The organism is Pseudomonas putida (genome assembly GCF_005080685.1).
Taxonomy (GTDB): domain Bacteria; phylum Pseudomonadota; class Gammaproteobacteria; order Pseudomonadales; family Pseudomonadaceae; genus Aquipseudomonas; species Aquipseudomonas putida_V.
Genome location: NZ_CP039371.1, coordinates 3325163 through 3440505, shown reverse-complemented (window position 1 = coordinate 3440505; position 115343 = coordinate 3325163). Strand labels below are relative to the sequence as shown.

At 64.0% G+C, this 115343-nt stretch carries 101 protein-coding genes and 2 pseudogenes (2 of these 103 running past the window's edge); 66 read left to right on the top strand and 37 right to left on the bottom strand.

From position 1 onward, the window contains the following. Positions 1–54, top strand: partial view of a hypothetical protein gene (locus E6B08_RS15680; RefSeq protein WP_003248064.1) — the 3' end only. 135 nt of this gene lie to the left of the window's left edge; 54 of the gene's 189 nt are visible here — the last part of the coding sequence; its start codon lies off the left edge, out of view; the stop codon is at positions 52–54. Between the two features lie 37 nt (positions 55–91). Here E6B08_RS15680 and E6B08_RS15675 read toward each other — a convergent pair whose 3' ends face one another. Further along, complete coding sequence (locus E6B08_RS15675; protein WP_136914879.1) at positions 92–466, bottom strand: fe2+ zn2+ uptake regulation protein; 375 nt, start codon at positions 464–466, stop codon at positions 92–94. A 197-nt stretch (positions 467–663) separates the two neighbouring features. Between E6B08_RS15675 and E6B08_RS15670 the strand changes: the two genes are divergently transcribed. Then, on the top strand, positions 664–2976 hold the full coding sequence (locus tag E6B08_RS15670; RefSeq protein ID WP_136914878.1) for an acylase: 2313 nt from the start codon (positions 664–666) through the stop codon (positions 2974–2976). Positions 2977–3027: 51 nt separating this feature from the next. On the opposite strand, the gene lpxH is transcribed toward E6B08_RS15670, so the two are convergent. After that, on the bottom strand, positions 3028–3750 hold the full coding sequence (gene lpxH, locus E6B08_RS15665) for a UDP-2,3-diacylglucosamine diphosphatase (protein ID WP_136914877.1): 723 nt from the start codon (positions 3748–3750) through the stop codon (positions 3028–3030). Beyond that, positions 3747–4247, bottom strand: coding sequence for a peptidylprolyl isomerase (locus tag E6B08_RS15660; protein ID WP_136914876.1), 501 nt, complete (start codon positions 4245–4247; stop codon positions 3747–3749). The genes lpxH and E6B08_RS15660 overlap by 4 nt, the downstream gene beginning before the upstream one ends. A 247-nt stretch (positions 4248–4494) precedes the next feature. On the opposite strand from E6B08_RS15660, the gene E6B08_RS15655 reads away from it, so the two are divergent. Then, the gene (locus E6B08_RS15655; protein WP_136914875.1) at positions 4495–6198 is read left to right on the top strand and encodes a glutamine--tRNA ligase/YqeY domain fusion protein; all 1704 of its coding nucleotides are present in this window, start codon (positions 4495–4497) and stop codon (positions 6196–6198) included. 9 nt (positions 6199–6207) lie between these two features. After that, positions 6208–7590, top strand: coding sequence for a cysteine--tRNA ligase (gene cysS, locus E6B08_RS15650; protein WP_136914874.1), 1383 nt, complete (start codon positions 6208–6210; stop codon positions 7588–7590). 109 nt (positions 7591–7699) lie between these two features. Here the strand turns inward: cysS and E6B08_RS15645 are convergent, their stop codons facing one another. The 3 genes from E6B08_RS15645 to E6B08_RS15635 form a co-directional block, all read right to left on the bottom strand. Further along, positions 7700–9091 (bottom strand): sensor histidine kinase, encoded by a 1392-nt coding sequence (locus tag E6B08_RS15645; protein WP_136914873.1) that lies wholly within the window; start codon positions 9089–9091, stop codon positions 7700–7702. Further along, complete coding sequence (locus E6B08_RS15640) at positions 9069–9749, bottom strand: response regulator transcription factor (RefSeq protein WP_136914872.1); 681 nt, start codon at positions 9747–9749, stop codon at positions 9069–9071. Before E6B08_RS15640 ends, E6B08_RS15645 begins: the two co-directional genes overlap by 23 nt. Positions 9750–9896: 147 nt before the next feature. Then, positions 9897–10916 (bottom strand): branched-chain amino acid aminotransferase, encoded by a 1020-nt coding sequence (locus tag E6B08_RS15635; RefSeq protein WP_136914871.1) that lies wholly within the window; start codon positions 10914–10916, stop codon positions 9897–9899. A gap of 738 nt (positions 10917–11654) precedes the next feature. Between E6B08_RS15635 and E6B08_RS15630 the strand changes: the two genes are divergently transcribed. From E6B08_RS15630 to ureG, 8 genes are read left to right on the top strand one after another with little or no spacing between them, the layout of a single operon-like run. Next, positions 11655–12488, top strand: a complete 834-nt coding sequence (locus E6B08_RS15630) for an urease accessory protein UreD (protein ID WP_136914870.1) — start codon at positions 11655–11657, stop codon at positions 12486–12488. A gap of 9 nt (positions 12489–12497) precedes the next feature. Beyond that, positions 12498–12800 (top strand): urease subunit gamma, encoded by a 303-nt coding sequence (locus E6B08_RS15625; protein ID WP_136914869.1) that lies wholly within the window; start codon positions 12498–12500, stop codon positions 12798–12800. 19 nt (positions 12801–12819) lie between these two features. Further along, positions 12820–13137 (top strand): urease subunit beta, encoded by a 318-nt coding sequence (locus E6B08_RS15620; RefSeq protein WP_136917413.1) that lies wholly within the window; start codon positions 12820–12822, stop codon positions 13135–13137. After that, complete coding sequence (ureC, locus tag E6B08_RS15615) at positions 13134–14837, top strand: urease subunit alpha (RefSeq protein ID WP_136914868.1); 1704 nt, start codon at positions 13134–13136, stop codon at positions 14835–14837. Before E6B08_RS15620 ends, ureC begins: the two co-directional genes overlap by 4 nt. A gap of 10 nt (positions 14838–14847) precedes the next feature. Further along, positions 14848–15339, top strand: a complete 492-nt coding sequence (gene ureE / locus E6B08_RS15610; RefSeq protein ID WP_136914867.1) for an urease accessory protein UreE — start codon at positions 14848–14850, stop codon at positions 15337–15339. Between the two features lie 22 nt (positions 15340–15361). Next, positions 15362–15907 carry a HupE/UreJ family protein gene (locus E6B08_RS15605; RefSeq protein WP_136914866.1) on the top strand — a complete coding sequence of 182 codons (546 nt, stop codon included), beginning with the start codon at positions 15362–15364 and terminating at the stop codon, positions 15905–15907. After that, entirely contained in the window at positions 15907–16581 is a 675-nt protein-coding gene (locus E6B08_RS15600) for an urease accessory protein UreF (RefSeq protein WP_136914865.1), read from the top strand. The genes E6B08_RS15605 and E6B08_RS15600 overlap by 1 nt, the downstream gene beginning before the upstream one ends. 11 nt (positions 16582–16592) lie before the next feature. Next, on the top strand, positions 16593–17216 hold the full coding sequence (gene ureG, locus E6B08_RS15595) for an urease accessory protein UreG (RefSeq protein WP_136914864.1): 624 nt from the start codon (positions 16593–16595) through the stop codon (positions 17214–17216). Here ureG and E6B08_RS15590 read toward each other — a convergent pair. The 3 genes from E6B08_RS15590 to E6B08_RS15580 all read right to left on the bottom strand — a co-directional run bounded on the left by E6B08_RS15590 (position 17206) and on the right by E6B08_RS15580 (position 20639). Then, the gene (locus E6B08_RS15590) at positions 17206–18771 is read right to left on the bottom strand and encodes a sensor domain-containing diguanylate cyclase (RefSeq protein ID WP_136914863.1); all 1566 of its coding nucleotides are present in this window, start codon (positions 18769–18771) and stop codon (positions 17206–17208) included. The genes ureG and E6B08_RS15590 overlap by 11 nt on opposite strands. 72 nt (positions 18772–18843) lie before the next feature. Continuing rightward, entirely contained in the window at positions 18844–19563 is a 720-nt protein-coding gene (locus E6B08_RS15585) for a DUF899 domain-containing protein (RefSeq protein ID WP_136914862.1), read from the bottom strand. Between the two features lie 416 nt (positions 19564–19979). Continuing rightward, the gene (locus E6B08_RS15580) at positions 19980–20639 is read right to left on the bottom strand and encodes an HAD family hydrolase (protein ID WP_136914861.1); all 660 of its coding nucleotides are present in this window, start codon (positions 20637–20639) and stop codon (positions 19980–19982) included. A gap of 93 nt (positions 20640–20732) precedes the next feature. Between E6B08_RS15580 and lexA the strand changes: the two genes are divergently transcribed. From lexA to E6B08_RS15560, 4 genes and pseudogenes are all read left to right on the top strand, one after another. Beyond that, complete coding sequence (gene lexA / locus E6B08_RS15575) at positions 20733–21350, top strand: transcriptional repressor LexA (RefSeq protein ID WP_192938539.1); 618 nt, start codon at positions 20733–20735, stop codon at positions 21348–21350. Continuing rightward, a complete protein-coding gene (imuA, locus tag E6B08_RS15570) occupies positions 21350–21970 on the top strand; it encodes a translesion DNA synthesis-associated protein ImuA (RefSeq protein WP_192938538.1) in 621 nt (206 codons plus the stop codon). Before lexA ends, imuA begins: the two co-directional genes overlap by 1 nt. 6 nt (positions 21971–21976) lie before the next feature. After that, positions 21977–23394 (top strand): annotated as a pseudogene (locus E6B08_RS15565) (Y-family DNA polymerase). Continuing rightward, the gene (locus E6B08_RS15560; RefSeq protein ID WP_202877470.1) at positions 23370–26471 is read left to right on the top strand and encodes an error-prone DNA polymerase; all 3102 of its coding nucleotides are present in this window, start codon (positions 23370–23372) and stop codon (positions 26469–26471) included. The pseudogene E6B08_RS15565 and the gene E6B08_RS15560 overlap by 25 nt, the downstream one beginning before the upstream one ends. 57 nt (positions 26472–26528) lie before the next feature. Here the strand turns inward: E6B08_RS15560 and E6B08_RS15555 are convergent, their stop codons facing one another. Both E6B08_RS15555 and E6B08_RS15550 read right to left on the bottom strand, forming a co-directional pair. Beyond that, positions 26529–27350: an aldo/keto reductase gene (locus E6B08_RS15555; protein ID WP_136914857.1), complete on the bottom strand. Its 822-nt coding sequence runs from the start codon at positions 27348–27350 to the stop codon at positions 26529–26531. Then, a complete protein-coding gene (locus E6B08_RS15550) occupies positions 27338–28243 on the bottom strand; it encodes a LysR family transcriptional regulator (protein ID WP_136914856.1) in 906 nt (301 codons plus the stop codon). The genes E6B08_RS15555 and E6B08_RS15550 overlap by 13 nt, the downstream gene beginning before the upstream one ends. 140 nt (positions 28244–28383) lie before the next feature. On the opposite strand from E6B08_RS15550, the gene E6B08_RS15545 reads away from it, so the two are divergent. From E6B08_RS15545 to E6B08_RS15530, 4 genes are all read left to right on the top strand, one after another. After that, complete coding sequence (locus E6B08_RS15545; RefSeq protein WP_136914855.1) at positions 28384–29082, top strand: CoA transferase subunit A; 699 nt, start codon at positions 28384–28386, stop codon at positions 29080–29082. A gap of 35 nt (positions 29083–29117) precedes the next feature. Beyond that, on the top strand, positions 29118–29774 hold the full coding sequence (locus E6B08_RS15540; protein WP_025339254.1) for a CoA transferase subunit B: 657 nt from the start codon (positions 29118–29120) through the stop codon (positions 29772–29774). A gap of 157 nt (positions 29775–29931) precedes the next feature. After that, a complete protein-coding gene (locus tag E6B08_RS15535; protein WP_136914854.1) occupies positions 29932–31350 on the top strand; it encodes a short-chain fatty acid transporter in 1419 nt (472 codons plus the stop codon). Between the two features lie 273 nt (positions 31351–31623). Then, the gene (locus E6B08_RS15530; protein ID WP_136914853.1) at positions 31624–33195 is read left to right on the top strand and encodes a TerC family protein; all 1572 of its coding nucleotides are present in this window, start codon (positions 31624–31626) and stop codon (positions 33193–33195) included. Here E6B08_RS15530 and rarD read toward each other — a convergent pair. Further along, a complete protein-coding gene (gene rarD / locus E6B08_RS15525) occupies positions 33158–34045 on the bottom strand; it encodes an EamA family transporter RarD (protein WP_136914852.1) in 888 nt (295 codons plus the stop codon). The two genes, E6B08_RS15530 and rarD, sit on opposite strands and share 38 nt — an antisense overlap. A gap of 34 nt (positions 34046–34079) precedes the next feature. Beyond that, the gene (locus E6B08_RS15520; RefSeq protein WP_136914851.1) at positions 34080–35666 is read right to left on the bottom strand and encodes an EAL domain-containing protein; all 1587 of its coding nucleotides are present in this window, start codon (positions 35664–35666) and stop codon (positions 34080–34082) included. Between the two features lie 302 nt (positions 35667–35968). On the opposite strand from E6B08_RS15520, the gene hppD reads away from it, so the two are divergent. Further along, positions 35969–37045: a 4-hydroxyphenylpyruvate dioxygenase gene (hppD, locus tag E6B08_RS15515; protein ID WP_136914850.1), complete on the top strand. Its 1077-nt coding sequence runs from the start codon at positions 35969–35971 to the stop codon at positions 37043–37045. Positions 37046–37051: 6 nt separating this feature from the next. Here the strand turns inward: hppD and E6B08_RS15510 are convergent, their stop codons facing one another. Next, positions 37052–37648, bottom strand: a complete 597-nt coding sequence (locus tag E6B08_RS15510; RefSeq protein ID WP_136914849.1) for a hypothetical protein — start codon at positions 37646–37648, stop codon at positions 37052–37054. Positions 37649–37781: 133 nt separating this feature from the next. Beyond that, a complete protein-coding gene (locus E6B08_RS15505; RefSeq protein WP_136914848.1) occupies positions 37782–38468 on the bottom strand; it encodes a type 1 glutamine amidotransferase domain-containing protein in 687 nt (228 codons plus the stop codon). A 187-nt stretch (positions 38469–38655) separates the two neighbouring features. Here E6B08_RS15505 and E6B08_RS15500 point away from each other — a divergent pair, with 187 nt between their 5' ends. Then, positions 38656–40722 carry an ATP-binding protein gene (locus tag E6B08_RS15500; protein WP_416194351.1) on the top strand — a complete coding sequence of 689 codons (2067 nt, stop codon included), beginning with the start codon at positions 38656–38658 and terminating at the stop codon, positions 40720–40722. Between the two features lie 3 nt (positions 40723–40725). Here E6B08_RS15500 and E6B08_RS15495 read toward each other — a convergent pair whose 3' ends face one another. The 7 genes from E6B08_RS15495 to E6B08_RS15465 form a co-directional block, all read right to left on the bottom strand. Next, a complete protein-coding gene (locus tag E6B08_RS15495; protein ID WP_136914847.1) occupies positions 40726–42324 on the bottom strand; it encodes a response regulator in 1599 nt (532 codons plus the stop codon). Between the two features lie 80 nt (positions 42325–42404). Beyond that, a complete protein-coding gene (locus E6B08_RS15490) occupies positions 42405–43460 on the bottom strand; it encodes a tetratricopeptide repeat protein (RefSeq protein WP_136914846.1) in 1056 nt (351 codons plus the stop codon). Positions 43461–43700: 240 nt separating this feature from the next. Beyond that, complete coding sequence (locus tag E6B08_RS15485) at positions 43701–45116, bottom strand: efflux transporter outer membrane subunit (RefSeq protein ID WP_136914845.1); 1416 nt, start codon at positions 45114–45116, stop codon at positions 43701–43703. Beyond that, entirely contained in the window at positions 45113–48292 is a 3180-nt protein-coding gene (locus E6B08_RS15480; RefSeq protein WP_136914844.1) for an efflux RND transporter permease subunit, read from the bottom strand. The genes E6B08_RS15485 and E6B08_RS15480 overlap by 4 nt, the downstream gene beginning before the upstream one ends. A 12-nt stretch (positions 48293–48304) precedes the next feature. Beyond that, complete coding sequence (mexE, locus tag E6B08_RS15475) at positions 48305–49546, bottom strand: multidrug efflux RND transporter periplasmic adaptor subunit MexE (protein ID WP_136914843.1); 1242 nt, start codon at positions 49544–49546, stop codon at positions 48305–48307. Positions 49547–49746: 200 nt separating this feature from the next. Further along, positions 49747–51339: a rhodanese-related sulfurtransferase gene (locus tag E6B08_RS15470; RefSeq protein WP_136914842.1), complete on the bottom strand. Its 1593-nt coding sequence runs from the start codon at positions 51337–51339 to the stop codon at positions 49747–49749. Further along, positions 51336–51944 carry a cysteine dioxygenase gene (locus E6B08_RS15465; protein ID WP_136914841.1) on the bottom strand — a complete coding sequence of 203 codons (609 nt, stop codon included), beginning with the start codon at positions 51942–51944 and terminating at the stop codon, positions 51336–51338. Before E6B08_RS15465 ends, E6B08_RS15470 begins: the two co-directional genes overlap by 4 nt. A gap of 257 nt (positions 51945–52201) precedes the next feature. Here E6B08_RS15465 and E6B08_RS15460 point away from each other — a divergent pair, with 257 nt between their 5' ends. The 3 genes from E6B08_RS15460 (at position 52202) to E6B08_RS15450 (ending at position 55690) form a co-directional block, all read left to right on the top strand. Further along, positions 52202–53272 (top strand): LLM class flavin-dependent oxidoreductase, encoded by a 1071-nt coding sequence (locus E6B08_RS15460; RefSeq protein WP_136914840.1) that lies wholly within the window; start codon positions 52202–52204, stop codon positions 53270–53272. Positions 53273–53367: 95 nt separating this feature from the next. After that, positions 53368–54330: an ABC transporter substrate-binding protein gene (locus E6B08_RS15455; protein WP_136914839.1), complete on the top strand. Its 963-nt coding sequence runs from the start codon at positions 53368–53370 to the stop codon at positions 54328–54330. Between the two features lie 16 nt (positions 54331–54346). Further along, complete coding sequence (locus E6B08_RS15450) at positions 54347–55690, top strand: LLM class flavin-dependent oxidoreductase (protein ID WP_136914838.1); 1344 nt, start codon at positions 54347–54349, stop codon at positions 55688–55690. A 49-nt stretch (positions 55691–55739) separates the two neighbouring features. Here E6B08_RS15450 and E6B08_RS15445 read toward each other — a convergent pair whose 3' ends face one another. The 3 genes and pseudogenes from E6B08_RS15445 to E6B08_RS15435 all read right to left on the bottom strand — a co-directional run bounded on the left by E6B08_RS15445 (position 55740) and on the right by E6B08_RS15435 (position 59044). Beyond that, positions 55740–56879, bottom strand: a complete 1140-nt coding sequence (locus tag E6B08_RS15445) for an acyl-CoA dehydrogenase family protein (RefSeq protein ID WP_136914837.1) — start codon at positions 56877–56879, stop codon at positions 55740–55742. A gap of 130 nt (positions 56880–57009) precedes the next feature. Continuing rightward, positions 57010–57915, bottom strand: a complete 906-nt coding sequence (locus tag E6B08_RS15440) for a LysR family transcriptional regulator (protein WP_136914836.1) — start codon at positions 57913–57915, stop codon at positions 57010–57012. 83 nt (positions 57916–57998) lie between these two features. Then, positions 57999–59044: pseudogene (locus E6B08_RS15435) on the bottom strand (LacI family DNA-binding transcriptional regulator). Positions 59045–59300: 256 nt separating this feature from the next. Here E6B08_RS15435 and E6B08_RS15430 point away from each other — a divergent pair. The 4 genes from E6B08_RS15430 to E6B08_RS15415 are packed head-to-tail and all read left to right on the top strand — an operon-like array spanning position 59301 to position 64850. After that, a complete protein-coding gene (locus E6B08_RS15430; protein WP_136914835.1) occupies positions 59301–61514 on the top strand; it encodes a TonB-dependent receptor in 2214 nt (737 codons plus the stop codon). Positions 61515–61542: 28 nt separating this feature from the next. Then, complete coding sequence (locus E6B08_RS15425) at positions 61543–62877, top strand: LLM class flavin-dependent oxidoreductase (RefSeq protein ID WP_136914834.1); 1335 nt, start codon at positions 61543–61545, stop codon at positions 62875–62877. Further along, positions 62874–63917: an L-glyceraldehyde 3-phosphate reductase gene (gene mgrA / locus E6B08_RS15420; protein WP_136914833.1), complete on the top strand. Its 1044-nt coding sequence runs from the start codon at positions 62874–62876 to the stop codon at positions 63915–63917. The genes E6B08_RS15425 and mgrA overlap by 4 nt, the downstream gene beginning before the upstream one ends. Positions 63918–63920: 3 nt before the next feature. Next, positions 63921–64850, top strand: coding sequence for an aliphatic sulfonate ABC transporter substrate-binding protein (locus E6B08_RS15415; RefSeq protein WP_136914832.1), 930 nt, complete (start codon positions 63921–63923; stop codon positions 64848–64850). A gap of 214 nt (positions 64851–65064) precedes the next feature. Here the strand turns inward: E6B08_RS15415 and E6B08_RS15410 are convergent, their stop codons facing one another. Next, the gene (locus E6B08_RS15410; protein ID WP_136914831.1) at positions 65065–65544 is read right to left on the bottom strand and encodes a GNAT family N-acetyltransferase; all 480 of its coding nucleotides are present in this window, start codon (positions 65542–65544) and stop codon (positions 65065–65067) included. Between the two features lie 187 nt (positions 65545–65731). Here E6B08_RS15410 and E6B08_RS15405 point away from each other — a divergent pair, with 187 nt between their 5' ends. The 3 genes from E6B08_RS15405 to E6B08_RS15395 all read left to right on the top strand — a co-directional run bounded on the left by E6B08_RS15405 (position 65732) and on the right by E6B08_RS15395 (position 68047). Continuing rightward, positions 65732–66646, top strand: a complete 915-nt coding sequence (locus tag E6B08_RS15405) for an alpha/beta fold hydrolase (RefSeq protein WP_136914830.1) — start codon at positions 65732–65734, stop codon at positions 66644–66646. 63 nt (positions 66647–66709) lie between these two features. Beyond that, entirely contained in the window at positions 66710–67585 is an 876-nt protein-coding gene (locus tag E6B08_RS15400; RefSeq protein WP_136914829.1) for a pirin family protein, read from the top strand. Between the two features lie 201 nt (positions 67586–67786). Continuing rightward, on the top strand, positions 67787–68047 hold the full coding sequence (locus tag E6B08_RS15395) for a DUF1652 domain-containing protein (protein WP_136914828.1): 261 nt from the start codon (positions 67787–67789) through the stop codon (positions 68045–68047). A 16-nt stretch (positions 68048–68063) separates the two neighbouring features. Here E6B08_RS15395 and E6B08_RS15390 read toward each other — a convergent pair whose 3' ends face one another. From E6B08_RS15390 to E6B08_RS15370, 5 genes are all read right to left on the bottom strand, one after another. Further along, entirely contained in the window at positions 68064–68678 is a 615-nt protein-coding gene (locus tag E6B08_RS15390; RefSeq protein WP_136914827.1) for a Yip1 family protein, read from the bottom strand. An 89-nt stretch (positions 68679–68767) separates the two neighbouring features. Continuing rightward, positions 68768–69055 (bottom strand): hypothetical protein, encoded by a 288-nt coding sequence (locus tag E6B08_RS15385; RefSeq protein ID WP_136914826.1) that lies wholly within the window; start codon positions 69053–69055, stop codon positions 68768–68770. Positions 69056–69193: 138 nt separating this feature from the next. After that, positions 69194–70387, bottom strand: a complete 1194-nt coding sequence (locus E6B08_RS15380) for an MFS transporter (RefSeq protein WP_136914825.1) — start codon at positions 70385–70387, stop codon at positions 69194–69196. Continuing rightward, positions 70384–71394 (bottom strand): hypothetical protein, encoded by a 1011-nt coding sequence (locus E6B08_RS15375; protein ID WP_136914824.1) that lies wholly within the window; start codon positions 71392–71394, stop codon positions 70384–70386. Before E6B08_RS15375 ends, E6B08_RS15380 begins: the two co-directional genes overlap by 4 nt. Then, positions 71381–72121, bottom strand: a complete 741-nt coding sequence (locus tag E6B08_RS15370) for a DUF6065 family protein (protein ID WP_136914823.1) — start codon at positions 72119–72121, stop codon at positions 71381–71383. The genes E6B08_RS15375 and E6B08_RS15370 overlap by 14 nt, the downstream gene beginning before the upstream one ends. Positions 72122–72506: 385 nt before the next feature. Here E6B08_RS15370 and aepX point away from each other — a divergent pair, with 385 nt between their 5' ends. The 28 genes from aepX (at position 72507) to E6B08_RS15230 (ending at position 100798) form a co-directional block, all read left to right on the top strand. Beyond that, complete coding sequence (gene aepX, locus E6B08_RS15365) at positions 72507–73385, top strand: phosphoenolpyruvate mutase (RefSeq protein WP_136914822.1); 879 nt, start codon at positions 72507–72509, stop codon at positions 73383–73385. After that, positions 73345–73932 carry an HD domain-containing protein gene (locus E6B08_RS15360; RefSeq protein ID WP_136914821.1) on the top strand — a complete coding sequence of 196 codons (588 nt, stop codon included), beginning with the start codon at positions 73345–73347 and terminating at the stop codon, positions 73930–73932. The genes aepX and E6B08_RS15360 overlap by 41 nt, the downstream gene beginning before the upstream one ends. A gap of 3 nt (positions 73933–73935) precedes the next feature. Next, a complete protein-coding gene (locus E6B08_RS15355; RefSeq protein WP_136914820.1) occupies positions 73936–74676 on the top strand; it encodes a PHP domain-containing protein in 741 nt (246 codons plus the stop codon). Between the two features lie 15 nt (positions 74677–74691). Beyond that, a complete protein-coding gene (locus E6B08_RS15350; RefSeq protein ID WP_136914819.1) occupies positions 74692–75264 on the top strand; it encodes a cupin domain-containing protein in 573 nt (190 codons plus the stop codon). 22 nt (positions 75265–75286) lie between these two features. Further along, on the top strand, positions 75287–76078 hold the full coding sequence (locus E6B08_RS15345) for a hypothetical protein (RefSeq protein ID WP_192938537.1): 792 nt from the start codon (positions 75287–75289) through the stop codon (positions 76076–76078). An 82-nt stretch (positions 76079–76160) separates the two neighbouring features. Further along, positions 76161–76712 (top strand): thymidylate kinase, encoded by a 552-nt coding sequence (locus E6B08_RS15340; RefSeq protein ID WP_136914817.1) that lies wholly within the window; start codon positions 76161–76163, stop codon positions 76710–76712. Further along, positions 76709–77596, top strand: coding sequence for an NAD(P)-dependent oxidoreductase (locus tag E6B08_RS15335; RefSeq protein WP_192938536.1), 888 nt, complete (start codon positions 76709–76711; stop codon positions 77594–77596). The genes E6B08_RS15340 and E6B08_RS15335 overlap by 4 nt, the downstream gene beginning before the upstream one ends. Continuing rightward, a complete protein-coding gene (locus tag E6B08_RS15330) occupies positions 77593–78738 on the top strand; it encodes a LeuA family protein (protein ID WP_136914815.1) in 1146 nt (381 codons plus the stop codon). Before E6B08_RS15335 ends, E6B08_RS15330 begins: the two co-directional genes overlap by 4 nt. Further along, positions 78735–79304 carry a hypothetical protein gene (locus E6B08_RS15325; RefSeq protein ID WP_136914814.1) on the top strand — a complete coding sequence of 190 codons (570 nt, stop codon included), beginning with the start codon at positions 78735–78737 and terminating at the stop codon, positions 79302–79304. Before E6B08_RS15330 ends, E6B08_RS15325 begins: the two co-directional genes overlap by 4 nt. Positions 79305–79478: 174 nt before the next feature. Further along, on the top strand, positions 79479–85322 hold the full coding sequence (gene mnxG / locus E6B08_RS15320; RefSeq protein ID WP_136914813.1) for a manganese-oxidizing multicopper oxidase MnxG: 5844 nt from the start codon (positions 79479–79481) through the stop codon (positions 85320–85322). 18 nt (positions 85323–85340) lie between these two features. Beyond that, positions 85341–87329: a cytochrome D1 domain-containing protein gene (locus E6B08_RS15315; protein ID WP_136914812.1), complete on the top strand. Its 1989-nt coding sequence runs from the start codon at positions 85341–85343 to the stop codon at positions 87327–87329. Beyond that, a complete protein-coding gene (locus tag E6B08_RS15310) occupies positions 87326–87994 on the top strand; it encodes an SCO family protein (protein WP_136914811.1) in 669 nt (222 codons plus the stop codon). Before E6B08_RS15315 ends, E6B08_RS15310 begins: the two co-directional genes overlap by 4 nt. After that, positions 87991–88656 (top strand): SCO family protein, encoded by a 666-nt coding sequence (locus E6B08_RS15305; RefSeq protein WP_136914810.1) that lies wholly within the window; start codon positions 87991–87993, stop codon positions 88654–88656. The genes E6B08_RS15310 and E6B08_RS15305 overlap by 4 nt, the downstream gene beginning before the upstream one ends. 197 nt (positions 88657–88853) lie before the next feature. Beyond that, positions 88854–90350 (top strand): ABC transporter substrate-binding protein, encoded by a 1497-nt coding sequence (locus E6B08_RS15300; protein ID WP_238349214.1) that lies wholly within the window; start codon positions 88854–88856, stop codon positions 90348–90350. 12 nt (positions 90351–90362) lie between these two features. Next, positions 90363–91007, top strand: a complete 645-nt coding sequence (locus tag E6B08_RS15295; protein ID WP_136914808.1) for a SurA N-terminal domain-containing protein — start codon at positions 90363–90365, stop codon at positions 91005–91007. A 238-nt stretch (positions 91008–91245) separates the two neighbouring features. Continuing rightward, positions 91246–91779 carry a response regulator gene (locus E6B08_RS15290; RefSeq protein WP_192938535.1) on the top strand — a complete coding sequence of 178 codons (534 nt, stop codon included), beginning with the start codon at positions 91246–91248 and terminating at the stop codon, positions 91777–91779. A gap of 60 nt (positions 91780–91839) precedes the next feature. Further along, on the top strand, positions 91840–93531 hold the full coding sequence (locus tag E6B08_RS15285) for a GspE/PulE family protein (RefSeq protein ID WP_136914806.1): 1692 nt from the start codon (positions 91840–91842) through the stop codon (positions 93529–93531). Next, entirely contained in the window at positions 93512–94306 is a 795-nt protein-coding gene (locus E6B08_RS15280; protein WP_136914805.1) for a hypothetical protein, read from the top strand. The genes E6B08_RS15285 and E6B08_RS15280 overlap by 20 nt, the downstream gene beginning before the upstream one ends. 1 nt (position 94307) lies before the next feature. Next, on the top strand, positions 94308–94850 hold the full coding sequence (locus tag E6B08_RS15275) for a PilN domain-containing protein (RefSeq protein ID WP_136914804.1): 543 nt from the start codon (positions 94308–94310) through the stop codon (positions 94848–94850). Further along, on the top strand, positions 94837–95400 hold the full coding sequence (gene pilO, locus E6B08_RS15270) for a type 4a pilus biogenesis protein PilO (RefSeq protein WP_136914803.1): 564 nt from the start codon (positions 94837–94839) through the stop codon (positions 95398–95400). The genes E6B08_RS15275 and pilO overlap by 14 nt, the downstream gene beginning before the upstream one ends. After that, entirely contained in the window at positions 95400–95900 is a 501-nt protein-coding gene (locus E6B08_RS15265; RefSeq protein ID WP_136914802.1) for a hypothetical protein, read from the top strand. The genes pilO and E6B08_RS15265 overlap by 1 nt, the downstream gene beginning before the upstream one ends. After that, the gene (locus E6B08_RS15260; protein WP_136914801.1) at positions 95897–97759 is read left to right on the top strand and encodes a secretin N-terminal domain-containing protein; all 1863 of its coding nucleotides are present in this window, start codon (positions 95897–95899) and stop codon (positions 97757–97759) included. Before E6B08_RS15265 ends, E6B08_RS15260 begins: the two co-directional genes overlap by 4 nt. Further along, positions 97756–98229 carry a type II secretion system protein gene (locus E6B08_RS15255; RefSeq protein ID WP_136914800.1) on the top strand — a complete coding sequence of 158 codons (474 nt, stop codon included), beginning with the start codon at positions 97756–97758 and terminating at the stop codon, positions 98227–98229. Before E6B08_RS15260 ends, E6B08_RS15255 begins: the two co-directional genes overlap by 4 nt. A 5-nt stretch (positions 98230–98234) precedes the next feature. After that, positions 98235–98609 carry a type II secretion system protein gene (locus tag E6B08_RS15250; protein WP_136914799.1) on the top strand — a complete coding sequence of 125 codons (375 nt, stop codon included), beginning with the start codon at positions 98235–98237 and terminating at the stop codon, positions 98607–98609. After that, entirely contained in the window at positions 98584–99111 is a 528-nt protein-coding gene (locus E6B08_RS15245) for a type II secretion system protein (RefSeq protein ID WP_136914798.1), read from the top strand. Before E6B08_RS15250 ends, E6B08_RS15245 begins: the two co-directional genes overlap by 26 nt. After that, a complete protein-coding gene (gene csgE, locus E6B08_RS15240) occupies positions 99108–99509 on the top strand; it encodes a curli production assembly/transport protein CsgE (RefSeq protein ID WP_136914797.1) in 402 nt (133 codons plus the stop codon). Before E6B08_RS15245 ends, csgE begins: the two co-directional genes overlap by 4 nt. Beyond that, positions 99506–99919 carry a curli assembly protein CsgF gene (locus tag E6B08_RS15235; protein ID WP_136914796.1) on the top strand — a complete coding sequence of 138 codons (414 nt, stop codon included), beginning with the start codon at positions 99506–99508 and terminating at the stop codon, positions 99917–99919. The genes csgE and E6B08_RS15235 overlap by 4 nt, the downstream gene beginning before the upstream one ends. A gap of 36 nt (positions 99920–99955) precedes the next feature. Then, positions 99956–100798: a CsgG/HfaB family protein gene (locus E6B08_RS15230; RefSeq protein ID WP_136914795.1), complete on the top strand. Its 843-nt coding sequence runs from the start codon at positions 99956–99958 to the stop codon at positions 100796–100798. 52 nt (positions 100799–100850) lie between these two features. On the opposite strand, the gene E6B08_RS15225 is transcribed toward E6B08_RS15230, so the two are convergent. After that, on the bottom strand, positions 100851–101561 hold the full coding sequence (locus E6B08_RS15225; protein ID WP_136914794.1) for a T2 family ribonuclease: 711 nt from the start codon (positions 101559–101561) through the stop codon (positions 100851–100853). Between the two features lie 527 nt (positions 101562–102088). Here E6B08_RS15225 and E6B08_RS15220 point away from each other — a divergent pair. Continuing rightward, positions 102089–102307, top strand: coding sequence for a hypothetical protein (locus E6B08_RS15220; RefSeq protein ID WP_136917411.1), 219 nt, complete (start codon positions 102089–102091; stop codon positions 102305–102307). A gap of 129 nt (positions 102308–102436) precedes the next feature. Here the strand turns inward: E6B08_RS15220 and alkB are convergent, their stop codons facing one another. The 5 genes from alkB to E6B08_RS15195 all read right to left on the bottom strand — a co-directional run bounded on the left by alkB (position 102437) and on the right by E6B08_RS15195 (position 108763). After that, positions 102437–103081 carry a DNA oxidative demethylase AlkB gene (gene alkB, locus E6B08_RS15215; protein WP_136914793.1) on the bottom strand — a complete coding sequence of 215 codons (645 nt, stop codon included), beginning with the start codon at positions 103079–103081 and terminating at the stop codon, positions 102437–102439. Between the two features lie 135 nt (positions 103082–103216). After that, on the bottom strand, positions 103217–104662 hold the full coding sequence (locus E6B08_RS15210) for a curlin (RefSeq protein ID WP_136914792.1): 1446 nt from the start codon (positions 104660–104662) through the stop codon (positions 103217–103219). 16 nt (positions 104663–104678) lie between these two features. Further along, positions 104679–105149: a curlin gene (locus E6B08_RS15205; RefSeq protein WP_136914791.1), complete on the bottom strand. Its 471-nt coding sequence runs from the start codon at positions 105147–105149 to the stop codon at positions 104679–104681. Between the two features lie 15 nt (positions 105150–105164). Beyond that, a complete protein-coding gene (locus tag E6B08_RS15200) occupies positions 105165–107402 on the bottom strand; it encodes an Ig-like domain-containing protein (RefSeq protein ID WP_136914790.1) in 2238 nt (745 codons plus the stop codon). 32 nt (positions 107403–107434) lie between these two features. Then, the gene (locus E6B08_RS15195) at positions 107435–108763 is read right to left on the bottom strand and encodes a hypothetical protein (protein WP_136914789.1); all 1329 of its coding nucleotides are present in this window, start codon (positions 108761–108763) and stop codon (positions 107435–107437) included. Positions 108764–109108: 345 nt separating this feature from the next. Between E6B08_RS15195 and E6B08_RS15190 the strand changes: the two genes are divergently transcribed. The 5 genes from E6B08_RS15190 to E6B08_RS15170 form a co-directional block, all read left to right on the top strand. After that, positions 109109–111019, top strand: a complete 1911-nt coding sequence (locus E6B08_RS15190; RefSeq protein WP_136914788.1) for a sigma-54-dependent Fis family transcriptional regulator — start codon at positions 109109–109111, stop codon at positions 111017–111019. A gap of 1 nt (position 111020) precedes the next feature. Then, the gene (locus tag E6B08_RS15185) at positions 111021–112754 is read left to right on the top strand and encodes an ABC transporter ATP-binding protein (protein ID WP_136914787.1); all 1734 of its coding nucleotides are present in this window, start codon (positions 111021–111023) and stop codon (positions 112752–112754) included. After that, positions 112744–113421, top strand: a complete 678-nt coding sequence (locus E6B08_RS15180; RefSeq protein ID WP_136914786.1) for a peptidase S8 and S53 subtilisin kexin sedolisin — start codon at positions 112744–112746, stop codon at positions 113419–113421. Before E6B08_RS15185 ends, E6B08_RS15180 begins: the two co-directional genes overlap by 11 nt. Continuing rightward, positions 113414–114706 carry an NAD(P)/FAD-dependent oxidoreductase gene (locus E6B08_RS15175; protein ID WP_136914785.1) on the top strand — a complete coding sequence of 431 codons (1293 nt, stop codon included), beginning with the start codon at positions 113414–113416 and terminating at the stop codon, positions 114704–114706. The genes E6B08_RS15180 and E6B08_RS15175 overlap by 8 nt, the downstream gene beginning before the upstream one ends. 228 nt (positions 114707–114934) lie before the next feature. Next, positions 114935–115343, top strand: partial view of an RHS repeat-associated core domain-containing protein gene (locus tag E6B08_RS15170; protein ID WP_136914784.1) — the 5' portion only. 320 nt of this gene lie beyond the right edge of the window; 409 of the gene's 729 nt are visible here — the first part of the coding sequence; the start codon lies at positions 114935–114937; its stop codon lies beyond the right edge, outside the window.

The following is a 115343-nucleotide window of genomic DNA, read 5'->3' as shown; positions in this document are numbered from 1 at the left end:
GCCGTGGTCGTGGTGGTGATCAACGGGATCCTGCGGCGCAAGGTCAAGCCTTGACCCATACCGGCCGGCCAGCCCTGGCCGGCCGCAGCGTTCAGCGCGGGAGCGATTGCTCGAGGACCGCACGGGCCTCGGGGTTGAGGCTGTAGCACTTGTCGCTGCCCAAGCTGATGACGCCTTCGGCGCAAAGCCGTTTCAGTACCTCGCGCACGCTCAGGAACGACAGCGGGATATCCAGCTTTTCCAACTGCGCATGCACGCCGCGCACGCCAATGCTGCGCCCGTTGCGGTCGGCGTGATGCAAGGCGTCGATCACCTTGAGCCGGATCAGGCTGGTGCGCAGGCCGAAGCTGCGCAGCAGCTCGCGGATCTGCTCGTTGCCCAGGCGTTCGTCCCCGCTGGCGACCGGTCCGGTGGGCGCCTTGCCCGGGACGGGCCCGGCCTGCAATGAGGGTTGCGGGTTGTACATGTGAATGCTCCTTTTCGTGGACTATCCCGAAATGTGGGTGCCTCACTTACTAGGACGAATGAGAACGGCAAATCTGCAGCCTTGCGCCAAAAAAAATGCCTCTGTCCTTTTCAAGACGTTGCAGGTAGAGGTAATGCGTAAAATTTTCATCCAGCCATTCGTCTGATCGGGGTGATCCCAGAATCCGAGGAGTGCCTGTGTTGCCTATTTCGCGTCCCATGACCTGTGCGGCGCTTGCCGCCGCACTGGTCGCTTCCAGCCTTGCCGTGCAGGCACGGGAAAATGAGCCTGCCGCCAGCGCGCAGATCCGTCGTACTAGCTTTGGCGTCCCGCATATCGTGGCCAAGGATGAGCGTGGGCTGGGCTATGGCATTGGCTATGCCTACGCGCAGGACAACCTGTGCCTGCTGGCCAACGAAGTGCTCACCGTCAATGGCGAGCGCGCCCGCTATTTCGGTGCCAAGGGCAAGACCCTCGAACAGCGCGAAAACCTGGCCAGCGATTTCTTCTATACCTGGCTCAATACCCCCGTGGCGGTCAACGGCTTCCTCCAGGCGCAGCCCCCGGCGGTGCGCGACCTGCTCGAAGGCTATGCCAGTGGCTACAACCGGGCGCTGGGCGAGCGGCGCACGGCGGGGTTGCCGGCTGAATGCGGGCAGGGTGAGTGGGTGCGGCCGATCACCAGCCTGGATCTGGTCAAACTCACCCGGCGCTTACTGGTAGAGGGCGGCGTGGGCCAGTTCGTCGAGGCCCTGGTGGCGGCGCAGCCACCGCGTCAGACGACCCAGCGCCCGCCAGCCGACTATGCTGCAGCGCTGGCCCGGCAGGAGCGCTTTGCCTTCGAACGCGGCAGCAATGCCGTGGCGGTAGGTGCGCAACGTTCGGCCAACGGGCGCGGTTTGTTGCTGGCCAATCCGCATTTTCCGTGGATGGGGGCGATGCGCTTCTACCAGATGCAGTTGACCATCCCTGGGAAGCTCGACGTGATGGGCGCTGCGCTGCCGGGGCTGCCAGTGGTCAACATCGGCTTCAACCGGCATCTGGCCTGGACCCACACGGTCGATACGTCCAAGCACTTTACCCTCTACCGTCTGCAGCTCGACCCCAGGGACCCGACCCACTATCTGCTCGATGGCAAATCGCTGCCCCTTGACCGGCAGACCCTGAGCGTCACGGTCAAAGCCGAGGACGGCACCTTGAACCAGGTGCAGCGGGAGGTCTACGCCTCGAAGTTCGGGCCGGTGGTGCAGTGGCCCAGGCGCCTGGACTGGGACACGAAGGCGGCCTACAGCCTGCGTGATGCCAACCTGGACAACACCCGCGTGCTGCAGCAGTGGTACCAGATCAACCGCGCCAGCAGTCTGGATGAACTCAAGGGTTCGATCGCGCAGTTGCAGGGAATTCCATGGGTCAACACCTTGGCTGTAGACGAGGGTGGTCACGCGCTGTACCTGAACCAATCGGTGGTGCCCTATGTCGACAAGGAGTTGCTCGGCCAGTGCAGCAACCCAGCACTGCAGGGCCCGCTGGTCGTGCTGGATGGCTCGCGCAGTGCCTGCCAGTGGAAGGTCGATGCACACGCGGCGCAGCCCGGCATCTTCCCGGCGCACATGTTGCCTAGCCTGGAGCGTGAGGACTTCGTGCAGAGTTCCAACGACCCGGCCTGGATGGCCAACCCGGCCCAGCCCCTGACCGGTTTCTCGCCATTGGTGAGCCGCGACGACCAGCCATTGGGCATGCGCGGCCGCTTCGCCCTCGAACGCCTGCAAGGCAGCGCCAAGCTGGGCGTGCCGCAACTGCAGAGCATGGTGATGGACGACGAAGTCTACCTGGCCAGCTTGCTGCTGCCCGACCTGCTGCACTGGTGCCAGGGCGCCGAGGCCGATCTGCGCCCCGTGTGTTCCAGCCTGGCCGAATGGAACGGCAAGGCCGACCTGGACAGCGGAATCGGCCTGGTGCATTTCAGCAACATCCTGGAGGCGATGGCGCGCCATCCGCAAAGCTGGCGCGTGGCCTTCGATCCGACCGACCCCCTGCACACCCCGCGTGGGCTGGCGGTAGAGCAGGCGGCAGTGCGCAAGCTGCTGCGCGAAGCGGCGCTGGGCTCGATGCAGCAAGTGGCCCAGAGTGGGGTTGGCGATAGCAGCCAGTGGGGGCAGATCCAGCAGGCGCTCAATGGCACTCCGGTAGCCGGTGGGCCGCAGGCACTGGGCATCTATAACGCGATCAGCAGTGTCCCGCATGGGCCAGGCAAGCGCCTGGTGGTCAGCGGTACCAGTTATCTGCAGCTGGTCAGTTTCACCGAGCAAGGGCCACAGGCCACTGGCCTGCTGGCATTTTCCCAGTCCAGCGAGGCAGGTTCTGCGCATTTCAGTGATCAGACCAAGGCGTTTTCGGCCAAGCGGTTGGCGCCGATTCCGTTCACCGAAGCTCAGATCAAGGCCGATCCTGAGTATCAGCAGTACGTGATCAGCGAGCAGGACAAGGGGGTAGTGGCCAGCCGGCCATGATCGTACCGCAGCGCATCGCTGGTTTGCCGGCGATGCGCTGCGGGATCGCTCTCAGGAAAACTCGAACGGTTCCAGCTGGAAACCGTGCTCATCCACCTGCAAGGTCCAGCCACGACGGTCCCAGTCGCCCAGCACGATGCGCCGGGCAGGCTGGCCGTCGACCACAAGCTTGTGGATCGCCGGCCGGTGCGTGTGGCCGTGGACCAGGGTGCGCACGCCATGGGTGGCCATCACCTTGGGCACTTCCTCGGGCGTGACGTCGACGATCTCGGTGGCTTTCATGCGCACCTGTGCACGGCTTTCATTGCGTAGCTTGCGCGCCAACGTTTGCCGGGTGGACAGCGGCAGATGCCGCAGAATCCACAGGGTCAGCGGATTGCGCAGGTAGCGGCGCATTTTCATGTAGCCAATGTCGCGGGTGCACAGGGTATCGCCATGCATCAGCAGGACCGGCTCGCCGCCCAGATCGATCACGCTGGGGTCGGGCAGCAGCGTGGCGCCTGCGGCCTTGCAGAAGCCTTGGCCAAGCAGGAAGTCGCGGTTGCCGTGCATCAGGTAGATCGCCGTGCCGCTGTCGCTGAGCTGGCGCAAGGCCTGGCAGATCGACTGCTGGAAGGGCGTCATGGCGTCGTCGCCGATCCAGGCTTCGAAGAAGTCGCCAAGGATGTACAACGCCTTGGCGTGGCGGGCACGGCCGTCGAGCAGATCAAGAAACGCCCGGGTTATGTCCGGGCGTTCTTCTTGCAGGTGCAGATCGGAGATCAGCAGTATCACTCAATGATCTCGGCTTTCTCGATGATCACGTCGTCTTTCGGCACGTCCTGGTGGCCAGCCTTGGAACCGGTGGCGACCTTCTCGATGGCGTCGACGATTTCACGGCCTTCGATCACTTCGCCGAATACCGCGTAGCCCCAGCCCTGGACGTTCTTGCCGCTGTGGTTGAGGAAATCGTTGTCGGAGGCGTTGATGAAGAACTGCGCCGAGGCGGAGTGCGGCTCCATGGTGCGGGCCATGGCGATGCTGTACTTCTTGTTCTTCAGGCCGTTGTCGGCTTCGTTCTGGATGCTGGCGCGGGTTTTCTTCTGGTTCATGCCAGCTTCGAAACCGCCACCCTGGATCATGAAGCCCTTGATCACGCGGTGGAATACGGTGCCATTGTAGTGGCCGTCCTTGACGTACTGAACGAAGTTTTCGGTGGTGAGCGGCGCTTTTTCGGCGTCCAGTTGCAGGACGATGTCGCCGTGGTTGGTGCTCAGTTTGACTTTGGACATGCTGAAATTCGCTCTTTCAAGGCATAGGGGAATAAGGGGCGCAGCGTGCGCATGGACAGCTGACGCAGGATCAGGCCACCGCGACACATGGCGCGCACCGGCCATTTTGCCAGGCTGAGGCAAAAAGCTGGGAGAAATCGCGCCAGTTTGTCCGAGCCCGGCTGTCAGCAGCTCGACTGCTTCGGCTATGATAGGCCCTTTGATTCAATCGGCCTACCCAGGCCGGACACGTGCATTCAAGGATCCTATGAGCAAGCCCACTGCCGACAACGCGCCCAACGCCGCTGCCAAAGGCGCCCCCGCCGTCCCTGCGAACTTCCTCCGGCCGATCATCCAGGCCGACCTGGACTCGGGCAAGCACAGCAGTATCGTCACCCGTTTCCCGCCGGAGCCCAACGGCTACCTGCACATCGGCCATGCCAAGTCGATCTGCGTCAACTTCGGCCTGGCCAAGGAATTCGGCGGCGTCTGCCACCTGCGCTTCGATGACACCAACCCGGCCAAGGAAGACCAGGAATACATCGACGCCATCCAGAGCGACGTCAAGTGGCTGGGCTTCGACTGGGCAGGCGAAGTACGCTATGCCTCGGACTACTTCGACCAATTGCACGACTGGGCCGTCGAGCTGATCAAGCGCGGCAAGGCCTACGTCTGCGACCTGACGCCCGACCAGGCCAAGCAATACCGTGGCAGCCTCACCGAGCCTGGCAAGAACAGCCCATTCCGCGAGCGCAGTGTCGAGGACAACCTGGACCTGTTCGCGCGCATGAAGGCCGGTGAGTTCAAGGACGGTGAGCGCGTGCTGCGAGCCAAGATCGACATGGCGTCGCCGAACATGAACCTGCGCGACCCGATCCTCTACCGCATCCGGCATGCCCACCACCACCAGACCGGTGACAAGTGGTGCATCTACCCGAACTACGACTTCACCCACGGTCAGTCGGATGCCATCGAGGGTATCACCCACTCGATCTGCACCCTCGAGTTCGAAGGCCACCGCCCGCTGTACGACTGGTTCCTCGATAACCTGCCGGTACCAGCGCACCCGCGCCAGTACGAATTCAGCCGCCTGAACCTGAACTACACCATCACCTCCAAGCGCAAGCTCAAGCAGCTGGTCGATGAAAAGCACGTCAGCGCCTGGGACGACCCGCGCATGTCGACCCTGTCGGGCTTCCGTCGTCGGGGCTATACCCCGGCTTCGATCCGCAACTTCTGCGAAATGATCGGTACCAACCGTTCCGATGGCGTGGTCGACATGTCGATGCTCGAGTTCAGCATCCGTGACGACCTCGACCGCACCGCGCCTCGCGCCATGTGCGTGCTGCGCCCGCTGAAAGTGGTCATCACCAATTACCCGGAAGGCCAGGTCGAGCAGCTCGAACTGCCGCGCCACCCGAAGGAAGACATGGGCGTGCGCGTGCTGCCGTTCGCCCGCGAGCTGTACATCGATCGCGACGACTTCATGGAAGAGCCGCCCAAAGGCTACAAGCGCCTGGAGCCGGCCGGTGAAGTGCGCCTGCGTGGCAGCTACGTGATCCGCGCCGACGAGGCGATCAAGGATGCCGAGGGCAACATCGTCGAGCTGCGCTGCTCCTACGACCCTGACACCCTGGGCAAGAACCCCGAGGGCCGCAAGGTCAAGGGCGTGATCCACTGGGTGCCGGCAGAAGGCAGCGTGGAATGCGAAGTGCGCCTGTACGACCGCCTGTTCCGCTCGGCCAACCCGGAGAAGACCGAGGAGGGCGGCAGCTTCCTCGACAACATCAACCCCGATTCGCTGCAAGTGCTCAGCGGTTGCCGCGCCGAGCCTTCGCTGGGCCAGGCACAACCGGAGGACCGCTTCCAGTTCGAGCGCGAGGGTTACTTCTGCGCCGACCTCAAGGACAGCCAGCCGGGCCGCCCGGTGTTCAACCGCACCGTCACCCTGCGTGACTCCTGGGGCAGCTAAGGAACCGCCGTGCTTACCATCTACAACACGCTGAGCAAGACCAAGGAAACCTTCAAGCCGCTCGATGGCAACAAGGTGCGCATGTACGTGTGCGGCATGACCGTGTACGACTATTGCCACCTGGGTCATGGCCGCAGCATGGTGGCCTTCGACCTGGTCACCCGCTGGCTGCGCAAGAGTGGCTACGATCTGACCTACGTGCGCAACATCACCGACATCGACGACAAGATCATCAACCGGGCCAATGAGAACGGCGAGTCGTTCGACGCGCTGACCGCCCGCATGATCGATGCGATGCACGAAGACGAGCGCCGCCTCAATATCCTGCCGCCGGATCAGGAGCCTCGTGCTACCGAGCATATCGCCGGCATGCACGCGATGATCCAGACCCTGATCGACAAGGGCTATGCCTACGCGCCGGGCAATGGCGACGTGTACTACCGGGTCGGCAAGTTCGTCGGCTACGGCAAGCTCTCGCGCAAGAAGATCGAAGACCTGCGTATCGGTGCGCGCATCGAGGTCGACGAGGCCAAGCAGGATCCTCTGGACTTCGTGCTGTGGAAGGGCGTCAAGCCCGGGGAGCCGAGCTGGGAGTCGCCGTGGGGCCCTGGTCGTCCGGGCTGGCACATCGAATGCTCGGTGATGTCGACCTGCTGCCTGGGCGAGAGCTTCGACATCCACGGCGGTGGTAGCGACCTTGAGTTCCCGCACCACGAGAACGAAATCGCCCAGAGTGAGGCCGCCACCGGCAAGCAGTACGCCAATGCCTGGATGCACTGCGGCATGATCCGCATCAATGGCGAGAAGATGTCCAAGTCGTTGAACAACTTCTTCACCATCCGCGACGTGCTCGACAAGTACCACCCAGAGGTGGTGCGTTACCTGTTGGTGGCCAGCCACTACCGCAGCGCCATCAACTATTCCGAAGACAGCCTGCGCGATGCCAAGGGCGCCCTAGAGCGCTTCTATCATGCCCTGCGCGGCTTGCCGCGGGTGGCGGCCAAGGGCGGCGAGGCGTTCGTCGAGCGCTTCAGCGTGGCGATGAACGACGACTTCGGCACCCCCGAGGCGTGCGCCGTGCTGTTCGATCTGGTGCGCGAGATCAACCGCCTGCGTGACAGCGACCCAGCCGCCGCTGCCGGCCTGGCGGGTCGTCTGCGCGAGCTGGGTGATGTGCTCGGTGTGCTGCAGCTGGAGGCCGATGAGTTCCTGCGTGCCGGTGCCGAAGGCAAGGTCGATGCCGCCGAAGTGGAAGGTTTGATCCAGGCGCGCCTGCAGGCGCGTGCTGACAAGAACTGGGCCGAGTCCGACCGTATCCGCGACCAGCTGACCGCCATGGGCGTGGTGCTGGAAGATGGCAAGGGTGGGACCACCTGGCGCCTGGCTGACTGATCGACGCTGATGGGGCCGCTTTGCGGCCCGATCGCCGGTAGGCCGGCTCCTACACGGATTGGGTAGGAGCCGGCTTGCCGGCGATCGGGCTGCAAGGCAGCCTCAATTTCTACGGGGTCAGGCCCGCCAGCGGGCAATGCAGCACCAGCTTCGCCCCTCCCAGTTCACTCTCGCCAACCTCCAGCCTGAACCCGTGCAGGTCGACGATCGCCGCAACGATCGACAGCCCCAGCCCGAAACCGGTATGGCGGTGACCTTCCTCGCTGCGATAGAAACGCTTCAACACCGCATCCCGCTCCTCTGCAGGAATCCCCGGCCCACTGTCATCGATGGCGATATGCACGCCGGCTTCGTCCTGGGTGGCGGTCACAGCCACCTGGCCGCCCTCGGGCGTGAACTTGATGGCGTTGCCCATCAGGTTGGCCAGGGCTTCGAACAACAGTTCGCGGTCGCCGTGCAGCGCCCCCAGCCGCTCGGGTTGCTGCAACTGCAGGCGAATGCCGCCATCCTCGGCCAGCGGCAGGTAGAAGTCGTGTAGCTCCACCAGCAGGTCGTGCGGGTCCAGTTGGACGAAGCCGGCGCGGCGCTGGCGGTCTTCCAGCTCGCTGATGCGCAACAGGCCGCGGAAACGCGCCATCAGCGTGTCGGTTTCACCTATTGCCAGATCCAGTGCCTCGGCCTGGGGCGAGTCGATGGGGCTCTGCTGACGGATTCGATAGAGCTGGGCGCGCAAGCGGGTCAGCGGCGTGCGCAGGTCGTGGGCGATGTTGTCGCATACCCCCTTGACCTCGTGCATCAGCCGTTCGATCCGGTCGAGCATGGCATTGACGATGGCCGCCAGCATGTCCAGTTCGTCGCGTCGGGTGGACAAGGGCAGGCGATGGGTGAGGTCGCCTGCGACGATCAGCTCGGCCTGGGCCTGGATTGCCCGGATGCGCTTGAGTGGCCGACGGCGCAGCAGGTACCAGCCAGCAAAGCCAGGGATCAGGGTCAGGGAAATGCCCCACAGCAGGGCGTCGAGGATGATTCGGGTGACCACGAACAGCGAGCCGTTGTCGCGCACCAGTACCAGCCAGCGGCCATCCTGAACCTTGATGGCCACCGCGTCGCAGCTGTCGCGCGGCACATGCGGATCGTCGGCGTCCAGGCAGCGCTTGAGCTCGTGCACCTGGCCGTCCATGCCGAAGCCCGGAGGGATCGCACGGATACGGCCTCCGATCGGGTTGAGTTGGGCATCGAACAGGCCATAGGCGTCGAAAGCCCGTTCCTCGAAGGCCTGGCTTGCGATCAGGGCATCGTCCAGTTGCTTGCCGCTCATGTGCGCGAACAAGTGCTGGCGTTGCAGCATGGAGTGGCGGGTGAGCTTGTTCAGGTAGCTGGACACCTCGAAATACAGCACGCCCATGAGGATGCTGCTCCAGGCCACGAACAGGAAGCTGTACAGCGCCAGCAGGCGGCTGGTCGAGGAACTCCAGCCCTTAGACGGGTTCGGCAATGGCATAGCCGGAGCCCCGAACGGTTCGGATCAGCGGCGACTGGCCGGGTGCGTCGATTTTCTTGCGCAGGCGGCCGATGTGGACGTCGATCAGGTTGGTGCCAGGGTCGAAGTGATAGCCCCAGACTTCCTCGAAGATCATCATCCGGGTGATCACCTGGCCGGCGTGACGCATCAGGTATTCCAACAGCTTGTACTCGGTGGGTAGCAAGTTGAGGGTCTGCTCGCCGCGGCGCGCCTCGTGGCTGATCAGGTCGAGCTCGAGGTCGGCGACCTGCAGCCGGGTCTGGGTCATCGGTACGCTGTTGCGGCGCAGCAGCACTTCGACGCGGGCGGCCATCTCGTCCGAGGCGAACGGCTTGGTCAGGTAGTCGTCACCGCCGGCGCGCAAGCCGCGTACGCGTTCATCGACATCGGAAAGGGCGCTGATCATCAGGATCGGCGTGGCGATCTTCAGGTTGCGCAACGTGGTGACGATGGTCAGGCCATCGACCTCGGGCAGCATGCGGTCCAGGGTGATCAGGTCGTATCCCCCGGAGATAGCCTTGGCCAGGCCCTCGCGGCCGTTGTCGGCCCAATCCACATCCAGGCCGTGGCTGGTGAGTTCGGCGACGATTTCCTGTCCGGTGACGGCGTCGTCTTCGATGGTCAGTACGCGGGGCATGCTGGTTCCTGGGCGGCGAATTGAGATTTGATTGTGCCAAAGAATAGACAAGCGGCGATTTAAGAAAAATTCATCTATCGATCGCGCAAAACAAAACGGGGCATGCCATTGCCTGGCATGCCCCGTTCATAAGCGTGGCGCGAAGCCTCAGGCGACCTTAACGATCCAGCCTGCTGGCGCTTCGACGTCACCGCTCTGGATACCGGTGAGCTCGTTGTAGAGCTTCTGGGTAACCGGGCCGACCTTTTCCAAGTCGTGGAACACGTGCAGCTTGCCGTTGTACTCGATGCCGCCGATCGGGGTGATCACCGCGGCAGTGCCGCAAGCGCCGGCCTCGACGAAGCGGTCGAGCTTGCTGATTTCGACGTCGCCTTCGATCACGGTCAGGCCCAGGCGCGATTGCGCCAGTTCCATCAGCGACAGGCGGGTGATGCCTGGCAGGACCGAGGCCGACTTGGGCGTGACGAACTCGTTGTTGGCGGTGATGCCGAAGAAGTTGGCCGAGCCGACTTCCTCGATCTTGGTGTGAGTCAGCGGGTCCAGGTAGATGGCGTCGGCGAAGTTGGCCTTCTTGGCCTCGGCGCCTGGCTGCAGGCTGGCCGCGTAGTTGCCACCGACCTTGGCTGCGCCGGTGCCTTGAGGGGCGGCACGGTCGAAGCTGGAGATCTGGAAGTTGTGTGGCTTCATGCCACCTTTGAAGTACGAGCCAACCGGGATGGCGAAGACCGAGAAGATGAATTCGGGAGCGGTGCGCACGCCGATGTTGTCACCGGTGCCGATCACGAACGGACGCAGGTAGAGGGCGCCTTTGCCGTGTGGCGGGACGAATTTCTCGTTGGCCTTGACCACTTGCTTGCACGCTTCGATGAACACATCGGTCGGCACCTGTGGCATCAGCAGGCGGGCGCAGCTGCGCTGCATGCGGGCGGCGTTCTGGTCAGGGCGGAACAGGTTGATCGAGCCGTCCTTGCAACGGTAGGCCTTGAGGCCTTCGAAGCATTGCTGGCCATAGTGCAGGGCGGTAGAGCCTTCACTGATGTGCAGCACGTTGTCTTCGGTCAGGGTGCCGTTGTCCCACTCACCATTGCGCCATACGGACAGGTAGCGCTTGTCGGTCTTGATGTAGTCGAAACCCAGCTTGTCCCAGTTAATGCTCTCGTTACTCATGACACCCTCGATTGTCTTGCAGATGCCCGATGGCTCGGGCGACTGTTATATGCGCACCTCGCCACGATAATACATCCGCCGCGGATCGGGAACGGCCAGTCATGAATTGGCTTCGATTGGGAGGGTTTCCGAGGGCGGGGAGTGCGGTCGGCAGGCGGCCAGATTTGTAGTGGTTTCGCGATCGAGCGCCGCGCGGGGGGCGCATCGCGACGCGTGCGCTGGAGGGTTGCAGTGCCGCTTAAATCGAGCGCCGCCCGCGCGGCGCATCGCGACGCAAGGCCGCTCCCACATTTGTTGCAACGTGCCACTGTCTGTCAGGCCATGGTTGTTCGCCTTTGGGGACAACACAAATATCTCGCCGGGCCCATCAGGCTGACAACCATGGCTTATCAGACAGTGGCACGTTGCAACAAATGTGGGAGCGGCCTTGCGTCGCGATGCGCCGCGCGGGCGGCGCTCGATCTCAGCCTCCCTGCAATGCTCGCGCCCTGCACCTGAACCTCTCAGCACCGAAACAGGGCCCAGCTGCGCCCCTCCAAAGTGCGCCCTAGGCGCCCACGCCCCATGCCAGAGCCATCGCCGCAAATGTTTCATCTTCCTTCACCTGCGAAGTTGGCCCGCAACCTGCTATATCCCGCTAGCGAATTTGATCGAGTGGTCAGCCTGAAACGTCCTTGCGGAACCGTGCAGCTGACTCTCTAAACGGCCGTCAGGCCACGGATTATCAGGGGCCGCAGGATGTCGCAGGCGGAGCACATCGAACCACCGGAACACGCTGCAGGCTGGAGCGCGCACCTGCAGTTGCGCTTCGTCGCGCGCGATGGCGTGACCCGCCTTGGTGCGCGGCGTCATTTCGGACCTCTTTTGGTGCAGCGCCCGTTCTACCCGGAAGGTGCGCCTTGTCACGTTTATGTTCTGCATCCCCCGGGCGGCATCGTCGCGGGCGACCGGCTCGAGCTGGATATCCACCTCGAGCCGGGCAGTCATGCGCTGCTCACCATGCCTGGTGCCAGCAAGTTCTATCGCAGCATCGGCCCCACCGCGCGGCTGACGCAGCGCTTTCATCTGCAAGCCGGCAGCACCCTCGAATGGCTGCCGCAGGACAGCATCTTTTTCAATGGCGCCCGCGCCAGCCTCGACAGCCGGTTCACCCTCGAGCCCGGCGCCCGTCTGCTGGCCTGGGAAACCTTGTGCCTGGGACGCCCCGTGATGAACGAGCGTTTCGACCAGGGCGCCCTGGACAGCCGCCTGCAAGTCGAACTCCCTGAAGCCCCCGGCCTGCACGAGCGTCTGCGTATCGAAGGCGGGCAACTCGGCAAGCTGGCCGGACACCCGCTGCTCGCCACCTTTTGCGCCACGCCTGCCGATCAGGCCGTACTGGACCAGGTGCGGCTGCTACTCGACGATCTGGCCATCCCTGCCGGCGCCACGTTGCTCGGCCCACTGCTGGTGATCCGCCTGCTCGACCACGACAACCAACATCTGCAACACACCCTGCAGCGCCTTTGGCACGTATTGCGCCCGGCCGTCCTCGGTCTGCCTGCGTGCCCGCCGCGCATTTGGGCCACTTGAGAGAGCGCCATGGAGCTGACCCCGAGAGAGAAAGACAAACTGCTGCTGTTCACCGCCGCGCTGCTGGCCGAACGGCGCCTGGCCCGTGGCCTCAAGCTCAACTACCCGGAGGCGGTGGCGTTGATCAGCGCGGCGGTGCTCGAAGGCGCCCGCGATGGTCGCACCGTCGCCGAGCTGATGAGCATGGGCCGCGAGGTGCTCGGCCGCGAGCAAGTGATGGAAGGCGTTGCCGAGATGCTCCACGACGTGCAGGTCGAAGCCACCTTCCCCGATGGCACCAAGCTGGTGACCGTGCATGACCCTATCGTTTGATCCGGCCCAGGAGCCCAGCATGATCCCAGGAGAAATCCAGGTCGCCGCCGGCGACATCGAACTCAATGTCGGTCGCGAAACGGTCAGCGTCAGCGTGGCCAACCATGGCGACCGACCCGTGCAAGTCGGTTCGCATTACCACTTCTTCGAGGTCAACGACGCGTTGGTGTTCGAGCGCGAACCGACCCGCGGCTTTCGCCTGGACATCCCGGCTGGCACCGCGGTGCGTTTCGAGCCGGGACAGTCGCGTACCGTGCAACTGGTGGCCTACGCCGGCAAGCGCGAGGTCCACGGCTTCCAGGGCAAGGTGATGGGCGCGCTGGAGGGCAGGGCATGAGCCGTATTTCCCGCCGGGCATACGCCGACATGTTCGGCCCCACCGTTGGCGACCGCGTGCGCCTGGCCGATACCGCGCTGTGGGTGGAGGTCGAAAAGGACTTCACGATCTACGGCGAAGAGGTCAAGTTCGGCGGCGGCAAGGTCATCCGCGACGGCATGGGCCAGGGCCAGATGTTGTCCGCCGAGGCCATGGACCTGGTGCTGACCAACGCGCTGATCATCGACCACTGGGGCATCGTCAAGGCCGACATCGGCGTCAAGCAGGGCCGCATCGCCGCCATCGGCAAGGCCGGCAACCCCGACGTGCAGCCGGGCGTGACCGTGCCGGTAGGGCCGGGCACCGAGGTGATCGCCGCCGAAGGCAAGATCGTCACCGCAGGCGGCATCGATTCGCACATTCACTTCATCTGCCCGCAGCAGGTCGAGGAAGCGCTCACCAGTGGCGTCACCACCTTCATCGGTGGCGGCACCGGCCCGGCCACCGGCACCAACGCCACCACCTGCACGCCGGGGCCTTGGTACCTGGCGCGGATGCTCCAGGCCGCCGACACCCTGCCGATCAACATCGGTCTGCTGGGCAAGGGCAACGCCTCGCGCCCAGAGGCGCTGCGCGAGCAGATCGCCGCCGGCGCGGTGGGCCTGAAGCTGCATGAGGACTGGGGTTCGACCCCGGCGGCGATCGACTGCTGCCTGGGTGTGGCCGAGGAAATGGACATTCAGGTGGCGATCCACACCGACACCCTCAACGAGTCCGGCTGCATCGAGGACACCCTGGCGGCCATCGGCGATCGCACCATCCATACCTTCCACACCGAAGGTGCTGGTGGCGGCCACGCCCCGGACATCATCCGCGCGGCGGGGCAGGCCAACGTGCTGCCGTCCTCGACCAACCCGACCCTGCCGTACACGGTCAACACCGTCGACGAGCATCTGGACATGCTGATGGTCTGCCATCACCTGGACCCGAGCATCGCCGAGGACGTGGCCTTCGCCGAGTCGCGCATCCGCCGTGAAACCATTGCCGCCGAGGACATCCTCCACGACATGGGCGCCTTCGCCATGACCTCGTCCGACTCGCAGGCCATGGGCCGGGTTGGCGAAGTGGTGCTGCGCACCTGGCAGGTGGCCCACCAGATGAAGCTGCGCCGCGGCCCCCTGGCCCCGGATGGCGCCTACAGCGACAACTTCCGGGTCAAGCGCTACATCGCCAAGTACACCATCAATCCCGCGTTGACCCATGGCATCGCCCATGAAGTCGGCTCGGTGGAAGTGGGCAAGCTGGCTGACCTGGTGCTCTGGGCGCCGGCGTTCTTCGCGGTCAAGCCGGCGCTGGTGATCAAGGGGGGGATGATCGCGACCGCGCCCATGGGCGACATCAATGGCTCCATCCCGACCCCGCAGCCGGTGCACTACCGGCCGATGTTCGGCGCCCTTGGCGCCGCCCGTCATGCCACGCGCATGACCTTCTTGCCCCAGGCGGCCATGGACCGTGGCCTTGCCGAGGAGCTGGGGCTGCGCAGTCTGATCGGCGTGGCCCACGGCTGCCGCCGGGTGCGCAAGGCCGACATGCTGCACAACACCCTGCAGCCGGTGATCGAGGTCGATTCGCAAACTTATCAGGTGCGCGCCGATGGCGAACTGCTGGTCTGCGAGCCGGCCAGCGAGCTGCCGCTGGCCCAGCGTTATTTCCTGTTCTGAAGGAGAGAAGATGATTGTTCTGAACCGCCGCATCGACGCCGCCGAGCGCGTCGACGGCACCGTCACCCTGGATGTCGACAGCCGCATCAAGAGCCGTCTGCGCGTGACCCTCGACGATGGCCGCGAGGCAGGGCTGATGCTCGAGCGCGGGCACCTGTTGCGCGGTGGCGAGTTGCTCGCCGATGCCAGCGGCAGCCTGGTCGTGCAGGTGCTCGCCGCGCCTGAGGCGGTGTCCACGGTGCGCTGCGACGATCCGCACCTGCTGGCTCGTGCTGCCTATCACCTGGGCAACCGCCATGTGCCGTTGCAGATCGAGCCGGGCCTGCTGCGCTACCAGCAGGACCACGTACTCGACGACATGGCGCGTGGCCTGGGCCTGACGGTGGAGGCCGAGCAGGCACCCTTCGAGCCCGAAGCTGGCGCCTACCAGAGCGCGCCACACAGCCATAACCATAGCCACGGCCACGACCACCCGTTCGTGCGCCTGCCGTCCCACGCCTGATCTGCCTTGCATGGAGTCCATGATGAAAAAGACTTTCGCCCTTGTCCTGCTGATGGTCGCGCTGCCGGCCTTTGCCCACCCCGGTCACGACGCCAATCCGCTGCACGATGGCCTGCTGCACCCACTGACTGGCCTTGATCACCTGCTCATGCTGCTGGGTACTGGCGTGTTGGCCGCGCTGACCCGGCGCAACCTGGCTTTGCCGCTGGCGACCCTGGCGGCCATGTTCGCTGGCGCCGTGTGCGGCCACCTGTTCGGTGACGTGCTGGGCATGGAAAGCATGATCGCCGTGTCGGTCTTGGTCGCTGCCGCCGCCGTGCTGTTGCCCAGCCGACAACTGTTGCTGGCGCTCGCCATGCCGGTGTTCGCCCTGTTCCATGGCTGGGCCCACGGTGTGGAAGCGACACCTAGCGCGTTCTGGCAGTTCAGCGCTGGCTTTGTCACCGTCAGCGGCCTGTTGTTGCTAGCCGGCTTCGCCGTCGGTTGCCTGCTGCGCCGCCACAGCGGTCTGCAAAAGGCCTTCGGTGGCGGCCTGCTGGCCGGCGCTGCCATGGTGCTGGCCGGTTGATGAACAGCGACCTGGCACTGCTGCGCTTGCTGCAGCTGGCCAGCCCCGGCCTGCCGGTCGGTGGCTTCACCTATTCGCAGGGGCTCGAGTGGGCCGTGGAGGCGGGCTGGGTGCGTGACACGGCTGGCTTCGCCGCCTGGCAGCGCGAGCAGGTGCGCGACACCCTCGTCTACCTCGACTGGCCGGTGCTGGCGCGCCTGTATCAGGCCTGCCAGGCAGGCGATGCCGAGGCCTTCGCGCGCTGGAGCCGGTTTCTCCTGGCCAACCGCGAAACCGCCGAGCTGCGCCTGGAAGAGCAACAGCGCGGCGCGGCCTTGGCGCGGATGATCGATGGCTGGCAATTGGGCCAGGACCCGGCCTGGCGCGCCAGCCTGGCGTTGACCCAGTTGGCTGGTATGGCCTGGCTGGCCGCGCATTGGTCGATTCCGTTGCGTCAGCTCGCCCTGGGCCATGCCTTTGCCTGGCTCGAAGGTGCGGTGATGGCCGGCGTCAAGCTGGTGCCATTCGGCCAGCAAGCCGCGCAGACCCTGCTACGCGATCTGGGCGCCGAGCTGCCCGGCGTGCTCGACCAGGCCTTGGCCCTCGGCGACGACCAGCTTGGTGGTGGCCTGCCGTTGCTGGCCATCGCCTCGTCACGACACGAAACTCAATACACCCGTTTGTTCCGTTCTTGAGGACTGCCTTCATGCAAAACTATCAGCAACCCCTGCGCGTCGGTGTCGGCGGCCCGGTCGGCTCCGGCAAGACCGCGCTGCTCGAAGCCCTGTGCAAGGCCATGCGCGATCACTACCAGATCGCCGTGGTCACCAACGACATCTACACCAAGGAAGACCAACGCATCCTCACCGAAGCCGGTGCGCTGGAACCCGAGCGCATCGTCGGCGTCGAGACCGGCGGCTGCCCGCATACCGCCATCCGCGAAGATGCTTCGATGAACTTGGCGGCGGTGGAAGATCTGGCGCGCAAGTTCGGTAACCTGGAAGTCATCTTCGTAGAAAGTGGCGGCGACAACCTGAGTGCCACTTTCAGCCCGGAGCTGGCCGACCTGACCATCTACGTGATCGACGTCGCCGAAGGCGAGAAGATCCCGCGCAAAGGCGGCCCGGGCATCACCAAGTCCGACTTCCTGGTGATCAACAAGACCGACCTGGCCCCTTATGTGGGAGCTTCGCTGGAAGTGATGGAGCGCGACACCCAGCGCATGCGTCCGCAGCGCCCCTGGACGTTCAGCAACCTGAAGAAAGGCGAGGGGCTGCAGGCGGTGATCGACTTCATCGTCGAGCGCGGCATGCTCGGCGTCAGGGGGTAAATACCTCGACGCGGTTGCGACCGCTCTGCTTGGCCTTGTAGAGCTGTTCGTCGGCCTGCTTGAGCAGGGTTTCGGCCAATTCGGTTTCAGGTTGGCGGCAGGCCACGCCGATCGACAGGGTCAGGCGGCCGACGTGGGGTGTGTCGGCCTGCTCGACCGCTTCGCGGATGCGTTCGGCAATGCGCCGGGCATCGGCGAGCTTTGTGTCGGGCAGAAGCATGGTGAATTCTTCGCCGCCGACCCGGCAGGGCAGGTCCTCATGACGAGAGCGCTGACGCAGCAGCTCGGCGAGGTGTTGCAGCACCTCGTCGCCGGCATCGTGGCCGTAGGTGTCGTTCACGCGCTTGAAGTGGTCGATGTCCAGCGCCAGCACAGCGAAATCGCGCTGGCCCTCCATCAGTATGTCGAGGGCTGCTTGAAGCGCTCGACGGTTGGGCAGCCCGGTGAGCGCGTCGCTTTCTGCCTCTTGGCGCAGCTTGCCGAAGCGCTCCTGCAGCAGTTGCTCGCCGGTCAGCAGGGCGCTGCGAATGGCGGCGGCCTCGGCATACCAGGCGTCGATGCGCTTGAGGTTCGCCTCGGTGTGATTCGAAGTAAAGTGCCTGGCGGCATGGGCGAGATGGCGCAGAGGTTTGGTCAGGTACTGAGTCAGCCAGAACATCAGCAGCAGGCCGATCGCACTGGTCGGCAGCACGTATAGCGCCACTTTCTGCATGAGTTCGCGCAAGGGCGCCAGGGCCACTTCGCGGGGTTGCTGGGCGACCACCGCCCATTGCGCATCAGCCACTGGGGCGAAGCCTGCGAGCATCGGGATGCCGATGTAGTTTGGCGCATCCAGATTGCCGGTTTCGCCGCGCAGCGCCGCTTCGATGGTCGGGCTGCCGCTGGCGACGCTGCCGATGAGTGCATGGTCCGGGTGGTACAGCAAGCGCCGGTTGGCGTCGGCGACGAACGCATAGGAGCCATTGTTCTGGTAATGAGCGCCGATCACCGTGTGCAGTTCGCTTTCCTTCTTGAGGAATACCGAGCCGCCGACCAGGCCCAGGTAGGTGCCGTCGGTTGCCAGGATGGGTTCGGAGATGAACACCACCAGATCGCCTCCGCGCGAGGTGTAGGCGTTGCTGATGTGCGACTTGCGTGAATCCACGGCCTGGAGGATCTCGGACGAGCTCTGGCGACTGCTGGCGATCTGGCGAATGTCCGGGTAGGCCGCGAGGATACGGCCTTGGGCATTGACGATGACGATCGAGTTGAAGTCCAGGTCCTGGGCCTGCAGCCGCCGTGCTTCGGCGACGCGCAGCTCGGCGTCGGGCATGCCGGTTGCCAGTAGCGTGGCGCTGTAGCGCAGGTGGTCGCGTGCTGACTTTATGAACGCATTCATGCTCGAGGCCACCTTGCTGGCATAGGCCTGGTTGGCCTGCAGGCTCGATTGCACCAGGGCGGTCTGTTGCACCCGGTAGGCCACGTAGAGGGTGTTCGCCAGCGTCGCCAGGCAGGCCAGCAGGACCATGCCCAGAATCAGGGGGCGTAGTTGGAACAAGCGGCGGCGGTTGGCCATAAACAGTCGTCGGCTCGTGGGGGACGGCTGAAGTATGGCCGGTTTCCGGAAAACCGCCGCAGCTTCCTGGTACTAGCGATGACAGCAATGTGGCGTGGCAGCTTGGCCCTCGTAGCGGTCGTGGTGGCGAACCCAGTCCATGGTGCCATCCTCGTTGCGCCCTAGCGGGGCCAGGTCGAGGAAGTTGTAGGTATTGACGAGGATGTCCAGGCCGCGGGCATAGGTCGAATAGGTGTGATACAAGCTGCCATCGGTGTCTCGGTAGAAGGCGCTCAGCCCGGGCAGTTCGCTTTCGTTGCCGGTGTACGGGGCGTAGTTGTATTGCCGGGCGCCTTCGTTGCCGACGCTGACGCCGAAGTCCTCGTTGAAACGGCTACCGTGTGACGAGTACCAAGGGAAGCGCCAGCCCATGCGTTGGCGAAACGCCTGGAATTCGGCGAAGGGCGCCCGGGAGACCGCCACCAGGGAAATGTCGTGGTTGGCCAGGTGCAGGTTGGCGCCGTCGAAGTGGTCGGCCAGGAACGAGCATCCGGGGCAACCTTCGCTCCAACCTTCGGCGAACATGAAGTGATAGACCAGCAGTTGGCTGCGGCCGATGAACAGGTCCGCGAGGCTGAGTTCGCCGTCAGGGCCGTGGAACCGGTAAGGCTGCTCGATCTTGACCCAAGGCAAGGCCTGGCGGGCGGCGGCCACTTCGTCGCGTTGATGGGTGAGGGCTTTTTCGTGCAGCCACAGCTGGTAGCGGGCGGCCAGCCACTCGGCGCGGGAGGCGATGGGGTGTTGGGTGCTCATGATGCTGACTCCGCGAGGGGGATTCAGCTTTTGGTCGATTGGATGGGGTAGGGGATCGACAGGGCAGCGGTGGGGCTGACGAGTGGTTGGGGGCGTGGGGGCGTTGCGTTTCTGGAGGCGTGCGCTTGAGTTGTGCAGTGCCGCACACATCGAGCGCCGCCCGCGCGGCGCTTCGCGGGGCAAGCCCGCTCCCACATCTGTTTCGGGCCAATCATGTCTGCTAGGCCATTGTTGTCAGTCTGGTGGGGCCGGCACGATATTTGTGGTGCCGCCAAAGGCGGACAACCATGGCCTGACAGACAGTGGCACGTTGCAACAAACTGTGGGAGCGGGCTTGTCCCGCGAAGCGCCGCGCGGGCGGCGCTCGATGTGTGCGGCACTGCACAACCCAAGCGCACGCTTCGCGAAGCATGCCCTCACCCCTGTCTATCACCGATCAGCGCCCACAACCGCGGGTCCTCGAAATCCTCGATCACCAACCCAGCCCCCGCCGCCAGCAACCGCTCTTCGCTCTGGGTCGTGGCCAGCCCCACGGTGAAGATCCCTGCCGCACTGGCCGCACGCACTCCCGGCAGCGAATCCTCGAAGGCCAGGGCCTGCTCGGCCATGGCGCCCAATCGGTGCAAACCCGTGAGGTACGGCAAGGGATCGGGCTTGGGTCGCGCCAGCTCTTCAGCCACCAGCACATGCTCGAAGCGCGTGCCCAGGCCCATGGCCTCGAGCATGTGCTCGGCATTCAGGCGCGGGGCGTTGGTCACCACGCACATGCCCAGCGCCTGTGCCTCGGCATGCGCCAGCAAGCGCAACAGCCCGGGCATCGGCGAGAGCACCGGGGCCAGTTCGCGGAACAGCGCCTCCTTGCGCTCGGCCAGGGCCACGCACTCGGCGGCACTGGCGGCGGGGAACAGCTCGGCGAACAAGGCGCCATTGGCCCGGCCGCTGACCTGCGCATCGAATTGCGCCTGGGTCAGTTCGCGGCCGTCATAGTCATGCAGCAACTGGCGAAAGGCCTGCAAATGCAGGGTATCGGTATCGGTCAGGGTTCCATCGAGGTCGAACAGCAGGGCGGTCAGCATCAGGCATCCAGGCAAGAAAAACACAACACCCCACGATGATAACCAAAGCAGGCGATAAAGGGGGCTGTTCAGTGTGCCCCGAAAAGAGTACAAATGTACTCCATGGACACCCTTACCCCAAAACGCCGGGCAATCCTCGGCTTCATCCGCGAGCGCATCGCCGATCATGGCCAGCCGCCGAGCCTGGCCGACATCGCCACGCGCTTCGGCTTCGCCTCCCGCAGCGTGGCGCGCAAGCACATCACGGCGCTGTGCCAGGCCGGCTACATCGACGTCACGCCCAACCAGGCGCGCGGCATCCGCCTGGCCGAGCCTTTGCGGCGCCCGGAAATCCTCGAAATCCCGGTGCTGGGCCAGGTCGCAGCCGGTGCGCCGATCGGCCCCGACCTGGGTATTCACGAGCAATTGCTGCTCGATCCCAGCCTGTTCCGGCGTACCCCGGACTACCTGCTCAAGGTGCGCGGCGACTCGATGATCGATGACGGCATCTACGATGGCGATCTGGTGGGTATCCTCCAGCAAGCCGACGCACGTGACGGCCAGATCGTGGTCGCCCGGCTGGATGGCGAGGTCACCATCAAGCGTTTGCAGCGCCAACCCGGCGGCTACCGGCTGTTGCCACGTAACCCAGCCTATGCCCCGATCGAAGTCGGCCCGGAGCGCGACTTCTGCATCGAAGGCGTGTTCTGTGGCCTGTTGAGGCGTGACTGATGGGCGCGGTCGTCGACCTCGATCGGCTGCTCGACCAGCGCCAGGTATGGCGTGGTCGGCAAGCCCAGACGCGGCCACAGGGGCTGCAGCCCACCGGCCATGCCGAGCTCGACGAGCGCTTGCCCGATGGCGGCTGGCCTGCGGCTGCGCTGACCGAACTGCTGCTGGCCAGCCCAGGCTGCGGCGAACTGCAACTGCTCTGGCCATCGTTGGCGCGGCTAAGCGCCGACAACGGTCGGGTAGTGCTGGTGGCGCCTCCCTTCATCCCCTACGCGCCGGCCTGGCAGGCGGCGGGCGTGGACCTGCGCTGGCTGGTGCAGGTGGAGGCCGGGCAGGCCGATGCCCTGTGGGCCGCCGAACAGTGCCTGCGCTCCGGGAGTTGCGCTGCGGTGCTGTGCTGGCCGGAGCGTGCCGACGACCGCGCGTTGCGGCGCCTGCAGGTGGCGGCCGAAACCGGGCAGGCCCTGGCTTTCGCCTGCCGCCCGCAACAGGCGGCGCACAATCCGTCACCGGCTGCGTTGCGCATCGCCATCGATACCCGCCCGGCGCAATGGCGGGTGCTCAAGTGCAAGGGTGGCCTGCCGCCGGCTGGGGCCATCCCCTGCCCAGGGCGGGGCTGATGGCGCATGCTCTGGGCCTGTATTCTCCTGCCGCAGCTGGCGCTCGACTCGGTCCTGCGCGAGCGCCCCGACCCCGATAGCCCACTGGTACTGGTCAACGGGCCGACCCAGCGCCGCGTCCTGCAGGCGGTCAACCCGGCCGCCCAGGCCTTGGGCCTGCGTGCGGGGCAGACGCTCACCGCAGCCCGCGCCCTGGCCGATGGCTTCGCCTGCGTCGAGGTAGAGCCGGCTCGTATCGAGCAATTGCAACAGCTGCTGGCGGCGTGGGCCTACCGCTACAGCGCCCAGGTCAGCCTGCATTACCCCGCGCCTTGCTGCTGGAGGTGGGCTCGAGCCTGCAATTGTTCGGTCCTTGGCCTGCCTTCGAGGCACGGCTGCGCCAGGAACTGGCTGCGCTGGGGTTGCGCCAGCGCATCGTGCTGGCCACCAACCCGGTTGCCGCACGCATGCTTGCCAATGGTCACGATGGCCTCGCCCTGACGTGCCCGCAGCGGACCCGCGAGGCGTTGGCAGGTATGCCCATCGAGCGCGTCGGGCTACCGCATGACGCCGCCGAGGCCCTTTCACGCATGGGGCTGCGCCGGCTGGGTGAGGTCCTGGCCTTGCCCCGCGATGCCCTGGCCAAACGCTTTGCCGCCCAGGTGCAGTTGCACCTGGACCAGTTGCTTGGCCAGCGCAGCCTGGGGTTGGACTTCTACCAGCCGCCGGATCGCTTCGAGGCCCGGCTTGAATTGAATTTCGACGTCGAGTCGCATCAGGCGCTGTTGTTCCCGCTGCGCCGTCTGCTCAATGACCTGGCGGCCTTCCTGGCCGGGCGCGACTGTGGCGTGCAGCGCTTTTGCCTGCATTTGGAGCATGCCGAGGGGCCAGACACCTTGCTCAAGGTCGGGCTGCTGGCGGCCGAACGCGATGCGGCGATGCTGTTCGAGCTGGCACGAGGGCGGCTCGAGCCCCTGCAGATACCGGCACCGGTGCGCAATCTGCGCCTGGTGGCCGACGACCTGCCGGCGTTCGTGCCGCAGCACAAGGCCCTGTTCGACCCGCGTGCCCAGCAGTTGCAGCCCTGGGAGCAGTTGCGCGAGCGCCTGCGGGCACGGCTGGGCGATGACGCCGTCAAGGGCCTGCGCGCCGAAGCCGATCACCGCCCCGAGTGTGCCTGGCAGGCCACGGAGCGGGGCGGTCTGGGCGCATTGCCGGTACTGCCGGGCAGTCGCCCAGGCTGGTTGTTGCCGGCACCGCTGGCGTTGGGCGAGGGCGGTCATCGCCTGCTTGGGCATGCCGAACGGATCGAGTCCGGTTGGTGGGACGGTGGCGATGTGCGGCGCGATTACTACCGCATCGAAACCCGCGAAGGCTTGCGCGGCTGGGCCTATCGCGACCTCGCAGCGCCCGGGCCGCTATGGCTGCAAGGGTGGTTCGCATGAGTGGCGAGGGGTATGCAGAGCTGCACTGCCTGTCCAACTTCAGCTTCCAGCGCGGCGCCTCGAGCGCCGACGAATTGTTCCTGCGCGCCCGGGAGCAAGGCTACCAGGCCCTGGCGATCACCGACGAATGCACCCTGGCCGGCATCGTGCGCGCCTGGCAGGCGGCCAAGACGCACGGGCTGCGGTTGATCGTCGGCAGTGAAATGCGTGTGCACGGCGGCGCGAAGCTGGTCCTGCTGGTGGAGAACCTGACCGGCTACCAGAACCTCTGTGCATTGATCACCCGGGCCCGGCGTCGAGCCGAAAAGGGCGACTACCAATTGCTGCCGGACGACCTGCAAGCACATCACCAAGGCCTACTGGCGCTGTGGGTCGCCGACCCCGACAGCGATGTCAGCGCAGGCCGCACCCTGCTGGCGCTGTTCGGCGAGCGCTTGTGGCTGGCCGTGCACATGCACCGCGGTAGTGACGACCCGCAACGCCTGGCGCGCTTGCGTGCGTTGGCGGCGCAGTTGGGCATTCGCGCCGTCGCCTGTGGCGATGTGCACATGCATGTGCGGGGGCGCCGCGCCCTGCAGGACTGCATGGCCGCTTTGCGTCAGCATTGCGCGGTGGCCGAGGCGGGGCGCTTCCTGTTCGCCAATGGCGAGCGCCACTTGCGCAGCCGCGAGCAACTGGCCGAGCTGTATGCGCCAGACTTGTTGGCCGAGACCCTGGTGATCGCCGAGCGCTGCCAGTTCGACCTCAGTGAGCTGAAATATCAGTATCCCCGCGAACTGGTGCCCGAGGGGTATACGCCAGCCAGCTGGTTGCGTGAATTGTGCCTGCGCGGCTTGCCCCTGCGCTGGCCGCAGGGGGCAAGCGACAAGGTGCGCGAGGTGCTCGAAGGCGAGCTGGCGCTGATCGAGGAACTGGGTTACGAAAGTTACTTTCTCACCGTCCACGATATCGTCGCCTACGCGCGCAGTGAGCATATCCTCTGCCAGGGCCGTGGCTCGGCGGCCAACTCGGTGGTGTGCTTCGTGCTGGGCATCACCGAACTCGACCCCATGCAGCATCGCCTGTTGTTCGAGCGCTTCCTGTCCCGCGAGCGCAACGAGCCGCCGGATATCGACGTGGACTTCGAGCATGACCGGCGCGAGCAGGTGATCCAGTACGTGTTTCGCCGCTATGGCCGGCATCGCGCCGCCCTTACTGCGGTGGTCAGCACCTATCACGCCGCTGGCGCGGTACGCGATGTGGCCCGTACCCTGGGGCTGCCCGCCGATCAGGTCGATGCCCTGGCCAAATGTTGCGGGCGCTGGAGCGATCGGATTCCCGATGCGTCGCGGCTGGCGGAGGCCGGTTTCGAGGCGGACAGCCCCTCGTTGCGGCGCATCCTGGTGCTGGCGGGGCAGTTGATCGGTTTCCCCCGGCACCTGTCGCAGCACCCAGGCGGTTTCGTCATCAGCGAACAGCCGCTCGATCGGCTGGTGCCAGTGGAAAATGCGGCGATGGCCGAGCGTACGGTCATCCAGTGGGACAAGGACGACCTCGACATGGTCGGCCTGCTCAAGGTCGATGTGCTGGCCCTGGGTATGCTCAGTGCCTTGCGCCGCTGTTTCGAACTGGTGCACCGCCATCGTGGGAGGCAGTTGACCCTGGCCAGCATTCCCGCCGAGTGCCAGGCCACCTACGCGATGATCAGCCGCGCCGAGACCATGGGCGTGTTCCAAATCGAGTCGCGGGCGCAGATGGCCATGCTGCCGCGGCTCAGGCCGCAGACCTTCTACGACCTGGTCATCGAGGTGGCGATCGTGCGCCCCGGGCCGATCCAGGGCGACATGGTTCATCCCTACCTGCGTCGGCGCCTGGGCGAGGAGCCGGTAAGCTACCCGTCACCGGCGCTCGAGGCGGTGTTCGAGCGGACCCTGGGCGTGCCGTTGTTCCAGGAACAGGTCATGGAGCTGGCCATGGTCGCCGCTGACTACAGCCCTGGCGAAGCCGACCAGTTACGCCGCAGCATGGCCGCCTGGAAGCGCCACGGCGGCCTCGAGCCGCACCGCCTGCGCCTGATCCAGGGCATGTTGCGCAATGGCTACGAACAGGCCTTCGCCGAGCGGATCTTCGAGCAGATCAAGGGGTTCGGCAGCTATGGTTTCCCCGAGTCCCACGCCGCCAGTTTCGCCTTGCTGTGCTACGCCAGCAGTTGGCTCAAATGCCACGAGCCGGCGATCTTCACCTGTGCACTGGTCAACAGCTGGCCAATGGGCTTCTACAGCCCCGACCAGTTGCTGCAGGAAGCGCGCCGCCAGGGGATACAGGTGCACCCGGTGGATGTGTTGCACAGCGAGTGGGACTGCACCCTGGAGCCCGACCCTGGCGGCGACCTGTCGATCCGCCTGGGGCTGCGGCAGATCCGCGGCTTTGCCGAGGATGACGCGCGGCGCCTGGAGCAGGCGAGGGCGCAGCGCCCCTGGCGCGATGTCGAGGACCTGTGCCTGCGTGCCGGGCTCGACGGCCGTGCCCGCGCCCGCCTGGCCGATGCGGGTGCCTTGCGCGCCCTGGCGGGTAATCGCCACCAGGCGCGCTGGCAGGTAGCGGCGGTGCAAGCGCAATTGCCGTTGTTCGCGCAGGTCGAACCGGTGGCGGAAGTCGCGGTGGCGTTACCCGCCCCCTCGGTCGCCCAAGACCTGTTCGCCGACTACCACACCCTGGGCACCACGTTGGGGCCGCATCCGCTGACACTGCTGCGTGCTCGCCTACGTGCGCTGGGCTGTCGCAGTTCGACGGAGCTTGCCGGGCTGGCGCATGGCGATAACATCGCGGTGGCAGGCCTGGTGGTCGGCCGCCAGCGCCCTCAGACCGCCAGCGGGGTGACCTTCGTGACTCTCGAAGATGAGTTCGGCATGCTTAACGTAGTGGTCTGGCGTGACCTGGCCGAGCGCCAGCGGCAGGCGCTGGTGGGCTCGCAACTGCTCAAGGTGAGCGGGCGGCTGGAGCAGGAGAATGGGGTGCGTCATTTGATAGCGCGGCGCTTGGAGGATATCAGCCCGTTGCTTCAGGGGCTGGATGTGCGCAGTCGGGATTTCCACTGAAGTCACGGGCCTCATCGCCGGTAAAGCCCATGCTGGCGATGAGGCTGGCGCGATCGATCAGACCATCGCCAGGCGCTGCTTGCGCGTCGGCGCCGGGAACGCCCGGTCGATGGCGCGCAGATCCTCGCAGGTCAAGGTCAAGGCGGCGGCCGCCGCATTCAGGCGCACGTGTTCGGGCGAGACCGCCTTGGGGATGGCGATCACATCCTTGTCACGGGTCACCCAGGCCAGGCTCACCTGCGCCGGGGTGGCGCCATGGCGCTCGCCGATCTCGGCCAGCGCCGGATGGTGCAGCAACTGGCCCGCCTGGGCCAGCGGGCAGTAGGCCATGGTCGGCAAGGCATGGTTGCGGCTCCACGGCAGCAGGTCGAATTCGATACCGCGCTGCGCCGGGTTGTATAGCACCTGGTTGGTGGCGCACGCCGGGTGATGCAGTTCGCGCAGGTCATCGGTATCGAAGTTGGACACACCCCAATGGCGGATCTTGCCTTGCTCGCGCAGGCGTTCGAAGGCTTCGACGGTTTCCTCCAGCGGGTACTGGCCCCGCCAGTGCAGCAGGTACAGGTCGATGCAGTCCGTGCCCAGGCGCACGAGGCTGCGTTCGCATGCGGCAGGCACACCGCGCCGGCTGGCGTTGTGCGGGTAGACCTTGCTGACCAGGAACACTTGGTCGCGGCGCCCGGCGATTGCTTGGCCGACCACCACTTCGGCACCGCCCTCGGCGTACATCTCGGCAGTGTCGATCAGGGTCAGGCCCTGATCGACACCCTGTTGCAGGGCCTTGACCTCGGCGGCCTTGCGGCCAGGGTCTTCGCCCATGTACCAGGTTCCCTGGCCGATGGCCGGAACCTGGGTATCTGCCAGTTTCACGTAGCGCATGTCACCTCCGGTATACGGGTATGGGTAAGCAGGACTTCCAACAGCGCCTGCGCGGCGGTGGAAAGTGTATGGTCGCTCAACGCGATCACGCCGATACGTCGCTCGACGGTCGGTTCTACCAGTTTCACGCAACGTGCGCCCAGCTCCTGCATCTGGTTGATGCACAGCGCCGGTACCGCGCTCACGCCCAGGCCACTGGCGACCATGCGGCCGACGGTCGCCAGCTGATGGCTTTCGAAGGCTACCGTGAGCTTGCCGTGGCGCGCGGCGACGTTCTGCTCCAGCAGCAGGCGCACCGCCGAAGGCCGCTGCAGGGCGACGAAATCTTCGGCCAGCAGCTGCGTCCAAGTCGTCTGGGGCAGTTGTGCCAGCGGGGAGTCGGCAGGCACCACCGCGACGAAACGGTCGTTGTACAGCGGATGAAAGTGCAGCCCCTCGGTGTTGTCCGGTTCGAAGCCGATGCCCAGTTCGACGCGGCGGTGGCGCACCAGTTCCAGCACCTGCTCGTTGATCACGTCGTGGACGGTGACGTTGACCTTTGGGTAGTGCTGGCGAAACACCTTGAGCCCATGGGGCAAGAGGTTGCCGGCGAAGGCCGGCATCGCCGCCACCGAAACCCGGCCCAGTTGCAGGGTGAAGCGCTGGCGCAGCATTTCCTCGGTGTCGTCCCAGTCGGCCAGCAGACGCCTGGCCAGCGGCAGCAAGACTTCACCCTCGGTGGTGAGGCTGACGCTGCGAGTGGTGCGGGTGAGCAGGGCACCGCCGAGGTTTTCCTCCAGGGCCTTGATGGTCAGGCTCAGCGCAGGTTGCGAGACGTGCAGGTGCTCGCCCGCCTGGGCGAAGCTCTGGTATTTGGCCACGGTGACGAAGGCACGCAGTTGCTTGACGTTCATGGCAGGCCCAATCGTTGTTTTGTAAAAATTATCAATCGATGATTAAAACAAAATTAACAAATCAGTCGCCAGCGGTGAAGATGCCTGCACACGCTCACCGACAGCCTCGTCGGTTAAACAACTACAAAAGGCGGATCAGCATGGCCGGACTGGACAAGCGCGTAGCAACCTATGAAGAGGCCCTCGAAGGCCTGACCGACAACATGACAGTGCTGGCCGGTGGTTTTGGCCTGTGCGGCATCCCCGAAAACCTCATCGCCGAAATCAAGCGCCGTGGCGTGAAGGGCCTGACGGTCGTGTCCAACAACTGCGGCGTCGACGGCTTCGGCCTGGGCGTGCTGCTCGAGGATCGGCAGATCCGCAAGATGATCGCCTCCTACGTGGGCGAAAACGCCGAGTTCGAACGTCAGTTGCTCAGCGGCGAACTGGAAGTGGAACTCACCCCGCAAGGCACTCTGGCCGAGAAAATGCGTGCCGGTGGTGCCGGCATCCCGGCCTTTTTCACTGCCACCGGCTATGGCACGCCAGTTGCCGAAGGCAAGGAAGTGCGTGAATTCAGCGGGCGCCAGTACATCCTCGAAGAATCCATCACGGGTGACTTCGCCATCGTCAAGGGCTGGAAGGCCGACCACTACGGCAACGTGGTGTACCGCAACACCGCGCAGAACTTCAACCCGCTGGCTGCCACCGCCGGCAAGATCACCGTGGTCGAGGTCGAGGAAATCGTCGAGCCCGGTGTGCTGCTGCCCAGCGAGATCCACACCCCCGGCATCTTCGTCGACCGGGTGATCGTCGGCACCTTCGAAAAACGTATCGAAAAGCGCACCGTCAAGGCCTGAGCGCCATCCATCAGAACAACAAAGAGATCCTGACCATGGCACTGACCCGCGAACAGATGGCTCAACGCGTTGCCCGCGAACTCAAGGACGGTTACTACGTCAACCTCGGCATCGGCATCCCGACCCTGGTGGCCAACTACGTGCCCGCCGACATGGACGTGATGTTGCAGTCGGAAAACGGCCTGCTCGGCATGGGCGAGTTCCCCACCGAAGGCACCATCGATGCCGACATGATCAACGCCGGTAAACAGACCGTCACCGCCCGCCGCGGCGCCTCGATCTTCGATTCGGCCCAGTCGTTCGCCATGATCCGGGGTGGCCATGTCGACCTGACCGTACTGGGTGCCTTCGAGGTCGATGTGCAAGGCAACATCGCCTCGTGGATGATTCCCGGCAAGCTGGTCAAGGGCATGGGCGGGGCGATGGACCTGGTGGCCGGTGCCGAGAACATCATCGTCACCATGACCCACGCCTCCAAGGATGGCGAGTCCAAGCTGCTGCCCCAGTGCAGCCTGCCGCTGACCGGCGCCGGTTGCATCCGCAAGGTGCTGACCGACCTCGCTTACCTGGAAATCGAAGACGGCGCTTTCATCCTGCGCGAGACCGCACCGGGCGTGAGCGTTGAAGAGATCATCGAAAAGACTGCGGGCAAGCTGATCGTGCCTGACGATGTGAAGGAAATGACCTTCTGATTACACAAGCCGCAGGCTAACCCTGTGGGAGCGGGCTTGCCCGCGAATGCGTCGGTGAATTCACCCTCGCATTCGCGGGCAAGCCCGCTCCCACAGGGTTTTTGTGTTTAGCTCCAATCTGCGTTCAAACCGATAAGACCAATAAAAGGAAGATGTTGTGGCCGCTGAAATTCAAGACAGCCGCTCCGCCCGCTTTGCCCTGCGCTGCTCCAATTGGGCAGAACGCTGGTTCCCCGACTCCTGGGTGTTCGCCGCCCTCGCCGTACTGCTGGTATGCATCGGCGCCCTGGCCATGGGCGCCAAGCCCCTCGACACCGCCAAGGCCTTCGGCGATGGCTTCTGGAGCCTCATCCCGTTCACCATGCAGATGGCCTTCGTGGTCATCGGCGGCTATGTGGTGGCCAGCTCGCCGCCCGCGGCGCGGCTGATCGACCGGCTGGCACGCATCCCGCGCAATGGCCGCTCGGCAGTGTGCTGGGTGGCGCTGATCTCGATGCTCGCCTCGTTGCTCAACTGGGGCCTGTCGCTGGTGTTCGGCGGGCTGCTGGTTCGGGCCCTGGCGCGCCGCACCGACCTTAAGATGGACTACCGCGCCGCGGGTGCTGCCGCTTATCTGGGCCTCGGTGCCGTGTGGGCACTGGGCCTTTCCTCCTCGGCAGCGCAACTGCAGGCCAACCCGGCCAGCTTGCCACCGTCGATCCTGTCCATCACCGGTGTGATCCCGTTCACCGAGACCATCTTTCTCTGGCAGTCTGGCGTGATGCTGGCGGCCCTGGTAATCGTCTCTCTGGTGATCGCCTACGCCACCGCACCCGGCCCGAACAGTGCGCGCAGCGCCCAGGACTGCGGCGTCGATCCGAGCTTCACCGCGCCACCGGCGCCCAAGCGTACGCGCCCGGGCGAGTGGCTGGAGCACAGCCCGTTGCTGATCCTGCTGCTGGTGGCTCTGGCTGGGGGCTGGCTGTACCAGGAGTTCGCCACCAAGCCTGCGATCACCGCAATTTCCGGGCTGAACACCTACAACCTGCTGTTCATCATGCTCGGTGCCTTGCTGCACTGGCGCCCGCGCAGCTTCCTCGACGCCGTGGCTCGCGCCGTGCCGACCACCACCGGGGTTCTGATCCAGTTCCCGCTGTATGGCTCGATCGCGGCCATCCTCACCCAGGTCAAGGGGCTCGACGAGCAGACCCTGGCCCACCATATCTCGCTGTTCTTCACCCAGATCGCTACGCACGACACCTACGCCGTGCTGATGGGCGTCTATTCGGCCGTGCTGGGCTTCTTCATTCCCTCGGGAGGCGGCAAGTGGATCATCGAAGCGCCCTACGTGATGCTGGTGGCCAACGACCTGCAATATCACCTGGGCTGGGCGGTGCAGATCTACAATGCGGCCGAGGCCTTGCCGAACCTGATCAACCCGTTCTACATGCTGCCGTTGCTGGGCGTGCTGGGGCTCAAGGCGCGGGATCTGATCGGCTTCTCGTTCGTGCAGTTGCTGGTGCACGTACCTTTGGTGCTGCTGCTGTTGTGGGCGCTGGGGACCACGTTGCAATATGTGCCACCGGTAATGCCATGAATGGGTATGTGGTGTGTTGATGGTCGGTACGCTTAAGGTGGACGGCGCTGTGTAGATCGAGCGCCGCAACCCTCCAGCCCTACACCCGCGGCATCCCCGTTACAGGTTTTGTAATAGTTTCGCGCTATCTGGAAAACCTGCTGTGCTTGTAGCATCACCTTCCCAATTGTCTATCAAGGTCTATATGAGCACCTTCGCGGAGCCCCCCAGTTCCCGGCCGTCCTGGCCAACCTTCCCCCGTCTTCGTGACGTCACCCTCGTGAGTACCCGCTAATGGAATGGCTAGCCGACCCCACGGCCTGGCTGGGCCTGCTGACGCTTATCGTCCTCGAGCTGGTGCTGGGTATCGACAACCTGGTGTTCATCGCCATCCTCGCCGACAAGCTGCCGCCGCATCAGCGTGACCGCGCGCGGGTGATCGGCCTGAGCCTGGCATTGATCATGCGCCTCGGCCTGCTGGCCAGTATCTCGTGGATGGTCACCCTGACCGCGCCACTGTTCGAGGTGTTCGACAAGAGCTTCTCCGGCCGTGACCTGATCATGCTGTTCGGTGGTGTGTTCCTGCTGTTCAAGGCCACCATGGAGCTGCACGAACGGCTGGAGGGGCATCTCACCCAGGCCAGCGGCCCGGTGCGGCATGCTGCGTTCTGGCCGATCGTGGCGCAAATCGTGGTGCTCGATGCGGTGTTCTCGCTCGATGCAGTCATTACCGCGGTGGGCATGGTCGAGCACTTGTCGGTGATGATGATCGCGGTGATCTTCTCGATCGGCATCATGATCGTCGCCAGCAAGCCGCTGACCCGCTTCGTCAACGCCCACCCCACGGTGATCATGCTGTGTCTGGGCTTCCTGATGATGATCGGCTTCAGCCTGACCGCCGAAGGCCTGGGCTTCCACATCCCCAAAGGCTACCTGTACGCGGCCATCGGCTTCTCGCTGCTCATCGAGCTGTTCAACCAGCTGGCCCGCGCCCGCCGCAAGCGCAGCCTGCAGCAGCACAAGCCGCTGCGTGAGCGTACCGCGCACGCCGTGTTGCGTCTGCTGGGCGGCCGTCGGGTCGAGGCCGACGAGGTGGGTGAGGACATTGCCGACCTGGTCGAAGGTGGCGAAGAGCAGGTGCTGTTCGATCGTCGTGAGCGGGTGATGATCAGTGGTGTGTTGAACCTGGCCGAACGGCCGATCCGCACGGTGATGACCGCCCGCGCCGAGGTCGACGTGATCGATCTGGCGCAGCCGCCAGAATCCATCACCGAGGCTCTGGCCAACTCGCCGTACTCACGCCTGCCGCTGATCCGCGATGGCCGTATCGACGAGCCCCTGGGCTTCATGCACAAGAAGGAACTGCTCAAGGAGTTGCTTACCGGCAGTGAGCCGGAACTCGAGCGCATGGTCCGGGCGCCCCTGAACCTGCTGGAGAGCTTCAGCATTCTCAACGCTCTGGAACAGATGCGCAGCCAGTCGACGCACATCGCCTTCGTGGTCAACGAATTCGGCGACTTCACCGGCCTGCTGACCATGACCGACATTCTCGAGTCGATTGCCGGTGAACTGCCGGACGCCAGCGAGGTGGAGGGCCCGGCAATCGTGGAGGAGGGCGACGAGTTTGTCGTCAGCGGTGCCCTCAACCTGAGCCAGGTCCAGGCGCGCACGGGCTTCGCCGCCCGGGCCACCGAGGACTACCAGACCCTCGCGGGCCTGGTGATGAGCCTGCTCGATCGCCTGCCGATGGTCGGCGACCGCCTGGCCTGCAACGGCTGGACCTTGACCGTCGTGGCGGTAGAGGAACGGCGGGTGCGCCAGGTGCGCCTTACACCGAGCGCCGACGTTGACGCAGCAGGTGCTTGATGCCTTCGAGCACCAGCACCAGCACCGCGGCCCAGATCGGCAGGTAGGTCAGCCACTGATCCGCGGCGATGGTTGCGCCGAGCAGCAGCGACACGCCCACCAGCAGTACCGGCTCGACATAGCTGAGCAGGCCGAACAGGCTGAAGGGCAGTTGGCGGCTGGCGAGCACGTAGGCGATCAGGGCGAGTGCGCTGATCGCCCCCAGCAGCGGAATCAGGCCGTAAAGGCCCGGATGCGCTGCCAGGTCGGCGCCGGAAAGCGGCCCCTGGATGACGAAATACAACGCCCATGGCAGCAACAGGCACATGTCGCACCATAATCCACCCAGGTGGTCGGTGCGGCAGCGCCGGCGCAGTACGAAGTAGACCGGGTAGCCGGTCATCACCAGCAGGGTTTCCCAGGCGAAGCTGCCATGCTGGTACAACTCGTGCCCCACGCCCAGGGCGGCGCAGCCCACCGCGACGGTCTGCAGGCGCGACAGGCGCTCGCCATAGACCAGCCGCCCGGTCAGGACCATGGCCAGTGGCAGCAGGAAGTAACCCATGGAGACTTCCAGGCTGCGCCCATGCAGCGGTGCCCACAGGAACAGCCACAGTTGCACGCCCATCAGCCACGAGGTGCCGACCATCCCCAGCAACAACATCGGCGCCTGACGCACGCGCCCCAGCAGCCCGCCGACCAGCTTCCAGTCCTTGCTCAGCAGCATGAACAGGGTCAGGCAGGGCAGCGTCAAGAGAATACGCCAGCCGAAAATTTCCTCACCGTCCAACGGGGTGAGCAAGGAGGTATAGCCGTACATCACAGCGAACAAGCAGGACGCCAGGACCGATGAAATAATGCCTTTTGACACGAATGCCTCTGAACCAGGGAGATGAGCGAGTGAATCAGCCGCGCATGATCTCAGGGGGCGCGCCGTGCGGCAACTGCACGGCGTCGGGGCGGGCGGCCAGGGCCTGGAGAAACGCCTGTGCCGGCATCGGCCGGGCGAACAGGTAGCCCTGCTGGAAGTGCACGCCATGCCCTGCCAGGTAGTCGCGCTGCTGCTCTGTCTCGACGCCTTCGGCGACGATCTGCAGGCCAAGCTTGGCGGACAGTTCGATGACGCTGTCGAGGATATGCACCGACAGCGCATCACCGCCGATCATGGCGACGAAGCTCTGGTCGATTTTCACGTAGTCGACCTTGAACTGGCGTAGGTAGTTGAGGCTCGACTGGCCGGTGCCAAAATCATCGAGGGCGATCATCACACCCATGCCGTGGAGTTTCTCGAACAGTTCCAGGGTCACCGGAGTGGGCTCGATCAACTTGCGCTCGGTGAGCTCCAGGGTCAGCACCACGCGGCCAGGCGGGAAGTGCTGGAGGAAGGTCTGGCAGTCGTCGATCAGGCTCAGGTCGCGGCAGTGGTCGGCGGTGACGTTGACCGACACGCGAAAGCCCTCGTCCAGTAGCGAAGCGTAGGGCGCCAGCTGCTGGGCAGCGTGCAGCATCAGCGCGCGAGTCATGGCGACGATCTGCCCGCTGTGCTCGGCATACGGGATGAACAGGTCAGGGCGTACCAGACCCTCACGCGGGTGGTTCCAGCGCATCAACACCTCGGCGCCGGCCCAGCGATAGTCACCGGCACGCACCACAGGCTGGAAGTAAGGCAGGAATTCATCCGCTTCCAGGGCCCGGCGCAACTCCATGCTGGGTGACGAGGCGCGGCGGATCTGCCAGCGGCAGATGGCGCCCGCCAGCGCACCGAGCACCGCCAGCAGGCTGAGCAATGCCGGGTAATGGCTGCGCAGCAACCGTCCCTCGGTGCCTGCGGCGTAGCCACCGTGAACGCTGAACGGGTAACGGGTCGAGCCCTGTATCGTCGGCGCGGTGGCTGCAGGCTTCGGAGTGCCCTGGCGAACCACGCCATCCACGCCCATCCAGTGCTCGCCCACTTGCAGTTGCATCACCTGTTGGCCACCGATCAGGCGCAGGGCGGTCAGCAGGTGCTCGCCATCCACCGTGGCGATGGCGCCACGGTCACCCTCACTGGCGCGATAGACCAGCAGCGGGTGCTTGGGCGTGATCGAGTTGCCATCCATCAACCAGAGCTTGCCGTCGGTGTAGTCACCTGCATCGACATGCTCTTCGAAGTCGCCAAACAATGAACTGCAGTACAGGTTGTCATGGTCGAAGAGATTGGTTGAGCGAACGAAGGCGTTACCGGTTACCTGGCGGCGCAAGGCCAGTTTGGTCTCGTCACAGGCTTGGCCGGCCAACGGCAGCAAGCCATGGGCCACCTCTGCCAAGCTGTCCAGGATACGATCGACATGTTCGACAACCTGATGCGCGGTGGCCAGGCTGTTGTCCTGCAACTCGCGCTCCACCTGCCAGCGCATGACGGCCAGGCCACACACCACCGGCAGTACCGCCACGCCCCAGGGAAGCAGGGCGCGCCAGCTCCAGCGGGCGGGACGTTTAACCGAAAGGGGCATGCTGGCCTAGCCTTGTGGAAAGGGACCACGGCAAGGATAGCCGCTTGTCGCCAGGTGGGACGAACTAAAGCGCGACAAAGGTAATTACGCGATGTAGAATCGATTTACGAATACAACAATAAGGCCCGCCTTGTCGCGGCCATCAACCCGCCGAGAATGCACACGTATGGCCTACCACGGGTTCAAACTCATCATTGGTGACTTCCTCGCCCGCAGTGTTCGAGGTATTCCCTGCTCGCCGCCAGTTTCGTTCTATTTCCCCAGCATTTAACGACTATTTGGCTGTAGATGAGGACACGAACATGGCAGATCTCTTTGATAACCCAATGGGCCTGATGGGCTTTGAATTCATCGAACTGGCGTCGCCAACGCCCGGCGTGCTGGAACCTGTGTTCCAGATGCTCGGTTTCACCAAGGTGGCAACCCACCGCTCCAAGGATGTGCACCTGTATCGCCAGGGCGGCATCAACCTGATCCTCAACAACGAACCGCGCAGTGTCGCTTCCTATTTTGCCGCCGAGCACGGCCCGTCGGTTTGTGGCATGGCGTTTCGCGTGCGTAATTCCCATGAGGCCTATGCCCGAGCCCTGGAATTGGGCGCGCAGCCGGTGGAAATCGAAACCGGCCCGATGGAGCTGCGGCTGCCCGCGATCAAGGGTATCGGTGGCGCACCGCTTTACCTGATCGACCGCCATGAAGAAGGCAGCTCGATCTACGATATCGACTTCAACTTCATCGAAGGCGTGGAGCGCAACCCGGTTGGCGCGGGGTTGAAGATCATCGACCACCTGACCCACAACGTCTATCGCGGGCGCATGGCCTACTGGGCGGGGTTCTACGAGAAACTGTTCAACTTCCGCGAGATCCGCTACTTCGACATCAAGGGCGAGTACACCGGCCTGACCTCGCGCGCCATGACCGCACCCGACGGCATGATCCGCATCCCGCTGAACGAGGAGTCGTCCAAGGGCGCTGGGCAGATCGAGGAGTTCCTCATGCAGTTCAATGGCGAGGGCATCCAGCACGTGGCATTCCTCACCGATGACCTGCTAAAGACCTGGGATGCGCTCAAGGGCTTCGGCATGCGTTTCATGACCGCGCCGCCACAGACCTACTACGAGATGCTCGAAGAGCGTCTGCCAGGCCATGGTGAGCCGGTAGACCAGTTACAGGCCCGCGGCATTCTGCTCGATGGCGCCGCCGAAGCCGGCGACAAGCGCCTGCTGTTGCAGATTTTCTCGGAAACCCTGCTTGGGCCGGTGTTCTTCGAGTTCATTCAGCGCAAGGGTGACGATGGCTTCGGCGAGGGCAACTTCAAGGCGCTGTTCGAGTCGATCGAGCGTGATCAGGTGCGTCGCGGTGTGCTGAGCGCAGACTGAGCCGCATCAGGCACTGCTCTGGGCCGCCCGTAAACGGCGCGGCCTGGCCATGCCCAGATATCCGGTGGCGCCGGTCAGGATGCTGACCAGCGCCAGTGAGGGCAGTACCTGCAACATCGAATGGCGTGCCTGGCGCCCGGTATGGCCAGGATGGTAGCTCCCTTGCACGGTGTAGCCGTATTTGTCGGAGTGGGCGCGCTGAAGGAATTCCCCTTCTTGTAAGGCCTTGTGGTCGTCTCGACTGGCGGAATACCCCCAGATTGCCGTGCCGGCGAGCTCTACTCGGAGCGTCAACTCGCTGTGGTTGCGTGTGAGAGCTTGCATGGCCTGGTCGCGTGCCAGCTCGACTGTCACGCTGGCCAGGGTCTCGTCGCCCGGTTCGCCGGAGAGTGCTGGCGCCTCCAGCGTGGCGATCTGCATCTGGTCGAGCAAGCGGTCGACCGCGAGCAAGGTGTGCTCCACCGCAGTGCGCGCGTTCGTTTCCAATTGCCTGTCCAGCTGCATGGACATCACCATCAATCCGAACATAAGTGGCAGCAGGCCTATGGCGACGATCGACGTCAGCGTCAGCATGCCACGGTGCGCCTGCAGGTTGGTCGCCATCGGCTTTGCCCTCGCATCCAATGAGTGCCCGACACGGGTCCTCAAAAGAACATGAGCCTACGGTTGCACCCAGGTGGCGACTGTAATCCGTTTGGCGCACGCACTTTGGATTAGGAGCGGGCATGCGTAGGATTTATTTCACTGCTAACGCCTTAAGCACAGCCTCGGCAACCCCGGCGCTGGATGCCGGGTTCTGCCCGGTGATCAGGCGGCCATCGCTGACCACGAAGGATGCCCACGGATCCTCGTGCTTTTCGTAGCGGCCACCGCGGGCCACCAACTCGTTTTCGGTGAGAAACGGTACCACCTTGTCCAGCTCGGCCAGTTTCTCCTCGGTATTGGAGAACCCGGTGATCTGCCGGTCGCGAAGCAGCAGGCTGTTATCGCTTAGCTTGATGTTCAGCAGACCGGCCACGCCGTGGCAAACGGCGGCGACGACGCCCTGGTTCTCGTAGATGCGCCGGGCGAGGGCCTGCAGGGCCGGATTATCGGGAAAGTCGTAGAGCACGCCATGGCCACCGGTGTAGTAGATGGCGCGGTACTCCTCGGCCTTGACCTGGCCGGGGCTGGAGGTTGCACCCAGGCGGTTCATGAAAGTCTTGTCGTCATACCATTGCCAGTCCAATTCAGGTGCCATCTGCAGGCTGTGCGGATCGATCGGCACGTAGCCACCGCTGGGGCTGACGTAATCGACGCTGTAGCCGGCCTTCTGCACTGTGTCGACGAAATGCACCGCCTCACCCAGCCATAGCCCCGTGGCACGGTTCAACAGGGGGTATTTAGCGGTGTTGGTCAGCACGACCAGAATCTTCTTGCTCATGATCAGGTTCCCGTCGGATGCGGTGAAGGGGTTGTCGTTGCAAGGTTTTGGGCAGGCCTGAACAGCATAGCCCTGCTTTGGCCGGCTGCCATTGGTGCGCGTCGAAGGGCATGCATCGCTTGCAGACCAGGGCCGTTGGCCGTGATGATGCGGGTGCTATCCATTGGAATTGCACAAGGATCAGGGTTTGGTTGCCACAACTCCTCCACGTAGGGCCGAACCGCCAGCTGTGCTGCTGGCGCCTACCACCAGCCACGGCGAGGCCCCGGGCAAGCGCCTGGCTGCTTTCGATTGGGCGCGCACCTCACTGGGGCCGTTGGCCCGCTGGCCAGCGACACTGCGCATTGCCGTCGACATGATGCTGTCCTCGGCGTTTCCCAGCGCGGTGGTATGGGGGGGCGAGATGATCGTGCTCTGTAACGATGCCTACCTGGTCCTGCGCGGCGATGTGCCCGACGCCTTGGGCCAGCGCTTCGACGACGTGTGGCACGGCGCTTGGGAAGAAGTGGGACCGTGGGTCTTCAAGGTGCTCGAAGGGCACTCCAGCTTCATCGAGGATCAGCCGGTGTCCATCCCTCGGGGCGAATCCGGGAGCAAGGCCTGGTTCGCCTTCAGCTACTCGCCGATCCGCGATGAGGAGGGCGAGGTGGCGGGGTTCCTGCACACCGTGATCGACACCACCGCCAGCGTCGACGCGCATCAGGCCTGGCGCGACCAGACGCAGAGCTTCGAGGCGCAGATCGCCCGCTACATGGCCGACCGCGAGCATATCTGGCAACTGTCGCGCGATGCGATGCTGATAGTCACCCGCGAGCTCAAGTTCCTCGCCGCCAACCCGGCGCTGTACCACATCCTTGGCTGGAGCGAGGAACAGGTGATGGATATGCCGATTCTCGAAATGGTACACCCGGCCGATCGCACCGAAGTCCAGGTGGCGGTGATCGACGTGGTGCACGGCAAACTCGACGAGCCGGTGGAAACCCGCCTTCGCCACCAGGATGGGCATTACCGGCGGTTCCGCTGGACCGCCCGGTTCGACGGTAATACGTTCACCGCCGTCGGTCGTGACATCACCGCCGATCGGGAGGAGGCGATCCGCCAGGCCGAAGCCCTGATGCGCGATAGCCATCGCCTGGAGGCGGTTGGCCAGATGGCCGGTGGCATGGCCCATGAGCTGAACAACCTGTTGTCGGGCATCGGCGGCAGCTTGGAGTTGCTCCAGCGGCGCCTGGCCCAAGGGCGGCTGGAGGGGTTGGAAACCTACACCGATCTGGCCCAGGATTCGGTGCAACGGGCCATGAGCCTGACCCACCGGCTACTGGCGTTTTCCCGTAGACAGCCGCTCGCCCCACGGCCGCTCGACATCAACCGCCACCTGGCCGACCTCGACCCGCTGCTGCGCCAGACGCTAGGCGCCGAGATGCGCCTGCATTGGCAGCTCGATGTGCTGCCTTGGCCGGTGTGCCTGGATATTGGCCAGTTGGACAACGCCATCATCAATTTGTGTGTCAATGCCCGGGAAGCCTGCCTGGAGCGCGGTAGCGTGACCATTCGTAGCGTCAACGAGCGGTTGGTCAGCGCATTTCCCGAGGCGGGCGGCTTGCCGCCGGGCGATTACGTGGCCCTGCACGTCGAGGACACCGGCCACGGCCTGGCCGCCGATGAAGTCTCCCGGGTGTTCGAGCCGTTCTATACCAGCAAACCGGTGGGCCGCGGCGCCGGCCTGGGCCTGCCGATGGTCTACGGCTTCGTTCGCCAGTCCGGTGGCTATGTCTGGATGGAATCGTCTCCTGGGCAGGGCACACGGGTTTCCATGCTGTTCCCGCGCAGCCTGGAGCCGGTGCCGGCAGAACCCACCCCGCCACCAGCGGTCGACAGGCCGGTCGAGGGCCAGCGCCTGCTGCTGGTGGATGACGAAGGCAATTTGCGCACGTTGATGCATGAATACCTGGCTGAGCGCGGCTTCGAGGTGTTCGACGCGGTGGACGCCAACAGCGCGCTGGAATCGTTCCAGCAGGATGGCCCCTTTGACCTGGTGATCACCGATATCGGCCTGCCGGGCGGCTTCAGCGGGCGGCAGTTGGCCAAGACCCTGCGCATGATCACGCCGGAGCAGAAGATACTGTTCATCACCGGCTTCACCGACGCGCCGATCGAGCAGCGCCTGCTGGATGCGCCAGGCACGGCGCTGATGCTCAAGCCATTTTCGCTTCAAAGCCTGGCCAGTCAGGCGGTAAGCATGCTCGGCAGCTGAGGTTCAGCCAGCACCGAGCATGTGCGCGACCTGCTCCTGCAATTGCTTGAGCTCGAACGGCTTGCAGATCAACTGCATGCCCGGCGCCAGGAACGCTTCGCGGGCCATGGCGGTTTCCGCATAGCCGGTAATGAACAGCACCGGCAAATGCGGACGCACGGTGCGGGCGATTTCGGCCAGTTGCCGGCCGTTCATGCCGGGCAGGCCGACATCGCTCAACAGCAGGTCGACCGCTTGGGACGAGCGCAGCACTTGCAACGCCGCGCTGGCATCGCAGCGGCTCTGGCAGACGAAACCCGCTTCGTTGAGCGTCTGGCAAAGCAGTTGGCGGACATGCGCGTCGTCTTCCACCAGCAGTACATGCCGACCCTTGACCTGCCGTGGCCCAGCCGACCGGGGGGGCGGCGAGGCCGCTTCACCGAGGTGTCGGGGCAGGTAAAGATCGACCTGGGTGCCATGGCCGATGCGGCTATGCAGCGCTACATGGCCTTGGGATTGTCGGCTGAAGCCATAGACCATCGATAACCCCAGACCGATGCCCTGGCCGACCGGCTTGGTGCTGAAAAACGGTTCGAAGGCATGCTCCAGGGTGACCTGCGACATCCCCTGGCCATCATCGATGATGCTCAGGCAGAGATAGTCGCCCTGCGGCAAACCGGTGTCGTCCCAGCGCTGCAGTGCGATCTGCCGATTGTCCGCCTCGATGCGCAACACGCCGCCGTTGGGCATGGCTTCACAGGCGTTTTGCAGCAGGTTGTCGAGCGCCTCGCGCAACTGGCTTTCGTCAGCTGTCACCGGCCAGAGGTCGTCGGTCAGTTGCAGGGTCAACTGCACATGCTGGCTCAATTGTGCTTGTAGGCGTTGCACATCGAGTAAAGGGCGCAGATCGACGCGTTGCTTGGCCAGCGACTGCCGCGAGGAAAACGCCAACAGACGGTGGGTGAGGCGGGCCGCGCGACCGACAGCCTCCTGGCCCCTATGCAGCACGCTATCCAAGCCCTCGGCACGGCCTTGCCGCAGGCGCCGGTCGATCAGCTCGAAACTGCCGCCAATGCTGGTCAACAAGTTGTTGAAGTCGTGGGCAACGCCTGCGGCCAACTGGCCGATGGCGTCCATCTTCTGGGTCTGGCGAAGTGCCCGTTCGGTCGCATTCGGTTCGCTACCGGCGGTGTGCAGGCGTCGTTGTAGATCCTGCAGGGCATCGCGTGTCTGGTACTGACGGCGCCGGGAGCGCAGGGCGACGTCGATCAACGGCAACATCCTCGCGCCGTCGAACGGGGTGTCGAGCATGACCACGTTGCCCAGCCAGGGTTGCGGTGGCCCGAGCGCTGCCGGGTCATTCAACAGCAGTACAGGGAGATCCGACCAACTTGGCTGCTGTGCGATGAAGTCCTGCAGACCTGCGCAGGGCCCTCGATGCAGTGTACGTGTATCGATGATCGCCACGCCGGCACCTTCACCGAGCCGAGCCCCCATGGTGGCCGCATCGGGCGCGCACAAGCACTCGATGCCCACCGACGCCAGGATGGCCGACGTCTGCGTGGCCACCCCGGTGGGTGCCAGAATCAAGGCACGTTCGTCTGTCGATAACGAACTGGCCAAGGTGAAGCTCCTGTGGCTGGTATCCGATACCCACTGGACTGACCACCTCATGCAGGGGTTCAACCTATTTGAGGTTTTTCCTATAAACCTTGTTGAAGCACCGGATCATCCGGGTTCTGCTGCTCCAGCTCGGCCAGCAGCACCTGGACATTCTGCAGTTGGCCGGTTTCTTTCCAGTACTGAATCAGCAGTACACGCGCCCGCCGATTGGCGGGCTGGCGGCTGAGCAGGGTCTCCAGTTGCTTCTGCGCCGCGTCGACCTGCTCCAGGGCGTGCAGGGTGACCGCCAGCGTGTAGCGGTAGTCAGGGTTTTCCGGTTCCAGTTCAACGGCACGGGACAATGCCAGCAGCGCATATTCGGGTTGTTGATGACGATTGAGCCAGAGCCCCAGTTCGTATTGCAGGAACGCCGAGTCCGGGCGTAGAGCCAGAGCCTTGGCCAGGACCTGGCGGGACGCGTCGTGTTGGCCCTGGCGTTCGAGCAGGCGAACCTGGGTCGCCAATGCAGCGAGGTTTTCCGGAGCCATCTGCAGGCTGCGTTGCAGCGCCTGCGCGGCTTGCGTGTAGTCGTTCTCATGCAGGTACAGGCGCGCCAGGTGTACTTGCGCCTGTGCATCGTCAGGTTGCTGCTCCAACGCCTGCTGATACTGCTCCAGCGCACTTTGCAGCGGCCCGAAGTACAGGCCGATGGCATCTGGGTCGAGCCCGAGCAGGGCATCGACCGCAGCAAAGCGCACGGACTGGTCCTCGTCATCGAGCAACGGCCCCAGAACCAGGCTGCGTTGCGCGGCGGGCAGCAGCCGGCGGACGCTGGCGATGGCGGCCCGGCGGACCAACGGATCATCGTTTTCCAGGTCATGACGCGCCAGTTTCAAGGCTTGTGGCGAGGGATAGTTGGGCAGTTCGGCGTACAGTGCGGCGCGGCGGATGGCGGTGAGGTCCTCGCGCTGCAACTGTTGGTACAGCACTCGGGCCGCGCCCGGCAGGCCATCGTGGGCTTGGCGCAGGGCTTTGGCATAGCTGTGCGGCGGCAGGCTGGGGGCCACCGCTTGCGGAGTTCGGCGCACGTAGACGATCGCGGCCAATACCAGGATCAGCAGCAGCAGGGCGATCAGGTAGCGCTGGCGTCTGGGCATCGGGCGGTCCGTGGCGGGGGAAGGGCAGAGCTTGGGGCAGAATGCTTTGGCCTGCAAGTTGCGTGGTCGGATCGTTACTGCAAAAACGGTTCTAAAATGGATCGTGCCCAATCCAATGCCAAGCCAGCTCCCCGACAATCCATGAAGAACCCAAAAAAAAGCCCCGCAGAGCAGTACCAATGAGGCAAAGCCGTGCGGGGCAAACGGTTGGGGGAGGAGCCAACCAAAGGAGTCGTTGAATCAGTGCGCGCTGGCCACCGTCTCAGGCTGCCGGCCACCGCCCAAGGCCTTGTAGATGGCGACGATCCCGCGATACAACTCGACCTCGCCCTGGGCCTGGGCATCTTCGGCGCCCAGGCGTTCGCGCTCGGCATCGAGCAGTACCAGGTAGTCGACCGTGCCTTCGCGGTAGCGCACCGAAGCGAGTTCCGCCGCCTTGCGGCTGGCATCGCTCTGACGCATCAGCGAAAGCAGCCGCTGCTGGGTCTTGCCGTAGTCGCTGAAGGCATTGGCCGACTCTTCCAGCGCCAGCAGCACCTGCTGCTCGTAGTTGGCCAGGGCGCCGTCGGCATCGGCCTTGGCGCCGCGCAGGCGGGCCCGCACGCTGCCCAGGTCGAAGGCCGCCCAGGTGATGCTTGGGCCCAGCGACCAGGCGTTGGCCGCCGACGAGCCAATCTGCGAGCCGCGCGCGGCAGTGAAACCAAGGAAGCCGCTGAGGCTGACCCGTGGGAACAGGTCGGCGGTCGCCACGCCAACGTTGGCGGTGGCAGCGGCCAACTGGCGTTCGGCGCTGCGGATGTCCGGGCGGCGGCGCAACAGTTCGCCGGGATCGCCCACCGGCAAGGCCTTGGCGATGGCCGGCAGGGCCTTGGGCGACAGGTCCACGCTCAGGGCGTCCGGGCGTTGGCCGAGCAGGGTGGCGATGCGGTTGCGGGCGCGCACCTGCTCGGCCTGCAATTGCGGTACGGTGGCCTCGACACCCGCCAGGCGAGCATCGGCGCGGACCACGTCGAGTTCGTTGCCGACCCCCGCATCGCGCAGGGTCACAGTGATGTTGCGCGATTCCTGCTGGGTCTTGAGGTTGGCTACGGCAATCTGTTCACGCAATTGCGCGCCACGCAGTTGCCCATAGGCATCGACCAGCTCGGCGATCAGGCTGACCTGCAACTGTTGCAGATCGGCCTGGGCGGCCGCTTCCTGGGCTTCGCTGGCTTCGATCTGGCGCTGGATACGGCCAAACAGGTCGAGTTCCCAGGCCATGTCCAGGCCCAGGTCGTAGCGCTCGCTGTTGACCCGTTGCTCGGTCTGCCCCGGCACCTGGCCCTTGCCCACTTCGCTGCTGGCGCGGCTGGTGACCACCGGGAAGGTGTCGTTCTCGGCGTCCTCGCGGATCGCCCGCGCCGACTTGAGCCGGGCGAATGCCACGCGCAGGTCGCGGTTGCCGTCCAGCGATGCCTGCACCAACTGGTTCAGCACCGGGTCGTCGAACTGCTTCCACCAGATGCTCTCGAAACGGCTGCGGTCGAAGGCCTTGGCCTGGGCATCGCTGCCCAGGCTGGCCGGCTCGGTGGCCGGCGCCTGGTAGTCCGGGCCCACCGCACAGGCCGCCAGGGCCAGGGCCAGCAGGCTCGGGGTCAGGGGTTTGAGCAGGTTCATGCGTGGCTCTCCAGCGATGGCGCGGACGCGGCCTTGCGGGCCTGGCGACGCTCCACGAAACGGCGGATCAGGAAGAAGAACACGGGGGTCAGGAACAGGCCGAACACGGTCACGCCGATCATCCCCGAGAACACCGCCACACCCATGGCGTGGCGCATTTCCGAGCCGGCACCGGAGGAGAACACCAGCGGTACCACGCCCATGATGAAGGCGATCGAGGTCATCAGGATCGGCCGCAAACGCAGGCGGCAGGCTTCCAGTACCGCAGCCAGTGGGTCGAGGCCCTTGGCTTGCTCGTCCTTGGCGAACTCGACGATCAGGATCGCGTTCTTGCACGCCAGGCCCACCAGGACGATCAGGCCGATCTGGGTGAAGATGTTGTTGTCGCCACCGGAGACGATGACACCGGTGATGGCCGACAGCAGGGTCATCGGCACGATCAGGATCACCGCCAATGGCAGGCTCCAGCTCTCGTACTGGGCAGCCAGCACCAGGAAGGCCAGCAGTACGCACAGCGGGAACACCAGCAGGGCGGTATTGCCCGAGAGGATCTGCTGGTAGGTCAGGTCAGTCCACTCGAACGTCATGCCGTTGGGCAGTTCCTGTTTCAGCAGCTTCTCGATCGCAGCCTCGGCTTGGCCGGAGCTGTAGCCAGGGGCGGCCGCACCGTTGATTTCAGCGGTGATGAAGCCGTTGTAGTGCATCACGCGGTCCGGCCCCGAGGTGTCGCTGACCTTGAGGAAGGTCGCCAGCGGGATCATCTCGCCAAGGTTGTTGCGCACCTTCAACTGGCCGATCTGCTCGGCGTCGAGACGGAACTGCTGCTCGGCCTGGACGTTGACCTGGTAGGTACGGCCAAAGCGGTTGAAGTCGTTGGTGTACAGCGAACCCAGGTAGACCTGCAGGGTGTCGAAGATGTCGGTGATCGCCACGCCGTGGGTCTTGGCCTTCTCCCGGTCAATGGCCGCATCGACCTGCGGAACGTTGACCTGGTAGCTGGTGAACAGACCTGCCAGTTCCGGCACGTTGTGGCTCTTGGCGATGATGTTCTGGGTCTCTTTGTACAGCGCTTCGTAGCCCAGGTTGCCACGGTCCTCGATCTGCAGGCGGAAACCGCCGATGGTGCCAAGGCCTTGTACGGGCGGCGGCGGGAAGATCGCGATGTAGGCGTCCTGGATGTCAGCAAATTGGGCGTTCAGTGCTGCGGCGATGGCCGCTGCCGACTGGCTCGGATCCTTGCGCTCGTCGAACGGCTTGAGCGGGGTGAACACGATGCCGCTGTTGGGGCTGTTGGTGAAACCGTTGATGGACAGGCCCGGGAAGGCGACCGAATCGGCGACACCCGGTTGCTTGAGGGCGATCTCGCTCATGCGCTTGATCACCGCCTCGGTGCGGTCGAGGCTCGCGGCGTCCGGCAACTGGGCGAAGGCCACCAGGTATTGCTTGTCCTGGGCTGGCACGAACCCGGTCGGGGTGGACGAGAAGCCCAGGTAGGTCAGGCCCATCAGCCCGGCATAGACGAACAGGGCGATGCCACTGGAGCGGATGACGCGGCGCACGCCGCCGACGTAGCGGTTCGAAGCGCGATCGAAGAAGCGGTTGAACGGCGCGAACAGCCAGCTACCCAGCAGTTTTTCCAGGAGCCGCGAGAAGCGATCCTTCGGCGCATGGTGTTCCTTGAGGAGCACGGCGGCCAACGCAGGCGACAGTGTCAGCGAGTTGAAAGCCGAGATTACCGTGGAAATCGCGATGGTCAGGGCGAACTGCTTGTAGAACTGCCCGGTGAGGCCGGAAATGAACGCCGCAGGCACGAATACCGCGCACAGCACCAGGGCGGTGGCGATGATCGGCCCGGTGACCTCGCCCATGGCCTTTTGCGTGGCTTCGAGCGGTTTCAGGCCCAGGCCGATATTACGCTCGACGTTCTCCACCACGACGATGGCGTCATCCACCACGATACCGATGGCCAGCACCAGTCCGAACAACGACAAGGCATTGAGCGAGAAGCCGAACAGGTGCATCACCGCGAAGGTACCGATCAGCGATACCGGTACGGCCATCAGCGGGATGATCGAGGCGCGCCAGGTCTGCAGGAACAGGATCACCACCAGCACCACCAGCACCAGTGCCTCGAACAGCGTGTGCACCACGGCTTCGATCGAGCCACGGACGAAGATGGTCGGGTCATAGACGATGCTGTAGTCCATCCCTTCGGGGAAGTCCTTTTTCAGCTCGGCCATTTTCGCCCGCACTTCATCGGAGATCTCGATGGCGTTGGAGCCAGGGCGCTGGAAGATCGGGATGGCCACTGCCGGCTGGTTGTTCAGCAGCGAGCGCAGGGCGTATTGGCTGGAGCCCAGCTCGACCCGGGCGATGTCCTTCAGGCGAGTGATCTCGCCGTCGGCACCGGCACGGATGATGATGTTCTCGAACTCTTCCTCGTTGACCAGGCGGCCCTGGGTATTGATCGAGAGTTGGAAGCTGGTCGAGCCAGGCGCGGGCGGTGCGCCCAGCTGGCCGGCGGCGACCTGGCGGTTCTGTTCGCGAATGGCCGCGACCACATCGCTTGCGGTCAGGTTGCGCGAGGCGGTCTTGTTCGGGTCGAGCCACACGCGCAGCGAGTAGTCGCCCATGCCGAACAACTGCACGTCGCCGACGCCGCCCAGGCGTGCCAGCTCGTCCTTGATGTTGAGGATGGCGTAGTTGGAGAGGTAGAGCATGTCATAGCGGTTATCCGGCGAGGTCAGGTGCACGACCATGGTCAGGTCGGGCGAGGCCTTGTCGACGGTGATGCCGATACGCGTCACTTCCTCGGGCAACTTGGGCTGGGTGCGGGTCACGCGGTTCTGGACCTGCACCTGGGCGTTGTCCAGGTCGGTGCCCAGGGCGAAGGTGATGGTCAGCGTCAGCTTGCCATCGGCGGTGGACTGCGAGGACATGTAGAGCATGTTCTCGACACCGGTGATGGCCTGCTCAAGCGGCGCGGCGACGGTTTCGCCGATGACCTTGGGGTTGGCGCCAGGGAAGTTGGCGCGCACCACGACAGTCGGCGGGACCACTTCGGGGTATTCGCTGATCGGCAATTTGAACAGGGCGATGGAGCCCGCGATCAACAGGATCAGCGACAGCACCGCGGCGAAGATCGGCCGGGTTATGAAGAATTTCGAGAAGTTCATCGGAGTGATCCCTTAACCGCGTGGCGCCTGGGCGCTGGCGACATTCACAGTGGTGCGGTTGGCCGCAGGCGCCGGGTTGCTGGCTTCCAACGCCTGGCGTTGGCGGGCGAGGGCGGCGAGGGTGGCGTCACTGGCCATCGGCGTTTCTTCCGGCGTTACAGCCGAGCCAGGGCGCACCCGTTGCAAGCCACGTACGACGATACGGTCGTCCTTGGCCAGACCGCTGCGCACGATGCGCAGGCCTTCGAGCTTGGGCCCCAGTTCCACGGAGCGGTAGGCGGCGGTGTTGTCCTTGTCCATGACCAGCACGAACTTCTTGCCAAGGTCGGTGCCCACGGCTTCGTCGTTGATCAGCACGGCGTCGTACTGGGCGCTGCCGACCAGCTTCAGGCGTGCATACAGGCCGGGGGTGAACTGGCCGTCGCGGTTGTCGAACACGGCGCGGCCACGGATGGTGCCGGTGCGCGGGTTGACCTGGTTGTCGACGAAGTTCATCTGGCCCAGGTGCGGGTTGCCGGCTTCGTTGGTCAGGCCCAGGTACACCGGGGTGGTCTGGCCGCGCTGGCCGTCACGGGCGAGTTGGGTGTATTTCAGGTAGACGCGTTCGTCGGCATCGAAGTAGGCGTAGACCTTGTCGGTGGAAACCACGCTGGTCAGCGGCGTGACGTCGGCGCTGACGATGTTGCCGGCAGTGTACTCGGCACGGCTGACGCGGCCACTGATCGGCGCGGTGACGCGGGTGAAGCTCAGGTTCAGGCGGGCCAGGTCCAGTTGCGCCTGGATCGCATCGACGCCGGCGCGGGCTTCGGCGGCGGCGCTGCTGCGCGATTCGGCGAGTTCCGCGGAGATGGCGTTGCTGTCGCGAAGACGCTCGCCGCGACGGGCTTCATTGGCGCTACGAATCGCAGTGGCCTTGGCCTGTTGCAACTGGGCTTCGAGGCGACGCACCTCGGCCTGGAACGGGCGTGGGTCGATCTGGAACAGCAGGTCGCCCTTGTTGACCTGGGCACCTTCGGTGAAGGCGACACGGTCGATCTGGCCCGATACCCGTGGGCGCACTTCGACGGTTTCAGGGGCTTCGAGACGGCCGGTGAATTCGTCCCATTCGTTGATCGGTTGTTCGATGACCTTGGCCACGGTCACCTTGGGCGCGGCGGGAGCCTGCACGGCGTCGGGGGTGCGGCCGCAAGCGCTGATCACCACCACGGCCAGGGCGGCGAGTGGCAAGCGCAAGGGTTTGAGTGAGTGGTCCATGGAGAACTCCGCCAATGTATTAGTAGTGGGCGGAGTTTGAGTGCCTTACGCGTGACGCACGAATCGAATGGAGCGAAGGTTATTATCACGCGCAATGATATGTCGGGATGGATTATCGATGCGGGGCATGGCGCAACACAGGAATGCGCATAAACAAAGCGCCGCAGGGGCGGCGCTCGGTCTGCACTACAGTCCGACTCTCAAGACTGGGTCAACACCTCGAACCCATGGGTGCCATCGCGCTGCAACTGGGCGATCAACCCGAATTCCCAATCCAGGTAACCCTGCATCGCTTCCCGTGGATTGTCAGTGCCTTCATAAGGACGACGATAACGGTCGGTACGGGCCGAGGCCAAGTGCGTTTCGCCACGCTCCAACGGTTTGTCCGCGGCGATCCAGCGCGCCGTACCGCCCGCCAGTACCTGCACCGGCAACTGCGTCAGCGCTTGCAGGTCGGCGGCGGCAAAGCGTGCCAGCAAGCTGCTGCCACAGGTCAGCACATAACGCTGGGCTACAGGCAGGCGTTCGAGCACTTCGGGCAACTGCGCGCGGATCGCCCAATGGGCGCCTGGGATATGCCGGTTGACATAGTTGGCGCTGGTGGTGAAATCCAGTAGCACGGTGCCTGGCTCGGCCAGCAAGTCCTCGAGCTGCTGGACGTCGATCTCATCGATGACCGGCTGCGCAGGCAGCGGCACCTGCCAATCGCCGGTCTCGCTGAACTGTTCGACCGAAAGCCCATCGAGCACCGCCACCTGCCAACCCATCTGCGCCAGCCACGAGGCACTCATGTTGGCGCGCACGCCATCGTCGTCCACCAGCACGATACGGGCTCCGCGGACGCTGGCGACATGGTCGGTTTCCTGCACCAACTGCCCGCCGGGCACCGAGCGGCTGCCAGGCAGGTGGCCCTTGGCATACTCCTCGGGTGTGCGCACATCGAACAGGTAGGTAGTACGGCCAGGCTCGGCCTGCCACTTGGCCAGGCCCTCGTGACCCAGGCGCAGCACGCCGGCCTGGTCGGCGACCTTGCGTGCCCGCTCGGCGGCACGGGCGCGGGTGGCGTCAGCGACCTGCGTGAACGTGCGTTGCTGGCCGTGGGCCAGTTTTTGGCCGGCCAGGGTCCAGCCGATGGTGCCATTGCGCAACGCCGCGACCGGGTTGGGGATGCCTGCGTTGACCAGCGACTGGGTGCCGATGATGCTGCGGGTGCGACCGGCGCAGTTGACGATGACCTGGGTCGCCGGGTTGGGTGCCAGCTCGGCGACGCGCAGCACCAGTTCGGCGCCGGGTACGCTGACGCCGCCAGGGATGCTCATGGTCTGGTACTCATCGAAGCGGCGGGCGTCCAATACCACCACGTCGGCCTTGGCATCGAGCAGCGCCTGGACCTCTTCGGCGGCCAGCGATGGCGTATGGCGCACGCTCTCCACCAATTCGCCGAATGCCTTGCTCGGTACGTTGACGTCGCGGAACAGCTCGCCCCCGGCATCGCGCCAACCGGCCAGGCCGCCCTCGAGCAACGCCACATCGCTGTAGCCCAGTGCGAGCAAGCGATCGGCCGCAAGGGCGGCGAGGCCTTCGCCATCGTCGTAGAGGGTGATGGCGGTATCGCGGCGGGGGACGCGGGCGTACACCTCGATTTCCAGCTTCGACAAAGGGATGTTGGCAGCGAACAGAGGGTGCTCCTGGGCGAACGGGTCCTCCTCGCGCACGTCGATCAGGGCGACTTCTTCATGGGCCAGCAGAGCGCGGCGGATGTCTTGGAAACTGCGGGTGGTGAAAGTGCTCATGGGGCAGGGTTCTCTTTCGACAGGTCCCAGATGTTGGGCAATTGGGTATTGGAATAACCGGAAATGAACGGTTTCTCGCTGCCGTCCGCCAGGTATACGGCCCGGCTTACTGCACCGATGTTGGCGCCATAGACATGGATGCTGATCGATACACGGTCAGTGAAGGCATTGCTGACCTGGTGGATGTCGCCAATGCGCGGCGACACCGCCTCCACATGGCCTGGGTCGATCCGAACCGGGGCGCCATCGGGCTCCAGCGTGCCTTGCGCCGTGCGAGTGAAACCTTGCGAATACTCGGCGCCGCGCAGCATGCCGATCAGTCCCCAGACGCGATGGTCATGGATCGGGGTCTGTTGCCCAGGCCCCCAGACGAAGCTGACCACGGAAAAACGCTGACGCGAGTCGCAGTGCAGCAAGTACTGCTGGTAGCGGGTCGGATCGGGTTGGGCGAGTGCATCGGGTAGCCAGTCGTCATGGCTGACCAGGCTGCGCAGCAGGCCCTGGCCCTGATCGAGAAGGGTCGCTTCGTCGGGGTCGCGTTCAAGCAGCTCGGACAGGGCGCCAATGAAATCGCGCAGGCGGTCATTGCGTTGGGGGTGGCTCATGGTCATGGCTCGGCTAACGGTTTGCAGTAACCCTAGCAAAGCCATTGAATATTCTCAAAATTCAAATTGATCATAAGCTAATATGCAAATATTGCATTTACAGGATGTCGATTATGTTCTGAAATCTGTGCAGGGCAAAGGCATTAGGTTATGCCCAAAACGCATTTCACAGCGCCTTTTCGAAGCTATAGCTTATAAGCCTGACTGCATCTAGATTCAAAATGCATAACCATCCACCCAGAAACCAAGGTCTCCCCATGAGCGTTCAATTCATCGGCATGATCGGCCACCGGCTGTCTTCGGAAATACGTGCACCGCAAGGGCCAATCTTCGACAAGGGCTATATCACCCGCTTCGCCCAGGCCCATGAGCAGGCCGGCTTCGATCGTATCCTGGTGGGCTACTGGTCCGATCAACCCGACGGCTTCCTGGTGACAGCGCTGGCCGGGCAGGCCACTTCGCGTATTCATTTCCTGCTGGCGCACCGTCCAGGTTTCGTCGCGCCGACCCTGGCCGCGCGCAAGCTGGCCACCCTCGAACACTTGCTCGACGGCCGCCTGGCCGTGCATGTGATCAGCGGTGGTAACGACACCGAGCAGCGCAAGGATGGCGACTACCTGGATCACGACCAGCGCTACGCCCGTACCGACGAATTCCTCGAGGTGGTGCGCAAGGTCTGGACCAGCGACACACCGTTCGACCACGCGGGCGAGCACTATCACGCCCAGGGCGCGTTCTCGGCGATCAAGCCGCTGCAGCAGCCGCACCTGCCGGTGTTCTTCGGTGGCTCGTCGCAAGCGGCACTGGAGGTGGCCGGCAAGCATGCCGATGTCTTCGCGCTGTGGGGCGAGTCGCTGGAGCAAACCGCCGAGACCATTGCCGCCGTGCGCGCCGAGGCCGCCCGCCATGGCCGCGAAGTGCAGTTCAGCGTATCGTTCCGGCCGATCATCGCCGCCACCGAAGAGGCCGCCTGGGCCAAGGCCGAGACCATTCTCGGCCAGGCACGCGAGCGTATCGAACGCTCAGGGCCGGTGATCGCCAACAAACCCCAGAGCGTCGGTGCCCAGCGCCTGCTTGAAACGGTGGCCAGAGGCGAGCGCGTCGACGAGCGGCTGTGGACCGGCATCGCCGCGCTGGTGGGGGGAGGCCACAACTCCACCGCCCTGGTAGGCACCCCGGAGCAAGTGGCTGACGCCTTGCTGGCCTACTACGACCTCGGTGTGACGAATTTCCTGATCCGCGGCTTCGACCCCCTGGAAGACGCCATCGACTACGGCCGCGAACTGATTCCGTTGACCCGCGCCAAGGTGGCTGCGCGCAACGCCTGAAACCATTCATTCACCCCCCCCCTTTAGTACCCAACTAGCGACGAGACCGCGCGCGCGGATCGGCTGCCGTGCCCACAGGGCACCAGGAGACGAACGTGCGATACCTCAAGCAATTGGCCGCCGGTGTGCTGGCCACCTCACTGAGCCTGGCTGCCGCCGCGCAAACCCTGGTCGTCGGCGACCAGAGCTACAACGCCCGCGCCGTCATGGAAGCGGCCGGTGTGCTCGATGACCTGCCCTATACTCTCGAATGGAAACAGTTCACCGCCGGCTCCCCCGTGGCCGAGGCGCTCAATGTCGGCAGCCTGGATCTCGGTTTGCTTGGTGATGCGCCGCCGCTGTTCCTTGGCGCGTTGGGCGCACCGATCAAGGTGATCGCAGTCAGTCGGCAGAACCTTGAAGGCGTGGCGATCCTTGCCGGCAAGGATTCCAACATCCACAGCCTGGCCGACCTGCGGGGCAAGCGCGCGGCAATCTGGAAGGGTTCGTGGAGCCAGCAACTGTTGTTCACCGCCCTGGACAAGGCGGGCGTGCCCCGTGACTCGCTGGATCTGCGCTACCTCAGCGCGCTGGATGCCTCCCATGCGCTGGACGGTGGTTCGGTGGACGTGATCGCCACCTGGGAGCCCTACGTTACCCAGCAAAAACGCAACGGCGCCCGTGTGCTGGCGACCGCCGAAGGCTTGATCCCGGCGCAGAGTTTCGTGGTCGCCAACGCCAAGGCCGTCGAGGCCAAGCGTGCGCAGATCAGCGACTTCCTCCAGCGCCTGAAAAAAGCCCGCGACTGGACCCTGAGCGACCCGGCAAACACCGAGGCCTATGCCGATGCCTGGGCCAAGCGCACCCGTGCCGATGGCGCCATTGCTCGCACCTGGTTTGCCACTGCCCGCACCGACCTTGCGCCCCTGAACCCGCAGGTGGTCGTCGATGCCCAGAAAACCGTGGACTTCTTTGCCGGCCTCGGCCTGATCAAGTCGTATCCGGCCGCCAGCCTGTTCGACACCTCGTTCTCCGCAGCCCTGCAGCAGCCGGCCACGGCTCAGGCCCACAGCGAATAAGCGCAGGGAGCTTTCCATGAGCAAGCGACAGATCAAACTTGGCGCCCTGACCATGGGCTGTGGTGGCCCGGGCCGGCATAACCTGTGGCTGGACCCGGAACTGCCGGCAGATGCCAGCGTGAACATCGACTGGTACATCGACATCGCCCGCCAGGCCGAGGCTGCCTTGTTCGACCTGATATTCATCGTCGACAGCCAGTTCATCACCCCAGGGTCGCCCTCGCACTACCTCAATCGCCTGGAGCCGCTGACACTGCTGTCGGCACTGGCCGTCAGCACCCGGCAGATCGGTTTGGTGGGGACCCTGACCACGTCCTATAACGAACCCTACAACGTCGCACGCCGGTTGGCGTCTCTGGACCTGATCAGCAAGGGCCGGGCCGGTTGGAACGTGGTCACCAGTGGCGATGCCGGCACGGCAGGCAACTATGGCCGCGACGAGCACTACGACTACGACACGCGCTACGCCCGTGCGCAGGAGCACGTACAGGTCGTGCAGGGGCTATGGCACTCGTATGAAGAAGGGGCTTTCCCACGCAACCGCGAAACCGGTCGGTTTCTCGACCCTGCAAAGCTGCATGCGCTGAACCACAAGGGCGAGCACTTCGCGGTCGTCGGGCCGCTGAACATCCAGCGCTCGCCCCAGGGCCAACCGGTGATCTTCCAGGCTGGCGACTCCGAACAGGGCAGGGCGCTGGGCGCCGCAACCGCCGATGTGGTGTTCACCCACGCCGCGAGCATCGAGCAGGGGCAGGCGTTCTATCGGGATGTGAAAGGCCGTGCCGAACGCCTGGGGCGCGATCCGGAGCAGTTGTTGATCTTGCCTGGCGCAGAAATCTACGTCGGCGATACCGACGAGCACGCTCGGGAAATCGAGCGCCACTACCATGAGCAGGATCACAGCTTCGAGCTGGCGCTGAAGGAGTTCGGGCGCAATTTTGGTTGGCATGATTTCAGCCAGTACGACCTCGATGCGCCGTTCCCCCAACAGAGCCTGGAACACGCGCGCAGCAGCTTCTTCACCAATGCCAAGCGTATTGCCGACCAGGCGCGGGAAAAGGGTTTCACCCTGCGCCAGGCGGTGGAGTTCGGCCGCCAACTGCGCCCGGGGGCGTTCGTCGGTTCGGCGCAAACGGTAGCCGCGAAAATGGCCACCTGGTTCGAAGCGCGTGCCTTGGACGGTTTCAACATCTACATCGGCCACCCAGGGCAGTTCCGACGCTTCACCCAGGAAGTGGTGCCCCTGCTGCAGGAGCGTGGGGTGTACCGCAGTGCCTACGAAGGCACCACGTTGCGCGAAAGCCTCGGCCTGGAAATCCCGCGGTGGACGCACACTCCGAATGCGCCGCTGACCCTGTAGGAACGGGTTTACCCGCGAAGAGGCCGCTGCGTACCTCGACCTTTGGCGATCATGCGTTGGCGCCACCCAGCGCCGCGCGCCCAACCTGGCCCAGTACCACGTCGTCCTGAGGTGTATGGATCCGGCTGCAGAGCACGTCGCGATAATGCCGCTCCAACGGATTACGGCGGGACAGCCCGGGGTTGCCGGCGGCTTCGATGGCCAGCTCCACGGCCTCGATGGCGTTACGGCTGACCAGGTGCTTGATCTGCCCCGCATGTTGCGGCTCGATGCGCCCGGCGACCGCCGAGTCGAGCAGTGCCTGGTTGGCGAACAGCACGGTATCGATGCGTCCGACGATGTCCTGGAAGCGCGGCAAGCTGGCCAGCGGCGCGCCCAGGTTGGAAGGCACGCGCTCGTTGAGAAAATTCACCAACCAGTCGCGTGCTGCCTGGGCCACGCCGTCGTACAGGGCTGACAGCAGCACCGACATCCACAGTGCGGTGACGCCCTCCAGTTCCACGCGCGGTGCGCTGGCAGGGCTGACGCTGACCGCGTGATCCAGTGGTATCAGCACGTCGTCGAAGCGCACTTCGTGGCTGCAGGTGGCGCGCATGCCCAGGTGGTCCCAGTCCTCGATGATGCGGATGCCAGGGGTGTCCTTGTGCACCAGGTAGCCGCCTACCAGAGGATCCGGGTCGTCGCTGCGCGCCCACACCAGGTACCAGGTCAGACCGTGGCTGCCGGTGGAGTAGATCTTGCTCCCCGACAGGCGCCAGCCTTCGGCGCTGCGCCTGGCCACGGTGGCAGGTAGCCCGCCGCGCGAGGGCGAACCCAGGTCGGGCTCGACCCGAAACGCATTGATCAGCGCGCCGTCGACGACCGCATCGCGTGCCACCCGCTGGCGCAGGTGGACAGGCCAGCGTGCTTCGTCCTGCAGGCGAAAGTGCTGCAGGTATTGCATCGACAGGATCAATGCGGTGGCAGGGTCGCCCTTGCCCACGGCGGCGATCACCTGGCGTGCAGTGGCGAGGTCCGCACCGCCGCCGCCGCCCAGCGCCTGCGGTACGGTCAAGCCGAGCAGGCGATGCTGGTGGAGCAACTTGAAGTTGTCGTAGGGAAACTCACCGCTGCGGTCGTAGCGCTCGGCATTGGCCGCCAAGGCTTGGGTGAGTTCGGCGAGCGCGCCGGTGGAGAGCGGTAGACTCATGGGCATTCATCCCTGAACATGGATATTCCCTAAGACCGTATGCTTCTGGATGAATGCTGTAAAAGTCTTTTTGATTCTATGCTAATTATCAGTTTGTAGAATTTATTTGCATTGTCATTATGTAAAGATTTTATTTATTGGCAGCATCGACCTGCAGGCTCGCCCCGGCGATCTGGCCAAACAGCTCGACGGGTTCCTGCAGGTTGCCGAGATAGCGCGGGTGGAACAGCCACAGGTCCACCTGTGGTTTGAAATCGGTGATATTGAGCACCTCCAGGGCATCGCGATGGCGGCTGGCGAGCAGCAGTGGCTCCGGCACCAGTCCCAGCCCCTGGCCGTTGGCGACCAGCCCCAGTTGCAAGTCGGTGCCAAACGTCTCCAGATTGATCGTCAGGCTCAGGCCCTGTTCGCTCAAGGCCCGTTGCAACCCTGCACGAAAGCCGCAGCCATCGGGGTTGAGCACCCAGCCTCGGGTATAGCAATCACGCAGCTTGTAGCTGCGCTTGCCAGCGCTGCCTTTGGCCGCGACCACGCGCAGGGGCATGCGCGCGATGGACTGGCTGGCGATGCCTTCGGGGAAGATCTTGCCTGGGGGAAACAGCGCCGCTGCGGCATCCAGTTCGGCGTTTTCCATGCGGGCGATGAGGCTGCTACCCCAACCGCTGGTGACCTGGGTACGCAGTTGCGGGTAGACCTCGTGCAGGCGCGCCAGGGCATCGAGCAGCACCACGTCGCCCAAGGTTTGCGGCACGCCCAGGCGCAGGGTGCCCGACGGCGCGCCGTCGTTGGCCACCAGTTCGCGCAGCGAGTCGATTTCGCGCAGGATGGCCTTGCACTGCTCGTATACCCGCAGGCCCATGGGCGTGGGTTTGAGCGGTTTGGTGTTGCGGTCGAGGAGGGTGGCGCCAAGGTCTTCCTCGAAGTTTTGCACGCGACGCGTGATCGCCGGCTGCGTGAGCTGCAGGGCCTCGGCGGCAAGGTTGGTCGACTGGCAACGGATGACCGCCACGAAGGCGTCCATGTCATCGATTTTCATATTCGGCGCTCACATATTGGGGCTGTGGGACATACCTGACGAGCATAATCCTCCAGGGGCGGATTGTCACAGGGAGCATCTTCTCAAGCGCTCTCCCGCACCACCAATTCGCACTGCAGCAAGTTCAGGCGCGGCACCTCGTCATCCACGGCGATCGCACCCAGGTGCTGCAACACTCGCAGCGCCGCCACTTCACCGATTTCCCGCGAGGGCGGGCGCAGGGTCGTCAGGCTGGGCAGCAGCATGTCGGCGAACGGGTAGTCGCCAAAGCCCATGATCGCCATGTCTTGGGGTAGTCTCAGGCCGGCGCGCTGGCCGGCGAGCAGGGCGCCGGCAGCGAGGTTGTCGTTGGCGAAGAGGATCGCCTGGGGCCGAGGCTCGCGCAGCATCAGCGCTTCCATTGCCTGCTTGCCCGCCTCGAACGGCGCACGGTCAGCCGAGGGCGCGAATACGCAGGGCTCGAGCCCCGCTTCTCGCAGCACCTGGAGGTAACCGTCCCGTCGCTCCAGTGCGCTGAAGTCGCCTGGGGCGCTGTTTTGCACGAAGGCGATGCGGCGATGACCCTGATCCAGCAGGTAGCGGCACGCCTGCACACCGACCTGGTGATGCAGGAAGCCGACCTGCAGGGGCGCACGTTGCGGGCAGTAGTCCCAGATCTCCACCACGGGCACATCGGCTTCGGCCAGCATCTTCTCGGTGGCCGGGCTATGGAAGTGGCTGGTCACCACCAGCGCCGCCGGCGACCAGCCGAGAAACGCCCGCACCGCGCTTTCTTCCTGTGCCTCGCTGAAATAGCTGGAGGCCAACAGCAACTGGTAGCCGTGTCGGCTCAGGGTGTCGCTGAAGGCCTGGATGGTCTGGGCGAAGATCGGCCCGGAAATGTTCGGTATGACCATGCCGACAATGCGCCCGCGTGCCGAGGCGAGCCCCCGGCCACCAGGTTCGGCACGTAGCCCAGCGCCTGCACGGCGGCCTCGATGCGCTCGCGCAGCGGTGGCGAGACCTGCTCTGGCTGATTGAAGTAGCGCGACACGCTGATGGCCGAAACCTCGGCGGCCCGTGCTACCTCGGCGAGGGTCACACGGCCGGCGCCGCGACGTTTGCGGGTGGGTTCCTTGGCTTGGCTCACACGCTGGCTTCCTGGAGAGATGGCGCGATGTTAGCGCTAACGTGGCGGCGGATGGCAAATAGCTTTATTGCATATAAATCTGACTTTTTATTATTTGACCGACTAATCGAGAGCCTCCGATACTTGCTCATGTTAGCGCTAACAAGCGCAGCTGTCGGCAAGCGCCTGCCACTCGCACGAGCGAGACCAGTCTCCCACAGCACTTCCCGTGTCGCCCCCTGTGGGCCTGGTCTGGTTACTCAAGGCAGTGAGCATCATGCAAAGAAGTCGTACGGCATTTCCGTTCAAGCAACGTCAACCCCTGGCCGCCGCCGTGCTGCTGGCCGTGTTTGGCCAGGCCAGCCAGGCCGCCGAGCCTGCCGAGCAAGCGCCCCAGGCCACTGCGCTCGGCGCCGTGACCGTTACCGCCACGCGCCGCGAGGCCACCTTGCAGGAAGTGCCCGTGGCCGTCTCGGTGATCGACGGCGAGCAGCTCGAGCGCGACAACCGCAACAGTGTCGCCAGTATCGTCCAGCAGGTACCGACCCTGAACTACCGGGCCGGTGCCTCGAACAAGGACACGTCATTGTTCATCCGCGGCGTGGGCACCATCTCCACCTCGCCTGGCGTCGAGCCGACCGTTGCCACGGTGGTCGACGGCGTGGTCTTCGGCCGGCCCGGGCAGTCGACCCTGGACCTGCTCGACCTGGAGCGCATCGAGGTGCTGCGTGGCCCACAGGGCACGCTGTTCGGCAAGAACGCCTCGGCCGGGGTACTGAACATCGTCAGCAAGGCCATTCCCGAGCAGACCCAGGGCTACGTGGATTACTCGCACTTCGGCGGTGGCGACGAGAACCGCTTGCGCTTCGGCATCGGCGGGCGCCTGAACGAACAGCTCAAGGGCTCCTTGAGCACCTTGTGGGGCGACTACGATGGCAACGTCGAGAACATCACCAACGGCCATGACGTCAACGGCTACGAGCGCAAGGGCGTGCGTGGCAAGCTGGAATTCGAGCCGCGCGACGACCTGCGCCTGACCCTGATCGGCGACTACATGAAAGGTGAGGACACCCTGCCCAGCGGAGTCATCACCCGTGCCAGCGATGCGTTCACCCGCCAGCTCGGTGGGGTCCGGCCGAGCGCCCACAACCGCGATATCAGCAGTGATTTCAAGACCCATGTCGAGGACGAGAACCAAGGTCTGTCGGCCCAGCTCGACTGGCAACTGGGCGACTACACCCTGACCTCGATCAGCGCCTGGCGCGGTTGGGACAACACCCAGTACCAGGACGGCGACCGCCGCGCCTTGCTGCCCGTCACTGCCTCGCACGACAAGGGCACGGTGGACTACGACCAATACAGCCAGGAGTTTCGCCTGACCTCGCCCAAGGGGCAGTTCAACGAGTACGTGCTCGGTGCCTTCTATATGCACGGCACCTCGAACGAGACCTACCAGCGCCTGTCGGTCAACGGCGGGGTGGCCGACAGCGGCCGGGCCGACTACTCGACCACCAACGACAGCGTGGCCCTGTTCGGCGAGAACACCTTCAATTTCACCGACGACTTCCGCGCGATCCTCGGCCTGCGCTGGACCCACGACGACCTCGAATACGACCATCGCCGCGTCTCTTCCTCGGCTACCGCCGTCACCGGCATCCAGCCTTCGACCGCCAGCTCCGGGTCAGTCGATGAAGACGGCTGGAGTGGCCGGACCGGGTTGCAGTACGACTTCAATGACAACCTGACCGGCTACGTCACCTATTCGCGTGGCTACAAGGGGCCGGCCTACAACGTGTTCTTCAACATGCAGCCGCGCGATACCGAGGCACTCAAGCCGGAAACCTCCGATGCCTATGAGATCGGCCTCAAGAGCACGGCGCTGGACAATCGCCTGACGGCCAACCTGGCGGTGTTCCACACCGACTACGACAACTACCAGGCCAACTTCTACGACACCGTGGCCAACCAGGTGGTAACCCGCCTGGTCAATGCCGGCAAGGTCAAGACCCAGGGCGTCGAGCTCGATGCCAGTTTCCAGGCGACCCGCCAGCTCAAGCTGTCTACCGCGGTGGCCTACACCAAGGCGCGGGTCGACCACTTCAATTGCCCGGCTGGCGCTGCTGCGAGCTGCGATATCGATGGCGGCCGCCTGCCGTTCACCCCGGACTGGAAGGCATACCTGCGCGCCGACTACGTGATCCCGCTGGACAACGGCCTGGATGTCGAGCTTTCCAGCGACTACAGCTGGCAGGACTCGGTGCAGTTCAGCCTCGACCAGAATCCCGATACCGTGCAGGGCGCCTATGGCATCTGGAACGCCAGCGTTGCCCTGGCTGACTACAACAACGGCTGGCGCGTCGCGTTGCTGGGCAAGAACCTGGGCGACAAGTCGTATGCGCAGATGCTCGCCAGTGGCGGTGATTACATCTACCGCGCCGTGCCACGCGACGACGGGCGTTACTTCGGCGTGCAGTTGCGCAAGGACTTCTAACCGCGTCGCCGCTTTCAAGGAGATCGACATGAGCCGTCAAATGAGTCTCGGCGCCTTCCTCATGGCCACCGGGCACCATATCGCCGCCTGGCGTCATCCGGACGTGCCCGCCGACCCGCTGGATTTCGCCAGCTATCGCCGCGCCGCCGAAATCGCCGAAGCCGCCTGCTTCGACGCACTGTTCATCGCCGACAGCGTGGCGGCGCCCAGCGACGCACTGGCCAGTCACAGTGCCCGCTCGGTGTACTTCGAGCCGCTGACCCTGCTCTCGGCGCTGAGCGCCCTGACCGAGCGCATCGGCTTGATCGCCACGGCGACCACCAGCTACAACGAGCCGTACCACATAGCACGCAAGTACGCTTCGCTCGACCACCTTTCAGGTGGCCGCGCGGGCTGGAATCTGGTCACCTCCGATGCTGCCGCCGAAGCCGGCAACTTCGGCCGCAGCGCTCATATACCCCATGCCGAACGCTATGCCCGGGCGCGTGAGTTCCAGCAGGTGGTACAAGGGCTGTGGGACAGCTGGGCGGATGATGCTTTCCTGCGCGACAAGGCCAGCGGAGTGTTCCATCACCCCGATGCGGTACGTACCCTCGACCATGTCGGCGAGCACTTCCGCGTGCGCGGCCCGCTGAACGTCGCTCGCTCGCCCCAGGGAAGGCCCGTTCTGGTCCAGGCCGGCTCCTCGGAAACCGGCCGTGAACTGGCCGCCGAAAGCGCCGAAGTGGTGTTTACCGCCCAGCCCAGCCTGGCTCGGGCCCAAGCGTTCTATGCCGATCTCAAGGGCCGGTTGCAGCGTTATGGGCGTGACGAGCAATCGTTGAAGATCATGCCAGGGGTGTTCGTCGTGGTCGGGCGTAGCGCTGCCGAGGCCCAGGACAAGTACCAGCAGTTCCAGGCGCTGGTCGACCCACGGGTGGGCGTGGCCTTGCTTGGGCGCATGCTCGGCAACTTCGACCTTTCGGGCTACCCGCTGGACGGCCCGTTGCCGGAGCTTCCTCCTACCGAGGATGGCCAGCGCAGCCGTCAGCAATTGCTCACCGAACTGGCCGGCAACGAACAACTGACCCTGGCCGAACTGGGCCGTCGCATCGCCGGCGGGCGAGGGCACTACAGCCTGGTCGGCACCCCGACGCAGATCGCCGATCAATTGCAGGCCTGGTTCGAGGGGCGCGCCGCCGATGGTTTCAACGTCCTGGTGCCGCACCTGCCTCTGGGCCTCGAGGACTTCGCCACCCAAGTGGTGCCCGAGTTGCAGCGCCGGGGCCTGTTCCGCCGCCAGTACCAGGGCCAGACCCTGCGTGATCACCTGGGCCTGTCACGGCCCGCCAATCCTTACTTTGCCGACCGAGGTCACCCATGAGCTACATCGCCAACCCCGAGCGCTACGCGCGCATGCCTTACCGCCGTGTCGGGCGCAGCGGCCTGGTCCTGCCCGCCCTGTCCCTGGGCCTGTGGCACAACTTCGGCGATGCCACGCCCATCGATACCCAACGTGCCTTGCTGCGCAGTGCGTTCGATGCCGGCATCAACCACTTCGACCTGGCCAACAACTACGGCCCGCCCTATGGCAGTGCCGAGGTCAATTTCGGCCGCCTGCTGCGTGAAGACCTGCGCAGCTACCGTGACGAATTGATCATCTCCACCAAGGCTGGCTGGGACATGTGGCCAGGCCCTTACGGCCAGGGCGGCAGTTCGCGCAAGTACTTGCATGCCAGCCTCGACCAGAGCTTGCAGCGCCTGGGGCTGGACTACGTCGACATCTTCTATTCGCACCGTTTCGACGCCGATACGCCGCTCGAGGAAACCGCCATCGCCCTTGCCGACATCGTGCGCCAGGGCAAGGCGCTGTATATCGGTATTTCCTCGTATTCGGCGGGCAAGACCCGTGAGATCGCAGGCCTGCTGACCGAACTCAAGGTGCCGCTGCTGATCCACCAGCCTTCCTACAACTTGTTCAACCGCTGGATCGAGCGAGACCTGCTGGACACCACCGCCGAATTGGGCACCGGCGTGATCGTCTTCACCGCCTTGGCCCAGGGCCTGCTCAGCGACAAGTACCTCGACGGAATTCCTGCCGATGCCAGGGTCAACCGCGCAGGCGGCGGTTCGCTGCTGCCTGGGCACCTGTCTGAGGCCAATATCGCCCGGGCCCGGGCGCTCAACGAGATCGCCAAGCGCCGTGGGCAGAGCCTGGCGCAACTGGCACTGGCCTGGACCCTGCGCGACCCACGGGTCACCTCGGCATTGATCGGTGCCAGCCGCCCGGAGCAGGTAATCGAGAACGTAGCCGCACTGGATAACCTGGCGTTCAGCCAGGAGGAACTGGCCGAAATCGACCAGTACGCGGTGGAAGGGGGGATCAATCTCTGGGAAAAACCCTCTACCGACTGGAAGGAGTGAGCCATGGTTTTACTACGCCTGGCCCTGTTCGCGTGGCTGGCCTTTGCCGCTGTCGCCCAGGCGGCCGACCCTGCGAACCTGCGCATCGGCTACCAGAAGGGCTCGATCAGCCTGGTGCTGGCCAAGCAGCACCATCTGCTGGAAACGCGTTTCGCCAATACCCGCGTCGAATGGATCGAGTTCCCGGCTGGCCCGCAGATGCTCGAGGCGCTCAACATCGGCAGCCTGGATATCGGTTCGACCGGGGATATCCCGCCGATTTTCGCTCAGGCAGCCGGTGCCGACCTGTTGTACCTTGCCGCCGAACCGCCCAAGCCTAAAGCAGAAGTGATTCTCGTGCCCAAGGGCAGCGCGATCCATTCACTGGCCGAGCTCAAGGGTAAACGTATTGCCTTGCAAAAGGGCTCCAGCGCCCACAACCTGGTGCTACGTGCACTGGCCCAGGCCGGCCTGAGCATGCACGACGTGCAGCCGGTATACCTGGCGCCCGCCGATGCCCGTGCAGCCTTCGAGCGGGGCAGTGTCGAAGCCTGGGCCATCTGGGATCCGTTCTATTCCGCCATCGAGCTGGAAGGCAAGGCGCGCTTGCTGGCAGACGGCCAGGGGCTGGGCTTGATCGGGCCGTTCATGTTGGGCGCGCGGGGTTTTGTCGAGGCCAATGGCGACTTCGTTGGGCAATTGCTGGACGAAATCACCCAGGCCGAGGCGCTGACCCGCAGCGATGAGGCCGGGAGCATCGCGTTGCTGGCAGGCTTCATGGGCTTGCCGGAGGCGGTGGTGAGGCAAAGCTTCAGTCATCGTCCGGCTTCGCCGCTGATACCGGTCAGCGCTGAGATCGTCGCCGCCCAGCAGCGCACGGCGCAGCTGTTTTTTGACAATCGGGTGCTGCCCAAGCAAGTGGATATCGCCGGGTCGGTTTGGCAGAGGCGGTAAACCAGGGGATGGCGGTGGATACCTGGAGCGGGCTTGTCGAGGCGCCGAACCGCCGCGAACACCGGCGAGGCCGGTGCCATTCACTGAGTAGTCTGCTTCGCGGGTAAACCCGCTCCTACAGGATCTGCACTGTCATCAAGGCCAGCACCGACCCTGTAGGAGCGGGCTTGTCGGGGCGCCGAACCGCCGCGAACACCGGCAAAGCCGGTGCCCTTCACCCCTGGGCAAACGCCAGCAGCTTGTCCCCATCCAGGCGATAGCGCACCCACTCGTCCTGCGCTTCAGCCCCCAGGGAGCGGTAGAAGCCGATGGCCGGCTCGTTCCAATCCAGCACGCTCCATTCCAGGCGCCCACAACGGTTTTGCACCGCCTCGCGAGCGATGTGGCGTAACAGATCGCGGCCCGCTCCGCCGCCACGTTGCTCGGGGGTGATGTAGAGGTCCTCGAGGTAGATGCCATTGCGCCCCAGCCAGGTCGAATAGCTGTAGAAGTACACGGCAAAGCCTATGGCCTGGCCGTCGCGCTCGCAGATCAGGCTGTGCACGGTGCTGCCCTCGTCGAACAGGCTGTGCTCGATATCCTCGACGCTTGCCACGACCTCGTGGCGAGCGCGTTCGTAGTCGGCAAGTTCGGTGATGAAGGCGAGAATCTGCGCGGCATCGCTGCGCACGGCGGGGCGGATGGCAAGGCTCATTGGGCTTCCTTAATACAAAGCAGATCGAATCCGGGCGGCTAATCTACCGCAATTGCCATGGGGTATTGACCTCTTTCATGTCGCCTGATGCTGGCCAATGTCCTGATGGCCCTGAATCGATGATTCCGTTGCACCCGCTGCTGTTTGTAGAATCTGGGTTTTCCTGAACTGTCGAGTACAACCGCCGATGCAGTTGATCCCCTGGACCCACGATTGCTCCGAAGGCTTCACCTTGCGCGGCTGGCGTTCGCCCGCCAGCGGCAAGCCTTTGCTGCATTTCCTGCACGGCAACGGTTTTTGTTGCCTGGCCTATCAACCGCTGCTGGCGCGCCTGGCAGAGCATTTCGACCTCTGGTTGAGTGATGTCCAGGGCCACGGCGACAGCGATCACGGTGGGCCGTTCCGTGGCTGGAACCGTACGGCTGCCCTGGCGGTCGAGGCCTTCGAGGCCGGGCGTGGCGAATACGGCGAGGTTCACCGGTATGCCTTGGGCCACAGTTTCGGTGGCGTGCTCACCAGCCTGATCGTGGCCAGCGAGCCGCACCTGTTCCGCCGCGCTGTGTTGCTCGATCCGGTATTGTTCAGCCGGCGCATGCTCAGCGTGATGGGCGCCGCCCGGTTGCTCGGGCTGCATCGTCGGCATGGCCTGGCGCGCATGGCCGCGCGGCGGCGCAGCCATTGGCCGGATCGCCAGGCGGCATTGGCCTCGTTGCAGGGGCGGGGCATTTTCAAGGGCTGGGCGGAAACCGCGTTGCACGCCTACATCGAGCATGCGATTGGCGAATGCGGCGAGCAGGTGGTGCTCAAATGCCGGCCGAGCCGCGAGGTTGAAGTCTTCAGTTCATTCCCTGCGCGGTTGTGGGCATCGCTGAAAAGCATCAGCATTCCGACGCGCATACTCTATGGCGAACAGACTTACCCCTTCGTGCCGCAATCGGTGAAACACCTGGCGCAGCTCAATGAGGCCGTGAGCACAAAGGAAATGCCTGGCGGGCATTGCTTTATGCAGGAGCAGCCAGGGCCGGCTGCGGAGCAGGTGCTGGAATTTTTGCAACCTGATGCCAATCGTTGTTCTACTGATGGAACGATCAATGCCATTTGAGCCGTCTACCGGCTGATTGCGCACATTGGTAAGGTGTTACCCAGCCAAGAGAGGAGACTTCTCATGAAAAAGATCCTGGGTATACACCGCAGCCCTACCGCCCATTGGGTCGGGGATGGTTTCCCGGTGCGCAGTCTGTTCACCTACGACAACCTGGCCAGCCAGATCAGTCCCTTCCTGCTGCTGGACTACGCCGGGCCCCACGATTTCAGCCCGACCTCTCAACGCCGTGGCGTGGGGGAGCATCCGCACCGTGGGTTCGAGACCGTGACCATCGTTTACCAAGGGGAACTGGAGCACCGCGATTCGACCGGGGCGGGCGGTTTGATCGGACCCGGCGACGTGCAGTGGATGACTGCTGCCAATGGCATCATTCACGAAGAGTTTCATGCCCCGTCCTTCGCCCGCAGCGGCGGTACCCTGGAAATGGTCCAGCTGTGGGTCAACCTGCCATCGCGGGACAAGCGTGCACCAGCCGGCTACCAGACCTTGCTGGCCAAGGACATCCCGCAGGTGCAGTTGGAAGGAGGGAGCGGTAGCGTGCGGGTGATCGCGGGTGCTTACCAGGGGCATCATGGCCCCGCCCGGACCTTCACCGCCATGGATGTTTGGGACCTGCGCTTGAAAGCTGGCGCCACGCTACAGCTGCCCATCGCTGCAGGGCGTAACGCGGCGCTGGTGGTACTGCGTGGCAGCGTTCGGATCAATGCCGAGCGCGACGCCGGTTCCGCCAGCCTGGTGCTGCTACAGCGCGACGGCGCGGATGTGGCGGTACAGGCGCTGGAGGACACCAGCCTGCTGCTGCTCAGTGGCGAGCCCATTGACGAGCCGATCGTCGGCTACGGTCCTTTCGTGATGAATACCCAGGCGGAAATCGTCGAGTCGTTCGAAGCCTTCCAGGCCGGGCGCTTCGGTCAGATGGCACCTTTGGGCGGCTGACCGCCCGTCGCCTGGTCGCGGCACCCGACCGAACGTCCAACAGGGGCCGAGCTCTTCCACTAAGGTGCTAAGGGATTCTTCGCTCGATCATTGCCCAGGCGCATGGACGGCCGCTTGGGCATGGGCATTATCAATTGGCGCCCCGCCGCATACAGGCGTAACCACACACAATAGGCCATCCAGCACAGAGAGGGTCATACCATGTCGTTGATAGGAGTTTCGATGCTAGAAATGCGGCAGATGATCGAACAGGCCTGCCTGCCTGATCGTTGTGAAGTCAGCTGCCTGGACGGCGCCAACCTGACCATTCGCCTGGGTCAGGGCAACAACCTCGACGGGGGAGTGACCCTCGCCGACGTACCGCTGCACAGCCTCAACAGCTGCCGCGATTTGGTCAACCTGGTCGGGCAACTGCATGCCATGCAGGCCCGCCAGACGGCACCGCTCAAGGCCATCGCCTGACGCCGCCGATGCCCGGTCAGCCGAGGCTGGCCGGGCGCACATACTCAGGCATCAGGCCGTTGAACCAGAACAGGATCATCGCGACCAGGAGGGTCACCAATAGCAGTAGTCCCACGCCCCACACGCAGGCCGAGAACAGCATGGCCTGCTCCTTGCGAAGGCGCAGAAAAGTCTGCAACCCGCCGAACAGCAGCACCGTGGCGTAGGCCGAGGCGGCCAGCAGGGCGGCGACGGCCAGCCAGCGCATGGGTACCAGGCCAACGACCCCGGCCACGAACCAGGGCGTGGCGCAGTAGGCGGCGAAGCCTATGCACTGGTTCAGCGTGGGCTGAGCATCGAAGCCGCGAGACATCCAGCGAATCATCACCCCCATCAGCATCACCCCGACCACGGTGGCGCCATACAGCAACCCAGCCAATTGCGTCGCGCTGCCCATGCCCAGGCGTACCCGATCCTCCCCGGCCAGGCTCCAGCCCAATGTGGTGGTGCCGATGAACAGACACGCGGCCGGAACCAGCGCCAAGGCCAGCAGACGTGGCAGGTAGTGTTGCGGATGAGTGTCCTCGGCGCGGCGGATATCCAGCCAGGCGTCGGCGGGGTGGGTGAAGAGCTTGAGCAACGGGCTGTTCATGGCGATCTCCAGAAGCAGAAGTTGACCCTCCTTCAATGGAGACACGGTATTGGCGGCAGGTTCAGCCCAGATCGCCGCCGTTTATCGAGTTATTGCAGTTCCACCAGCAAGTTGAGCCCGCCATCGCCGCATTTGCCGCGGTCACGTACCACGCCGTGGTAGCTGCAGCCTTCCCAGATGAAGGCGACGCTATGGGCGCGTTCGACCTTGTCCGGCAATGGCGGGCAGATATGCAGGCGCAAGGCCGGGCGCCCCTGGACGTTGACTGGGGCGAGCTGGCATTGGCACTCGACGCTAAGGGCTACCGGGCCGAACAGGGTATCGCGTACGTAATCGAGCTTCAGGTTGGCGTTAGGTGCGCGGCAAGGCATTTTCATGCGTTGGGCTCCAAGGCTGGTCCGCGGGGGGGAGGGCTGTGGGTTCAAGGCAGGCTCCGTGCGAGGGACGACGTGGATCAAGCTTTGAATCTTGCCAGGCGAGGACGTTCAAAATATTTCATCTACGTTGATTCTGCGTCATGTTGCCCCGGTTTTGCCAAAACGCTCGACAAGTGCCGCCCGCGCCAGGGGTATTGCGCCGAGCAGAATGCCGGCAAGGCCAAACACAACTGCCGCCGCGCTGCCCTGGCTTTCGCCGAGCAGGCCGGCGATGGGGATTGCGACGACCATGGACAGCTTGAATAGCGCGCTGGTAATTCCGGTGACGCGTCCCAGGGAAGCGGCCGGAATCAGGGTTTGCCGGAGCGTCCAGACGGCGATCACGACATAAGCGGCAAAGAATCCCACGAGAAAGGCTGAAAGGAAAAAGACTTCATAGGCTGGTAACCACAGAGGAAGCGAGCCCCCCATCGCCATCAATAGGCAGCACAGCAGGGCCAGGTTGCGGTTGCCGAATAACGTAATGGCCTTTTCGGCCGTGCTGCCGGACAGGATCGAGCCGAGCGCGTAGGCGATCAGGATCTGGGGGACTTGCGCGGCATCGAACAACCCGGTCTCTGCGGCGTAGATGAGAATGTAGAGCAGGTAGACGCCAACGAACGCATTGTTGCCCATGACGACATAGACGAGCCGGAGCAAGGGCTTGTTAGAGGTAAGTAGGCGCAGATTGTCGCCAAAGGTGCCCAATGCCTGCGGCGAATGCTCGACACAAGGCAGATTCGCCAGCGCGAAGTAATAGAGGGTGGTCGCCAGACAAAAGAGCGCGGCAATGACGGCAAACCCAACGCTCGGGCTGCTTGCCGAAAGCAACAGCGAGGCAATCAAGGGGGCCGCGAGCAGCGCAATGTTCTCGGTTACCAGCAAGGTGGCATTCATGCGTGGCAGTTGCGCCCGGCGGGCGACACTCGGCATCACCGACGCGCGAAGGTTGTTCAGGAAGTAAGTGCCTATGGAAACCGAGCCCAGGAACAGGAAGGTCTCGCCCAGTGTCTGGTCCGGTAGTCGCAAGGTGTAGCAAGCGGCGGCAGCGGCTAACAAAAGGGCGATGCTGCAACCCAGCCAACGCTTGTCGAAGTGATCGACCAGAACGCCGATGTAGTAGCCGAACAGTACTGGACCGATGTAGGCCAGGGCTCGTAGAAACGACCCGAGTACGCCATCCCCGCCGTTGAAAATGACGAACAACGGCGTATAGATGAACAAAACCTGGCTGCAGAAGTTTTCGAGGGCAAAGGCGCAGACGAGTTGGTAGGGCGCTTTGGGGCTGGTCACTGGGCGCCCGCGCGCAAGCTTTGCTGAAAGCGCGAAAGCCACTCGCCAGCGAGCTGGGCGTGGATATGTGTGCAGGGGATGCACACCAGCGGCTCGAACAACGGGTGCAGGTTGGCTAATGCCAGGCATACAGCCATAACCCGATCTGTATCCTGAGCACCGACGATCAACTGCTGCAACAGGCCTAAGTCGAAGCGATAATGCTTGCTGGTGAACAGGCATGCGCTATCGAGTACCAGGCGCATGCGTGCTTCATCTGCGAGCACGCCGCGATAGAGCCGGATCAGGTTGAAGAACAAGGTGGCTTCGGGGTTGCAGCGATCCACGCCCATCTGCGGCCAGTACTCCCTGTTCGCTTCAAGCACATCGATGTCCGAAAGATGAGTATAGAGGTGGTGGATTTCGATGGATATGAACAGATAGACCTTGCCCTCCCGCAGTACATAGGGGAGGTAGCAGTCAGAAAGCTCCACGGGCAGGTCAGGTAACGCCACCTCCACAGGTAGGGTCAAGGGCAGGTCTTTGCTTGCCCACTGCCGGGCCGTCAGCGCATCCGATTGCCGTTCGTTCAAAACGAATACGCGCTGATGGTCGAAACCGTAGTAATCGAAACCCGCCTGCATTGCGGCTTCGCGAAATGCGCTGCAGGTCGATACGGGGACGTAGAGGTCGATATCGCTGCGCATGCCAGGCGTGTAGAAATCCGAGTAGTCCAGGCAGCGTGGAAAACCCTGCAGAAAGACGCCGGCAGACGCTTTCAATGGCTTGGCGAGCCGATCACGAACGGCAGAAAACTGTGCTTCATAGGTGTCGTTGTAAAAAGTAGCCATCGCCGAAGTTTCCTCCATCGACAGCAGGGCGATACTTTCCAACTTGTGCCGGGTCAGGATGGGCAGCAGGGCAAGGATTTCGCTGTCGTCCAACCCTTCGATGAGCACGGGTTCGCGGCGTGCTATCGAATCGATGAGGCGGGGTAGCAGTTGATAGACGCGGTCAGTCTCGATCATCCGACCTCCTCGACTGCCGAGCGCATTTTCGATAAGAACCGGGCCTCTGCGTATTGCGCCGATTTGCGGTGTCCTTCATGCGGGCGACGAACTGGCTGTCCACCCCCTGTGTGAGTTCGGTCACCAAAACGGGCTCACGCGCGTCACGCTGGTGAATGCCGCGGGGCAATGCGAACACCTGAAGCAAGGGCACATTGCGCCGGAACATGATGGGCGTATCGGTCTTGCTTATTTCGATGTTGGTGAACAGCGGGCCAGCCCACCAGTCGGTCTCCACGATGCCCTCTATCACGCTGTAGGCCTTGCTGCTGGGGCGGTTCACCGGCCCTCTGATCCATAGGCTGTAGCTGGGACGCGTGCTGGCGAAGTAGCCCGACCATAACTGCAATACGCCTCGCTCGGGGAACGCTTCGAGGAACACCGGCAATGTGTCGACGAGTTCGGAGTCCACCTGATCGCGCCAATGATCCATGGAATAGGGCAGGAATATCTTGTCGACAATGATCCAATCGCTGATGCCTTCTAATTGAACCAGGGTCTGTGTCCCGTCCCAATACAAGTTGAAATCTATCGGTGGATAAAGCAGATAACCCATGCCGTTGGCGACCAGGAACGGTTCGCAAAACTGATGAGCACGTGCCGATATATTTCCATCCAATGCCCTTTGTGCGGCTGATGGCAAAGGAATATCGGGCAAGGCGCGATAAAACTGGATGGCATTATCCATGTTCGACGAAAGTGTCCTGATGTAAATGGCGATGAGGGCGGACCCTCATCGCAAGTGGGGAGTAATGGAGGTTTATTTTGCCGAACCTCCGCCGGTGGAACGAACTTGCACACCATTACTGGTGACAGCCGGGATGCTGCTGGAAATAACGATCTTCATAGGCTCTCCTGATGCGGGTACGCCTTCAATTAGGCAGGTACGAGACTAGAAAGGCGTTGGCGTTATTGTCAAGGCGGTGATGGCCGGCTTTTTGTAACCCGTCAGTGACATTGTCGGAAGGTTGGTTCATTTGTAAGGGAATGAAACTAAGGTCTTGTGTTTTTCAGGTGCATTGGCTAACACTGATTGCACATGGAGTTAAATTGCAAGTTAAACGGAGTGTTTAATGCGTGCATTGTCTTCTGCAGGAATTTTCCGACAAAACTTGTTTAACGATAAACTCGACCTCATGCTGGAGGCCCACAGTGGGTTGTCTGCGCGTATCGTCGAAGAAGCAGGGTTTCCGGCCATCTGGGCGTCGGGGTTGTCCATTTCGTCAGCCTTGGGGTTACGTGATTGTAACGAGGCCTCCTGGAGTCAGGTCGTCGAAGTGGCACAAACCATCCACGACGCAGTGAGCATTCCAGTGCTCTTCGATGGCGATTCTGGATTTGGTAACTTCAATAATGTTCGGCATATCGTGAAACGCTTGTCTCATTATGGCTTGGCGGGCATTTCTCTGGAAGACAAGCAATTTCCAAAAATGAATTCATTTATCGATGGGGTGCATGCGCTGAGTTCGGTGGATGGATTCTGTGGAAAAATAAAAGCCGCCCAGGATGCCAAGCGAGATCCGCAGTTTTCCGTAATCGCTCGCACCGAGGCGTTGATCGCTGGGCTGGATGTAACCGCTGCACTAAAACGAGCCGAGCGTTATTACGCCGCTGGCGCGGATGCTTTGTTCATCCATTCGAAGTCTGGCGACGGCCGTGACATACTCGAATTTGCCCGGTGCTGGCAAGGCCGTTGCCCTTTGGTGGTTGCGCCCACCACCTATGTGGATACGCCGGTCGCTCTGTTGGAGCAAGCGGGTGTATCCATCTATATATGTGCAAACCACATGATGCGCGCATCCGTACACGCCATGCGCGACGCAGCGCGGCAGATTCGTCAAGATAACGGCATCAGTACGATCAATCCCCGCATCGCTTCCTTGCCAGAGATATTCAAACTGCTGGATTACGATGAGCTGGAAGTTGCAGAGCGTTTATATGGGTATGACTGATGTGGCGACCCACAATGTGTTGCTCTTGCTTAAAAGCGTCATGCGCCAATGCGCGAACATTGAGCTCAACGAAGGCGGTAATTTGCTCCAGCATTCCCTGTGGGTCGCTTATCAAGCACAGGCCGCAGGGTGTGAAAGCCCCCTCGTGGTCGCTGCATTGTTTCATGACATCGGCCACTGCTTGTGCGCGGGCGACCCGGAACTGCCCGATTACTACCGGGACCGGGAGCATGCCGCGCTGGCGGCTACCTGGCTGAGCCGGTGGTTTCCAGCTTCGGTGTGTGCGCCTGTGGCGATGCACATCGATGCAAAACGTTATCTGGCAACGGTAGACCCGGCCTATCGCATGCAACTGGGTCGGGGCTCAAAGCAAAGCCTGGAAAACCAGGGTGGGTTGATGACCGAACATGAGCTCAGCGCTTTTTCAAGCCACCGGCAGCATGAGCAGGCCCTGCTTGTCAGGGTATTCGACGATGCGCCCTATGTGGGCGAATGCCTACCACCCTACACCCGGTATGAGCGCATCGTGAGATCAGTGATGAGGTGAAACATGACAACCAGATGCGTTGATACCCACGTGCATTTGCTGTTGAGCAAGCGCCAGTCATCACCCGATTGGCAGGCGATCGGCCAAGTGCTCGAGATGGCGTCGATCAGTGGCCTGGATGCGCTGTGCATCACCGAACATATCGAGGCAGACGGCTACGCGTCGTTGATGCAGGGATTATTCGTCGAAAACCAGATGGGCGGTTACCTCCATGGCGAGAACACGCTATGCGTTCAGGGTGTTTGCCTGTTCCCTGCGGCGGAACTGGAACTTGCCAACAAAACCAACGTTGGTGTGCATACCGATCTGCAAGGGCTGTTGGCATTGGAGCGCTCAGCCGGTGCCTATACCTTGGCCGCTCTCCATGACCGCCTGAAGCGGCGCGGTAAGCCGTTCAAGCTGGTCGCGCACCATGTACTTTGGCCTGGGAAAACCTGTGACGACTTGGAAATGCTCGGCCGCTATATCCATGCCATAGAAGTACCTGCCAAAGACATGGCTAATGCACCGCGCTACGTGGCGCTTGCCGAAGCCTTGAAGTTGGCGACCACCGGGGGTTCCGATGCGCACACTTTCATTCAGGTCGGAGCAGGCTACACGGTTTTCGAACAACTATCTGATGCCTCACCCTGCACCGCCGAACAATGGCTTTCAACTCGCCAGAGTCGCCACGAGCATGAGCCGAACACCCCTCGGCTGGTAGCGATGTCGAATATCTACCGCCAGTCACTGATGAACCGATAACAAGGAGATCTGCGCATGGACAGTCAATCCATTGCTATTGGCAGGGCGCATCTGGAAGCGCTGTTGGCCACCCGAAAAATGACGATGGAACATGTACAGGATATTACCGCCGATGCCTGTCATGCCCATTTCCAGAACATGGCCCAGTTGCAAGAGCTCGCGCACTATTTATCCATACCCCTCAGTGAGTTCTTCGTCGGTTACGGCGCGAGCGATTTGGATGACGGCGTCAAAATCGCAAGGCAAGGCGAAGGCTTCAAGCGAGAGGAAGTTCGTGACGGTGTGCACTGTTACACCTACGAGCATCTGGTAACCACCCACCATGATCCGCAACTCATGGCATTGCGGTTGGACCTTCATGGCGACAGCAGCCAGCCGCTGAGGTTGAACGCCGGCCACGGCTCCAAGGAAGTCGTCTATGTCACGAAGGGCGAAGTCAGGGTGCGATGGCTCGGCAACGACAATGAAGTGAAGGAGCGAGTGTTGGGCAATGGCGACTCCATTTTCATTGCGCCCAATGTACCTCACAGCTTTATCAATCACGGGTTCGGTGTGCCCGCTGAACTCATCGCGATCAATTACGGCTGATTATAAAACGGGGGAGGCAGGCATGCGCGCAGCCTGTTATGTGGTCAAACTCGGTGGCAGCATCACCACGAGAAAGCAAGGCCGCTATGAGTTACGTCACGAGGTGATTGCATTCATAGCCGAGGTATTGCAAAGCAGGGCGGCAAGTTGGGACGTTCCGCTCATCCTGGTTTTAGGGGGTGGGTCATATGGCAATCTGGCGCCCACCGATTACCGGATATTCGAGCGCGACGGGGGATTGCCATCAGTCGATTTGCCCATGATGACGGTGACCATGTTCGCGATGTTGTCGGAAATCTCAAACGTTTGTGTCGATCATGCCTTGAGAGTCTATCCGTTACAGACAAGCGCCCTGTGCAGTGCCGATGAGAGCGGTTGCTTGACGATGGACACGCGCTCTCTCCGCGCTGTGATGGCCGCAGGTTATATACCTTTGCTCAGCGGTGATTTGGTAATCGGCCAAGGGCGCGAACCGCTATTGCTGTCCAGTGACGACATCCCCGCCTTGTTGACCGAGGATTTCGATGTTCGTCGGGTGCTGTATTACACCGATGTGAGCGGCATTTACGACCCCGCAGATCCGAGCACCATCATTGCGTTCGTCAGCAGCACCAATGCGTCCGATGTACAAGGGCTGGTGGGCGGCTCCGCTGCTACGGACCTGACCGGCGGCATGCGCAACAAGTTCATGCAACAGCGTCTGCTCGCACAACGAGGCGTGGAATCGGAAGTGCTGGCGTTCGAGCACTTCCATCATCTTGATCAGTCCCTGCGTGGCACACGTCAGTTTGGGACTGTGTTTTTGAGCGAATGAACCGATGCTGATAGCACTTGCAGGTACCGATGGCGCAGGTAAGTCCACGCAATGTGAATATCTGCAACGCTGGTTGACCTCGATGGGCGTGCCCTGCCGGGTGATCGACAAGTGGGATGTTTTTGATACCGAGGCGTTTCCAGAATGCAGGTTCTTGCAACCCGACCTCGATCAGCTGCGCGTGTGCATCGCCCAGATGCAGGGGCCAGCCCGGGCGCTGTTTCTCATCTGGTCGATCGCCACCGTCATGAAGCAGTACCAACCGTGCACCGATCAGGTGTACCTGCTTGACGGATACTGGATGAAGCACCTGGCTGCCGAAGCCCTTTATGGTAACGATGAACAGTGGTTGTTCGACTTGGTGTCGCCGCTACCTGTGGCTGATAGGGTGCTTTATTTCGATATCGAAGTCGGCGTCACCGGCCTACGCAAGCAGGTATTCACGCCCTACGAATGTGGGTGCGAGGAAATCGGTGCGCATACTTTCAGCGAGCACCAGGCCAAGCTTAAGAAGCTGATGGACCGATGGTCGCACGCGTTGGGCTGGACGGTGATCGATGCGGATCAGCCGGCTTATCGTGTGTCGGCAGACCTGCGCAACATCCTCTTGCCTCTGCTCAAGGAGCGCCCATGAATGGTGCCGTCGGTTTTATCGGCCTAGGGCGCATGGGGCGCGCAATTTGCCAACGCCTGATCAGCCATCGCATCCAGCTGATTGTCCATAACCGGTCCGAGGACAAATCGTCGGAGCTAGTGCGCCAAGGTGCTCTCTGGGTTCCTGAAATCAGGTCCGTGGCACGGGCCGCGAATATCATCTTCGTCTGCTCTTCCGGTCATCAGGCCGTCGAGCAGATCTACCATGACAAGAACACGGGCCTGCTCGCGAATGTCGTTGAAGGGAGCATCGTCGTCGATCTGAGCACGATCGCTCCCGAGACGGCCATTGCACTGCATGCCGCGTTTCGAGCACGCGGGGCGGATTTCATCGAGTGCCCCGTTTCTGGAGGCGTCGAGGGCGCGCTCAAGGGCGCCTTGAGCGCTATCGTGTCGGCGCGGCCAGCGGCCTATTCCATTGTTCGGCCATTACTCGCCGCCTTCACCCTGATGGTGACGTTCGTGGAAGTGCCGGGTAAGGCGCAGCGCCTGAAAATTCTCAATAACCTGGCAGAGAGCATCAACCTGGCAGGGGCAATCGAGGTCATCAGCCAGGGCCAGGCGCTTGGGCTGGACCTGGAGTCGATGCAAGCTGTTTTCAGCACGTGCAGAGGGCGCTCGGCCTATATGCAGGTGGCAATGAACTATGCCCTGTCCCAGGGCGGGTCCAGCAGTGTCAGCCTGGCGGTGCGCTGCAAGGATCTCGACCTGGCCCAGCAGCAGATGCCCATCGGCCCGTCATACCCACTTTCAACCGTCGCGATGGCGACATTTCACGACCTCAGACTCACGTTTGGCGACGAGGGTGACCAATGCCTGTACTTCTCCAGGCTTTCAACCGGCAACGCAGGGAGCGCGTCATGAACATTCGCGACGATGTGATCATTGAAGACACCACGCTACGCGATGGCGAGCAAGCGCCGGGTGTCGCATTCGACAGCGCGACCAAGTTGAGGATTTTCGATGCCTTGGTGGACGCGGGTATCCGCTGGATCGAAGGAGGGATCAATGCCATGGGCGGCAGCGAGAGCCGGACCCTGGCCCAGATGCTGGAACGTACCCAGGGCACGGACATACGCCTGGTTGGCTGGAACCGTGGCGTAAAGGACGACCTGCGGCGCACATTGGACATGGGGTTCAGGTACGTTCATATCGGTTTGCCGACGTCCGATATCCAGCTCAAGGACAGCGTCAACAAGCCCAAGGCCTGGTTGCTCGAACACGCCTGCGAGTTGATCGATTATGCCAAGCAACGGGGCGCGTTCGTTTCGATCAGCGCCGAGGATGTAGGTCGGTCCGATAGCGCTTTCGTCGCTGACTATGCCGCTCGTGTACATGAGGCAGGGGCCGACAGGCTACGGCTTTCCGACACTGTCGGCATCCTCACCCCCGAGCAATACCATCGTGTAGTGGGTGAGGTGATCGCCGCAGCGCCCATCGACGTTCAGTGCCATGCACACAATGACTTCGGCCATGCTGTCGGCAACACGATAGCGGGCTTGCAGGCGGGCGCTAGGTACTTTCACGTTACCGTAAACGGTATTGGTGAACGAGCCGGCATGCCCGACCTGGCGCAGTTGGTGCTGTCGTTGAAAGTCCAGTACGGCGTCGATGTGGGCGTGAGGCCCGAAAAATTACAAGGGCTCAGTGAACTGGTAGCGGGCGCTACGCATACGCGGGTTCATCCTTGGCAACCGGTGGTTGGAGCCAATGTCTTCACCCATGAGTCGGGCATACATGCCAGGGGCACCTTGAGCAATGGCAAGGCGTTCGAGCCGTTCTCTCCTGCGCTGGTGGGGAGGCAGCGGGAAATCGTCGTGGGCAAGCATTCCGGACGTGCCTGCTTGAAATACGCTCTGGAACAATTGCAGCTGAAGTATGCCGAGGACGATCTGCCCGACCTCCTGCAGTGGGTGCGCGAGGTCTCGATGATCAAGGCCGGTGCCCTGAGTTTTGCCGATGTTGGATTGCTTTACTCGACCCTGCCTGGGAGGCGTAAGCCATGAGCGAATATTTGGATATCAACCCCGCGGCGCTGGCACGGTTGTTGAGCACACGTAAGATGAGTTTCGGCGACGCTCGACTGCATGACGACGAGGTCGAGGGCGGGGCGCGGATGACCCTAGCACAGCTCACCGCTCTGGCTGCGGCGCTGCAAATGCCGATAGCGCATGTCATTGAGCAGATCGAATCATCAGCGGACGACCTGGTACATGGCGTGAAGATTTCCGGCAGGCAAACTCGCTTCGACCGGTTGAAATGCGTCGCGGGCGAGCCGGCCTATTTCTATCGTCATGTCATGAAGACATCGGCGGACAAACACCTCATGGTGCTCAGAACCACGCCGCTGTTCACCAGCGCCGACCAGGCGACCCTCAATGGCGGGCATCAGGCCAGGGAATTCGTCTATGTGCTGTCTGGTGCAGTGGGAGTGCTCTGGCGTAGCCCGTCTGGTGTTCGGCGTGAGGATGTACTGCGCATGGGCGATTCCATCTTCATCGAGTCCTGGGTCGCGCATGCCTTTTATGCCAAGGAGGCAGGCTCGCAGATACTCGCGGTCGATTATCGCTAGCCTCACCTCTGCAAATGACAATGAAAATCGTCCCCCCATTCGGGGAATCACACTGGGGAATCCTCCCCAATTCGATTCGCTTGCAAACGCAACTCAATGAAATAAAGGCAATTTCCTGATTGGCATACAGCTTGCTCACCTCCTCGCAGAGTCCCTGTGTCCCGGAGGTGCAGCATGTCGACCCCGAACAAAGGCCCCGTCCTGACATCACTCGTGTTCGCCCTCCTGGGCTGGCAAGCCACCAGCGAGGCGGCTGTGCAGTGCCAGCGCACCCTGGTGGCCAATGTGGTGGCATTGGACCAGCCCCTGATGTTCAACCGCCTTGGCGCGCAGAACGCCAACGGCATGATCTTCGCCCTCCGTGAGGATGTGGTGGACGATAAACAGGTGCCGCTGAGCATCGGCGGTGCCGCCGTGCCGGGGAAAGTCACCCTGCGCCCGGACAAGCGGCCCCGCCCGATCGTCCTGCGTGTGGCTGCCGGTGACTGCCTCACGGTCAACCTGACCAACCTGCTCGATTACCGGGCCAACCCCAACAAGCACGGCATCGAGGCCGAGGGGCCGGAAGTGGAAGGCGAGGAAGAGGTCGAGAACGAGGCCGATGAAGGCTTCGTCGCCGATGAACAGGTCGCCGAGCGCATGGTCGGCTTCCAGGTCAACGGCATGCAGGCAGTCAACAGCATCGCCGACATTTCCGCCAACACCGGTCGCAATGGCAATTTCCTGGTCAGCCCAGGCAACACCCGCAGCTACACGCTGTACGCCGAGCGCGAAGGGGCCTTCGCCGCGACCAGCAAGGCAGCCACCTTCGGCGGTGAGGGCACCGCGGGCAACGTTGCCAACGGCCTGTTCGGCCAGGTGGTGGTGGTGCCCAAGAATGGCCGCACCTACCGCAACACCCTCACCGAAGAGGAAATGCGCCTGGCCACCAGCGGGCGTGCGCCCACCGGCCAACCGGTGATCGACTACGAGGCCCGCTACCCGCAAACCGAGCCGTGGATCAGCGAGGGCAAGGCCGGCAAGCCGATCATCGCGATGATCTACAACAACGAGATCATCAACAGCGAGACCGATGCCATCGTCATGGGCCCCAACCAGGACGGCAGCTTCCCCAAGTCGACCTACCCGCTGGAGAGCATCGGCAAGCGCAACCCGGCACTGCCCAACCGGCTCGAGGCGTTTCGCGACTTCGCCTCGCAGTTCGCCGACGAGGTAGCCGGTACCCAGGCCTTCCCCGGATACTGGGCGGACCCGGTGATGGGGCATGTGCTGGAGCCTGCCCGCGACTCGTTCATGATCAACTACGGCTCGGGCGGCATGGGCGCCGAGGTGGTCGCCAACCGTCTGGGTGTCGGGCCGATGCATGACTGCTTGTCGTGCGCTTATGAGGAGTTCTTCCTGAGTGCGCACACAGTGGGCGATATCGGCACCCTGGTCGATGTCCCGGCCAACGTTGGCCTCGAACACATCCGCCCTGGCGAGGTGCCGCCTGCCAGCGCCACCGGCGTGAAAGCGACCATGGCGCTGTATCCGGCCGAGCCTGCCAACGTGCACCACAGCTACATTGGCGACTTCACCAAGTTCCGCAATACCCATAACGGCCACGAACAGCACATTTTCCACCTGCACGGCCATCAGTGGCTGTTCAACCCCAACGACGACAACTCCGACTACATCGATGCCCAAGGTATCGGCGCGGGCGTGGGCTACACCTATGAAATCGCCAACGGCGGGTCGGGTAACCGCAACCGCGTGGCCGGCGACGCCATCTACCACTGCCACTTCTACCCGCATTTCGCCCAAGGCATGTGGGCCATGTGGCGGGTCCACGACGTGTTCGAGGAAGGTACCCGCCTGGAGGTGAGCGGGCAGGGCGAGAACGGTTTCCATAGCACACCGTTTGCCCTGCGCAGCGGCAAGCCTGCCGTTGGCGCTCGGGCATTGCCCGATGGCGAAATCATCGCCGGCACGCCCATCCCGGCCATCGTGCCGCTGCCAGGCAAGGCCATGGCGCCGATGCCTGGCAAGGTCGTGGTGGTGCCCAAGCTGTCCGAGGAACTGGTGGCGGCGCACGATGACGATGACGCCGAGGAAGATGAGCAGGAGGGCGACGACGACCACGCCGATGAGCCCGCTGCACGCAAGGCGATCGGCTCGCTGGCCCTGGTCGACCGCACCGATACCAACGCCGACGGTACCTTGAAGAACCCTGGCTATCCGTTCTGGATCGGCGGCATGGAGAGCAGCGTCGGCAACCGTCCACCAACCCCTCCATTGGATATGCTCGATCCGGACATGGCTCGCCAGCTCAAGGCCACCGGCAAGGCGCTGTGGGCCAACCTCGACCCCAATCAGGTCGATGGCTGGGATGGCGGTCTTGGGCGTCACGCGCTGGATGGCGTGTCCGCTGGCGGCGAAGCGGTGACTACCACTACCAAGCTCGATTTTTCCAAGGTGGTGCACAAGGCCAAGCCGATCTACCTGCCCGAGGAGGGCACCGACGTCGAGCAGGCCGCCATGCAGTTCCACGCCTTGGCCGAGCACCCGAGCTATGCCTTGATTCCAGGCAGCCAACCTGTGCCCAAGGCGTTTCGTACCAACGGTGCGCTGCCCACCGCGGGCGCGCCGTTCTACGAGCCCTGCATGGACGACCGCGGCAAGCGCCTGACCCAATCTGCAGGTGCTGGCGAGTACTTCAGCGGTGAAAGCCTCACCGGCATCAACTTCCGCGGCTCGTCCGCCTTCACCGCCGACCGCCCCCGCATCTACAAGGGCGCCAATATCCAGTTCGATGCGGTGTACAACAAGGTCGGCTACCACTTCCCGCAGGCGCGCATCATTGCCCTGTGGGAGGATGCCTGGCCGGTGATCACCAAGCAGCGCCCACCAGAGCCGCTGGTGATGCGCATGAACACCTTCGATTGCACCATGTACCAGCACACCAACCTGATTCCGTCGTTCTATGAAATGGACGACTACCAGGTGCGTACCCCAACCGACGTGATCGGCCAGCACATCCACTTGCCCAAGTGGGACCTGACCGCCGCCGACGGTTCTGCCAACGGCTGGAACTACGAGGACGGCATTCTCTCGCCCGGCAGTGTGGTCGAGCGCGTGCATGCCATCCGCGCCTACAACAATTGCACCGAGGGTGACACCCGCGACGGCACGGCGGCCTGCCCGAAAGCCAAGGCGCACCCGTACTTCGGCCGCTTCGGCAGGGCCGACTGGCTGGGCGCGCGTACCGCCATGCAGCGCTGGTTCGCCGACCCGCTGGTCAACGTCCACAACGTCGACCGGGGCCTGGGCACCATCTTCACCCATGACCACCTCGGTCCATCGACCCACCAGCAGTTGGGCCTGTATGCCACCGTGCTGGCAGAGCCTGCCAACTCCACCTGGTACCACGCTGAAACCGGCGAGCAGCTGTACAACCCGGCGACTCGCCAGGATGGCGGTCCGACCTCGTGGCAGGCGGTGATCCAGACCGGCGACCACGACGGCGACGGCAAGAACGACAGCTACCGCGAGTTCTTCCTCGAATACAGCGACTTCCAGCATGCCTACGAGGCGGGTGTGTATGTCGGTGCAGGCCCCGATGGCATCCCCAATGCCCAGTCGTATCCGGCTACCGCCGACAGCTTCCGCTACGCCATCAATCCGCCGGTGCGCGGCAAGGCCTCGAGCCTGCTCGAAGCCATCGTCGAGGAGCGCGGCGGCCTCAATCCAGGCTGCCCGAGCCGGCCGTGCCCACAGGCGATCTCGGTGGATGACCCTGGCATGTTCGTCGTCAACTACCGCAACGAACCGCTGGCCCTGCGCGTGTTCGACCCGAACAAGGTCGGCCCGGACGGCAAGCGCGGCATGCAGGCCGACGGCTTGGCCGGCGACCTCAGCTACGCCCTGCAGACCCGCACCGACCGCGCCATCCCGGCGATGAACCTGGCGCCTTCGGCGATCACCTCGGCGGTCGGCCCCACCGGCGGCACCACGCTGTTCCCGCCGCACATCAACAAGGCCAGCGAACCGGGCGACCCATTCACGCCGATGCTGCGCACCTATTCGGGGGACAATGTGCGCCTGCGCATGCATGCCGGTGGCCACGAGGAGGAGCACAACGTCACCCTGCACGGCGTGAAGTGGCTGCAAAATGGCACGGGCTTCGGCAACAGCTCCAACTCGGGCTGGAAGTCGTCGCAGATGATCGGTATCTCCGAGCAACTGGGCTTCATGGCGCCGGTATCGATGATCTCCAGTGCCGCCGCCACCAATGGCGACTACCTGTACTCGCTGGATGCGGCCCTGGAAGGTTACTGGAATGGTATCTGGGGTGTGATGCGCAACTACACCGCCCAGCGCCCCGACCTGTTCCCGCTGCCCAACAACCCGCAGCCGGTGGCCATGCGCAACACCGTGAACTTCGACGGTATCTGCCCGAAAACCACGGCCAACCCCAATGGCATCGGCACCCGCACCACGGTCAAACGCAGCTACGAGATCGTCGCCGCGCTGGCCAACGACATCCTGGAGAACCGCAACGGCGTCAGCATCAACGACCCGTCCGGCGTCGGCCAGCATGTCGGCGGGCCGCTCAACGCCAATGGTGGCACCCTGGTGTTCAACAACCGCAAGACCAGCATCCCGTTGGTCAGCGGGGTCGACCCTGAGGACGGCGAGGCCTTCACCATCGGCGGCCACAGTGCACCGCTGCATGACCCGACCGCGATCCTCTACGTGCGCAAGGCCGATCTGGACCCCGGCACTGGCAAGTTGAAAGCGGGCGTGCCCGTGGAGCCGCTGATCCTGCGGGCCAACGCCGGCGACTGCGTGAGCATCACCCTGGAAAACCGCCTGCCGCAGGTGATGCCGGACCTGCCAAGCACTGCCGTGATGCATAACGTGGTCAAGCGCGATCGGTTCGACAGCGAAGGTTCCACTGCCTTTGCCAACAACCTGATGCGGCCGTCCAGCCACGTAGGGCTGCATGCCCAGCTGCTGGCCTACGACATCACCAAGTCCGATGGCGCCAACGTCGGCCTCAACCCGGTACAGACCGTACCGCCGCGGGTCGGCAACAGCGGTGCCTATCCAAGCAAGGTGTACCAGTACTACGCCGGCCACCTGGAGCGTGAAGGCAAACCGGTGCTGCAACTGGGGCGCACGGTGGACAACATCAACACCACCGCGATCGAGTTCGGCGGCCTCAACCTGACCCCGTCGGACTTCATCAAGCAGCCGCAGAAAGGCCTGGTCGGTGCCATGAGCATCCTGCCGCAGACCGCGACTTGGACCGAGGACGCGGCGACCCGTGCCCAGGCAACGGTCAAGGTCAGCGGCCAGGCGGACTACCGCGACTTCGTCACGGTCTGGCAGCGGGCGCTGAACATGCGCTGGGCCGATGGCCGTCCGGTAGAAGGTATCAACACCGAGGGCAACGGCGCGGCGGGCGACCCGCAGGACAACGGCAACATGGCCGTCAACTACCGCACCGAACCGCTGTGGCTGCGCTTCGGCATGGCTCCGGACTCGCCGTTCGGTCGCGCCGGTGGTCTGGGCTTCGGTGACGTGCCCAACGCCCACATGGCCTACGCCAACGCCCTGGTCGGTGGCGACCCGCTGACCCCGGTGCTCTACGCCAAGCCAGGGCAGCCGGTGCGCAACCACATCGTCATGCCCAGCGGTGGCAGCCGCGGCATGGTCTACCAGCTCGATGGCCACCTGTGGCCGCTGCACAACTACCAGGCGGAGAAGAACGACGTCGATGGGTACCCGACGAACCTGCCTGGCGTCGGCTCGGTGCGCTTCGGGCTCAACCCGATGGCCATGTACATCGGTGCCCAGGAGAGTGTGCTACCGGCCGCGCATTTCAGCTTCATGCTGCCGAGCGCCGGGGGCGCCAATGGCGTGCCGGGGGACTATCTGTTCCGGGACTACGCCGCCTACGGCAACCTCTCGGGGCTGTGGGGGATTTTGCGGGTAACCAACGACGCGCCGCCGGCAACGGCTGCGGCACAGTAAGGAAGGGGGAGCGCGAGCATGAACAAGAAGACTCGCCCGGCGTACCTGGGGATGCTGTTGGGAGTAGCGCTGATCGGCCTTGGGGTGGCATATGAGAAGCTCTGGTGCGACCCGCGCGAGCTGTTGCAGGAGCCTGAGGATCCCCAGGCCCTGCACCGGCTCAGCCGGGATGGGCTGACCGTGGAGTTCGAGGCCCGGCCACTGAGCGGCGAGGTGTTGCGCGAGGGGGATTTCGCCAACATCCGCTTCAAGGTCACCGACCAGGCCAGCGGCCAGCCGCTGTCGGGCATGGCGCCGGGGGCCTGGATCGACCCGGCGCAGTCGGCGCCGCCAGGGGGCTCACGCGACCAGAGCTGCAAGGCCCGTGTCGCGTTGTTTCTCAAGAGCAGCATCGGCGCCCGGCCATTGCTCGATCTCAACGGCTACTTCCTGCTGGTGCTGAACAAGGACGCCAGCCTGACGGTGATCGACCCGACGGTATCGGTGGGGGGCATCACCAGCACCCTGGCGCGCATCGAACTGCCTGGCCCGCCGATGGACTGGGTGGCCACCAGCGACGACAAGCAGGTCTTCGTGTCGATTCCCGAACGCGGCAAGATCGCGGTGATCGATACCGAGACCTTCACCCGCGTGGCCGACCTTGACGCCGGTGCACACCCGCTGCGCGTCGCCCTGCAGCCGGACCAGCACCGGCTGTGGGTCGGCAACAACAGCAACGATCCGGCCAAGAGCGGGGTGACGGTGATCGACGTTCCTGGGCGCACCATGCTCAAGAGCTTCGCCACCGGCAGCGGGCATCACGAAATCGCCTTTAGCGGCGACTCGCGCTATGCCTTCGTCAGCAACCGCGACAGCGGCACCTTGAGCATCATCGATATCCCCGAGATGCGCTTGCTCAAGTCCGTACCGGTGGGGCCGCACCCATTGTCGGTGGCCTACTCGGCACTGTCGGAGGCTGTGTACGTGGCCGATGGCCGGGAGGGCACGGTGCGGGTGTTCGATGCCCGCAGCCACCAGCTGCGGCATATCGTCAAGGCCGAGCAGGGGTTGGGGCCGATGCGATTCAGCAGCGACGGACGCTACGGCATCGTGCTCAATACCCTGGAAAACCAGGCCCTGGTCATCGATGCCAGTACCGATCGGGTAATCCATCGCATTCCGGTGTCTGCCGAGCCGTATCAACTGACCTTCACCAAGGGCTATGCCTACGTGCGTGGCCTGGCTTCGCCCAAGGTCAGCATGATCAACCTGGGCAGTCTCGGTGAAGGTCGCCAGCCGATCGTCCAAGGTTTCGAGGCCGGCCCCGCCGCACCGCGCCAGGCCGGTGACCTGCCGTTGGCCCAGGGGTTGTCGGTATCGCGCGACGACAATTCGGTGTTCGTGGTCAACCCGGTGGACAACACCACCTACTTCTACGCCGAAGGCATGAACGCGCCGATGTCCGGTTACAACAACCGTGGCCATCAGGCGCGGGCGGCGATCGTCGTCGACCGCAGCCTGCGCGAGCTGGCACCGGGGGTGTATGGCTCGACGGTGAAGATGCCGGCTGCAGGCGCCTTCGACGTCGCGTTCCTGCTCAACCAGCCGCAGATCATCCACTGCTTCAGTACCGAGGTGGCCGTGGCCCCCGGTGCGGCCAGGCGGCGAGGCGGGCACGCCGAGTTCATCGGCCTGGACAAACCACTGCCGCAGCACAGCACGTTCACCGCCCGGGTGCGGATCGTCGGCGACGACGGCAAGCCGCGTGCGGGCCTGCGTGACCTGCACTTGCGTTATTTCCTGGCGCCGTCGTCGATGCCACGCGAATTGCCGCTGGAGGAAGTGGAGGCAGGCATCTATCAGGCCGCCTTGACCCTGCCCGACCCTGGCGCCTGGTACCTGCACGTGCAGTCGCCCTCGCTGGGGCGCAAGTTCGCCGAAGAAAACTACACCAGCCTGCGCGTCCTGCCGGCCGCTGCCACCAGCGCCCGAGGCGCTGTCCCAAGTGAAATCAGGAGTGTGCGATGAACACCAAGCCTGCTTGCAAGCTGTTGTCCCTGAGCCTGACCTTGCCCCTGGTGCTGTCCGCCCAGTTGGCCTTGGCCCATGCCGGGCACGAGCACAACGGCGGCGCGCCGCAGCCGCCGGCGCTTCACCAGGAAAAGGCCAGCGTGCGCTTCGCCGATGTCTCTCTGCTCGACCAGGACGGCATGCCGGTACGCCTGGAAAAGGATCTGGTCGGCGACCGGCTGGTGGTCATGGGCTTCATCTACACCAGCTGCACCACGGTATGCCCGGTGGTTTCCTCGATCATGGGCAAGGTCCAGCAGCAACTGGGCGGTCGCGTGGGTGACGACGTGCAACTGGTATCGATCAGCGTCGACCCGCAGCGCGACGACGCCAAGCGCCTGCAGGCCTATGCCAAGACGTTCCAGCACGGGCCGGGTTGGCACTGGCTGACCGGCTCGCCCTATGCCATCACCGAGACCCTCAAAGGGCTCGGCAGCTTCAGCGCCGACCTCAGCCAGCATCCGCCGCTGATCCTGGTCGGTGATGGCCGCAGTGGCCACTGGACCCGCTACTACGGCTTTACCGACCCGGCAGTGCTGGTCGAGGAGATCAACCGCCTCAGCGCCCGTCGGGTACACGCCAAGAGCACCGCCATTGCCGATCATCAAGAGGTGCAGCCATGAACAGCGCGACCCGCCATACCACGATGCGCAGCGCCGACTGGCTGGCCTTGGTGGCCTGCCTGTGGATTCTCAGCTCGGTGGCGTTCGCCCATGAAGGCCATGCTCCGCAAGCCGAGCCCAACCCGCAACCGGCCCCCCCGGCAATCACCAGTGGTGGCGGCACCCACGATGCCCAGGCCTGGTTCACCGACACGTTGCTCAAGGACCAGAACGGTCGCGAGCTGCGATTCTACAGCGACGTGCTCAAGGACAAGGTGGTGATGCTCAACGTGATCTTCACCCACTGTACCGACGCTTGCCCACTGATTACCCGCAAGCTGCGTGAGGTGCGCGAGGCGATGGGCGAGGAACTGGCGGCCCAGGTGATCTTCGTGTCGATCAGCAGCGATCCGCTCAACGACACGCCAGCGGTGCTCAAGGCGTTTGCCGAGAAGCAGGGCGTCGATGGGCCCAATTGGCTGTTCCTTACGGGTGACAAGGCCAATGTCGATCTGGTGCTGGGCCGCCTTGGCCAGTTCCTGCCAAGCCCCGAGCAGCACTCGACCCAGCTGATTGCCGGCGATGTGGCGGGCAAACGCTGGAGCAAGATCCGCCCGGATGCACCCCCGGTGGCCATCGCCCAGCGCATGCAGCTGCTGGCGCAACCCCTGGCGGGGCGGTAGCGGCCATGAACCTGGGACTGCCTGGAGCTTGCCACCCGGCCTGTGGGAGCGGCCTTGTGTCGCGAAAGGGGCGCGCAGCGGCCCCAGAAAGTCCGCAGCGATACAGGCGTCGCTGGGGCTGCGTCGCAGCCCATTCGCGACACAAGGCCGCTCCCACAGAAGCTCCTTCCAGGCTGGCGTGGCTGATGGCGGTCATCATGTGTCTCGTACCTTGCGGCTCGGCCTTGGCCCTGGATCTGACCGCTAACGAGCAGGCCGGCAAACGTTTGTACCGCGAAGGCGTTTCCAGCAGCGACGTGCAGCTGCAGGCCCGCGTAGGCGCCAGCGACATGCGCGTACCAGCCTCGGTGCTGCCATGCGGCAGTTGCCACGGCAACGATGGCCGCGGTCGGGCCGAGGGCGGCGTGCGCCCGCCCAGCCTCGATTGGCGACGCCTGGCGTCGGGGCAAGGAGAGCGCCAGGCCAATGGCCGCAGCTATCCAGCCTATCGCGACAGCACGTTGGCCCGCGCCATCCAGCAAGGCGTCGATCCTTCCGGCAACCGCCTGGATCCGGCCATGCCCCGGTTCGAGTTGACCCTGGCCGACCAGCGCAACCTCACCGCCTACCTCAAGCGCCTGGCCGACGAGCGCGACCCTGGCGTGGAGGACGGCGTGCTGCGCCTGGGCACGCTGCTACCCAGCCAGGGGCCGTTGGCCGGAGCCGGGCAGGTGGTGCGGGCGGTGCTGGAAGACAGTCTGGCACAACTCAACCAGCAGGGCGGCATCCATGGGCGTCAGCTGCAATTGGTGGTACTCGATCCCGGCGACTCCCCAGCCAGCGCCGAACAGGCCTTGAATCGCCTGATCGACGACCAGCAGGCGTTCGCCCTGGTGGCGCCGATCGCCCCAATGCTCGACGCTCGCCTTGCCACGGTGCTGGAGCGTCAGGAAGTGCCCCTGGTCGGCAGTGCCCCGCAAGGCCCTGGCAGCACGCAGATCTTCGACCCCATGCCGGCGCTGCCCACCCAGCTGCTGAGCTTGGCTGCCTACGCCCGCGAGGGGCTGGGGCTGCCCCCGCAGGGACTGCGTGTGGTGTATGCGGGCGTCGAGCAGGCCGACCAGGCGGAACAGGTACGCATGGCCTTGCAAGCTCAGGGCTGGTCGGTACCGCCGGTCGAAGCGTTCAACGGTCAGGCCAGCGAGGGGCAGGGCATCGTCTTCCTTGGGCATGCCCAGGCATTCGCCGAACTGGCGGCGAGCTTGCAGTCGGCAGGGCGCCAGCCTTACCTGCTGGCCGCCTCCAGCCAGGTGGCAGCGGCGTTGCCGGGGCTCGCGCAGCAATGGTCGCAGCGGGTCTTGCTGGCGTACCCCTACGTGCCCGGCGACTGGAGCGAGCAGGGGCTGGCGAGCCTGGCCGCCGTGCAACAACGCCAGGGGCTGGACCGGCGCCAGGCCGTGTTGCAGGTCAACACCTTGTGCGCCCTGCGCCTGCTGACCGAAGCGCTCAAGCAGATCGGGCGAGATGCCAGTCGTGAACGCCTGGTGGCTGCGCTCGAAGCCCTGCACGACATCGACACCGGGCTTACCCCGGTGCTGGGCTTCGGCCCCGGTCGCCGCGAGGGGTTGGCCGGCGCCCATGTCGTGAGCGTGTCGCTGCCAGGGCCGAGTTTCACTTCCGTTACCCCGTACCGGCCCTTGCCGGATGCCCGTTGAAAGGAGGTTGCCATGCGTATGGTGATGCTGTGCCTGTTGTTGGTGCTGGCCAAGGTCGGGTTCGCCAATGAAGTGGCTGCGGCGCGGGTCAACGGCGTGGAAATCGGCCTGCTGCGCCTGGAACGCTACCTCAGCGAATACCTCGATGCCCAGGGGCGGGCATTGGGTAGCATCCGCAATCCGACGCTGTACAAGCGCCTGCGCGACCAGGCCCTGGACGAGCTGATCGATAAAGAGCTGCTGTGGCAGGAGGCCCAGCGCCGCGGCATCGCCATCAGCGACGAGCAGGTCTCGGCCCAGGTCGGCGAGCTCGAAGCCACCTTCGGTAGCCCGGCGATCTTCGAGCAAAGACTGGCGCAAGCAGGCTTCACTCGTGCAGAGTACGCTGACTACACCCGCCACGAGCTGGCTGCCCAGCAGGTCTATGCGCAGCTCAGCGAGGTGGCCGAACCTACCCAGGCGGATGTCGAAGCCTTCTATCAGGCCAATCGCGACAGGTTGCAAGGAATGCAGAACCAAAGTGATAGCGCTTCTGTCATAACAGAACAGGGTCTGGTCTTGGCCAGGGCCGCGCTCATCGGCCAATTGCAAGGGCAGGCGCGCCATGCCGTGCGCCAACGTTTGCGTGAATCCGCTAAAGTGGAAATCGCTAATTGAGCCCGCCGATGAGGAGTCCCCACTACTGGGGAATAACGAATTGGCAATATGCCATCAGTTCCCCCGAAAGTGGGGAAGCGGATACGCGCGAGTTCCGAACGACTGGGGTAAACCCAAGCGAATCAACGAGTTGCAAGTGGTGCGAGATGACTATTCATGCCTGGCACGAAGCCTGCTCAAGCCTGTACAAGGCCGCACTTCGCAGACCGGGTAACCGGGAAGTTCTTGGGAGTGGGCCTTGGTGAACAGAGTATTGGTAGTCGATGACGAACAGACCCTTGCGCAGAACCTGCAAGCGTATCTGCAGGCGCAAGGCCTGGAAGTTCATGTCGCCCACGATGGTGCCAGTGGTATCAGCCTGGCTGAACGCCTGACACCGGATGTAATTGTGCTGGATTACCGTTTGCCCGACATGGAGGGTTTTCAGGTCCTCGAGACCGTGCGCAGGAACAGGCAGTGCCACTTCGTGCTGATTACCGCCCACCCGACCGCCGAGGTCCGTGAGCGGGCCGCCGAACTGGGCGTGAGCCATGTCCTGTTCAAGCCGTTCCCCTTGGCGGAACTGGCCCGCGCAGTCCTCGACCTGATGGGCATCGAGCGCCAGCGCAGGGCCACGGACAACCCGGCCGAAGGGTTCGTCGAACGACGCCAGAACAGGAACGAATCGTTCCCCTTGCAGTTGTTCGATGGTAGCTGGGTCCTGGCCGATCGCCGCCGTAATGGCGCCAAGCCCCCTGGACCCGACGACGACCAACTGCTCACTGGGGAATAGCGGCGCCCGCAGCCCTGACCGAGCCAGCCTGCGACGCGCCCCTGAGCGGAGTCGCAGGCCATGTCCGAAGTATCTCAGTGCAGTGTGTCGGCCCCGCAAGTCACAGCCTATTCTCGTGAGCTGCTGACCCAGGCGCGTCTGCAAGCCGCCGACGAACGCCTGCTCAACTGCCTGGAGCGGCTCGCCGCCGACACGCCAGACACGTTTACCCGCCGCCTGGGTGCCACCCTGCATTACCCCGTACTGGACAGCCAGACCCTGCTGGCCAGCACCCCCTGCTTCGACACGGTCAGCCTGGCCCAGTGCCTGAAGCGCGAATTCATCCTGGTCGAGCAGGCGGGGCAAGTGCTTGGGGTGTTCGCCGACCCCTTCGACCACGCCCGCCTGGCCTGGATCGACGACGTGCTGCAAGGCGCGCCGCTTTACCTGGCCCACGCCGCCGACATCGCCACCTTCCTGGCCCGTCACGAAGAAAGCTTCCATGCCGTCGATGCCCTCGACCACGAAGCCGAAGCCGGTAACGAAAGCGATCCTCTGCAACGGCTGTCGTTGACCAGCATCAGCGAAGACCAGAGCCGAGTGGTCAAGCTGGTCAATTCGACGCTCTACGACGCACTCAAACAGCACGCCAGCGACATTCACCTGGGCATGACCGGCCAGGGCCTGACCATCAAGTACCGCATCGACGGTGTGCTCAACGGCGCCGGCAAGGCCAGCGGCAGCGCCTTCGCCGACCAGGTGATCTCGCGCATCAAGGTGATGGCCGAACTCGACATCGGCGAAAAACGCGTGCCCCAGGATGGCCGCTTCAAAGTGGCCGTGGGCGACCGTCAGATCGACTTCCGGGTTTCGATCATGCCGAGCATCTTCGGTGAGGACGCGGTGCTGCGGGTGCTCGACAAACAGGACTTGTCCGACCGCGTCAGCGGCGTGCAGCTGCAGGCTCTGGGCTTTGCCGAAGAAACCCTGAAGGCCCTGCGCCGGCTCGCCGCCGAGCCCTACGGCATGATCCTGGTCACCGGCCCCACCGGCAGCGGCAAGACCACCACCCTGTACGCCATGATCAGCGAGATCAACCACGGCGTGGACAAGATCATCACTATCGAAGACCCGGTGGAGTACCAGTTGCCCGGCGTGCTGCAGATTCCGGTCAACGAGAAAAAGGGCCTGACCTTCGCCCGTGGCTTGCGCTCGATCCTGCGCCATGACCCGGACAAGATCCTGGTCGGCGAGATCCGCGATCCGGACACCGCGCAAATCGCCGTGCAGTCGGCCCTGACCGGCCACCTGGTGTTCACCACCATCCACGCCAACAACGTTTTCGATGTCATCGGCCGCTTCAGCCAGATGCAGGTCGACCCCTACAGCTTCGTTTCGGCGCTCAACGCCGTGCTGGCCCAGCGCCTGATCCGCCTGGCTTGCCCGCACTGCTGCACGCCCTGTGAAGTCGATGACGACACCCTGGTCGCGTCGGGCCTGACCCGCGCAGCGGTCGCCGGCTGGGCCTTCGTCCGTGCCCAGGGTTGTGGCCAATGCCGCGGCAGTGGCTACCGCGGACGCAGCGCCATTGCCGAATTGCTGCACCTGGACGATGACCTGCGGCAAATGATCGTCGAACGCCGGCCCCTGCCGCAGATCAAGTCGCTGGCCTGCCAGCGCGGTTTGCGCCTGCTGCGTGCCTCGGCCCTGGACCTGGTCCGCGAGGGCCGCACCACTCTTGAGGAGATCAACCGTGTCACATTTATCGCTTGATCGTGGCGCTTACAAATACAGCGCCGTGCTGGGCGCCGAGGGCGTCGGCCTGGGCCTCTGGCACAACCATCGACATCAGTGGCTGGGCAGCCGCGGATTTACCTGCGACGCCGCGCAACCGGCCTGGGAGGCTGCCTTGCAGGCGCTCGCCGAACTGCTCGCCGAGCATGCCGTGCGCGGTGGCCAGCTGCGGGTCCTGCTCTCGGCTCGCTATAGCCGCTTCTGCCTGGTGCCGTGGAGCGATGCCATCGGCCATCCACGGGAGCTCGACGCCTATGCCCGGGGATGCTTCGAAAACCTCTACGGCCAGGCGCTGGACGACTGGCGCATCGTGCTCTCGCCCGAGGCCACCGGCGCTGCACGCATCGCCACGGCGCTGCCCGAGGCACTGCTGCAAGGCTTGCAGGCGCTGGGGCGGGAAAGCCGCCTGCGCCTGCGCTCGGTGCAGCCTTACCTGATGGCGGCCTACAACCGTTGCTCGGCGCAAGTGGAGCAGGGCGACTTTCTCTTCGTACTCGCCGAGCCGCGCCGCAGCGTACTCCTGCTGGCCGCCGGCGGCGCCTGGCAGCAGGTGCTGGCCCAAGGCTGCGCGGACACCGACCAGGCTTTGCAGGCGCTGATCGAGCGCACCTGCGAGCTGTACGGCGAGCGCCTGCCACGGGTCTACCTGCACGCTCCGGGCCGCAGCGACGTGGCACAACTGGCCGCGGTGCAGCTGTGCCAACCGGCTGGTGACAGCGACCCGCTGTGCGCCATGTGGCGGGCGGTGGCCTGACATGCGCCGCCTCGACCTGGAATTCCAGCCCCGCCGTAGCGGCCCTCTGGCCTGGTCGCTGCTGGCCTTGGCCGGTGCGGCAATGGCCGCGCTGGTGCTGTTGCAGCAGCAACTGCAGGCCGAGCAGGTCGCCCTCGAAGACCGCGTGCACGGCCTCGAGTTGCAACTTGGCCGGCGCCCGGCCACCGCCGCGCCGCAAAGCACCGCCGCCAGCCGCGAGCAGGCCGAGCGCCTGGCGCAGATGCGCAGTGTCTCGCAGCAACTGCAACGGCCCTGGCAGCAACTGTTCGCCATGCTCGAAGCGCAACCCCAGGAAGACGTGGCGCTGCTCAGCCTCACCCCGGATGCGCGCAAGGGCCAGGTTCGTATCGCCGCCGAGGCGCGCAACCTGGAGGCCATGTTGGCCTACCACCAGCGCCTGGAGCAGAGCGCCGAGCTCAGCGATGTGTCGTTGCTCAACCACGAGGTGCTGGCCAGCCAGCCCGAGCATCCGGTGCGCTTCACCCTCACCGCCACCTGGGAGACCAGCCATGCGCGTCCCTGATTCGTTGAACAGCCTGGTGTTGCTCGAGCAATTGCGCCGGATCGGTCCGGTCGGCCTGGGCGCTGGCGCCGTAGCCGTCCTGGCGCTGGGCGTGGCGCTGGCCGGTGTGCTGCCGCAGTGGCAAGCGGTGCGCGAACTGCGGGCCACCGAAGCCGATGCCAGTGTCCAGGTCGAACGGGTCAAGCGCGGCGAGCTGAAGATCGCCGTCAAGCCCGAGCAACAGGCGCTCGACAGCCTGCGCCAGCAACTGCCTGGGCAGCCTGAGGCCAGCGAGTTGATCGAGCGTCTGTATCACCTGGCCGGCGCCGAGCACATCAGCCTGGCTCGCGGTGAATATGCCCTTGGCGTCGATCCCAAGACCCAGCTGGCACGCTACCAGATCGTCCTGCCGGTACGGGGTAGCTACCCGCAGATTCGCGCCTTCCTGCGCGGCCTCATCGGGCAACTGCCCACCCTGGTCCTGGAAGACCTCGAACTGCAACGCAAACGCATCGGCGACCGTGAACTCAACGGCCGCCTGCGCATGACCCTCTACTTGTCGAGGTCGTGATGAACACTCAACGAGCCCTGATGTGGGTTGGCTTCCTTGGCCTTAGCGCCGCGCTGGCGTGGGCGCCTGGGCATTGGTTCGGCAAGGGGGACGAGGCGGCCCTGTTCGCGGGTAAACCCGCTCCTACAGGTGCGGCGCCGTCTGTAGGAGCGGATTTACCCGCGAAAAGGCCGGAACAGGCCTCCCGCGACCTCTTTCCAGCCCAGCAATGGACCAAGCCCCAGGCCCTGGCCACGGTCACCGAACAACCGGTGGTCGTCGCGCCCGCCGTAGTGGCAGCGCCCACCGCCCCATTGCTGCCGTTCCAGTTCGTCGGCCGCATGGGCGATCGCGACGACCTGCAGATCTTCCTGCAGAGCGGCGAAAAGCTCTACGTCGTGCGCCAGGGCGATGTGATCGACGACACCTACCGCCTCGACAGAGTCTCGGCCAACGAGCTGGACCTGGTTTACCTGCCTTTGCATCAGTCACAGACCTTGTCTGTAGGGAGCGCACCATGAAGTCATCGAAGTCGTGCAGGACTGCTCCATTCATGCTCCTGGCGCTGTGCGCGGCGATTGCCGGCTGCGGCTCCAGTGCGGTACGCGAGGACAGTGCCGAGCTGATGAAGGAAGGCCAATACGAGGCCGGCATCGCGCGCCTCGAAGAGGCCCTGCGCGAAGACCCGCGCGACACCGAGCTCAACATCGCCCTGGCCCACGGCCGCCAGGCCGCTGTCGAGGCCCTGCTGACCCAGGCCGACAGCGACCGTATCCGCCACGACTTCGCAGGCTCGCGCATGGGCTATGGTCGGGTGCTGACCATCGAGCCCAACAACCGCCGCGCCCAGGAAGGCATCCGCCAGCTGGAGCTGATCCGCACCCTCGACGAACGCGTGGCCCTGGGCCAGGCGGCGCTGCGCCAGGGCGACCTGTTCGGTGCCGAGCGCTACATGCGCGAAGTGCTGCGCCTGGATCCGCAGAACCAGAAAGGCATGATGCTGCGCAGCGACATCGAGAATGTCCAGGCGCGCACCGCACAGCCATTCCCGCAACTGCGCAGCAAGCTCGAGCGGCCGGTGACCCTGGAGTTTCGCGATGCCGGCCTGAAAACCATCTTCGAAGTGCTGTCGCAGGTCGCCGGAATCAACTTCATCTTCGACAAGGACCTGCGCCCCGACATGAAGGCCACCATCTTCGTGCGCGATGTGCGCATCGAGGACGCCGTCAAGCTGCTGCTGGAGCAGAACCAGCTGCACCAGAAGATCGTCAACGACAACACCCTGCTGATCTATCCCGACTCGCCGCAGAAGACCAAGGACTACCAGGAACTGGTCATGCGCACCTTCTACCTCACCAGCATCGACGCCAACACCGCGCTGAACATGGTCAAGACCATGCTCAAGACCCGCGACGTGTTCGTCGACGAACGCCTCAACACCCTGACCATGCGCGACACCGCCGATGCCGTGCGCATGGCCGAGAAACTGCTGCAATCGCAAGACCAGTCCAACCCTGAGGTGGTACTGGAGGTCGAGGTGATGGAAGTCGCTACCCAGCGCATTCTCGACCTTGGGCTGCAATGGCCCAACACCTTTGGCGTGATCACCTCAGACGGCAAACCGGTCAGCGTGCTCGACCAACTGCGCGGCATCGACTCCAGCCGTATCAGTATCTCGCCGGCGCCGCAGGCCAAGATCAACGCCCAGGACAAGGACATCAACACCCTGGCCAGCCCGGTGATCCGCGTCAGCAACCGCGAGCAGGCGCGCATTCATATCGGCCAGCGCGTGCCGATCATCAGCGCCACCTCGGTGCCGTCGACCCAGGGCCCGGTGATCACCGAAAGCGTCACCTACCTGGACGTCGGTTTGAAGCTCGAAGTCCAGCCCACCGTGCACCTGAACAACGAAGTGGCGATCAAGGTGGCCTTGGAAGTCAGTAACGCAACGCCTCTGGAGGCTACCCGCCAGGGCACCATCCCGGTCCAGGTCGACACCCGCAACGCCCAGACCAGCCTGCGCCTGCACGATGGCGAGACCCAGGTGCTGGCCGGCCTGGTGCGTAACGACAACAACGCCAGCGGCAACAAGATCCCCGGCCTTGGCGATATTCCCGGCCTGGGCCGGCTGTTCGGCAGCAACCGCGACGACATGACCAAGTCCGAGCTGGTGCTGGCGATCACCCCGCGCATCGTGCGCAACCTGCCGTACCAAAGCCCGTCGGACATGGAGTTCGCCACCGGCACCGAGTCCAGCTTGCAGGTACGCCAGATAGCGCCGCTGCCGGTGCGCGACGTGCCTGGCGACGAGAGCGACAGTGCGCCAGTGGTCGACAGCCAGATGGCGGTGGCGCCAGCCCCCGTGAGCCCACGGCCATGAAACGCGCTCAGCGGGGCTTCAGCCTGATCGAGGTGGTGCTGACCCTGGCACTGCTCGGTCTGCTCGCCAGCATGGCCGCACCGCTGACCGAAACGGTGGTGCGCCGTGGCAAGGAGCAGCAGTTGCGCGAAGCGCTGTACCAGATCCGCGATGCCATCGATGCCTACAAACGTGCCTTCGATGCCGGCTTCATCGAAAAACGCCTGGACGCCAGTGGCTACCCACCGAGCCTGCAGGTACTGGTGGACGGCGTGCGCGATGTGCGCAGCGCCAAGGGCGCCAAGTTCTATTTCCTGCGGCGCATCCCGCACGACCCGTTCCTCGTCGGCAAGGACGAGGACCAGGGTGGCTGGGGCCTGCGCGCCTATGACAGCGAGCCGGACAGCCCACGCGAAGGTGAGGACGTGTTCGACGTCTATTCCAAGGCCCGCGGCAAAGGCCTCAACAACATCCCCTACGGGCAATGGTGACGGCCATGAAACGCAGCCGAGGCTTCACCCTGATCGAACTGCTGGTGGTGATGGCGATCATCGCTACCCTGATGACCATCGCCATGCCGCGCTACTTCAACAGCCTGGAGAGCTCCCGCGAGGCCACCCTGCGCCAGAGCCTGGCGGTGCTGCGCGAGGCGCTGGATCACTACTACGGCGACACCGGGCAATACCCCGAGTCGCTGGAGCAACTGGTGGAGCAACGCTACCTGCGCAATACCCCGGTCGATCCGATCACCGAGCGCAGCGACGCCTGGCAGTTGGTGCCCCCGCCCGAGGGCGTGGCCGGTGGCGTGGCCGATATCAAGAGCGGTGCAACGGGGAGGGCGCGTGATGGCAGCCTCTATGCAGAATGGTAAGGCCTGCGCCGGCTTCACCTACCTGGGCGTACTGTTGCTGATCGCCGTCAGCAGCGTGGCCCTGGCCGCCAGCGGCACCCTGTGGACCAGCGTCGCCCAGCGCGAGCACGAGCGCCAGTTGTTGTGGGTCGGCGGCCAGTACGCCCAGGCCCTGCGCAGCTACTATCGGGCCTCGCCCGGGCTGGCCCAGTACCCGCAGGATCTTGCCGACCTGCTGCAGGACAATCGCTTCCCCGAGGCCCGCCGGCACATTCGCAGGCTGTATCCGGACCCGATTACCGGCAGTGACGAGTGGGGCTTGGTACGTGCCATCGACGGGCGTATTACCGGGGTATACAGCCGCTCCGACGCAACCCCTTTCAAACGCAGTGGCTTCGACAGCAAATGGTCGGGCTTCGAGGGGCTGGAGCACTACAGCGACTGGCAGTTCGTCGCCGAGCAAGCGCTGTCCGAAAGCGCTGGCGACATCCGTACCCACAGCGGCTCGGGAGATGCGCCATGAACCGCCTGGCTATCGCCGCCCTGGCGCTGTCGCTGATGGCGCCGCTGCCTGGCTCGGCCGAGGAAAACGGCGAGAGCGAGATGATGGGCTTTATCGTCGATAACACCATCTCGCATATCGGCCACGACTTCTATTACTACTTCGCCGACCGCCTGCGCGCCACCAGCCGCCTGGATTTTAACCTGGTGGTGCGCGAACGCCCCGATGCGCGCTGGGGCAGCCTGGTGACCGTGGAATTCGACCGCGACGTGGTCTACCGCCGCTTCCTGCCCCCCAACACCACCGAACTCAAAGACGAGGCCACCGAGGCCGCCGACCTGGTCAAGCAACAGATCATCCAGCGCAAGCTGCAACGCCTGCTGCAAGACACCACCGATCTGGAGAGGGACGAGCTATGAACACCTGCATTTCCCGCTGCATCGCCGCCTGTTTGCTGGCCAGCGCGTGCGCCAGCCAGGCCACCGAGCTTGTGTACACCCCGGTCAACCCGGCCTTCGGTGGCAACCCGCTGAACGGCACCTGGCTGCTCAACAACGCCCAGGCGCAGAACGACTACGACGACCCCGACCTCAAGGACCGTACCTCGGCATTTGCCGGGACCACGGCCCTCGAGCGCTTCAGCAACCAGCTGGAGTCGCGGATGTTGTCGCAGCTGTTGGACAACATCAGCAATGGCAACACCGGAAGCATGGCCACCGATGCCTTCCTGATCGACGTGATCGACGATTCGGGCGCATTGAGCATCAAGGTCACCGACCGGGCAACCGGGGAAATCTCGGTCATCGAGGTCAGCGGCCTGAACCCCTGAGAGGGACTGGCCTGGTTTTTCTGGGGAGAGAACATCATGAAACGTCTGCTGAGCACCCTGCTGATCCTCGCCACCCTGCAAGGTTGCGGCCTGCGCGAGCCGATGCCGGCCGAACAGGACTCCGAGACCCCGACCCTGACGCCAAGGGCATCGACCTATTACGACCTGATCAACATGCCACGGCCCAAGGGCCGCTTGATGGCGGTGGTGTACGGCTTCCGCGACCAGACCGGGCAGTACAAGCCGACCCCGGCCAGCTCGTTCTCCACCAGCGTTACCCAGGGTGCGGCGAGCATGTTGATGGACGCCTTGAGTGCCAGCGGCTGGTTCGTGGTGCTGGAGCGCGAAGGGCTGCAGAACCTGCTGACCGAGCGCAAGATCATCCGCGCTTCGCAGAAGAAGCCCGACGTGCCGCAGAACATCATGGGCGAGCTGCCGCCGTTGCAGGCCGCGAACCTGATGCTCGAGGGCGGCATCATCGCCTACGACACCAACGTGCGCAGTGGCGGGGAAGGGGCTCGCTATCTGGGAATCGACATTTCCCGCGAATATCGGGTCGACCAGGTAACGGTCAACCTGCGCGCGGTGGATGTGCGCACCGGGCAAGTGCTGGCCAACGTGATGACCAGCAAGACCATTTACTCGGTGGGGCGTAGTGCTGGGGTGTTCAAGTTCATCGAGTTCAAGAAGCTGCTGGAAGCGGAGGTCGGCTACACCACCAACGAGCCGGCGCAACTGTGCGTGCTTTCGGCTATCGAGGCGGCAGTGGGGCACTTGCTGGCCCAGGGGATCGAACGGCGGTTGTGGCAGGTGGCGGGGGATAATGGGGATGGCAAGGCGACGGTCGATAAGTACCTGAGCCAGTATCAGCAGGAATAGGGGGTTGCTACGGTCTCGCCAGGGGGGAGACGGCGGGACCGTAGCAGTGTGTTCAGGCACCAGCCGGTATCAAGGTTTTCTGCTCCAGGCACTGGACGCCAATCTGTAGGTTCTGCTCTTTAAGGTAGGGCTGTCCTTGGCTGTCGATCAAGAAGAACGCCTCATGCAAGTACTGTTCGCCATCGCTGTTTCGATAGCATCGAAATGCCGTGTTGGCGGGGAAAGCCTTGCGAACTTCCGAGAACTCGGTGGCGTTGCCGATCATCCTGGCGAAGGCCGTTTGGTCGTATACCACGGCCTTGCGCAACCTGACGAAATCCTTGAAATAGTCACCCACGCTGCGGCCTGAGCAGGTGCCGTGTTTTTTCCATTCATGGGTGAACATGCGCTCGGGATTGAGGGTGACCAGGTCGCGCAGTTCTTTGTCGGCCAGTGCATCGCGCAACTCTCGACCGGTCATGGGGCACGCCTCGTTGGCGTTGCAAGCGGGCGAATCCGTGCAAAACTGCGGATGTCGATTGGTGCGGCTACCAACACTGTCGCTGTACGGCCAGATGCCGTGAGTCAGAAAACGCTGCGGGGGATAGTCGCACCCTGGCGTTTCTGGGCGCATCACGCAGAACGTGGGTTGCCAGGTAACCGAATACACCAGGAACTTGCTTGGGGGGAGGTTGGGCGCCGCCTCTTCGTTGTCATCCAGGGCGAGCGCCCAGCTTGCCCAGATGACCAGTAGCAGAAACATCATGGTTGCAAACACGCGCATGGGCTCGGTCCTCGATCCTTGGCATCGTGGTACTGCGTTGTCAGTTAGCCGGGGGCCTGCCCGCAGTGTCTACTGGCAAAAATGTCAGGCGGCCAGCTCGGCGCCCCAACATGACCGCGAAAGGGCCGGTACAGGCAACGGAAATGTCTCTATTCAACCTCTTGCCTTGAATCGCCTGTCCGACACCGGTAGTCTTTCCGGGCTGCTGCAAATTCAGCAGTCGGGTTTGGTAGCCCGCGATCAATCAAGGCGCATAAGCGCCCCCATTGCGATACAGTCGGCGCTTTTTTTGTGTCCGCTGGTTTCGTTTTATGGCGGCTGTGCGTAGGGCGCCTTCGTGCGCGCCGGTTTCCTTGATTCCCGGTCTACCAACCTGCGTACAGCCGTCACCCATTCGTTTGGTAGCGATCTGTGGCGGCTCCATTGAATCAAGGAGCGACACAATGACAAAAGGCTTACCGGACCCTCCGAGCCGCGCCACCACCGTTTCTTCCGATTTCGGCAACTGTGAATGCAGCCACCCACCGCTGTTCGCGGTGCGTTCGGGTGTGGACTTCGAGGATGCACTGGTGCATTTATCCACGCTGCTCAAAGGCGCATTCGCCACCAACTTGAAGGCGATGGAACTTGCGTCGGGTACCTGCCGTGACTTGTTGCTGGGGAATGATCACAGCCTGGATGCGGCGAAGGCGGTGGTCGAGGCGTTGCTAGATGGGGTTGAATTGAAGCAGGTGGGCAGCCGCTGATTTTGCTGTTGTCTGTACCGGCCTCTTCGCGGGCAAGCCCGCTCCCACAAGTTCACCGCACGGTTGAAAGGGGGCGTAGTACTTGTGGGAGCGGGCTTGCCCGCGAATGGGCCGATGCAACCAAAGCACTCACCCCGCCTTGCGCAGCGTCAGGTTGATCCGCCGCTCACCCATCCTCGGGTGCACACCGGGCTTGATCGGCAATACCCCATGAAACCGCAACCGATCCTCGCCGCCCCAGACCAGCACGTCGCCATGGCTCAGCGGGATGCGCTGGGTCCGGTCTGAGCGCTGCAACCCGCCGAACAGGAATACCGCCGGCAATCCCAGTGAAATCGACACGATGGGTTGGCCGAAATCACGCTCGTCCTGATCCTGATGCAGGCTCAGGCGAGTGCCGGGCAAATAGTGGTTGACCAGGCAGGCATCAGGCACGAAACCATCGAACCCGGCCGCCGCGCCAGCGCGCCCGGCGAGATCGAGCAGTATCTGGGGCAGGGCGGGCCAAGGCTTGCCGCTGGCCGGATCGGTGGGGCTATAGCGGTAGCCGCGTTCGTCACTGACCCAACCCAATTCACCGCAGTTGGTCAGTGCCACCGCCATGTGCAAGCCGCCGGGCGTGCGCATGTGCCGGAACGGCGCGGCGCGCAGCACCGGGCGCAGGGCATCGAGCAATGGCTCGATCTCGGCCAGGGCGAAGCCGGGCAGCAGCACGGTATGGCTGGCCAGACGTTGCGGCTGGCTGCCGAACAGGTCGAGATCGGACTGGATCATGGCAACAGTACAGTAGGGTGGGCGTCAGCCATTGTAAGGCCTGCCCCTGTCCTTGTGTGTGGACTGGGCGAAAGGAAAGAAAAAGGGACCGCGGCGCCAGGGAGAGAATGCGCCGCGATCCAAGGGGGGAGAGGTTTACTGCTGGGTCACAGTCGCCATGTTGCCGTTACCCTGTTGGGTAATGCTGGCGCTCTGGGCATAGCCGCTCTGATCGACGGTGGCCTGGTTGTAGTTGCCGCCCTGGGTCACGGTGGCGAGGTTGGTGCCATCGACCTGGGTGATGGTGGCCTCGTTACCGCTACCGTACAGCTGGTAGGTGTAGCTCTGGTTGGCGTAGCCGGACTGATCCAGGGTGACGACGTTGCCAGTGCCCTGGGAACTGCCATAGGCATACTGGTCGGTGCCACGCTGGTCGGCGATGAGGGTGTTGTCGCTCCCGTTCTGCTCGAAATACAGCTCGTTGTTGCTGTCGATTTGGTTGGTCTGGGTCGAGTTGTTGGTGCCGCTCTGCTTCAGTTGAGCCGTCTGGTAGGCGCCGTCCTGGGTCAGGTTGGCCTTGTTGCCATAACCGTTCTGGTTGATCGTCGCGGTCTGGCTTTCGCCAAACTGGCCACCCGGTTTGTCGCCCTTCCAGTTGCTGGCCATGACCTGGTTGCTGTTGCCTTGGCTGGTTACGCTCAGGGTGTGGTTGTCACCTTCCTGGTAGGTAAAGCTCAGGTTGTTGGTGCCGCCCTGGGAAATGGTGACGGTCGCGTTGCTGGTTTCGTACTGATCCGACCAGCTGGCGTTGGCATTGCCGTATTGGTACAGGCTGGCGGTGTTGTCCTGCCCGAAGCTCTGGTCGATGTAGCCTTCGTTGTTGTTGACGTTCTGGTCGACGCTGGCGGTGCTGCCGGTCTGGTTGTCCTGCCAGACTTCCACCGAGTTGCCGGTGCCGTACTGGTCGATGCCGATGGTGCCCCCCAGGCCGTCACGCTGGTCGCCATAGGCCCAGTTGCTCTGGCCCTCCTGGTAGATCTGCACGTTGCCGTCGGTGTAGCCCAGGTGCTCGGCGGCGGCGTAGTTGTCGGCGCCGCCCTGGGTCACGGTGCTCTGGTTGTTGGTGCCACCGAACTGCTGCTCGACGAAGGCTTCGTTGCCATCGCCATACTGGGTGGTGGTCGCCTGACTGCCCATCTCGCCGTCCTGCCAGATCGTCGAGGCGTTGCCGCTGCCTTGCTGGGTCTGGGTCGCCTGGTTCTCCACGCCGTACGACTGGCCAGTGAAGGCATCGTTGAACTCGCCACCGGCATGCTGGGTGACGGTGCTGCCGGTTTCCGACCATTGTTCGGCGTAACCTGCGTTGTACGAACCGGTGGCGCTTTGCTGGATGACGCTGCTGCTGTCGTTCTGCAGCGCCGCGTGGTTATGGTCGTGGCCGGTCTGGGTCTGGGTGGTCGACGCATAGGGCGACAGGGTTTGCTTGACCTCGGCAATGTTGTCGTTACCGGTCTGGGTTTGGGTCGAGGTGCTGTCGTCAGCCATGACCTGGCCGGCCAAGGCCAGGACGATAGCGGCACTGAGAGGGGCGAGCTTGAACATGGTGGTGCCTCCAGGTCTAGCGGTATTGGGTGATCTGAACGTGCTGGCCATTGCCGGCTTGGGTCACGGCGCTGGTGAGCCCCGTGCCGGCCTGCTCGATGCTGGCGCTGTTGTTGTTGCCGATCTGCTCGATCGAGGCGCTGTTGCCACTGCCGCTCTGACGGATCGACGCGCTGTTGCCATATCCCTGCTGGCTGATGCTGGCCATCAGGTCCGAACCTTCCTGCAGGATGAACGCCTCCTGCGCACCCCCGGCCTGAACGATGCGGCCCAGCAGGGCCTGACCGTTCTGGTCGAGGGCGGCGCGGTTGCCGTTGCCCTGTTGCTCGATCACCGCCAGTTGGCCAGAACCTGCAGGCAGCAGGCGGATGATCACCGGTTCGCCGAGGTCGCTGCCGGCCGCGAGGTCGGCGTTGTCCATCAGGTCGTCGGCCCAGCCCTGGCCGCAGGCGGCCAGGCAGAGCAACAGGGGGAACAGGCGTTTCATGGCGTTCTCCTGGCGTTACTGGACGACCACGGCGACGGTACGGCTGCTGCCCTGGCTACTGGTCACGGTGGCGGTCGGGCTGGCTGTCGGAATGATCGTGGTGCTGTTGCTGACTGCCAGGCGCCAACGACCGGTCACCGGCACCGTGGTGGTACCCAAGGTCACCAGCCCGCTGGGCGTGGTTACCTTCACGGTGATGGTGTTGCCGGTGGTCACCGACGAGGTGCCGCTGATGTCCCAGTTGTAACGGTTGTTGGAGCGCGCCGTGACCGTAGCTGCGGTAACCGCGAAGGTTTCCGCCGTTGCCGGCCGTGGCGAGACGTTGACGGTGACCGTACCCGGTGCCGACAGCGCGCCCAGCGAGTCACGCGCGACGTAGGTGAACGTCGTGGTGAAGGCCGTGGTGACGGTGGTCGGCGGGGTATAAGTGACCGTGGCGCCGTCGGTGCTGACCGTGCCGCGTCCGGCCGTTGGCGGCACCAGGTTGACGATGGTCAACGGTGTGTTGCCTTCAGGGTCGGTGTCGTTCTGCAGCACGTTGATGGTCAGCGGCACGCCCAGGGTCGCGACGGTTTCCGGGTTTGCCGTCGGTGCCTGGTTGGGCGCGACGTTGATGGTCACCGTGGCCGGCTCGGACTTCATGCCCTTGGCATCCATGGCGCGGTAGGTGAACGTGGCGACCACGGGTACCGTAGCGCCGGCCGGCGGGGTGTAGGTCACCTGGGTGGTGCCGTTGAGCACGACACCACCCAGGCCGGTACCGGGTTGGGTCAGGTCGGTGATGGTCAGCGGCACGTTGTTGTCCGGGTCGCTGTCGTTCTGCAGCAGGTTGAGGGTCAACGGGATGCCGACGCTGGTGGCACCACCGTCGTTCTGCGCCAGCGGCGCCTGGTTGGCAGCCTCGACCGGTGCGGTGCCGTTGACGATCACAGGTTCCACGTCGCTACCGCCGTGGCTCGACTTGACCGTCACGGTGGCAGGTGGCTGGGAAACGTCGTTGACGGTGAGGGTCTGCAGGGTGCCGGACTTGGACATGCGCCCGTAACCCTGGGCGACCATGTCGGGCACCACCACTTCATCGCTGGAGCGGGCCTCGATGATCAGGCGCTTGTTGTTCCAGTCGTAGCGCGCGGTGACTTTGACCACATCGGAGAGCTTGCCCGAAATGGCGGTCGGTTGGGTGTCTGGGTCACTGCTGCTGGCCGTTACCACGACCACCGATGGTGGCGCGGCCTGGCTCAGCTGCTGGGTGAAGAAGCGCCCGTTGTGGTCGGTGTCGAGGGTGTACTGGCAGGGCGATGGCGGCGTACCGACCAAGGCCAGTCCGTTGCGCATGCACACACTGGCGTCGCCTGGCGCCTTGGCGAATACCTCGATACGCGTGCCATTGCCGTTGCGCGAGTAGGTGGCGCGCTGCATGGAGGCCGCCAGTTGCGGTCGTTTGTCGAGAATCTTGCCGGACACGGTGAACTGGTCGGTGAAGATTTCCCCGGTCGGGCCCTGGATGCGGATGAAGTTGGTACCGAACGGGCTGCCGAGCACCTGCTCGGTACGGTTGGGGTCGCCGATGAAGGTGTCGGTAGCGAGCGTGTCCGGGTTGACTGCGGTGTAGGGGCCGCCCACGCCACGAAGGAAGGGTCCGAGCGCACCGTTGAGTGCGCCGGTGAACACCCCTGGCGCTCCGATACCAATGTCGCGGGTGATGTTGATCGCACGCCGGCCCGGCGTGGTGACTGTCACCTTCTCGACGCCGTAGGGGTGGGTGATGGTGTAGACGCCCGCAACCGGCACCGAGACGCGGATACGGATACGGGCAAAGCTTTGTTGATCGCCATCGACCGGGTTTTCTGCGGCAAATGCCGCCTCCAGGCCAGCCACATAGGCATCGAGCTCGAAGCCACTGTTGCCCACCGCCGGGATGGTCGCCTCTGCCAGGAACCAGAACATCTCAGGTGGCCAGTTGTCCGGGAACACCAAGGGCAATGTGTCGTCGTAGACGCCTGGCTCCGGCAACAGGGTGCACATGTAGGCAGGGGCGCCCGGAGCGCCAGCCACCAAGGTACTCACGGCGCGTGAGCGGCACAGTTCCAGCGACGTGCCATCGGTTTCCAGGTCCTGGTACCACAGTGGGTAACCGCCGGTGGCGAAGGTGTAAGGGCCTGGGTCGACATCGTACAGCGCAGCCCAGGCCGCACTGGTGAGGGAGAGGGAGAAACCGGCGGCGAACAGCGCACGGCGTGGCCAAGTGTTCATGCTGCCTCCTTGAAGGCTGAGCCTTTGTCTGTTCATGGCACCAGCACCACGTCTTCGATATCGCTACCACCATGGGCGCTGGTGACGTGCACCTTGGCTGGGGGGAGTGGGGTTATTGCGCGATCCAGGGTCTTGAGCGTGCCGTCGCCGATGAACTCGCCAATCGCCACACCGTCTTCGGAGACGGCGGTTAGCACCGGGGGATCGCTTTCATCGCTGCTGCTGGCCTCCACGCGCAAATTGGCGTTGGACAGGCTGTACTCGGCACGGGTGATGGTCACCAGGTCGGTCAGTGGCAGGCCGGCTTCGGTGGGCGTGCTGTTGGCAATCGCCGCGCTGTTGTCGGCAGTCAGCAACAGCGTGACGGGCAATGCCGGATTCAGCGGAGATTGTGCGTACCAGGTGCCGGTGCCATTGGCCTCGGTCAGGGCCAGGGTTGGATTCGGGCCGGTCAGGGTCACGGTGGCTGGTGGCGGCGGGGCGAGGACGAACACGTCCTGCTGGGCTCGCAGTTCGCCGTTGTCGTTGCGCCGCGAGTAGGTGCTGCGCAGCGGAATCAGCGGAGTGGGGCGGACCACGTCGGACAGCTTGCCGGAAATGGCGAACAGGTCGGTGCGCAGGTCCAGGCCGTTGGGGCCTTCGATGCGTACGAAGTTGGTGTTGAACGGGCTGCCGGTGACTTGCTCGTTCAGATTCGGGTCGCCGATAAAGCGCTGGCCGGCTTCGATGTAGGGGCCGTTGACGCTGCGCAGGAACGGGCCGACGTCGCCTTTGAGCGCCCCGGTGAAGTCCCCAGGGCCACCGATACCGATGTCGCGGGTCATGTTGATGGCACGCCGGCCAGCCGCTGGCACATCAAAGACTTCGACGCCGTAGGGGTGGGTGACGATGTAGGTGCCCGCAGCCGGTACATCGACGCGGATTCGGACCCGGGCGAAGCTCACCTGGTCGCCATCGATGGGTTCCTCGGCGGAAAATGCCGCTTCGATGGCCGTGCCGTAGCTCAGGTTGACCCCCCGAGCGGCATCGGTGATGGCCGCGTCGGCGGTGAACCAGAACGCTTCGTCAGGGAAATTGGTGGGGAATGCGATGTCCTGGGTGTCGTCGAACACACCGGGGGTCGGTAGCAGTGTGCACATGTACGACGGCGCGCCTGGTGCGCCGGCAACCCGGGAACTCACGGCCTTGCTCAGGCACAGGTCGAGGGTACGGCCGTGACTGTCTTGGTACCAGGCTGGGAAGTTGCCATTGGCGAGGTTGTAGTCACCCGGTTCGACTGCATAGAGCGCAGCGTGTGCCGGAACCTGGAGCAGGCCGGCGAAGATCGCCAGAGCCAGCGGGTGGAGTTTCGGTCGGTGCATGAGTCTATTCCTCCTGCAAACGGGCCCATGGACTTGGGGCGTCTGGCAGGAGATCGGCAACAGCCGTGCCAAGTTTGTGAAAAATGTCTGCAGGCCTTGTGGCACGGTGCTTTCAGGATAAAGGACGGTGGCTTGGGGACGATTTCGCGGTGGGCGGTGTTCCCCAGGTTTGGGTGGGTGATGGGGCTGGGAAGTGCTCGGCTTGGGGGTTGCGATGGGGCATGAAGTGAGGGGCCTTGAACCCTTTGGATGAACACCTCGACGCTAAGAACTTTCTCCCGCAAACTGCAGAAAAAATACCAAGCACGTAGACCCCACCCTGAAGGGTCACAGCTGGAGCGATAGATGGCGCGACAACTTCCCACAACAAACGCCCAAGATCCCCTACACCAATCCCGCCAAGCGCGCTTGCGCCTGGCCAGTGAAGGCGAGCTACCGCTGGGTGTGCTGCGCGATGAAATCGACGCTTCCTGGCGCCGCAGCCTCGGCCATGGCCTCGATTGCCTGCAGGGTGAGCAACCCGGTACGGTCCTGGCCCAGCGCCATGACCTGCGCCAGCTCCTCGAGCAGAACCGACTGCTGGTCGATGCGGTTACCCCCGAACTCGATTACCTGGTGGCACGCCAAGGCAAGGCCGGCATCGTCATCCTCGGTGATGCCGATGCCAACCTGCTGGCCATCGAAGGGCAGACCCATGTCCTCGAACGCGAAGGCCTGCGCGACCTGCACCCGGGCAGTTGCTGGAGCGAGTCGTTGCGTGGCACCAATGCCATCGGCACTGCCGTGGTCGAAGGCCGGCCCACGCTGATCGATTGCGGCGAACACTACCTTGACCGGCTCAGCCCGTTCTCCTGCACCTCGGTGCCCCTGCGTGACCCCAACGGCCAGGTGATCGGCGTGCTCGACATCACCCGCGAAGGGGCCTTGGCCCAGCCCCAGGACAGCTTGTCGATGCTGATGCTGGCGGCAGGCAACATCGAAAGCCGGATGTTCGGCCTGCGCTACCCCGAACACCTGGTGCTGGCCTTCCACAGCCGTCCGCAATACCTCAACAGTGCCTGGCACGGGCTGCTGGCGCTGAGCCTGGATGGCGAGGTGCTGGCAGCCAACGACAACGCCTGCCAGTTACTGCAGATCGCCCGCCAGGACCTGCTGGGGCGGCGCAGCAGCGACCTGCTCGGTGAGCGCTCCCCGGCCTTCATTGCCCGCCTGTGGCAGGGTGGCGTGAGTAGCGTGCACACGGCCAAGGGCGAGTTCTTTTTCCGCGCCTTGCAGTTGCCCCGCCATAGCCAGCTTCCCAGTGTGGCGGTCGTCAAGCCAACGCAACCCGCCAAGTCGCCAGCGCTCGACGCACTCGCCGGCGGCGATGCCCGCCTGGCGCGCAACCTGCGCATGGCTCGCCAGGGGCTGGGCAACGGCTTGCCGGTGCTGCTGCTGGGCGAAACCGGGACCGGCAAGGAAGTGGTCGCCCGCGCCCTGCACCAGGCCAGCCCGCGTGCCGACAAGGCATTCGTCGCGGTCAACTGCGCGGCCATTCCCGAAGGGCTGATCGAATCCGAACTGTTCGGCTATCGCGACGGCGCGTTCACCGGTTCCCGACGCGGGGGTATGGTCGGGCGGCTGATGCAGGCCCACGGCGGCACGCTTTTCCTCGACGAGATCGGCGACATGCCGCTGGCACTGCAGGCGCGCCTGCTGCGTGTGCTGCAGGAGAGGCGGGTGGCGCCGTTGGGCGCTGGCGAGGAACAGGACATCGACGTCGCGCTGATCTGCGCTACTCACCGCGACCTCAAGCGCCTGGTCAGCGAAGAGCATTTTCGCGAGGATCTCTACTACCGCGTCAATGGGGTTTCGCTGCGCCTGCCCGCGCTGCGCGAGCGTGAGGACCTGTCGGCCATCGTTCAGGGTGTGCTGGACCGCTTCGGGGCACGAGGCGTGACGCTCGACCCGGCCCTGGAGGTGTTGCTCGAAGGCTTCGACTGGCCCGGCAACATCCGCCAGCTGGAAATGGTCGTGCGCACCGCGCTGGCGATGCGCGAGGAAGACGAACAGGTATTGACCGTCGATCACCTTACCGACTGCCTGCTCGACGAGCTGGCCAGTGGCGGCGCGCCGTCGGGTAGCCTCAAGGACAACGAGCTGGAAATGATCCGTGGCGCATTGGCGCGCCATCAGGGCAACGTTTCGGCCGCAGCCGAAGCGCTTGGTATCAGCCGGGCGACCCTGTACCGCAAGCTCAAGCAGTTGCGCGGTTGACATGGGCGGACTGTTCGCAAGGCTGGTGGACTCCAGCGACCCGCTGCTGATGCGCCAGGCCCTGGCCTGGCTCTATGGCTTCGTACGTCCGCAACGCAGCGCCATCGCGGTGCTGCTGGTGCTGTCACTGGGCGCCTCGATGCTGGCACTGGTGCAGCCGTGGTTGGTCAAGACATTGATCGATGAGGGCCTGCTGGCCAAGGATTACCAGACCCTCTGGCACATGGCCGTGGTGATGATCGTCGCCGGCGTGCTCGGTACTGTGCTGGCCGGCGTCAATCGCTACCTGCACACGCGCTTGTCCGGGCGCATCCTGTTCGCTCTGCGCGACGACCTGTACCGGCATTTGCAGCAACTGTCGCCGACCTTCTATGGGCGGCGGCGCATGGGTGACATCCTCTCGCGGCTGGACGGCGACGTCGCCGAGATCCAGCGCTTCGCCGTCGACTCCTTGTTTTCGGCGGTGTCGGCAATCATCGGCCTGGTGGGCTCGGTGGTGCTGATGCTGATGCTGTCGTGGCAGCTGTCGCTGCTGCTGGCGCTGCTGGTACCGCTGGAGGTGATCTGGCTGCGCTGGATGCGGCGCAAGGTCGAGCGTGAGGTGCGCAGCCTGCGCGAGCGCTCCGCGGATGTGTCGTCGTTCCTGGTCGAGACGTTGCCGGCGATGAAATTCATCCAGGCCGCGGGCCGGCAGGCCCATGAAGCCGGACGGCTGGACCAGCTCGGACAGGGCTACATGCGCCAGTTGCTGAAGGTCCAGGTCACCGAGTTCTTCACCCAGGCGGTGCCCGGCACCCTGACCTCCTGGTGCCGTGCCTGCGCGTTCCTGGTGGGCGGCTGGTGGGTGATTCAGGGGACCTGGCAGTTGGGTGCACTGATTGCGTTTTCCACCTACATGGGCATGGCCGTCGGACCGGTGCAGAGCCTGCTTGGCCTGTACGTGGCGGTACAACGCATGGCGGTGAGCCTGGGCCGGGTCATGGAACTCAAGCGTGAGGCCGTGGCCGTGCGGCAAGCCGAGACGCCTCGGCCAATGCCGGATGGGCCGGGCGAGTTGCGCCTCGAAGGCGTGCACTTCGCCCATGATGGCCGCGAGGGCGCGGTCTTGGCCGACGTCGATGCCTGCATGCCTGCCGGGCTCAAGGTGGCCATCAGCGGCGCCTCGGGGGTCGGCAAGTCGACCCTGATCGACCTCCTGCAACGTTTCTACGACCCGGATGCCGGGCGCATCCTGCTCGATGGCGCCGACCTGCGCGAGCTCGACCTGGCTGCCGTGCGCCAGCGCATCGCCGTGGTCAGCCAGGACATCGTGCTGTTTCGCGGCACCCTGGCGCAGAACCTTGCCTACGCTGCGCCACAGGCCAGCCGCGAGGCACTCGAACAGGTGGTACGCCTGGCGCACCTCGAAAGCCTGGTAGACAGCCTGCCGATGGGCCTCGATGGTCTGCTCGGCGAGCGTGGTCAGCAGCTTTCCGGTGGGCAGAAGCAGCGTATCGCCATTGCCCGCGCGGTACTCCAGGCGCCTTCGATCCTGGTGCTGGACGAAGCCACTTCGGCGGTCGACGAAGCCACCGAGCGCGAGGTGATCGCGGCCATCGATCAGTTGTTCGCCGGCCGCACGCGGATCCTCATCAGCCACAGGCCGTCGACCCTGGCCGATGCCGACCTGCACCTGCACCTACAGGGTGGCGCGCTGCGTGTGCTTGCCAAAGAGGTGGCCCGGCATGAGCCATGACCTGCGCATTGGCGTGATCGACAGCGGCTGCGCGGCTGCTCAGGCGCGCGAGGTGGTGGCGGCGCGGCGTTTCTGGCTGCAAGACGGAGTGCTGCACGACGGGCCGTTGCAAGCGGATCGGCTGGGCCACGGCAGCGCCGTGCTGGCCAGCCTGCAAGCCGAGGCTGATCAGGTGCCGCTGTTGCTGGCGCAGGTGTTCAATGAACAGGGCACCACCAGCGCCTTGCAAGTGGCTGCGGCGTTGCTGTGGTTGACCGAGCAGGGGGCGACCCTGGTCAACCTCAGTCTCGGGCTGCAGCAGGATCGCCCGGTATTGCGCCGGGCGTGTATTGAAGCGCAGGCAGCCGGTGTGCTGCTGTGCGCCTCGAGCCCCGCGCGTGGCGGTCCGGTGTATCCGGCGAGTTATCCGGAGGTCATCCGAGTCACCGGCGATGCGCGCTGCGCACCGGGGCAATGGTCATGGCTGGGTAGCGCCCAAGCCGACTTCGGCGGCTACGTGGGCGAGCGCGGCATGGCCGGCGCGAGTCTGGGTTGTGCGGCGTTGAGCGGGCGGATCGCCGCCCTGTTGCGCCAACAGCCGGGCCTGGACCGCTCGCAAGTAATGGCGTGGTTGCGTGCCAATGCCGCCTTCAGTGGCCCCGAACGGCGAGGTGCGGCGGATGCCTGAGCCGCATATTCTGATTCTGGGCGCCGGCCCTGCAGGGGCCGCCACCGCCATTGGCCTGAGGCGCCTGGGCTATCCGGTCACGGTGGTTTCCGACTGGCGCCGTTTCGCTGCCGTCGAAGGCGTATCGCTGCGTGTGCTGGAGGGCCTGCGTCATGCCGGGTTGGGCGAGGCGCTGGCGCAGGCGGCGGTGTCGGCTTCGCGCCAGGTGCGCTGGAACGGCCAGCATTCGCAGCTGAACCAGGAGTTCCTGCTGGACCGCCAGCGTTTCGACCGCGCCTTGCGCGATGACCTGGCGCGGGCGGGTGTAACGCTGGTACAAGGGCGGGTCCGCGAGGTATCGCACGTCGGCGGGCATGAAGTCCGCCTGGAGGACGGCCAAGTGCTGCGTGGGCGCTTCCTGGTCGAGGCGCGTGGCCGTCAGGCGCCGCTGGCGGCAGACCGATTGCGCGGGCCGGAAACGGTCAGCCTGCTCAACCTCTGGCAGGGCGAACCGGGCGACCCTGCTTCGGCAGTCGAGAGCCTGGATGACGGCTGGGCATGGATGGCCAGGCTGGCCGATGGCCGTTGCTACTGGCAAATGACCCTGGACGCCGAGCGGCTACCGGGCAAGGCCGCGCTGCCCGTTTACTGCGCCGAGCGCCGGCGTAGTTCGGCTTTGGTGGCGCAGCTGTTCGGCGAGCAGGCGTTGGCGCCTGCCCAGGTGCACGCGCGCAGCAGCACGGCGATCCTCGCTGGCGACTGCGTCGGGGATGACTGGCTGAGGGTTGGGGATGCCGCCATGGCGGTTGACCCACTGTCGGGGAATGGCATTTTCCAGTCGTTGTCTTCGGCATTGCAAGCACCAGTGGTGGTCAACACCTTGCTGCGCTGCCCGGAGCGAGCGGGCTTGGCCAAGCAGTTTCACCAGCGGCGGATCGAGCAGCTGTTCCTGCGCTTTGCGCGCATGGGGCGTGACTTCTATGCCCAAGAAGCCGCGCGGGCCGAGCTGCCGTTTTGGGCCCGTCGCCAGGGCTGGCCGGACGCCCAGCCGCTGCACCTGACGGCGGACTGGAAAGCGGTACAGCTGGCACGGCGGCCAGTGTTGCGCGATGGCCTGGTGGATGAGGCCGAGGTGGTGGTCACGGCGGATCAGCCGCTGGGGGTTTGGCATCTACAGGGGCTGGAGCTGGCGCCGATGGTGCGGGAAATACATAGCGGCCAAACTGTTGAGGCCGTGCTTTCTGGTTTGGCGGACGAGCAGCAGATGATGGTCCGCCGATGGCTGCGAGAGCAAGGTCTGGATTGAGATTGCTGTGGTCGCTACCCAAGGTCGCTCAGGGCCATGCAAGAATTGGAGTGGGTGCTGTACTTGGCTTGCCTTATATCGCGAGGCTGCAAAGCGACTCCAAAGAAGAGACGCTAATCAAAAGTACTCCCGAGAGCAGCGCCGGAAAACTATCTAAATTACCAGTTGTGGTCAGAGGTGGTTAATGCCTAGATTGTGGGTCTTATAAACGCTCCCGCTAGGTGTAAAATGACAAAGTTTTTCTCTGCAGTAAGCGAGACTGCCTATTCAACCTTTGGCTATTTTAATTCGGCTCGACAGCGTTCTCTCTTGGGTTTCAACGGCCAGGCACGTGATTCTGCGACAAATGCTGATCTATTAGGGAATGGGCGAAGAGCCTACAGTTCGGTGCTCATGCGCTTTATTTCGCCTGATGATCAAAGCCCATTCGGGCTCGGCGGAATCAATACCTATGCCTATTGTGGCGGTGATCCGATAAACCATACGGACCCGACAGGGCATGTCAAACACTGGATCGTGAGGGGGAGAATTCAACAATCAGAGAGGATTGCCAGTAACGACTTAATTGCCCGGCGCCGAGCAGCTTTATCGCTGCCAGCAGACTCCAGCCCAATTCAACCTTCCAATCGAGAGCCAC

Excerpts from the sequence above, each read along its gene's own strand:
- E6B08_RS15250 (WP_136914799.1), top strand. The coding sequence starts at position 98,235 with ATGAAACGCAGCCGAGGCTTCACCCTGATCGAACTGCTGGTGGTGATG.
- E6B08_RS15175 (WP_136914785.1), top strand. The coding sequence starts at position 113,414 with ATGCCTGAGCCGCATATTCTGATTCTGGGCGCCGGCCCTGCAGGGGCC.
- E6B08_RS15600 (WP_136914865.1), top strand. The coding sequence starts at position 15,907 with ATGAACAGCGACCTGGCACTGCTGCGCTTGCTGCAGCTGGCCAGCCCC.
- imuA (WP_192938538.1), top strand. The coding sequence starts at position 21,350 with ATGGGCGCGGTCGTCGACCTCGATCGGCTGCTCGACCAGCGCCAGGTA.
- ureG (WP_136914864.1), top strand. The coding sequence starts at position 16,593 with ATGCAAAACTATCAGCAACCCCTGCGCGTCGGTGTCGGCGGCCCGGTC.
- mgrA (WP_136914833.1), top strand. The coding sequence starts at position 62,874 with ATGAGCTACATCGCCAACCCCGAGCGCTACGCGCGCATGCCTTACCGC.
- E6B08_RS15385 (WP_136914826.1), bottom strand. The coding sequence starts at position 69,055 with ATGAAAATGCCTTGCCGCGCACCTAACGCCAACCTGAAGCTCGATTAC.
- aepX (WP_136914822.1), top strand. The coding sequence starts at position 72,507 with ATGCGTGCATTGTCTTCTGCAGGAATTTTCCGACAAAACTTGTTTAAC.
- E6B08_RS15210 (WP_136914792.1), bottom strand. The coding sequence starts at position 104,662 with ATGTTCAAGCTCGCCCCTCTCAGTGCCGCTATCGTCCTGGCCTTGGCC.
- E6B08_RS15375 (WP_136914824.1), bottom strand. The coding sequence starts at position 71,394 with ATGATCGAGACTGACCGCGTCTATCAACTGCTACCCCGCCTCATCGAT.
- E6B08_RS15230 (WP_136914795.1), top strand. The coding sequence starts at position 99,956 with ATGAAACGTCTGCTGAGCACCCTGCTGATCCTCGCCACCCTGCAAGGT.
- E6B08_RS15415 (WP_136914832.1), top strand. The coding sequence starts at position 63,921 with ATGGTTTTACTACGCCTGGCCCTGTTCGCGTGGCTGGCCTTTGCCGCT.
- E6B08_RS15510 (WP_136914849.1), bottom strand. The coding sequence starts at position 37,648 with ATGGCGACCAACCTGCAGGCGCACCGTGGCATGCTGACGCTGACGTCG.
- E6B08_RS15310 (WP_136914811.1), top strand. The coding sequence starts at position 87,326 with ATGAACACCAAGCCTGCTTGCAAGCTGTTGTCCCTGAGCCTGACCTTG.
- E6B08_RS15180 (WP_136914786.1), top strand. The coding sequence starts at position 112,744 with ATGAGCCATGACCTGCGCATTGGCGTGATCGACAGCGGCTGCGCGGCT.
- E6B08_RS15295 (WP_136914808.1), top strand. The coding sequence starts at position 90,363 with ATGCGTATGGTGATGCTGTGCCTGTTGTTGGTGCTGGCCAAGGTCGGG.
- E6B08_RS15520 (WP_136914851.1), bottom strand. The coding sequence starts at position 35,666 with ATGCCCCTTTCGGTTAAACGTCCCGCCCGCTGGAGCTGGCGCGCCCTG.
- E6B08_RS15660 (WP_136914876.1), bottom strand. The coding sequence starts at position 4,247 with ATGTCCAAAGTCAAACTGAGCACCAACCACGGCGACATCGTCCTGCAA.
- E6B08_RS15440 (WP_136914836.1), bottom strand. The coding sequence starts at position 57,915 with ATGAAAATCGATGACATGGACGCCTTCGTGGCGGTCATCCGTTGCCAG.
- E6B08_RS15645 (WP_136914873.1), bottom strand. The coding sequence starts at position 9,091 with ATGCCATTGCCGAACCCGTCTAAGGGCTGGAGTTCCTCGACCAGCCGC.
- E6B08_RS15480 (WP_136914844.1), bottom strand. The coding sequence starts at position 48,292 with ATGAACTTCTCGAAATTCTTCATAACCCGGCCGATCTTCGCCGCGGTG.
- E6B08_RS15345 (WP_192938537.1), top strand. The coding sequence starts at position 75,287 with ATGCGCGCAGCCTGTTATGTGGTCAAACTCGGTGGCAGCATCACCACG.
- E6B08_RS15655 (WP_136914875.1), top strand. The coding sequence starts at position 4,495 with ATGAGCAAGCCCACTGCCGACAACGCGCCCAACGCCGCTGCCAAAGGC.
- E6B08_RS15370 (WP_136914823.1), bottom strand. The coding sequence starts at position 72,121 with ATGGATAATGCCATCCAGTTTTATCGCGCCTTGCCCGATATTCCTTTG.
- E6B08_RS15410 (WP_136914831.1), bottom strand. The coding sequence starts at position 65,544 with ATGAGCCTTGCCATCCGCCCCGCCGTGCGCAGCGATGCCGCGCAGATT.
- E6B08_RS15470 (WP_136914842.1), bottom strand. The coding sequence starts at position 51,339 with ATGAGCACTTTCACCACCCGCAGTTTCCAAGACATCCGCCGCGCTCTG.
- E6B08_RS15585 (WP_136914862.1), bottom strand. The coding sequence starts at position 19,563 with ATGAGCACCCAACACCCCATCGCCTCCCGCGCCGAGTGGCTGGCCGCC.
- E6B08_RS15325 (WP_136914814.1), top strand. The coding sequence starts at position 78,735 with ATGAGCGAATATTTGGATATCAACCCCGCGGCGCTGGCACGGTTGTTG.
- E6B08_RS15305 (WP_136914810.1), top strand. The coding sequence starts at position 87,991 with ATGAACAGCGCGACCCGCCATACCACGATGCGCAGCGCCGACTGGCTG.
- E6B08_RS15560 (WP_202877470.1), top strand. The coding sequence starts at position 23,370 with ATGGCTGCAAGGGTGGTTCGCATGAGTGGCGAGGGGTATGCAGAGCTG.
- E6B08_RS15430 (WP_136914835.1), top strand. The coding sequence starts at position 59,301 with ATGCAAAGAAGTCGTACGGCATTTCCGTTCAAGCAACGTCAACCCCTG.
- E6B08_RS15540 (WP_025339254.1), top strand. The coding sequence starts at position 29,118 with ATGGCACTGACCCGCGAACAGATGGCTCAACGCGTTGCCCGCGAACTC.
- E6B08_RS15340 (WP_136914817.1), top strand. The coding sequence starts at position 76,161 with ATGGGCGTGCCCTGCCGGGTGATCGACAAGTGGGATGTTTTTGATACC.
- E6B08_RS15625 (WP_136914869.1), top strand. The coding sequence starts at position 12,498 with ATGGAGCTGACCCCGAGAGAGAAAGACAAACTGCTGCTGTTCACCGCC.
- E6B08_RS15635 (WP_136914871.1), bottom strand. The coding sequence starts at position 10,916 with ATGAGTAACGAGAGCATTAACTGGGACAAGCTGGGTTTCGACTACATC.
- E6B08_RS15255 (WP_136914800.1), top strand. The coding sequence starts at position 97,756 with ATGAAACGCGCTCAGCGGGGCTTCAGCCTGATCGAGGTGGTGCTGACC.
- E6B08_RS15350 (WP_136914819.1), top strand. The coding sequence starts at position 74,692 with ATGGACAGTCAATCCATTGCTATTGGCAGGGCGCATCTGGAAGCGCTG.
- E6B08_RS15550 (WP_136914856.1), bottom strand. The coding sequence starts at position 28,243 with ATGAACGTCAAGCAACTGCGTGCCTTCGTCACCGTGGCCAAATACCAG.
- E6B08_RS15390 (WP_136914827.1), bottom strand. The coding sequence starts at position 68,678 with ATGAACAGCCCGTTGCTCAAGCTCTTCACCCACCCCGCCGACGCCTGG.
- E6B08_RS15285 (WP_136914806.1), top strand. The coding sequence starts at position 91,840 with ATGTCCGAAGTATCTCAGTGCAGTGTGTCGGCCCCGCAAGTCACAGCC.
- E6B08_RS15400 (WP_136914829.1), top strand. The coding sequence starts at position 66,710 with ATGAAAAAGATCCTGGGTATACACCGCAGCCCTACCGCCCATTGGGTC.
- E6B08_RS15225 (WP_136914794.1), bottom strand. The coding sequence starts at position 101,561 with ATGCGCGTGTTTGCAACCATGATGTTTCTGCTACTGGTCATCTGGGCA.
- E6B08_RS15275 (WP_136914804.1), top strand. The coding sequence starts at position 94,308 with ATGCGCCGCCTCGACCTGGAATTCCAGCCCCGCCGTAGCGGCCCTCTG.
- E6B08_RS15460 (WP_136914840.1), top strand. The coding sequence starts at position 52,202 with ATGAGCGTTCAATTCATCGGCATGATCGGCCACCGGCTGTCTTCGGAA.
- E6B08_RS15300 (WP_238349214.1), top strand. The coding sequence starts at position 88,854 with ATGTGTCTCGTACCTTGCGGCTCGGCCTTGGCCCTGGATCTGACCGCT.
- E6B08_RS15450 (WP_136914838.1), top strand. The coding sequence starts at position 54,347 with ATGAGCAAGCGACAGATCAAACTTGGCGCCCTGACCATGGGCTGTGGT.
- E6B08_RS15260 (WP_136914801.1), top strand. The coding sequence starts at position 95,897 with ATGAAGTCATCGAAGTCGTGCAGGACTGCTCCATTCATGCTCCTGGCG.
- E6B08_RS15405 (WP_136914830.1), top strand. The coding sequence starts at position 65,732 with ATGCAGTTGATCCCCTGGACCCACGATTGCTCCGAAGGCTTCACCTTG.
- E6B08_RS15195 (WP_136914789.1), bottom strand. The coding sequence starts at position 108,763 with ATGCACCGACCGAAACTCCACCCGCTGGCTCTGGCGATCTTCGCCGGC.
- E6B08_RS15675 (WP_136914879.1), bottom strand. The coding sequence starts at position 466 with ATGTACAACCCGCAACCCTCATTGCAGGCCGGGCCCGTCCCGGGCAAG.
- E6B08_RS15545 (WP_136914855.1), top strand. The coding sequence starts at position 28,384 with ATGGCCGGACTGGACAAGCGCGTAGCAACCTATGAAGAGGCCCTCGAA.
- E6B08_RS15485 (WP_136914845.1), bottom strand. The coding sequence starts at position 45,116 with ATGAACCTGCTCAAACCCCTGACCCCGAGCCTGCTGGCCCTGGCCCTG.
- E6B08_RS15245 (WP_136914798.1), top strand. The coding sequence starts at position 98,584 with ATGGCAGCCTCTATGCAGAATGGTAAGGCCTGCGCCGGCTTCACCTAC.
- E6B08_RS15200 (WP_136914790.1), bottom strand. The coding sequence starts at position 107,402 with ATGAACACTTGGCCACGCCGTGCGCTGTTCGCCGCCGGTTTCTCCCTC.
- mnxG (WP_136914813.1), top strand. The coding sequence starts at position 79,479 with ATGTCGACCCCGAACAAAGGCCCCGTCCTGACATCACTCGTGTTCGCC.
- E6B08_RS15185 (WP_136914787.1), top strand. The coding sequence starts at position 111,021 with ATGGGCGGACTGTTCGCAAGGCTGGTGGACTCCAGCGACCCGCTGCTG.
- E6B08_RS15395 (WP_136914828.1), top strand. The coding sequence starts at position 67,787 with ATGTCGTTGATAGGAGTTTCGATGCTAGAAATGCGGCAGATGATCGAA.
- E6B08_RS15620 (WP_136917413.1), top strand. The coding sequence starts at position 12,820 with ATGATCCCAGGAGAAATCCAGGTCGCCGCCGGCGACATCGAACTCAAT.
- E6B08_RS15490 (WP_136914846.1), bottom strand. The coding sequence starts at position 43,460 with ATGCCCAGACGCCAGCGCTACCTGATCGCCCTGCTGCTGCTGATCCTG.
- E6B08_RS15590 (WP_136914863.1), bottom strand. The coding sequence starts at position 18,771 with ATGGCCAACCGCCGCCGCTTGTTCCAACTACGCCCCCTGATTCTGGGC.
- E6B08_RS15505 (WP_136914848.1), bottom strand. The coding sequence starts at position 38,468 with ATGAGCAAGAAGATTCTGGTCGTGCTGACCAACACCGCTAAATACCCC.
- E6B08_RS15265 (WP_136914802.1), top strand. The coding sequence starts at position 95,400 with ATGAACACTCAACGAGCCCTGATGTGGGTTGGCTTCCTTGGCCTTAGC.
- E6B08_RS15355 (WP_136914820.1), top strand. The coding sequence starts at position 73,936 with ATGACAACCAGATGCGTTGATACCCACGTGCATTTGCTGTTGAGCAAG.
- E6B08_RS15580 (WP_136914861.1), bottom strand. The coding sequence starts at position 20,639 with ATGCTGACCGCCCTGCTGTTCGACCTCGATGGAACCCTGACCGATACC.
- E6B08_RS15335 (WP_192938536.1), top strand. The coding sequence starts at position 76,709 with ATGAATGGTGCCGTCGGTTTTATCGGCCTAGGGCGCATGGGGCGCGCA.
- E6B08_RS15205 (WP_136914791.1), bottom strand. The coding sequence starts at position 105,149 with ATGAAACGCCTGTTCCCCCTGTTGCTCTGCCTGGCCGCCTGCGGCCAG.
- csgE (WP_136914797.1), top strand. The coding sequence starts at position 99,108 with ATGAACCGCCTGGCTATCGCCGCCCTGGCGCTGTCGCTGATGGCGCCG.
- ureE (WP_136914867.1), top strand. The coding sequence starts at position 14,848 with ATGATTGTTCTGAACCGCCGCATCGACGCCGCCGAGCGCGTCGACGGC.
- pilO (WP_136914803.1), top strand. The coding sequence starts at position 94,837 with ATGCGCGTCCCTGATTCGTTGAACAGCCTGGTGTTGCTCGAGCAATTG.
- E6B08_RS15360 (WP_136914821.1), top strand. The coding sequence starts at position 73,345 with ATGAGCTGGAAGTTGCAGAGCGTTTATATGGGTATGACTGATGTGGCG.
- E6B08_RS15190 (WP_136914788.1), top strand. The coding sequence starts at position 109,109 with ATGGCGCGACAACTTCCCACAACAAACGCCCAAGATCCCCTACACCAA.
- alkB (WP_136914793.1), bottom strand. The coding sequence starts at position 103,081 with ATGATCCAGTCCGATCTCGACCTGTTCGGCAGCCAGCCGCAACGTCTG.
- E6B08_RS15530 (WP_136914853.1), top strand. The coding sequence starts at position 31,624 with ATGGAATGGCTAGCCGACCCCACGGCCTGGCTGGGCCTGCTGACGCTT.
- E6B08_RS15465 (WP_136914841.1), bottom strand. The coding sequence starts at position 51,944 with ATGAGCCACCCCCAACGCAATGACCGCCTGCGCGATTTCATTGGCGCC.
- E6B08_RS15445 (WP_136914837.1), bottom strand. The coding sequence starts at position 56,879 with ATGAGTCTACCGCTCTCCACCGGCGCGCTCGCCGAACTCACCCAAGCC.
- E6B08_RS15630 (WP_136914870.1), top strand. The coding sequence starts at position 11,655 with ATGTCGCAGGCGGAGCACATCGAACCACCGGAACACGCTGCAGGCTGG.
- hppD (WP_136914850.1), top strand. The coding sequence starts at position 35,969 with ATGGCAGATCTCTTTGATAACCCAATGGGCCTGATGGGCTTTGAATTC.
- lexA (WP_192938539.1), top strand. The coding sequence starts at position 20,733 with ATGTACTCCATGGACACCCTTACCCCAAAACGCCGGGCAATCCTCGGC.
- E6B08_RS15315 (WP_136914812.1), top strand. The coding sequence starts at position 85,341 with ATGAACAAGAAGACTCGCCCGGCGTACCTGGGGATGCTGTTGGGAGTA.
- E6B08_RS15555 (WP_136914857.1), bottom strand. The coding sequence starts at position 27,350 with ATGCGCTACGTGAAACTGGCAGATACCCAGGTTCCGGCCATCGGCCAG.
- ureC (WP_136914868.1), top strand. The coding sequence starts at position 13,134 with ATGAGCCGTATTTCCCGCCGGGCATACGCCGACATGTTCGGCCCCACC.
- E6B08_RS15330 (WP_136914815.1), top strand. The coding sequence starts at position 77,593 with ATGAACATTCGCGACGATGTGATCATTGAAGACACCACGCTACGCGAT.
- E6B08_RS15605 (WP_136914866.1), top strand. The coding sequence starts at position 15,362 with ATGAAAAAGACTTTCGCCCTTGTCCTGCTGATGGTCGCGCTGCCGGCC.
- E6B08_RS15640 (WP_136914872.1), bottom strand. The coding sequence starts at position 9,749 with ATGCCCCGCGTACTGACCATCGAAGACGACGCCGTCACCGGACAGGAA.
- mexE (WP_136914843.1), bottom strand. The coding sequence starts at position 49,546 with ATGGACCACTCACTCAAACCCTTGCGCTTGCCACTCGCCGCCCTGGCC.
- E6B08_RS15235 (WP_136914796.1), top strand. The coding sequence starts at position 99,506 with ATGAACACCTGCATTTCCCGCTGCATCGCCGCCTGTTTGCTGGCCAGC.
- E6B08_RS15425 (WP_136914834.1), top strand. The coding sequence starts at position 61,543 with ATGAGCCGTCAAATGAGTCTCGGCGCCTTCCTCATGGCCACCGGGCAC.